Raw genomic sequence first — 115,343 nt, 5'->3', positions numbered from 1 at the left:
ATCATGCAGCAGGCCCGCGCGCTGCTTGATCGGGAGTCGTCCACGTGGGAGGCGATCGGCGACGTCGACCGGGCCGAGGTGCTCCGCGAGGCGGGCCTCACCACCGACGCCGAGCAGATCCTCGAACGTGTGGCGCGCGTGTTCGGCGCGCACGGCATGCCGCAGGCGCGCGGGGAGGCGGAGTTCAACCTCGCGCGCTCCCTCCTGCGGCACGACCCCGTGCGCGCCGCGCGGGTGGCCGCAGCCGCCGGCAGGCGGTTCCGCGCGCTCGAGAACGATACTTGGGCGGCGCGCGCCGAGGGAGTGCGCCTCCGTGCCGTGCTCTCCGCCGGCAATGTCGGGCGCTCGGGCGATCGGACGGCCATGATGCGGGGGATCCCCCATGCTGGCGAGGTGGATGCCGTGGCCCGCGCGCTCGAGGCCCGCGGGCTGCGGGGCGAGGGCGCCGCGCTGCGGATGACGGACGAGCTATGGCGCGCGCACCACGGGACGGATGCCGACGCCCCGCGACGCGTCATCCGGCAGCCGCGCGGCGCGTCGATGGATGTGAAGCTGCTGGCGTATGAGGTGCGCGCCGCGCGGGCGGCGGCGGCCGGACGGGAAGGGGAGGTCCGTCGCCAGGCGGCGGCGGGGCTCGAGCTGCTGTCGTCGTGGCAGAACTCCTTCGGCAGCCTGGACCTTCAGACCTCCACGAGCGGCCATGGCATCGGCCTCATGCTCGAGGGCGTCGCGTCCGCCGTGCGGTCCCGCAGGCCCGATGTGCTCTTCGAGTGGTCCGAGCGCGTACGGCACCTGAGCCAGGAGGTCATCCCGCTCCGCCCTCCGCCCGATCAGGGGCTCGCCACCGACCTGGCGGAACTCCGGATGCTGCGCGCCGAGAACCCGTCCGGCGATTGGCTCTCGGACCCTCGGGCCGCGGCGCTGCGGGATCGCGCGCGCGAGCGGCAGTGGTCCGCGACCGGTTCGGCCGCTGTGCAGCAGCGGGTGGGCCTGGAGGAGTTCCGCGGCCACCTGGGTGATGACACCGCACTGCTCGCCTTCGTCTTCAGCGGCGACTCCCTGTCGTGCCTGGTCGTGTCGAGCTCGAGTACCGGGATCATGGACATCGGTCGCTGGTCGACCGTGCGCACGGGGCTGGCCGGCCTCCGCGCCGACCTCGACGTGTCGGCGTCTGTGCGCAGCGGACCGATGGCGACCGTCGTGAAGCGAGCCCTCGATGAACGGCTCGCCCTGCTCTCGTCCGTGCTGCTGAGCGCGCCCCTCCGCGCGGCGGGCGGCGCCCGGCGCCTCATCCTCACCGTCCCGGGCGTGCTCAACGGCATCCCATGGGCGATGCTGCCCGCGATGCGGGGTCGGGTCTTCACCGTCGCGGTGTCGGCGACGCGCTGGACGAGATTTCGCCCGGCCGTGGAGGCGGCCGGGGTCGACGGTTCGCGCACCGTCGGCTTCGCGACAGGCCCGCGGGTCGCCCGGGCCGACGAGGAGGTTGCGGCCGCGGCATCCGCCTGGCCCACCGCCACCGCCCTGCGGGGCCCGGATGCCACCGTGTCGGCCGTCACCACACTCGCCCCTGCGGTCGACGTGCTGCATGTCGCCGCGCACGGCCGGCACGCCGTGGACAACCCCCTGTTCTCGGGCCTCGAGCTGGCCGATGGAACCCTGTTCGGCTACGACATCGACCTCATACCCCGCGTACCCGACACCGTCGTGCTCTCGGCGTGCGAGGTCGGTCGATCATCCGTGCGGTGGGGGGAGGAGGCGCTCGGCATGACGCGCATCTGGCTCCACGCCGGGTCACGGGTCGTGATCGCCGCGCCCGTGGTGGTGGCCGATGACGTCGCGTGCGAACTGCTCGGGGCATTGCACCTCGGCCTCGTCGGCGGCCTCACACCGTCCGAGGCGCTCGCCGCGGCATCCGATTCGACCGCACTGGTGGCGCCGTTCCAGGCGCACGGGGCAGGTTTCTGAAAACGGTCCCCGGCCGATGTATCAGGAGGCGTCCACGGCGCTCCTGACGGGTGGAACGGTGCACAGCAGGAATGCACACGGGGGCACGGCGCATGCGCTGGGGGTACGCCTCATCCGCTCATGCTCAGTCATGGCGGGCGCGGCGGCACCGGACCGGCGGGGGATGTCGTCGAACCCAGGTAGGCGACATCCCCCACTCCGTGGTGCGGGCGCATCCTCAATCGCGGGAGCTGTGCGGCGTGCGCCCGCGTACGATGCCGATGAAGGTCTCGACGTCGGCGGTGGTGCGTTCGGACTCCCAGGCGAGCGCGACCGTGGACACCGGCCCTTCCCGAAGGGGACGGAATGTCAGGTCCTTGCGATGGTGCAGGCGGGCGAGCGACATGGGCGCGAGAAGAACCCCCACGCCGGCGGCGACCGTCGCGACGGCGTCGGCCGTTTCGGCAGGCGCGGCGAAGGTCGGCTGAGCGGCGCCGGGGATGGTGAGCGGGCCGAGCGCGTCGTCCTCCGGCACGATGACCACCTCGCCGGCCAGGTCGTCGAAGGTCAGCTCGTCCGCGACGGTCAGGGCGGAATCCACGGAGACGATCACCACCGCGACTTCGTCGTAAAGCGGGATCGCATCGATGCCCTGTCGTTCGATCGGCAGGCGGACAAGGGCCGCGTCGAGGTCGTGCAGGGCGCTCCGCTGTTCGGCGACCGTCAGCGGCACGAGCTCGAGCGGCACGTGCGGCATCCGCTCCTTCCACGCGTCGATCCACTTGCCGGGCGTAGCGCCCGGGATCGCGCCGAGGCGGAACGTGCGGGGCTCCTCAGGCGGCGCTGCGGGCGCCGGCGCGGCCGTGGGTTTCGGCTTCGATTGGCGCTTCGGTCCGGGCTGCGGCGGGGACTTCGAGGTGGACTTCGGCGTCGACTTCGGCTTGGCGGCGGGGCGGCGACCCGCCGCATCCGCTCGCCGCTTTCCCCGCTTCGCCGGTCGTCCCTTGGCCATCCCGCCAGCGTAGTGCGCGCGGTATGGTCGGCTCATGATCGCCATCCTCGCCACGGTGTTCGCGGCGCTCGCCGCCCTCCTGCACGTGTACATCTTCGTGATGGAGAGCCTGCAGTGGACCCAGCCGAGGATCTGGAAGCGCTTCGGCGTCCGCGACCAGGCCGCCGCCGAGACCACCCGGCCGATGGCGTACAACCAGGGCTTCTACAACCTGTTCCTGGCGATCGGCACGGGCATCGGGCTGGCCCTGTTCTGGACGGGCGCGGATGCCGCCGGCGAGGCCGCCGGGAGGGCGCTGGTGCTCTTCAGCCTCGGTTCGATGGTGGCTGCCGCTCTGGTTCTCGTCACCTCGGGCAAGGGCTACGCGAGGGCGGCGGCGACGCAAGGAACGCTGCCGCTGATCGGGTTCGTGCTCTTCTTGTTCGCCTAGGTTCGGCACGCCCGCCACCGGCGGCGCGGGCCACGGCTCAGGCGGCGAGTCGCAGCCCCCGACGGTCGGTCACGACGTTCTCGCCGTCGGCGATGGTCTCATCGTCGCCGATCAGGGCGCCACCGGGCACTCTGGCGCCTGTACCGACGCGCGTACGGACACCGATGTGCGCCCCGGGGCCGATGGCCGCGCCGGAGCCGATGTGGGCGTGCGCGTCGATGTGCGCCTGGGGGCCGATGACGGCGTCGGGTTCGATCCATGCGCCACGCCCGATGCGGGCACCGGCCGCAACCTGCACTCCCGGCTCGACGTAAGCTCCCGCTTCGACCAGCGCATCGGGGTGCACCTTCGCGCCGTGCGCGATCAGACCCCGCCCGTTGGCGTGCTTGCGGTAACGCAGCGTCTCGCCGCGCTCGTTCTCGATATCGACGTAGTTCTTGCCCACGATCCCCTCCTACGACCCTGATCAGGGCCGAGTACAGATACAACTCACCACCTCTCGGATTCATTCCCCGGAATGGTTCACTCTCTTATTCGGAGCGGACCACCATTTTGGATGCAGGGACATGGATGCAGACAGGGATTGACATCTGATTCCAAGGTTGCGATGGTGCGTCTGGTGCGGGCTCGCGGCTGCGTCATGCCTGGCAATGCGGGCACCAGAAGACGTTGCGCTCGCTCGTCTCGCTCGCGCCCAGCGAGCCCGCCAGGATGGTGGTCCCGCACCGGCGGCAGGGCTGACCGTCGCGGCCATAGACCCAGAACGAACGACCGGGTCTCGAGTCTCCCGTGAAGGTGCGACCCGAGCGATTCCGATTGGCGATGATCATGCGCGCGCCGAGGTCCACCAGGGCGCGGGTGTCCAGCTCGTTCGCGGGCCGAGTGGGAAGGATACCGCGCACGAACAGCAGCTCGTTGGCGTATACGTTGCCGAACCCCGCGACGTTTCGCTGGTCGAGCACAGCGACGTGTGCCGGCCGCGTGTCGAGGGCGAGGCGGCGGGCGGCCTCTGCAGGGTCCCATCCCTCGCTGAGCGGGTCGGGCCCGAGATGGCCGATGATGCGTGCCTCATCGCGGGTGGGAAGAACCTCGACCATCGCCAGCTCGAAGCCCACGGCATCCCACTCGGGGTTGCCCACGATGGCGCGGGCCTTGAACGCCGGCTTCCGCCACCGCCCGCCCGAGCGGTATACGTGCCACTCGCCCTCCATCTTCAGATGCGAATGCAAGGTGTACTCGCCGATGCGGTGCAGCAGATGCTTGCCCATCGGCACGACCTCCCGCACGACCTCACCGCGGAGGTCGGCCGTCGCGCTGCCTGGCACGCGGATGTCGAATCGTGTGACCTCGCGCCCCGCGAGCGCTTCGTGCATGCGTTTCGCGGCGCGGAAGACGGTGTCGCCCTCAGGCACGTGCGGGGGCTCCCTGGCTCGCGGATGGGTCGGGGCTCGACTGCCGCCGAAGGGTCAAGCCGCGAGGCGACTCGACGAAGCCCGCGTCGCGCAGGGCGCGCGCGAAGGCGGTGCCGTAGACGAACTCGCCGTCGACCTGTTCGATCGTGATGGTGTCGAGCCTGCGCTGGCGCGAGGTCGCCGCGAGGCTGGCGGTGGCGGCGGCGAGGCGCCCCTCGTGGTCGGTGAACGCGAGCGCCGACTTGCCGCCTCGCTCCAGGTAGAGCACGAGGGACCCGTCGACCAGCACGACGAGCCCACCGGCCTTGCGTCCCGGTCGGTGCTTGACGCCCTCGATCGTCGGCCACGGCAGAGCGGCCCCATAGGGGTTGGCTGGGTCCGTGGCGGCGAGCGTGGTCGCCAGCAGAGGCTCCGGGTCGGCGAGGCCGGCGAACTGGCGCAGCCGGTCGACGGTCGCGGATGCCGCGAACTGGGCGGCGCCGAGCTTCTCGATCAGGTAGCCGCGCCGACAGTGTCCCGCCTGCTCGAACCCGGCGAGCGTGCGGTAGGCCTGGGCGAAACCACCGGGGAGTCCTTCTGCCTGCACGGACCCGCGGGTCACGACGCCGTAGCGGTCGAGCAGCAGGGATGCCGACGCGGTGGCGCGGAGCGCGGCGTCCGGTTCCGCGTCCGGCAGCAGCGACCACCGGCCGCCCATGGCCGGCGGCCGAGGGGGCGCGCTGGCCGTCAGACGGGGGAGCGTCGCGCCGCGGTACATCCGCGATCGGGGCGCCCGGCGGGCGACGCGATGCGCCTGCGACCCGCCGCCGATCAGGATGCGCACCGGAGCGAAGGTGTCGTTCGTCACCCGCCCCGACCAGGTGAGGTTCCACAGCGCCTCGATCACCGACTGCTCGTTCTCGGCGCCGGTCGCCTGGCGGAGCTGGGCCGCGAAGTAGGCGCCGCCGCCGGCGAGGGCCTCGAGGATGCGCGCATCGAGCGATTCCGGGGCGACCTCGTCGTCCGGCAGGGCGAGGGTCAGCGGCGCGGTGTCGGCCGGATGCAGGGCGATCCAGCCGTCCCGCCCGGGCAGGGAGCCGTGTCCCGACCACAGCACCTCGCCCGTCGCGGTGAGTTCGTCGAGCATGCCGGGGGAGTAGTCCCGCACCCGGCTCGGGAGGATCAGAGATTCCCACGCGCTGGCGGGGATCGGCACTCCGGCGAGCTGTTCGATCACGGCCGCGACGCCGTCGATGCCCTCGAGCGGACGTGCGAGGTGCTGCCAGTCGGGCAGGAAGCGCGCGAACGCCTCGGGCGAGACCGGCTCGACGCTGCCCCGGAGGGCTGCGAGCGAGCGCATGCGCAGCCTGCGGAGCACCTCGGTGTCGCACCACTCGGCCTCGTCGCGGTCGGTCGTCGATCCGGAGCCGTTCCCGGTCACTGTGTCGAACCCGGTCCCTGAGCCGTTCCCGGTCCCTGAGCCGTTCCCGGTCCCTGAGCCGGTCGAAGGGGGCAGGAAGAAGCCGCTCGTGAGCCTTCCCTGGCCCTCGAGTCGCTGCAGCGTGTGCCGGGCGACCGCGGTGCCGACGCCCAGCCAGCCGGCAAGGCCGTCGACGGTGAACGGGCCGTGGGTGCGCGCGTAGCGCGCGACGAGGTCGCCGAGCGGGTCGGGCATCGGCTCGAGGAAGGCGTTCGGGATGCCCACGGGCAGAGCGACGCCGAGAGCGTCGCGGAGGCGTCCGGCATCCTCTATCGCAGCGACCCGGCCTTCCCCCGCGAAGGTGACCCGGATGGCTCGACGATCGTCCACGAGGGCGGCGAGGTGGGCGGATGCCTCGGCGGCGTCGGCGTGCGGCCCCGTCTCCATGCCGACCGCGGAGTCGACGAAGGCGGCGGGCAGAAGGCGCGCCGCGACCTCCGCCGCGTCGAGGGGACCGAGCACGCGCAGCAGGTCCGCGACGCCCTCGACGCCCTTCACCCGACGCTCGGGATCGAGACGCTGCACCTCCGCCTCGAACTGCGCGATGACGTCGGGATCGAGCAGCTCGCGCATCTCCACGCGGCCGAGCAGCTCGCTCAGCAGCGCCGGGTCGACGGAGAGAGCAGCCGCGCGGCGCTCCGCGAGCGGCGAGTCGCCCTCGTACATGAACGCACCGACATATCCGAACAGCAGGTCGCGCGCGAAGGGCGAGGGCTGGCTCGTCTGGGTCTCCACGAGACGGATGCGCCGCTCGGCGATCCCGCGCGTCAGGCGCAGCAGGGCCGGTAGGTCGTAGACGTCCTGCAGCACCTCCCGGAGCGTCTCGAGGATGATCGGGAACGTCGGGTGCCGGCGCGCGACCTCGAGCAGCTGGGCCGAACGCTGGCGCTGCTGCCAGAGCGGGCTGCGCTTGTTCGGGTTGACACGGGGCATCAGCAGGGCCCGCGCCGCGCACTCGCGGAAGCGTGACGCGAAGAGCGCCGACCCTCCGACCTCGTCGGTGACGATCTGCTCGAGTTCCTCGGCCTCGAAGACGAACAGCTCGGCTCCCGGCGGTTCGGCCGCGGCATCCGGCACCCGCGCGATGATGCCGTCGTCGCTCGCCACGGCCGATCCCTCAACCCCGAGCCGCTCGCGGATGCGGGCGTTGACCGCCAGCGCCCACGGTGCGTGCACACTCATGCCGTACGGGGAATGCAGGATGACGCGCCAGTCGCCGACCTCGTCGCGTGACCGTTCGACCGTCAGCGTGCGGTCGGTGGGGAGGCTGCCGGTCGCCTCGCGCTGCTCGGACAGGTAGGCCAGCAGATTGTCGGATGCCCGCTCGTCGAGCCCCGCCTCACGCAGGCGGTCCTCGGCCTTCGGGCGCGGGGCGGTAGACACATCCCGCGAGAACTTGCCCAGCGCCTCGCCCAGCTCGGCGGGTCTCCCGAGGCCGTCGCCGTGCCAGAACGGCAGCTTGCCCGGCTGGCCGTAGGCGGGCAGCACGTTCACGCGGTCGTGCGTGATCTCGACGATGCGCCAGCTGGTCGTGCCGAGGGTGAACACGTCGTTGACGCGGGACTCGTAGACCATCTCCTCATCGAGCTCGCCGACGCGCGCGTTGCGGGCCTCGCCGGCGACGAATACTCCGAAGAGTCCGCGGTCCGGGATCGTTCCGCCGCTCGTGACCGCGAGGCGCTGGGCTCCGGGCCGTCCGGTGATGGTGCCCTGATCGCGGTCCCAGACGACGCGCGGCCGCAGCTCGGCGAACTCGTCGGAGGGGTAGCGCCCCGCAAGCAGGTCGAGTGTCGCCTCGTACGCGCTGCGGGGGAGGGTGCGGAACGGGGCGCTGCGCTTGATCGTCTCGAACCAGTCCTCGACGTCGATCGCCCCGAGAGCGGATGCCGCGACCGTCTGCTGCGCGAGGATGTCGAGCGGGTTCTGCGGCACCGAGATCGCCTCGATCTGGCCGGCCAGCATCCGCTCGGTGACGATCGCCGTGTGCAGCACATCGCCGCGGTGTTTGGGGAAGAGCGCGGCCCGGCTCACCTCGCCCACCTGGTGGCCCGCGCGGCCGACGCGCTGCAGTCCGCTCGCCGCGCTCGGCGGAGCCTCGACCTGGATGACGAGGTCGACCGCGCCCATGTCGATGCCGAGCTCGAGGCTGCTCGTGGCGACGACGCAGCGGAGCCGGCCCGACTTGAGCTCGTCCTCGACCTGGGCGCGCTGCTCCTTGGAGACCGAGCCGTGGTGGGCCTTCGCAAGCACCGGATCGGCGCCGGGGCTCACGCCCGCCTGCGCGACCATGGCCGCGGGCATCTTCGCGGCCCCGCGCTCACCATCGGTCGCTGAGCTTGTCGAAGCGTCGAGCCCCAGCCGCTCGGCGTAGATCTCGTTCAGCCGTCCCGTCAACCGCTCGGCGAGCCGCCGTGAGTTGGAGAAGACGATCGTCGAACGGTGCTCCAGGATGCGGTCGACGATCGCCTCCTCGACGTGTGGCCAGATCGAGCGCGTCACTTCGGTGCTCTCCGCACGAGGGGAATCGGGCGCGAACCAGTCGTCGTCCGATGCGCCGGCGGGCGGGTTCGGGTCCGCACCCGCGGCCGGCGGCGGGTTGAGCATGTCGTCGACCGGCACGACGACCCGCAGGTCGAAGGCCTTGGTCGAGCGCGGAGCGACGATCTCCACCGGCGCGGAGCCGCCGAGGAACCGCGCGACCTCGTCGATCGGCCGCACCGTCGCCGAGAGGCCGATGCGCTGCGCCGGCTTCTCCAGGATGGCATCGAGCCGCTCGAGGCTCACGGCGAGGTGCGCGCCGCGCTTGGTCGCGGCCACCGCGTGCACCTCATCGACGATGACGGTGTGCACGCCCTTCAGCGTCTCGCCCGCCTGACTCGTGAGCATCAGGTACAGAGACTCGGGCGTCGTGATCAAGATGTCGGGCGGATGCTGCACCAGCTGCCGCCGCTCCGACGACGTCGTGTCGCCGGAACGGACGCCGACGCTGACCGCCGGCGACTCGATGCCCAGCCGCCGCGCGGCCTGGGCGATGCCGACGAGCGGCGAGCGCAGGTTGCGCTCCACGTCGACGCCCAGTGCCTTGAGGGGAGAGACGTACAGGATGCTGGTGCGCTCGGGGTCGCGGTCGATTCGCCTGCGGCCTCGCCGGGAGGTGCCCGGGTCCGGGGCAGCCGGTGTCGCGGCATCCTTCTCATGGAACACCCGGTCGATGGCCCACAGGAATGCGGACAGCGTCTTGCCGGATCCGGTCGGCGCCACCACGAGAGCATGCTTGCCGTGCGAGATCGCGTCCCACGCACCGACCTGGGCGGGGGTCGGAGTGGCGAATGCGCCGCGGAACCATTCCCGCGTCGCGGGACCGAACCGCTCGAGCACATCGGCCATCCCTCCATCTTCGACCATGCCACCGACACCGGGGTGGGCTTGCGTTCCGCCCGCCGACGGGGGAGACGTCCGTCGCGAGACGGATGTGGCCGCCTCGGGCGCTGCGTAGCGTCGGAGCCATGGACGACAACGACCCGAAAGAGAAGGACCCGGTCACCCAGGCCCCTACGGGGTTGGCCGGCGGCATCGGGATCGGTATGGCCGTGGGCGCCGGAATCGGGGTCGCGATGGGCAACCTCGCGCTCGGGATCGGCATCGGACTCGCACTGGGAGTCGCGATCGGGGTCTTCCTCGATTCCGCCAGGGATCGCACGAAGTCCGACCGCGCGGCCGCGTCGCACGACGGCGGGTCCGCCTCGACCGGTGACCGGGAACCCGGAAGCTCGGGCGGGAACGGCCGAGGCCGAGGGGGGAGCGGCGACGGCGCGGGTGACGGCGGGGCCGGCGGCGGGAGCGGCGGTGACGCTGGAAGCGCCGGAAGTGGCGGAGAGGGCGGAGGCGGAGCCGGCTGACCTGCGGTCACATCCGCGCCTACACCGGCCGCATCCCCCCACCCATCACGAAGCCTCCGTGAGCGATCCGTCGGCCGAGAGCGCCAGGCGCAGGTCGAGACCGAGCCGTGCGAGGAACGCGTCGTCGTGGCTCACGACGAGCACCGCGCCGCGGTAGGCCGCCAGCGCCTCGACGAGTCTCTGGACGGTGTCGAGGTCGAGGTTGTTCGTCGGCTCGTCGAGCACGAGCAGCTGCGGCGGGGGATCCGCGAGCAGCAGCCGGGCCAGCGCGACGCGGAAGCGCTCGCCGCCTGAGAGCGTCACGACGGGTCGCTCCACCGCGTCGCCTCGGATGAGGAACCGCGCCAGCCGGTTGCGCAGGTCCCGGTCGGGAACGGTGGTGGCGGTCGCCCGCACGTTCTCCATCACCGAGGCTGCGTCATCCAGCCCGTCCACTCTCTGGGGAAGGTAGCCGATGCGGTCGGTGTGCGCGACACAATGCAGGAGCTCCGTAGGCAGATGCCCACGCATACCGGATCCATCGCCCGCCGCCGCAGGATCTCCTGCGTCTTGCACGTCGGACCCGGAGACCCACCCCGACCCGGCACGGCCCCGAACAAGACGCTCGAGCAGCGTCGTCTTGCCCACCCCGTTCGCCCCGACGAGGGCAACCCGCTCGGGTCCCTGCACGATCCATTGGCGCGCGCCGTCGCTGATCGTTGCGATCCGGCGGCTCGTAGGCACATCAGGATCGGGCAGATCGATGCGGATGGCCTCGTCGTCGCGCACACGCCGCTCGGCGGCATCCAGCGCCGATCGCGCCGATCCTTCCTTCTCCAGCATCTCGATCCGCAGCTTGCCCGCCGAGACCTGTGCCGACCGCTTGCGCGCGTTCGCGACGATCTTCGGCACGCGCTTCTCGATCTCGGCCTTGCGGCCCGTGCGCGCCCGGTGTGCCAGCTTGGTCTCGGTCTCGATGCGCTCGCGCTTCTCCCGGCGCACCAGCTGTGCCGCCGCGCGCTCGGCCTGCTGAGCGGCCGACTGCTCGGCATCCAGCCAGGTCCGCCACTCCGAGTACCGGCCGCCGAAGAAGGACAGCTCGCTCTCGTAGAGCTCGGCGGTGTCGTCCATCAGCTCGAGGAGCGCGATGTCGTGACTGACGACGACCAGGGCGCCGCGCCATCCGCCGACCATGTCGTACAGGCGGGCCCGCGCGTCGCGATCGAGGTTGTTCGTGGGCTCGTCGAGCAGGGTGATCGGCGCCCGGCGCAGGCGGATGCCGGCGATCGCCGCGAGCACCGCCTCACCGCCGGACAGGGTTCCGACGCGGCGGTCGAGGGCCTCGGCCGGAAGCCCCGCCTCGCGGAGCGCGGCATGGGCGCGAGTCTCGATGTCCCAGTCGCTGCCGACCGCATCGAAATGCCGGGGGTCGACGTCGCCCGACTCGATCGCCCGCAGCGCGAGAAGCGCCTCGGACACCCCGAGCAGGTCTGCGACGGGACGGTCCACGTCGAGGGTGAGGCGCTGCGGCAGGTACGCGACGTCGCCTTCGGCGAGGACCGCGCCCGCCGTCGGCGACAGCTCGCCGGCGCCGAGACGCAGCAGGGTCGATTTGCCGGAGCCGTTACGTCCGGTCAGCCCGGTGCGTGCGTCGCCGAATGCGCCGGAGACGTCCGCCAGGGCGACGGACCCATCGGGCCAGACGAACGAGACCCGGTCGAAGAGGAGTGCAGAGGAGTGCGTGGGCATGGTGGTGCTCCCGGTGTGAAAGTGGATGCACTGACACCGGTACCCCGGAACGGGGCGTGCTCACGCGAATGGGGAGCGTCGACGGGTCAGCGCGCGGATGCGGGCGCGGAGGCGTCGATCAGTCTCACCGGAGGATCCTCACGTAGGGAACAGGGAGCGTTCAGTGTAGAGGATGCCGGCATCGCCGCGCAATCAACCCCACGCTCCCTCGCTCCGCTACTTCAGCTGCCCTCGCACCTCTCCGCCGGGATACGTCGGGGTGTGGACGTTGACGTAATAGTCGCGCGGGTCCTCCTCGATGGACGCCAGCAGCGCCGGGTCGGCCGTGACGCAGGCGCTGATGTCGAAGCTCGTCCCTGTGCCGACGCTCAGTGGGATGACGACGGGCCCGGCCGTCCTCCGATCGCCCACGTGGATGTGCGCCGCGACGGCCGGCGCGGTGAGCCCGTCGACCTCGAGCGTGTAGCAGAACCGGTCGCCGTCGATGTCGTACGAGAAGAAGCCGTGCCCGCCGCCGTCGGCGCCGGTCGTCTCCTGACCGTTGTTCAGCGGGATCGCGGGAGCGGCCTGAGCCGCCACGGCTCCGCCGAGCGTGAGCGCCGAGACCGCCGCAGCGGCGAAGGCGGCGCGTGTGATGCGGTGCATGATGTGTCCTCACTTCGTTGTTCCGGCCCGCGCCGGGTGTGCGCGGGCAGGGGTCGACACGACGCCGTGTCCCCTCCCCCTGATCCGCACGGTACGCCGCGCGCGCGGGCTCTACAAGGTCGCTTCGAGACGCTTGTCGAGGAAGACCCGCACGTCGGCGAGCTCCTGATCGGACACGCTGTGCGTGAGGCCGGGGTAGACCCGCCCGCTCAGGGTGGAGTGCCCCGGGAGCCAGTCGGTGGTGTGAGCGATGAGGAACTCGGGGATGACGTCGTCGTGCGTTCCGCGCCCCCAGAAAACCGGTGGCCGCAGCTCGGCGAGTTCGGCGTCTCCCGGCAGTTCACCGGGCGCGGCGTAGCCGCTGAGATTGACGACGAAGCCGAATCGCGCCGGCTCGAGCCGCAGCGCCTGCAGGGCGACCGACGCGCCCTGGGAGAAGCCGAGCAGGCCGATGGATGCGGCGTCGCGGCCGGCCTCGCCGAGCCACCCGATCAGCTGCCGGGCGGCGAGCGTGACCGTCGCCGGGTCGCCGTTGCCGATCCCCTCGATCGCGTACCAGGAGTATCCGGGCGCCGGCCACGGCGGCGCCAGCGGAGCACGGACCGCCGCGACCACGAACTCGGGCGGAAGGTACGGGACGAGCCCGAAGAGATCGCGCTCGTCCGCCCCGTACCCGTGCAGCAGCACCAGCAGGGGCCGGCCGGCGCGCTCGCCCGGCTCGGCGGACCACAGCGCCAGGGAGTCGTCGAGGGAGCTGATCTCGGCCATCCGCCCATCCTGCCACCGCCCGCTGACAGCGCCGGGGCGCCGGCGCTTCCGGCCCGCCCGCGTGCCGGATTCAGGATCGATGTGGCTGGAGTGACGGGAGTGTCCGCGGTCGCCACCGCGGAGCCCCACCCGCCACACGGTGCCTGAGCGCGGTACAGCCGCCTGGCGCGCCGCTGCACCCACCGCGCGGGGCGGCCCGCGCCGCGCGCGCGCCCCGCGCCGCGCGCATCCCAGAACGCTGGGGTATACAAGAGGGATGCCGGTACGCACGCCTGACCCCGATCCGAACAACCGGGACGATGAGAACGAGAACAACGGCCGCAGCCGCCCCGATGGCCTCGGCGACGGGACGTTCGGCTCTCCGGCGCCCGGCAGCGCCTCGAACCCCGGCTGGCTGACCGAGATCGAACTGGCCGAGGCGCGCCGTCGGCTGCCGATCCTCTACGTCGAGGCCGTGCCCGTGCGCACGGACGGCGTCGGGGCGGTGACCGAGGTGGGGATCCTGCTCCGCGCCACGCCTCTCGGCGAGATCAACCGCTCGCTCGTCAGCGGGCGCGTCCGGTACGGCGAGTCGGTGCGGGATGCCCTGTTCCGCCACCTCGAGAACGACCTGGGTCCTATGGCCTTCCCCCTGCTGCCGCCGCAGCCGGTGCCGTTCACGGTCGCCGAGTACTTCCCGATGCCGGGGCTCTCGGCGTTCCACGACGACCGCCAGCACGCGGTGGCGCTGGCGTTCGTGGTGCCCGTCACCGGCACGTGCGAACCTCGTCAGGACGCGCTGGAGGTGACGTGGATGTCGCCCGCCGAGGCGGCATCCGAATCGCTCGCCTCCGAGATGGAGGGCGGCCGCGGCACCCTCGTGCGCATGGCTCTGGCCAGCGTCGGCGCGCTGCGGTAGCCGCCTACGCTCCCTGCGGCACCACCGTGAGCACCCGCAGCACGAAGGTGTAGTACTGGCTCATGAAGTCGGCGAGGAACGCGCGCGTCCCCTCATCCGTCACGTCGCCGTCATCCGTGATCAGGCCTTCCTTCATCTGCAGGTACCCCTCGACGGAATTGAACATCGGCGAGTTGCAGAACGCCATCATGCCCTTCAGGCTCTGCTGCGCGACCGCGGTGCCGATGGCTCCGATCGAGGCGCCGATCACCCCCGACGGCTTGCCCCGGAACGAGTTCGTGCCCCATGGCCGGCTCGCCCAGTCGATGGCGTTCTTGAGCGCACCCGGGACCGCCCTGTTGTACTCCGGGGTGATGAAGAGGATCGCGTCGACGTCGGCGATCGCCTGCTTGAGCGCGCGGCCCTCTGGCGGGTAGTCGGCGTCGTAGTCGTAGCTGTAGAGCGGCAGGTCGCCAATGGGGATCTCGCGGAACTGGAGCTCTTCCGGTGCCAGGCGGATCAGCGCCTTCGACAGGGTGCGATTGATCGACGCCTTCGCGAGGCTGCCGATGATGAGGCCGACGGTGTACGGCGGCTCGTGCTGGATGATCTCGGTCATGTCGACCTCCTGTGGTCTGGACGGACCTTCAGGATCGCCGATCTCGCGCCCGTCGTCAGGGGGGTGCCGCGCTGCGGGGAGGAGTGGAAGACTGATCGTCCGAGCGCGCGGAGTGCGGCATCCTGAGTCTTCTCTGGGAGCCGGGACGGGATGCCGTGACCGGCGTAGCCTTGCCCCATGAGTCCCGCACGATCCGCCTCGCACCGCCGCGCGCTCGCATGGACGGCAGCGATTGCCGTGCCCCTCCTGGCCGGAGCGGCCGTCGTGGTGCCGATGGCCGCCAGCGGCGCGGTCGACCTCCCGGACAAGACCGTCGAGGAGCTGCTCGAGTTCGCCGCGGCGAGCGACGTCGATGCGATGAGCGGCACGATCGCGCAGTCCTCCGAGCTCGGGCTTCCCGACTTCGGCGGGCTGATGGGCTCCGAGAACGACCGCGGTCCAGGAGCCGAGTCGACCCCCGCGGACATCGAGGATTTCATCGCGCTCGCCACGGGCACCCACACCGCCAACGTCTTCCTCGACGGCGAGCGCGCCCGCCTGCAGGTGCTCGACACGCTGGCCGAACGCAACGTCTACCTCGACGGCGAGGCCGAGGAGGCGTGGTACGTCGACAGCGAGACGCAGACCGCCACCCGCTTCACGCTGTCATCGGATGCCGATCCGGAGCAGTACGGCATGGGCGAGAAGCCGGATGAGGTGCAGACCCCCGATCAGGTGATGGACGATGCGCTCGCGCGGCTCGACGAGACCACCGAGGTCACCGTCGGCACCGACGCGCTCGTTGCAGGACGGGAGGTGTACGAGCTGGTCCTCGCGCCGCGCACGGAGGACACCCTGGTCGGCGAGCTGCGGTTCGCGGTCGACGGCGAGACCGGAGTGGCGCTCGCAGCCTCTATCACGGCGCGAGGCGCATCCGCGCCGGCGTTCGAGATCGCCTTCAGCCGGGTGAGCTTCGACGCCCCGAATGCCGCATCACTGACCTTCACGCCCGGCGACGACATCGCCGTGGTGGATGAGGAGATCCCGCTCCCGACCCCGGACGAGTGGGCGCAGGCGCACTCGAAGGGCGCGCAGGCGGATGCCGCGGCCCCGACCGTCGTCGGCGAAGGCTGGTCGGCCGTCGTGGAGCTTTCCGGGACGCGCGAGTCCGAGGGACTCCAGGGCCTCGACCCCGAGCAGCTCCAGATGCTCGACGCCATCACGTCCGCGGTGGACGGCGGGCGGGTGCTGCAGACCTCGCTTCTCACCGTGCTGATCACCGACGACGGGCGCGTGCTCGCCGGCGCCGTGCCGGCGGACCGGCTCGTCGAGGTCGCCCAGACCGGTCGCTGACGGTCCTCCGGTGACGACCTCGACCTCCGTGGCCGACCTCGCCATCGAGACCAGCGGCCTCACGAAGCGGTTTCGCGCGCAGACGGCGGTCGACGGCGTCGACCTCGCCGTGCCACGGGGCGCCGTGTTCGGATTCTTGGGGCCGAACGGGTCGGGCAAAACCACCACGATCCGCATGCTGCTCGGCCTGCTGCGCGCGACGGGTGGCGAAGCCACGGTGCTCGGATCTCCGATGCCGCGGGGCCTTGATTCCGTGCTGCCGCGGGTCGGGGCGCTCGTCGAGGGACCAGCCTTCTCGCCGTTTCTGACCGGCGAGCAGAACCTGCGGCGATTCGATGCCGCCGACAGGCACTCGACGTCCGGCACCCGCGAGGCGCGTGTCGCCACCGCGCTCGATCGCGTCGGGCTCTCGAGTGCGGCGAAGAAGAAGGCGCACGCCTATTCGCTCGGCATGAAGCAGCGCCTCGGCCTCGCCAACGCGCTGCTGATGCCGCGGGAACTGCTCGTGCTCGACGAACCGACCAACGGGCTCGACCCGCAGGGCACCCGCGAGGTGCGTTCGCTGATCCGGTCGTTCGCCGCCGACGGCACGACCGTGTTCGTCTCCAGCCACCTGCTCGCCGAGGTCGAACAGCTCTGCACGCACGTGGGGGTCATGAGCGGCGGCAGGCTCGTCGCCCAGGGCACGCTCGAGGACTTCCGGCGGTCGGGCGCGCGTGCGCGCATCGAGGTGCGCACCCCGGATGTCGATGCGGCCCGGGTGGTGCTCAGCCGGCTCGGGGTCGAGGTGGACGGCGGGCACGCGGCATCCGATCTCGATCGGATCGCGGGCGTGATGCCCGACTCGCGCGCCCCCGAGGAGATCGTGGTGGCGCTCGTGACCGGGGGAGTGCGCGTGCGCGGCTTCGAGGTCGTCGGCGCGAGCCTCGAGCAGCGCTTCGTCGAGCTCACGGGGGAGGGCTTCGATGTCGTCCTCTGAGGTGGCGGTGCCGGTGGCGGCCGACCGGTCCGCGGGCGGAGAGGTGACCGGCTCGGGGACGCTGCGCCTGCTGGGCAACGAGATCGCCACGCTGTTCCGCCGATGGCGGACGTGGGCGATGCTCGCCGCCCTCGGGATGATCCCCGTGCTGCTGGCGATCGCGATCCGCCTCGTCGGGGGTTCGAGCCCCGGCCGCGGTCCCGCCTTCCTCGATCAGATCTCCAACAACGGGCTGTTCGTCGCGCTGGCGGCGACGGCCGTCGCCATCCCGCTGTTCCTTCCCCTCACGGTGAGCGTCGCGGCGGGGGATGCGATCGCCGGGGAGGCGAGCCACGGCACGCTCCGCTACCTCTTGATCGCGCCGGCCGGGCGCATCCGCCTTCTGATCGTCAAGTACGTCGCCGCCGCGGTGTTCTGCCTGGCCGCGACGTTGACGCTCGTCACTGTCGGCATGCTCATCGGGGCCGCGCTCTTCCCGATCGGGCCGGTGACGCTGCTCTCGGGAGTTCAGGTCTCGGTGGGCGAGGGTCTGCTCCGCCTCCTGCTGATCGGCGCGTACGCGTCGGTGTCGCTACTCGGTCTCTCGGCGATCGGCCTCTTCTTCTCGACGCTGACGACCGTGCCGATCGGCGCGATGGCGGCGACCGCCATCCTGGCGGTCGCGTCGCAGATCGTCGGAGCGATCCCGCAGTTGGAGGCGCTGCATCCATGGCTCTTCACCGACCTGTGGCTGGACTTCGCCGACCTGCTCCGCGCCCCGATCGTCTGGGATTCGTTCATCGCCAACGCCGCGCTGCAGGGCGGCTACATCCTGGTCTTCGGTGCGGCGGCCATCGCCCGCTTCCTCACGAAGGACGTGCTGTCCTAGCGACTCCGGTCGTGGGCGCCGCTCGTGGTGACGCCTCTCGCTGCGCGTCGCGCTGCTGTTTCCTGTCGGCGCGGCGTTGGTTCGCGCCGCGTCCGGCGAGAAGTGCAGCGCGAGCGTCGTCCGTGGACGGACCCAGCGTCACACTGCGACCGGGCCCAGCGTCACGCGCCGGCCGGGAGCGAGCAGGTCAGCGCCCCGAGGTTTCCCGGGCGATCGCCTCGATGAACGCGTCGATGTCGTCTTCGGTGGTGTCGAAGCTGCACATCCAGCGCACCTCGTTCTTCGAGGCGTCCCAGTCGTAGAACCGGAACGACTCGCGGAGGCGATCGGCCACGCCGTCCGGAAGCGTCGCGAAGACGCCGTTCGCCTGAGTCGGCTGGGTGAATGCGACGCCGGTGATGGACCCGTCCGCGAGGCCCGCCTCGACGCCGGCGCGCAGGCGCGCGGCCATCGCGTTCGAGTGCGTGGCGTTTCGCAGCCACAGGTCGCCGTCGAGCAGCGCGAGCAGCTGGGCCGACACGAACCGCATCTTCGACGAGAGCTGCATGTTGAGCTTGCGGAGGTAGGTCAGCCCAGCGGATGCCTCGGGGTCGAGCACGACGATGGCCTCGCCGAGCATCGCCCCGTTCTTGGTGCCGCCGAAGCTCAGCACGTCCACGCCCGCGTCGCGGGTGAAGGCGCGAAGCGGCACGCCGAGCGATGCGGCGGCGTTCGAGATGCGAGCGCCGTCCATGTGCAGCCGCATGCCCCGGGCATGCACGTGCTCGGCGATCGTGCGGATCTCATCCACGGAGTACAGGGTGCCGAGTTCCGTGGACTGCGTGATCGAGACGGCGAGAGGCTGCGCGCGGTGCTCGTCGCCCCAGCCCCACGCCTCTCGATCGATCAGCTCCGGAGTGAGCTTGCCGTCGTCGGTCGGCACGGTCAGCAGCTTGATGCCGGCGACCCGCTCGGGCGCCCCGCCCTCGTCGACGTTGATGTGGGAGGTGGATGCCGCGATCACGGCGCCCCAGCGGGGCAGCATCGACTGCAGGCCGACGACGTTCGCTCCGGTGCCGTTGAAGACCGGGAAGACCTCGACACCCTCGCCGAGGTGGCGCGCGAAGACCCGCTGCAGGCGCTCGGTGTACTGGTCCTCGCCGTAGGCGACCTGGTGTCCGTCGTTCGCCGACGCCAGGGCCGCGAGCACGGCGGGATGGATGCCGGAGTAGTTGTCGGAGGCGAAGCCGCGGAGGGCAGTGTCGTGGAGCGTGGTCACGATCCTCAAGCCTACGGCTGCGGCATCCTGCCCCGGTCTTCCACCGTGTCGGAGGGGGTCGGTACTCTCTTCACCATGGTTTCGGACGGCGACCGGATCGACCCTTCCCCCACGCACGGCCACGCGCCCCCGGCGCCGAGCGCCCCGGCCGCTTCGGACGCGCCGCCGGTGCCGGCTGCCCCGGCCGCTCCGGTGCCGCCCGCCGACGGCATGCGCACGTTCCTGCAGGTTCTCGTCAACACGATGATCGCGAATGTCACCACGAGCTTCCTCTGGTTCGCGCTGACGTTCTGGGTGTACCTCGAGACGCGATCCGTGCTCGCCACGGGAATCATCGGCGGCACCTACATGCTGCTGGTCGCGCTGTTCTCGATGGTCTTCGGCACGATCGTCGATCGGCACCGCAAGCATCGCGTCATGGTGTTCTCGAGCCTCGTGACCCTCGGCTCGTTCCTCGTGGCCGGCGTGCTCTATCTCCTACATCCGGAGTCGGCGCTCGTGGACATCAGGGGGCCGTGGTTCTGGCTGTTCGCCGGCATCATCCTGTTCGGTGCGGTCATCGAGAACATGCGCAACATCGCCCTGTCCACGACGGTGACCCTGCTCGTCCCGGTCGAGCGCCACGCCAACGCCAACGGCCTCGTGGGCACCGTGCAGGGCATCGCGTTCATGGTCACGAGCGTGTTCAGCGGCCTGGCGATCGGACTGCTGGGCATGGGCTGGACCCTCGCCATCGCGATCGTCTTCACGCTCGTCGCGCTCGTTCACCTCGCGTTCCTGCGCATTCCGGAAGAGAAGCCGGTACCCGAGGAGGGGCAGTCCAAGGCGATCGACTTCCGCGGAAGCATCCGAGCCATCAGGGCGGCGCAGGGCCTGTTCGCCCTCATCATCTTCTCGACCTTCAACAATCTGATCGGCGGCGTCTACATCGCCTTGATGGATCCGTACGGACTCATCCTCTTCCCGGTCGAGGTCTGGGGACTGGTGCTGGGAATCACCTCCACTGGCTTCATCATCGGCGGCCTGGTGATCGCGAAGTGGGGCCTGGGCAAGAACCCGATCCGCACGATGCTGATGGTGGTTATCGTGATGGGCGTGCTCGGGGCCCTGTTCACGATCCGCGAGTGGTGGCCTCTGTACGCCATCGGCATCTGGCTCTACATGTGTCTGATTCCGGCGGTCGAGGCATCCGAGCAGACGGTGATCCAGAAGATCGTTCCGTTCCAGAGCCAGGGCAGGGTCTTCGGCTTCGCCGCGGCGCTCGAGTCGGCCGCCGCGCCGATCACCGCCTTCCTGATCGCGCCGATCGCCGAGTTCTGGATCATCCCGTACATGGAATCGGATGCCGGTGGGCAGACGTGGGGATGGCTTCTGGGCGATGGCGACGCGCGCGGCATCGCGCTCATCTTCCTCTTCAGCGGGCTGGCGATGGTCGTGATCGCGCTTGTCGCGTTCACGACCCGCTCGTACCGGACGCTCTCCGAGGAGTATGGCGCCGCGCAGCCGGAGGACGAGCCGGACGCCGGGAACGGCGGCGCGAACGAGGCGGAGCCCAGCGACGCGACCCCGGGGGTTTCCTCGGCCGCGCCACCCCGTGGCTAGAGTCGGTCCATGCCCGCAGATGCACCCGCCGTCGTCGACATCGCGGCGGCGTTCCTCGACGCCTTCCCCGCCGATCGGGTGCTCACCGATCCGGCGGTGCTCGACTCGTATGCGCACGACGACGCGGAGTGGGCGGAGTTCCACCGGCCGGCCGCCGTCGTGCTGGCCGAGACGACCGAGGATGTCGCGGCCGTCGTCCGCCTCGCCGCCGCGCATGGCCTGAGCGTCGTGCCGCGTGGCGCCGGAACGGGGCTCTCCGGGGGAGCCAACGCCCTCGAGGGCGCGGTGGTGCTCTCGCTCGAGCGCATGACCCGCGTGCTCGAAGTCAATGCGGCCGAGCGCTACGTCGTCACCGAGGCCGGGGTGATCAACGACGACCTGCGTCGCGTGGTGGCCGAGCATGGTCTCTGGTACCCGCCCGACCCCGCCAGCTACCGCATCTCGACGATCGGCGGGAACGCGGCCACCAACGCCGGCGGCATCTGCTGCGTGAAGTACGGCGTGACGCGGGACTACGTGCTCGGGATGACGGCGGTGCTCGCCGACGGCGAGGTCGTGCGCCTCGGCCGGCGCACGGCGAAGGGCGCGACCGGCTACGACCTGACGGCGCTGCTCGTCGGGTCGGAGGGCACCCTCGGCATCATCACCGAGCTCACGCTCAAGCTGCTGCCGCTCGGCGGGCGTGAGGAGCGGGCCGTCGTCGGGTCCTTCGCCTCACTCGAGGATGCCGGCGCCGCCGTCGCCGCAATCACCGCGGCCGGCATCATCCCCTCGGCGCTCGAGCTGATCGACGAGACGTGCCTTCGGGCCGTCGACGAGTGGCAAGGGCTCGGACTGCCGCACGGCGCGGCCGCGCTGCTGCTTTCGACCGTCGACGAACCCGGAGCGGTCGGCGTGGAGCGCGCCGCATCCCTCGCCGCGCACATGGTGGATGCCGGAGCGCTCGCGGTCGCGCAGGCGGCGGCGGCCGAAGAGGTCGACCGGCTCTTCCTGGCGCGTCGGCTCGCCTATCCGGCCCTGGAGCGGCTCGGGCCCGTTCTGACCGAGGACATCTGCGTGCCCCGAAGGGCGGTACCCGAAATGCTGGGGCGCATCCGCGCCACCGCCGCCGCGTTCGACGTCGTGATAGCGACCATCGCCCACGCAGGTGACGGCAACCTGCATCCGCTGATCATCGCGCCCGTGGAAGACGAGAACGCCAAGGCCCGCGCCAAGGAGGCGTTCGACCGCATCGTCGAGGACTGCCGCGCGCTCGGCGGCACGGTCACGGGGGAGCACGGAGTCGGGCTGCTGAAGCTCCCCGGTGCACGCGCCGAGCTCGGAGAGCGGGTGCTCGCGATGCACCGCGACATCAAGAACGCGCTCGACCCCCGCGGCACCCTCAATCCCGGCAAGGCGTTCTGACCGACGCTTCGACAAGCTCAGCGACCGGGCTGCCGGTCCGCGACCGGGCTGCCGGTCCCCGACCGTGTGTCGGTCCCCGAGCCTGCGTCTACCGGGAGAGCCACGCGAGCAGCGCCTCGTTGACGGCCTTGGGCTGCTCGATGTTGGTGGCGTGCCCTGCTTCGTCGATCACGACCGACGAGGCGAGCGGCGAGAGGGCGGCGGATGCCGCGGCGTGCTCGCTCGGCCAGAAGTCGCTCTCCCGGCCGGCGACGAACAGAGCCGGCACGGGCGAGGTCGCGACCGCCGGCCGCCAGTCCCGGGAGGCGTGGTCGTTCAGCAGCTCCAGTTCGGCGGGGGTGAACGGGATCTTCGCCGCCTTCAGGTCCATGCCGCGCAGCAGCCGCGCCACCCGGACCGGACCCTTCGAGGCGAGCGAGTGGCGGCCGGGGTTCGGGATGCTCTCGGCGAAGAACGTCGTCGCGTTCGTCGCGTCGTAGTCGTAGAAGCCGTACGGCCAGTCGTCGGAGTTGAGCATCTTCGGCGTCTGGTCGATGATCACGACATCCCGGATGCCGGCGGACCCGTCCTGCGACAGCAGCGCCCAGATCGAATTGCCCCCCATCGACTGCCCGACCACGGTCGCATCCTGCAGCCCCAGCAGTCGGATGGCGTCGCCGATGTCGGCGCCGTGCCGTTCCATCGTGTGCCCGCCGCCGGGCCCGATGTCCGATGACCCGTGCCCTCGACGGTCGAGCGCCAGCACGCGATGACCGGCCTTCTCGAGGGACGCGAGCTGGGGCCTCCAGCTCGTCGCCGCTGCCTTGAACCCGGCGACGAGCAGTACGGGACGCCCGCGGGCGTCGCCGGACTCCAGATAGTTCAGGCGAACGCCATCGGATGTCGAAATCTTCGGCATCCCCGGTGGTCACATCCGCGCGTAGCGTGCGCGCGCGAAGCAGAACAGCCCGTACAGGATCAGCCCCGCGCCGACGATCCAGAGGATCACCGTGCCGAAGGGCAGCACGGCGAGCGAGTGAAGCGCCGAGTCCAGCCCACCGGCCTGCGCCGGGTCGCGGGTGAACGCCGCGACGACGAACAGCACGCCGGTGACACCGATCGCGATGCCCTTCGCCACGTAGCCCACGATGCCGAACGTGACGATCCCCTTGCCGGTGGTGCCCGCCGGCAGGTCGAGGTGCTTCTCGAACGCCCGGGTGATGCCGCGCACGATGAAGGCGACTCCGATACCGGCGATCAGGAGGCCGAAGAGCACCAGCAGCACGACGCCGGCCGGTGTCGACAGCAGCTGAGCGCTGAAGCTCTGCGACGACTGCGACGAGTCCGACTGGCCGCCCATCGCGTAGACAAGGGCCGTGATGGCGATTCCGATGTAGGCGACGGCGGTGCCGATGTACTTGAGGCGATAGCCCCACTTCTTCTTCGTGTCGGGGTTGCGCTCGGTGATCGCTTCGGTGATCTGCCAGATCGCCAGCGCGAATAGTCCGATCACGATGACCCACAGCAGGAAGATGCCCGCGGGTGCTTCAGCGATCTGCTGGACCGCCCCGCCCTGGTCAGCGTCTTCGCTGGCCGAGCCGGTGGAGACCGAGATGGCGATGATGCCGATCAGGATGTGGAGGATGCCGAGGACCACGTACCCGATTCGGGCGAGTGTGCGGAAGACGGTCGAATTCTGGGCCGCGCTCACGGCGGCCTTGCCGGTGTTGCTCATATCCGAACAGTAGCGGTGCGGCTACTGCGTCTGCGACGCATTGACAACGAGCGGAATCACGGATTCGTTCAGATCGGTCGCCGGTTGAGCCCAGAGGGCGACGCCGGATGCCGCAAGCTCCTCCTCGAGTCCTTCCAGAGCCTTGACTCTGAAGATCACGGCCGCACCGGAGAGCTCCGAGCCGGCATCCCGGGCGGCCTTGGCGAAGCCCTGTCCCACGGCGCGCGTCCAGGCCTCGCTCGCCGCCTTGACGGCGGCATAGTTGGCGCCGCCGGCCAGCGGCCGGGCCACTGCGGTCGACGAGACGATGGCCAGGCGGCCGGCATCCGATGCCCGCAGGTCGGCGTCGAACGCGCGGGTGGAGTGGCGCAGCGCCGTGAGGCCGGCCTCGAGGGCCCGATAGTCCTCGTCGGACTGTCCCGCGAGCCCGCCGCCGCCGCGCCAGCCGCCGACGAGGTGGATCAGCCCGTCGACGCGCCCGAAACGCCCTCGGACGCGCTGCGCGAGGGCGATCACCTCCGGCTCGGATGTCAGGTCGCATAGCTCGGTGTGCACGCCCGCTTCGGGTCCCTGAGCCTCTCGAAGGGCCGACTCCACCGCTTCGAGCTTGTCGCGATGGCTGCCGACGATCACCACCCGTGCGCCCGAGGCGAGCAGGGCGCGCGCGATCGCGCGCCCTGCCGCACTCGTGCCGCCGGCGAGGACGACGACGCGCCCCGAGACCGACAGCCCGGTGGGTGCCTGGTCAGCCATCCGAGGCTCGGATGCCCGCCGTCGACTCGATCACGGGGCGCATCTTCTTCTCGAGGGCCTCGAAGAACATCGACAGGGGGAACTCGTCGTCCAGCACCGCGTCGGTGTACCCCTTCGGCGCGCCCGCGAGCACGTCATCCGGCAGCCCCCGCGCCCACGCCGAGGCGGGGTTCGGGGTCAGTGTGCCTCTGACGAGGTCGTAGGCCGCGAGCCAGTGCGCGACCTTGGGCCGGTCGATCGAACGCCAGTAGAGCTCGTCGATCGCGTCGCCCAGGGCCACGACGGCCTCGGGAACCTCTGGCCAGTCGAACGCCAGCGCCGTGTCGGTCCAGTGCAGCACGCCGCGCTGGTGCAGCCACGCGAAGAGCAGCTGACCGCCGACGCCGTCGTAGTTGCGCACCCGAGACCCGGTGATCGCGAACCGGAAGATCCGGTCGAAGATCACCGCATACTGCACGAGGGCCGCGTGCTCCAGCGTCTCGGCCTCGACCTCGGTCAACTGCTCGCCCGCCTCGAGCCGCGCGCCCAGCCCTCGCTGGATGCGCACGCTCTCGCGGAACGCGGTCAGGTCGCAGCGCAGCTCCTCCAGCGAGTACAGGAAGTACGGCATCCGCTGCTTGATCATGAACGGGTCGAACGGCAGGTCGCCGCGCATGTGCGTGCGGTCGTGAATGATGTCCCACATCACGAACGTCTGCTCGGCGAGGTCCTGGTCCTCCAGCATCCGCGCCGCGCCCTCGGGGAGGTCGAGGCGGGTGATCTCGGATGCCGCGCGCACGACGCGCCGGAACCGCGCCGCTTCGCGGTCCTGGAAGATCGCCCCCCACGTGAAGGGCGGGATCTCGCGCATCGCGACGGTCTCGGGGAAGAGCACGGCGGAGTTGGTGTCGTAGCCCGGCGTGAAATCCACCAGCCGCAGCGACATGAAGAGCTTGTTGCCGTAGTCGCCGGCCTCGAGCTCCGAAATGAACTCGGGCCAGATCGCCTCGACGATCAGGGCCTCGACGAAGCGGTTCTGCGAGCCGTTCTGCGTGTACATCGGGAACACGACGAGGTGGCGGATGCCGTCGACGCGGTTCTTCTGCGGCTGGAAGGCGACGAGCGAGTCGTAGAAGTCCGGAACCCCGAAACCCTCCGCGGACCATCGTTCGAAGTCGGCGATGGATGCGGCAAGATACTCGGCGTCGTGCGGGAAAAGCGGCGCGAGCAGCCGCATCGAGGCGACGATCGTCGCGACGCGCTCCCGCGCCACCTCGTGCGGGTCCGCGATTCCGGAGTCCGGCGAAGGAGGAACCGATCCGTCCTTGACCTGCAGGCCCTGCAGCGCGATGGCCGCGTCCTTGAGCGCGAGCCAGGCGGCGCTGTCCTCGACCGCGGCGGTCGACGCCGAGCCGAGTGCCGAGCCGTTCGAGCCGTCCTCTACGACCTCGGGCTCGCCGATGATGGCCTTCGCGTTGTGGGCGTGGGCAGTTGACATGGGAACCTCCGATCCGAGGCTCGGGCCGCTCCGCCCTCCTGCGGGGGACGGGGATGCGGCGGGGTGAACGGGTTACCTTCCCAGGGTACTGGTCCGCGACTCGGCTCCCCATTTCTGCGCCGGCCCTAGGCTCGAAGGCATGACCGCCGCGCTTCTGGATCTGCCCGCCGACGACGCCGGGTGGCTCGACCTGGCCTCCACCCGCGCCGACGCGCGACTGAAGGAGGCCGGCGACATCCTCGAGCGGCTCAAGGACGGAGCGGCGCGCACGACACTCGAGAAGCTCGACCTCTGGAATGACGCGGAGATCGCCGGGTCGGAGGTCGCGAGCGCTGCCAGCCTGCTCTCCGAGGTGCACCCGGATGCCGGCATCCGGGCCGCTGCCGAGCAGCGGGTGGAGGCCGTCGACGCCCTCGTCGCCGAGCGCAACCTCGACCGCACGCTGTGGGCGGTCTTCGCCGACGCCGATCGCGAGGGCCTGCACGAGGTGGCCGCTCGGCTGCTCGATCACATCCTGCGCGACTTCCGCCGCGGCGGTGTCGACCTCGACGACGTGTCGCGCGAGCGCGTGCGGGAGCTCACCGCCCGCGACACCGAGCTGAGCCTCGCCTTCAACCGCGCCGTCCGCGACGGCAGGCGCGAGGTGCGGGTTGCCCCCGAGTCCCTCGAAGGTCTCCCAGCCGACTTCGTCGAATCGCATCCCGTCGGCGACGACGGCCTCGTGGTGCTCACGACCGAGTACACCGACCTGCTGCCCGTGCGCGAGTTCGCGAGCGACCGCGGCACCCGCACCGCGGTGCTCGAGGCGTACAACGACCTCGGCTGGCCCGACAACGACGTCGTGCTGGCCGAGCTGCTCGCGATCCGCGAGGAGCGCGCCCGGCTGCTCGGCTTCACGGACTGGGCCGACTTCGAGACCGAGACCCGCATGATCGGCGCCGGGGCAGAGATCCCGGCCTTCCTCGCGCACCTCGAAGAGGCATCCCGCCCCGCCGCCGCGGCGGAGTACGAGCGGCTGCTCGCGCGCCTTCGCCGCGACGTCCCGGACGCCGAGGCCGTCACGAGCGCCGACTACTGGTTCCTGATGAGCGCGCTGAAGCGCGAGGAGTACGACGTCGACGCGCAGGTCGTCCGCTCGTACTTCCGCTTCGACCGCGTCCTGGCGGGCGTGCTCGAGACCACCGGGCGGCTGTTCGATCTTCAGTACGTGCGGGTGGAGACGCCGGCGTGGCACGAGGATGTCCTCAGCTACGACGTGCTTCGCGTTCCCGACGGCGACCGCGGCACCCCGGAGCGCCTCGGCCGCATCCATCTCGATCTGCATCCGCGCGACGGCAAGTACAACCACGCCGCGTGCTTCACGCTCTCGCCCGGCGTCGCGGGGCGCTCGCTGCCCGAGGGCGTGCTGGTGTGCAACTTCTCGCGCGGGGTGCTCGAGCACGACGAGGTCGTCACGTTCTTCCACGAGTTCGGCCACCTCGTGCACTACATCCTGGGCAGCCACCTGAAGTGGATCCGATTCAGCGGCATCGAGACGGAGTGGGACTTCGTCGAGGCGCCGAGCCAGATGCTCGAGGAGTGGGCGTGGGATCCCGCCACGCTCGCGACCTTCACCGCGGACGAGGACGGCCGGCCGATCCCCGCCGATCTGGTGCAGCGGATGCAGCGTGCCGACGGCTTCGGGCGGGCCCTCGAGGTGCGCCGCCAGCTCGGCTACGCGAACGTGTCGTATCGCCTGCACGTCGACCGGCCCGCCGACCTCCAGGCCGCCACCGAGGCGCTCATCGAGGCCGCGACGCCGATCCGTCCCCTCCGGAATGCGCACACCTATGCCGGATTCGGGCACCTCACCGGATACGGCGCCTGCTATTACACCTACCAGTGGAGCCTCGTGATCGCCCGCGACCTGCTGTCGGCGTTCGGCGGCGACCTGAGGGAACCGGAGGTCGCGCGGCGCTACCGCACCGAGATCCTCGAGCGGGGCGGCAGCCGCGACGCCGCCGACATGGTCACCTCTTTCCTCGGCCGGCCGTACGCCTTCGACGCGTACCGCGACTGGCTCGCAGGCGCGTAGCGGGGATACATCTGCAGGCGGATGCCGCCGGCCGGCCGCTCCCGTAGCGTGAAGGCGTGATCCGAAGCCTGACGCCGACCCAGCTGGTGGTCGACATCCTGCTCGCCTCCTTCTTCGGTGTCGCGGCCATCTCCAACGAGCTGTTCGGCGGATTCGGGACGGTGCGCCAGGACGCCCTATGGGGGATCACCGTCGCCCTGATGATGACCGGCGCGCTCGCGGTCCGCCGGTGGTCCCCGGGCATCTCGCTCGCCGTCGCGTGGTTCGGCGCGGTCCTGCAGATGCTCGCGGGGCTCAACCCGCGCCTCAGCGACGTGGCGATCTTCGCGGTGCTCTACGTCACGGCCGCCTACGGCACTCGGCTCGTCTTCTGGCTCGGCTTCGCCTCATCGCTCGTCGGTGCGCTGGTGATCACGATCTACCTCACGCTCGGCCCGTTCCTCGGGAGCTCTGGCGTCTCGTGGAGCAGCATCCCGACCGCCCTGGCCGTGCTCGTCGCGGCAGGGTTCGCGCTCCTGCTCTCGTGGACGGTCGGTGCCCTGGTGCGCACGGCCTTCCGGGCGCGGGACAACCGCGCCGCACAGGTGCGCGCGGAGAGCGACGCGATCGCCGAGCAGGAACGCGTTCGCATCGCGCGCGACATGCACGACGTCGTCGCCCACTCGCTGGCCGTCGTCATCGCCCAGGCCGACGGCGCGCGGTATGCCGCGGCGTCCGATCCGTCGGCCGCCACGGCCGCGCTGACCACGATCTCGACCACGGCCCGGGCTGCCCTCGCCGATGTGCGGCTGCTGCTGACGAGGCTGCGGCACAGTGAGGGGATCGAACCGCAGCCGACGCTGGCTGACCTCGAGGGTCTGTACGCCGATGTGCGGGCGGCGGGGCTCGAGGTCTCCGTCGACGTCGACCCCGCCCCGCGATCCGAGCCGGGAGCCGGGGTGCAGCTCGCGGTGTTCCGCATCCTGCAGGAGGCCCTCACCAATGCCCTGCGCCACGGCGCGGGGTCGCGCGCGGATGTGCGTCTCGCGTGGCACCCCGACCGTGTCGACCTCGAGGTGCGCAACCCGGTCGGTCAAGCCCGCGTTCCGGTGCCCGCGGCCGGGCAGGGTCACGGCCTGATCGGAATGACGGAGCGCGCGCAGCTCGCCGGTGGGCGGCTCGAGGCGACGGAACGTGACGGTGTCTTCGTTCTCTCGGCCACGATCCCGATCGCGGCAGACGCATGATCCGCGTCGTGCTCGTCGATGACCAGGCGCTCTTCCGCGCCGGCATCCGCATGCTCATCGATTCGCAGCCCGATCTCGAGGTCGTGGGCGAGGCCGCCGACGGCCGAGAGGGCCTCGCGGTGATCCGCGCCGCCGCGCCGGACGTCGTGCTCATGGACATCCGCATGCCCGTGCTCGACGGCATCGCCGCGACCTCCGAGCTGCTCGGGGATGCCGAGCCGCCGCGCGTCGTGATGCTAACCACGTTCGACCTCGATGAGGCGGCGGCCCGCGCGATCCGGGAAGGGGCGAGCGGATTCCTCCTGAAGGACGCCGATCCCGAGTTCCTGCTCGCCGCGATCCGCACTGTGCACTCCGGCTCCGCCGTGATCGCCGCATCCGCCACCCGCGAGCTGTTCGCGCACTTCGCGGATGCCGCGCCGCAACCCGTCCCCGCGGCCTATCTGGACCTCACCGAGCGCGAGCGGCAGATCTTCGCCCTCGCCGCGCGTGGTCTCAGCAACGCGGAGATCGCCGGGCGCGAATTCCTCTCCGAGGCCACGGTGAAGACGCACATCAGCCGCATCCTCGGCAAGCTCGGCCTGCGCGATCGTGTGCAGCTGGTGGTCTTCGCCTTCGAGCACGGCCTGACGTGATCGCGCGGGCGCATCGACTTCGGAGAATGCGACCTGCCTCGGCCATCCTGCTGCCGAGAGGCCGAAGATCGCGACATTCTCCGAAGATCGCGCGTGCCGGGCGGCTCAGCCGCGCGTGCCGAGCGCCTCAGCCGCGCGCCTCAGCCTCCCGTGAGTGCGGCGCGGTGCTTCTCGTAGCGGGGCTTGCCCACCCATCGCCAGAGCAGGCGCACGGGGCCCGGCAGGTTCTTGTGCATCCACGCATCGCCGCCGTCCGGCTGCGAGGCGAGGATCGCGCCGAGCTGGTTCCACAGCTGGCCCTTCGGTGTCGACTTGCGTCCGTGCTCGCCGAACCAGTCGACCTCGGCCTGAGTGAGGGTCGTCTCCATGACCGGGACGATCGTCGTCTCCTCGTCGCCGAGGTGCACGGCCAACGCCTCGTTGATACCGTCCAGCGCGGCCAGCACCGGCGCGGCGGTCTCCGCAGCCGGCGTAGCCCGCCACGCCGGCAGGGCCGCGTCGAGCGCATCCAGGTTGACGAGCATCTCGGCGTGCTGGGCCTTCATCCGGGCGACGTGCGCCGAGCAGGCGGGCGCCCGCTTGTCGAGGATGTCCCAGAGTCGCTCGTCCTCTCCCTCGTGATGGGAGTGCAGGCCGACGGACAGCAGGTCCAGCTGCCCCGCCACCGCACCGGCATGCTCGAGATCGCCGTTCCGCACTCCCCGGACGAGGTCCGGTCCTTCCGCGAAGCCCTGCCGGAAGAGGCGATGGATGTCGGCCATTCCGCTGGCATCGCAGGTCTTGGCAGCGCGGGGTGCTGGGGTGTCTCCCGAGGCGGGAAGCGGTGTGGCGGGCATGTGAGGCTCCTACGGCTCGCAGCGGTGTCTGAAGGACAGCGCTTCGAACGGTAACGACTCCCGCCGCGTCGGGCAACGGGCTCCTCTGCCCGCTTGCGCCGGCCGCGCCGACCGGCGGGGCCGCGCGTTCAGACCCGCGACATGTTCTGGCTGTTCATCGGGCCGGCCGACGTATCCACTTTCGGAGCGCTCCCCCACGAGGCGGTCGTGATCCCGAGGACACGGGAGGACGCCACCGGCTGCTCGTCGAATACCGCGACGCCGGCGCACGTGTCGGCGGTCGACGACGTCATGATCCCGGCGACACCCAGGACGACGTGCCGCACGCAGCTGTTGGGCGTGAGGCTTGGCAGCAGCCACCCCAAGCGGGCGATGTCAGCCCGGGTGAAAACGCCATCGCACCCGGTCATTTCCAGCCTGAACCGCGTCGTGGTCGAGGATCCCATCGTGTGCGTCGCCACGCCCACCAATTCTCCGCGGGCGCCGTTGGTTGCGACATCGGCGACGGTTGCCCTGCAGTCGGTCACCGTGATGGACGGTGAGACGCCCAGTTCGGGAGGGATCTTCTGCTGCGAGTGCCACATGACGATCTGATGGGTGTCGGTGGACACGCTGGAGTTGAGGAGGACATTCGACAGGGTGGCGGTGCAGTTGGCGTACGACGCCTTGACCACGGGGCCGATGAGGAACCATCCGTATCTGTTTCTGCGGAGGAACCTGTCGATCACGCCCTTCCTCGCGATCCCTTCGGTCGTATACGTGCCGTCGATGACGGTCGCGCACCGGGTGACCTGCAACTCGCCGAGGGCGTACGGGGCGGCATCGCCCGTGAACTTCGTGTCGATGGGGACGGAGCGGAAGACGCCGCCCAGGGTGGGCAGAAGCGTCTCGCCGGTGATGGAGAACGTGGAGTCCTCGATCACGACCTTCGTCGTCGTCCAGTCGAGGGGCGGCTGCGCGAAGCGCAGATAGATCCCGGAGAGACAGGCGTTCACGCTGGTGAACCCCCGGACCACGACGCTCTGCATGCCTCCGAGCTCCAGGCCGTCGTCCCCCACGTTCACAGAGGTGCACGATGTGACGGAAGCCGAGCCGCCCTGGCAGCTGCCTCCGATGAAAAAACTGGTCTGCGGAAATCCGGCCGACGTGTACGGTGCGTCCTGGCGGTGCTCGCAGCTGTCCATCGCGATGTCATCGACCCAGTGCGAGTAGGCCGCATGGTTCTCGGCTATCACGATGATGCCGCGGGTGGTGTTCGTGGCTCGGACCTGGCTGAAGGACAGGCTGCGCATCCATGTCCAGCCCGTCGTATGCGCCGCCGATCGGCCCGCCACCGTTTCGAGATCCCACCCCTTCCACGCGTGACCCACAAGTGTGCCGTTGGCCGGGCCCCCGTTGCCCTCGTAGTCGCTGAAGTGGCGCGCAACGTACACGAAAGGCGCCTTGCTCGTGGCGTTCTGGTCGGTCGGGGTCGCCGGCCGCGTCACACCCCACACGTCGATATCGGCGGCATGGACGTTCATCACGCTGACATAGCGCTGCGAGGTCCCATAACTCGGAACCGTGCCGCACACGATGTGGCCGTTCCCGGTCGAGAAGTTGTTGTCCACGGCGAAGCCCTGGAACAGCACGTTGCGCAGCATCAGGGGCTTCGCGGGGCGCTTCACGACTGCGCCGGAGCTCTCCCGCGCGGCCGTGTCGATCCAGGCGATGCCGGTGTCGGAGTCGATCCAGAACAGATTGCGCGCGTTGTCCGACAAGCGGATCACCGACGCGCGTGACTGGCCGCCCGAACCGCGGAAGATGATCCTCCCCGCCAGGTTCGCGCGCAGTCCGAACCCGATCCGGTTGTCGTAGCTGCTCTTCGGGACGGCGGCGGATGACTGATTGATCGGTGCTCGCGGGGACCTCGTCGTGAGCCTGCCCACACCGGGCGGTATGACGATCTCGACCACGGCGTTCGGGTCGCTGAGCGCTCGCTTGTGCGCTTCGTCGATGGCGGCCTGCATGGCTGGACGGACACAAGCCACCGTGGTCCACGTCTGGCCGGCCTTGAGGTACGACCGCGGGTCGATCTGCGTCGTGGTCACGAAGCCTCCAGCTCCGACGGCGGACTGTGCGGCGCCCACGTCGGCGGCGGCCGTGCGGGGGAGACCCGCATCGGCGGCGGCAACCGTCTTGCCATCAAAGACGCCCGAAGCGGCAAGAGTGGCCGCGACTGTGGCGGATCTTAGCAGGACGCGACGGCTGATGGGACTGCGTGAGAAAGACACGGGGCGGGTCCCGGCAGGGTTTCGGCCGACCGTCGGAAGATTCCGGGCATCCATGTCTCCTCTGGCACACGTCTTCGTGAGCTTTCGGGGATCGCTTCGAACTGTAGCGTTTGGCGATTCCCCAGGCAATGGGCCGACCTAAGGTGTGCGCGGCCCTCGAACTCGGCGAGGTGGCGGCGGCGTGCGGTTGGGCGGCCCTCGGGCCGCAACTAGCCTCGGGGTATGCGTTTCACCACCCTGCGGCATCCCGTGGTCGCCTTCCGCCGCGCACGCGTCCTGCCCCAGTGGGTGCGCCGCATCGACCGCGCCGTGAACCGCAGCATCAACGCCTCCCCGTCGTGGGACCTGCGCGACCGGGGGTACCGACGGCTCAGCCGCGCCGCCGACCACGGCGTGCTCTGGTACGTCGCGGGCGGCACCCTGCTCGTCCTCGGCTTCGGCCGCGGTGCGCTGCGCGGTGTCGCCTCCATGGCGGTCGCGAGTGCCCTGTCGGACCTCGTCGTCAAGAGGATCTACGGCGGCCCTCGTCCTGTCTTCCACGACGTGCCCGCGGTGCGGCAGCTCAAGAAGTACCCCTCCACCGCCTCCTTCACCTCCGGCCACTCGGCCAGCGCGGCGGCGTTCGCGACCGGAGTGGCCGTGGAGTCGCCCGCGGCGGGAGCCGTCGTCGGCCCCCTCGCCGCCGCCGTGGCGTATTCGCGCCTGCACGTGGGCGCGCACTGGCTCTCGGATGTCGTCGGAGGCGTGGCGATCGGGGCAACGGTGGCGCTGATCGGACGCCTGCTCGTGCCCGCACGGCGCCTGAGCGACGACCCGGAACCCGAGGTCGCGCAGGTCGTCGAGCCGATCCTGCTTCCCGCGTCGCTCGACGGCGAAGGCGTGATCATCATGCTGAATGCGGATGCCGGCACCTCCGTCATCCGCTTCGATCCGCGCCCCGTGATCGCCGAGCGGCTGCCGAAGGCCGTGCTGCGGGAGCTCGGGCCGGACGAGACGCTCGACGCCGCCGTCCGCGAGGCGATGGCCGCTGACAATCCGCCTCGCGTGCTGGGCGTCTACGGTGGCGACGGCTCGGTGTCCCGAATGGCCCACCTCGCGCGCGAATTCGACCTGCCGCTGTTCGCCCTGCCAGGCGGAACCTTCAACCACTTCGTCCGCGCAGCGGGGATCGACAGCGTGGATGTCGCGATCAGCGCGCTGCAGACCGGCGCCGGCGTCGCGGCGAGCGTGGGCGAGCTGACCACCGCCGGCCGGTCGATCACCGTGCTGAACGCGGCATCCATCGGCCTCTACCCCGACTTCGTCGCCCAGCGCGCCCGCCGCCGCGCGCGGCTCGGCAAGTGGTTCGGCGGCGTCGCGGCGACCTGGCGCGAACTGCGCGACGCCGAGGCCATCGACATCGAGCTCGACGGCACGCAGGCGCGCGTCTGGTCGGTGTTCGCGAGCGTCGGGCGCAACACGCCCGGGCACGTGGCGACGATGCAGCGCCAGACGCTGTCGGACGACGTGCTGGATGTGCGGATCCTCCACGCACGAGGATCACGCCTGCAGGCGGTCGCCTCGCTCTCGTTCGGCAAGGCGACGCGCACCGTGCTGCGGACGCTGCGACTGCTCCCGCCGGCATCCGATGTCGAGCACATCACCACCCGGCAGATCCAGATCCACGTGCTGCCGCGGCACGGGCGCGCGACCTTCTACGCACACGATGGCGAACTGGAGCGCCGCCCGGCGGTCGACGAGGACGGTCGCTACACCCTGTCGTGCGTGATCGTGCCGTCGGCGCTGCGGGTCTACGCGCCCCACCCGGAGCCAGGGGAGAGCGGCGGAGCGATCCCCGTGGCCCGTTCCTGACACCGTTCGCGCCTGCCGCCGACGCCCGGCGAATCATCCTTCCGATGTACGGCGATGCGACGACGGGCCGACGCGGGCCACGCGATCGGGTTCGTAGCGTCGAAGCATGGAGATCACAACGACAGACCTCGGCCTCGCCGCCCGGGTGCAGCACCTGACGAAGACCTATGGCACGGGCGAGGGCGAGGTGCGCGCCCTCGACGGCGTCAGCGTCGGAATCCGCCGCGGTCAGTTCACCGCCATCATGGGCCCGAGCGGCTCCGGCAAGTCCACCCTCATGCACATCATGGCGGGCCTCGACTCGCCGACGCAGGGGCGCAGCTGGATCGGCGACACCGAGATCACCGGCCTGCCCGACCTCGACCTCACGATCCTTCGCCGGCGCCGCGTCGGCTTCGTCTTCCAGGCGTTCAACCTCGTTCCGACGCTCGACGCGATCGGCAACATCACGCTTCCCTTCGACCTCGACGGCCGCCGGCCGAGCGCCTTGGAGCGTGCCCGCATCGACGGTCTCGTCGAGAGCCTCGGGCTCGGTCCTCGCCTCCGGCACCGCCCGCACCAGCTGAGCGGGGGACAGCAGCAGCGGGTCGCCATCGCCCGCGCGCTCGCGACCGCGCCCGACCTCGTCTTCGCCGACGAGCCGACGGGGAACCTCGATTCCCGCAGCGGTCGAGAGGTGCTCTCGCTGCTCGCCTCCGCGAGCCGCGAGCACGGGCAGAGCATCGCGATGGTGACGCACGACCCGGTCGCCGCGAGCTACGCCGATCGGGTGCTGTTCCTCGGCGACGGGCGCATCGTCGCCGACAAGCCGCGCCAGGCGGCGGCGGACATCAGCTCCTACATGCTCGGGATGGAGGTGGCGGCATGACCGGCGCGACCGTGGATGCGTCTCCGGCGACCGCGCAACTGTGGCCGGCGGCATCCCCTCACCTCGCCTGGCTGCGCGATCGCGGCATGGGCGCGAGCATCCTCGTCGCCGCGCTCTCGAGCGCTTTCGGAGCCGTGCTGCTCAGCGCGACCGGGTACATCGCGGCCGTGCTGACCGCGAATCCGTACATCGGCGACAGCGAGACCCTCGGTTTCGTGCTGGGCATCGTCTCGGTGATCTTCCTCGGCATCGCCATCTACGTCGGCGCCATCGTGACCGCGAACACGTTCTCGACAGTGGTGGCGGGGCGCACCCGCCGGATCGCCCTGATGCGGCTGGTGGGGGCATCCGCGCGGTCGCAGCGGGCGGATGTCGCGCGCCAGGGCCTGCTCGTCGGCGTTCTCGGGGCGATGCTCGGCCTGCTCGCGGGCACCGGCTTCTCCGCCGCCTGCGTCGCCGTCGCGGGAACCCTGCTCGGCGTCGACGGGGTGTCCTACTCGGTCGTGCACGGGGCGCTCCTGATCCCCGCCGCGATCGTCGCGGCGACCACATGGGCCGCCGCCTGGGTCGGCTCGCGCCGCGTGCTGTCCGTCACCCCGCTGCAGGCGCTCGGCGGCTCGGTGGAGACGGCGCATGACGACCTCGCGCACCGCAAGGGCCGCAACGCGGTGGCGATCACCCTGTTCGCACTCGGCGTTCTGCTGCTCGCGGCGGGCATCGCGCTCGGACTCCTCGTTCCGTTCGGGCTGATCGTCGCGTTCTTCGGAGGCCTCCTCTCCTTCTCCGGGCTCGTGCTCGGGGCCGCGGTCTTCATGCCGCCGGTGCTGCGGCTGGTCGGCCGGTGGTTCGGTCGATCGGCGCCCGCGCGCCTCGCGGCCGAGAACGCGCTCCGGTATCCCGAACGCTCGTCGCGGATGGCCATCGGCATCGTCATCGGCGTCACGCTGATCACCATGTTCGCGGTGGCGCTTGAAACCACCAAGGCGGTGCTCACCGCCTCGGCCGGGGGCTCCCTCGCACCCGACCTCGTGACCGTGCTCGACACGTTCGTCGCGATCGTCACGGTGCTGATCGGGGTGAGCGCCGTCATCGCCGCCGTGGGGCTGGTCAACCTGCTCACGCTCGGGATCGTGCAGCGCCGCCGGGAGCTCGGGCTGTTGCGGGCGCTCGGCCTCTCGAACGCGCAGGTGCGGCGGATGGTGCTGGCCGAGGCTGCCCACGTCACCGTCGCGGCGGTCGCCTCGGGGCTCGTGCTGGGAGTCGCGTACGGGTGGGCGGGCGCGCAGTCGCTGCTCGGATCGGTGCGGGTGTCGCCGGATTCGCCCACGGGCGGTCTGCTTGTGGCGCCGGCGATGCCCTGGCTGACGCTGCTGGCCGTCGTCCTCGCGGCCGCGGCGCTCGCGCTGATCGGGGCGGTCGTGCCGACCCGGCTCGCCACCAGGGTCGCGCCTGTCGAGGCGCTGGCCGCGGACTGACGCGCCGCGTCTGCGGGGTGTTCCGGCGGCCGGGCTTAGCCTTGATGCATGGCCACAGAACGCGTCCGCAGGCGCACCTCCCCGGCCGTCTACCGCCGGCGGCGGCTCATGCTGCTGCTCGGCATCCTGCTCGTCGCCGCCCTCGTCGCCTGGCTGTTCATCGCCCAGCCGTGGAGGGGGACGGCGGCGGAGGGGACCGCCGCCGCACCGACCCCGTCGGCCACTCCCACCGCGCAGGGCGCCACCGAGCTGCCGGTGCCCACTGACGAGACGCCGGCCGCCCCACCAGCGCCCTCGCCACCGCCTACGCCGTCCTCGACGCCCACAGCTTCGTCGACGCCCAGCGCCTCATCCGAAGCAAGCGCCTCATCGAAACCGAGCGCCGGCCCCTGCGTCGCCTCGGAGATCGAGGTCGTCGCGCTGACCGACAAGGAGAGCTACCAGGCCGGCGAGAATCCGCAGCTCAGCATCCAGCTCACCAATCGTGGCACGCGGGACTGCACCCTCAACGTCGGAACGACCACCCAGTCGTTCACCGTCTCCAGCGGCGCCGACACCTGGTGGCGATCGACCGACTGCCAGACCGAGCCGAGTGATATGGTGGTGCTCCTCACGGCGGGTCAGACCGTCGCCAGCGCTGCTCCGCTGACCTGGGACCGCACGCGGTCGACGGTCGAGAGCTGCCAGGATCCCAACCGGCAGCGGGCGCCTGGCGCAGGTTCTTCGTACCACGTGAGCGTCGGGATCGGCGGAATCCCGTCCATCGAGACGAAGCAGTTCCTGCTCTTCTGACCTCGGTGAAAATGTCCCCCGAAGAGGGGACAGACCGAATCGGGAAGATTCACTAGGTTGATTAGTGAGCTCACGTGCGCACCTCTCAACCGTCCCCAGCGGTGAGGTAGCGAGCACGGCGAGCGATGGGCCCTCTCGAGTTGTCCAGTCCCCAATGGAGAACTCGAGAGGGCCCCTTCCTTTTGCCCTGACACCGGGCCTCCCGGCTGACACCGGGCAGACAGAAGGCGGGCGCGTCCCAGACGCGCCCGCCCCATCCCCCGTGCTAGGGCTTTTCTCCGAAGACCTGGGGCTCCATCGCGTCGTACCCTTCGGCCTGCGGGTCGCCGTGCGTTCCCCCGGAGAGGGCGTACTCCTCTTCGGGAGAGAGCACCAGGCGGTGGCGGAAGAACAGGGCGAAGCCGATCAGGATCACGACGTAGACGATGGCGATGGCGATGATCGCGGGCACGAACGTCGGATTCAGCAGGAATCCGACGAAGATGAGCGCCGCGATCACCGCGGCGATGACGGCGCCGGGGATGCCCCACGGACTGCGGTACGGGCGGCTCGCGTTCGGGAACTTCCTGCGGAGGATGATGAACGAGATCATCTGGAGCAGGTAGGCGAGAACCGCGCCCCACACGGCGATGTTCAGCACGATGGCGCCGGCAACGGCCCCCGCGCCCTCGTTCAAGGCGGCGACGGTATCGAGCACCACGAGGGCGATGAATCCGATGACCGCGCCGACGGTGAGGGCGACCCACGGCGTCTGACGCTTGCCCGTGAGCGACAGGAAGCGCGGGTAGTAGCCCGCACGGGAGAGGGAGTACATGTTGCGGCCGTACGCGAACATGATGCCCTGCAGTGAGGCGAGCAGCCCGACGAGTGCGAAGAGGGCCAGCAGGGCCGCGAGCTGGTCTCCCACGATCGCGCGGAATCCGTCGAGCAGCGGCTCGGCGGCGACGCCGGTTGCCTCTGCCCCGATGACTCCGGTGTTCAGGAAGAGCACCAGAAGGCCGGTGACGATCAGCGTCCCGCGGGCCCAGAAGCCCGCCTTCGGGATGTCGCGCACCGGGTCGTGAGACTCCTCCGCGGCGAGGGGAAGCTCTTCGATGCCGAGGAAGAACCACATCGCGAACGGCAGGGCGAACAGGATCGGCACCACGCCATGCGGCAGGAAGGCCGTCTGACCGGGATCGGGCTCGATGTCCCACAGCGCATCCCACGAGAAGGCGCCGCTGAACAGTGACATGAGCGAGAAGATCAGGATGATGCCGATCGAGATGATGGACACCACGATCGCGAACCTGAAGGAGATGGCCGCGCCCGCGGAGTTCAGCGCGATGAAGACGACGTAGAGGATGATCCACCACACCCACGTCGGCATGGAGAAGTTCAGCAGCTCGCTCGTGATGGCATCGGCGTAGGAGGCCGAGAAGTACACGATCACCGCGGTCGTCGCGACGTACTCGATCGTCTCGGCGGCGCCGGTGATGAGACCGCCCCATGGGCCCATGGCGGAACGGGCGAAGGAGTACGCACCGCCCGTGTGCGGCATCGCGGCGGCCATCTCGCCGATCGAGAAGATCATGCCGTAGTACATGGCGACGAGGATGACGAAGGCGATCAGCATCCCCCCGAAACCGGCGAACTCGATGCCGAAGTTCCAGCCGGAGAAGTCACCGGAGATCACGGCGGCGACCGCAAGACCCCACAGCCCCCATATCCCGGCGGAGCGTTTCAGTGTGCGCTTTTCGAAGTAGCCGTCGCCTGCTCGCTGGTATGTGGCTCCCGCGACTTTTCTGGCGTCACCGCTCGAGTGGGACATTCGACCTCCGGAGGGCATTCGGGTGAGGCGCCGGGCGCACCTTGGGCATGATTGTGATGCCTATTGGTACTCGTTGTCTACCTTTGAAACCAAGTTTCCCCCTACAGTTAGGCTCGTTACGCGGATGATCGGCTCGCCCAATGGTGGGATACGCGCCGACGGTGCCACACGAAGGGATGCGCATGGCGGGAAACCTGACGAGTGCCGAGCTGGATGCCGCGATCGGTGCCGGTGAGATCGACACCGTGATCATCGCCTTCCCCGACGCGCAGGGCCGACTCGTCGGCAAGCGCGTCTCGGCACGCTTCTGGCGCGATGTCGTGCTGCCGCACGGCGCCGAGGCCTGCAACTATCTCCTCTCGGTCGATGTCGACCTGAACACCGTCGAGGGGTATCCGATGTCGAGCTGGGAGACCGGCTACGGGGACATGATGCTGATCCCGGATATCGACACGCTGCGGGTGCTGCCGTGGCAGCAGGGCACGGCGCTGGTGATGGCCGACCTCGGGTGGGAGAACGGCGACCGCGTCGTGCAGTCGCCACGCGACATCCTGAATCGCCAGCGCGAGCGCCTCGCCGAACGCGGCCTCGTCGCCTTCGCCGGCACCGAGTTGGAGTTCATCGTCTTCGACGACTCGTACCGCGAGGCGTGGGCCAAGGGGTACCGGGGGCTGACGCCCTCGACCGACTACAACGTCGACTACAACCTGCTCGCCACGACCCGCCTCGAGCCGCTGCTTCGCGACATCCGAGTGGGCATGGACGGCGCCGGCATGTACTCCGAGGGCGTCAAGGGCGAGTGCAACCTGGGTCAGCAGGAGATCGCGTTCCGCTACGCCGAGGCGCTGCAGACCTGCGATGACCACACGATCTACAAGAACGGCGCGAAGGAGATCGCCGACCGCCACGGCAAGGCGCTCACCTTCATGGCGAAATTCAACGAGCGCGAGGGCAACAGCTGCCACATCCACCTGTCTGTGCGTGCGGACTCCGGTGACGCCGTGATGTCGGGGGACGGGGAGCACGGCTTCAGCCCGCTGATGGGCCACTGGATCGCCGGGGTCCTTGCCACTCTGCGGGAGTTCACCTTCCTCTATGCACCCACGATCAACTCGTACAAGCGGTTCGCGAAGGGTTCGTTCGCCCCGACCGGCGTGGCATGGGGCATCGACAACCGCACGTGCGCGCTGCGCGTGGTCGGGCACGGGTCGGGTCTGCGGGTCGAGAACCGGGTGCCGGGCGGCGACGTGAACCCCTACCTCGCGGTGTCCGCGATCATCGCCGGTGGGTTGCACGGCATCGAGCACGAACTGCCCCTGCCCGATCCACTGACGGGCAACGCCTATGCGGCCGGGGGAGAGACCTTGCCGACGACGTTGCGGGAGGCGGCGGCACTCTTCGACGGATCCGCGATCGCTCGCGCCGCCTTCGGCGACGACATGGTCGAGCACTACCTGAACCAGGCGCGCATCGAGGTGGAGGCGTTCGATGCGGCCGTGACCGACTGGGAGAGGGTCCGTGGTTTCGAACGACTCTGACGCCGACGCTTCGACAGGCTCAGCGACCGGGGCTGGGTCGGCGGCCGGCCGGCATCCGGTCCCCGAGCTTGTCGAGGGGTCGAGCGACGCTTCGACTGGCTCAGCGACGGGGGCTGGGTCGGCGGCCGGCCGGCATCCGGTCCCCGAGCTTGTCGAGGGGTCGAGCGACGCTTCGACTGGCTCAGGGAGCGGGGAAGGGCGTGCGCCCGTGATCGGCCTCACGACGTACCTCGAGCAGACGAAGTACGGCGTCTGGGACGTGCGCGCCGGACTCCTGCCGCAGCAGTACTTCGACGGCGTCACCGGATCCGGCGGAGTCGCCGTGCTCCTCCCGCCACAGCCGCGGGTCGACGCCGCTGCGGCGGCCGTGCTCGACGGCCTCGACGGGCTGATCCTCACCGGCGGACTCGACATCGACCCCGAGCGGTACGGTGCGGAGCGGCATCCGGAGACCAACCCGCCCCGCGAAGACCGCGACGAATGGGAGTTCGCCCTCCTGCGCGGCGCGGAAGAGCGCGGGATGCCGGTCTTCGGCATCTGCCGTGGACTTCAGGTGATCAACGTCGCGCACGGCGGCACGCTGCACCAGCATCTGCCCGATGCTCTGGGCACGGAGCGTTACCGGATCGGCCGCGCCCAGTTCGCGACGAACACCGCGGTGGTCGATGCCGGTACCCGCCTCGCCGGCATCGTCGGCGCCGGCGAGATCGAGGTACACAGCTACCACCACCAGGGCGTCGACGGCCTCGGCGAGGGCCTCATCCCGACAGCCCGCACCGACGACGAGCTCGTGTACGCATTCGAGGCGCCCGGCAAGCAGTACCTCGTCGCCGTGCAGTGGCATCCGGAGCAGAACTCCGAGGACCGGCGGCTGTTCGCGGCGCTCGTCGCCGCGGCATCCGTGTATGCGGATTCACGCGGCTCACGCCAGAACACGCACTCGGGGCAGGAGGTCGGCGCGTGAGCTTCACCGTCATCAATCCGGCCACCGCGACGCCGCTGCAGGAGGTGTCGCGCGCGTCGATCGCCGAGGTCGATGAGGCAGTGGCGCGTGCCGTTGCAGCGCAGCGCTCGTGGGCGGCCCTTCCGCCGGTCGCCCGAGCCGACGCGCTGCGCTCGTTCGCCCGGTTGGTCGAAGAGAACGCCGAGCAGCTCGCGTGGCTCGAGGTCGCCAACTCAGGCCACCCGATCGGCTCGGCGCGGTGGGAGGCCGGGCACGTCGCCCAGGTGCTGAACTACTACGCCGGCGCGCCCGAGCGCCTCTCGGGGCGCCAGATCCCGGTCGCCGGTGGGCTCGATGTGACTTTTCACGAGCCGTACGGCGTCGTCGGGATCATCGTGCCGTGGAACTTCCCGATGACGATCGCGTCGTGGGGTTTTGCACCGGCGCTCGCCGCCGGGAACGCGGTGCTGGTCAAGCCGGCCGAGCTCACCCCGCTCACGGCGGTGCGCCTCGGCGAGCTGGCGCTGCTCGCGGGGCTTCCGGACGGGCTGTTCCAGGTGATCACGGGGCAGGGGTCGGTCGTCGGCGAGCGCTTCGTCAGCCACCCCGACGTGCGCAAGGTCGTGTTCACCGGCTCCACCGAGGTCGGCATGGATGTCGCCGCCGGCTGCGCCAGGATGCTCAAGCCGGTGACTCTCGAGCTCGGGGGCAAGAGCGCAAACATCATCTTCGACGACGCCGACCTCGAGCGAGCCGCCGCCGCAGCGCCCGCTGCGGTGTTCGACAACGCCGGCCAGGACTGCTGCGCTCGCAGCCGCATCCTCGTGCAGCGCTCTGTGTTCGATCGGTTCCTCGAGTTGCTCGAGCCGGCCGTGCAGGCGTGGCGCGTCGGTGATCCACGGCTCGAGGACACCGAGATGGGACCGCTGATCTCGTCGGCGCACCGCGACACGGTGTCGTCGTTCCTCGACGGGGTCGATGTGGCGTTCCGGGGGTCGGCGCCGGACGGGGAGGGGTTCTGGTTCCCTCCGACCGTGGTGCTGCCGGCATCCGCCCGCGACCGCATCGCGCAGAAGGAGGTCTTCGGCCCGGTGGTGGCGGTGCTGCCGTTCGAGGACGAAGCCGACGGCATCCGTCTTGCGAATGACACCGATTTCGGGCTCGCCGGTTCCATCTGGACCGAGAACCTGGGCCGCGCCGTACGCGTCTCTCGAGGCGTGCAGAGCGGTGTGCTGTCCGTGAACTCGCACTCCTCCGTGCGCTATTCGACCCCGTTCGGCGGCATGAAGCAGTCGGGGCTCGGCCGTGAGCTGGGGCCCGACGCCGCGGAGCACTTCACCCAGACGAAGAACGTCTTCTTCGCGACCGACCCTGATTGAGCGACATCCACCGCCTCTCGCGACCCATAGGGAGCAGCATCCATGACGATCGACCTCACCCAGAGGCTCAAGGACCGCGTCGCGGTCATCACCGGCGGCGCGAGCGGCATCGGCCTCGCGACGGCGCGGCGCTTCGCCGCCGAGGGCGCGCTGGTCGTGATCGCCGACCTCGACCCGGCGACGGGGGAGGCCGCGGCATCCGAAGTCGGCGGGGTGTTCTTCCCGGTGGATGTCGCCGATGAAGCACGGGTCGATGCCCTCTTCGACGGGGTCTTCGAGCGGTGGGGCCGCCTGGACATCGCGTTCAACAACGCCGGGATCTCGCCCGCCGACGACGACTCGATCGAGACGACAGGCCTGCCTGCGTGGGACAGGGTGCAGGACGTGAACCTGAAGAGCGTGTTCCTGTGCTCCCGAGCGGCGCTGCGGCACATGGTTCCGCAGCGCCGCGGATCGATCATCAACACGGCGTCCTTCGTGGCACTGCTCGGCTCGGCGACGTCGCAGATCAGCTACACCGCCTCGAAGGGCGGCGTGCTCGCGATGACCCGCGAGCTCGGGGTGCAGTTCGCGCGGCAGGGCATCCGCGTCAACGCCCTCTGCCCGGGCCCCGTGAACACCCCGTTGCTGCAGGAACTGTTCGCCAAGGACCCGGAGCGCGCGCAGCGGCGCCTCGTGCACGTGCCGATGGGCAGGTTCGCGGAGCCCGAGGAGCTCGCGGCCGCCGTCGCGTTCCTCGCCTCGGACGACGCGTCCTTCATCACGGCCTCCACGTTCGTCGTCGACGGAGGCATCTCGAGCGCCTACGTCACCCCGCTCTAGGTGCGCCCGTGTGCACCGGGGAGCAGATGCAGGGGCGAACCGGCCTCGGGGCCCGGCGCATTGGGGTTGCGTGCCCCGATCTGCGCCCGGGTGCCCGGCGCCTCTCGGACACGATGCAGGAGGCCCGGGGCGCCGGCGGCGCCTACCGCCGCGATCTGCGCCCGGGTGCCCGGCGCCTCTCGGACACAATGCAGGAGATCCGGGGCGCCGGCGGCACCTACCGCCGCGACAGGCCTCGAGCGCGGTGGATCTCCTGCGTTGTGTCCGGCGGGCCGAGCACCCGGGAGCAGAATGGAGCGGGCGCCGGCCCGGGGACCCCGGTCCGGGGCCGGGAGCAGGCCGATCTGCTCCCGTGTGCACGTCGAGCCGGAGGCTGAGCCCGTGACCGAAGCGCCGCTCGAGGAGGTGCGCCGTGCCGTGTACCGGCCGGTGCGGCAGGGCAACGCCCTCGAAGACACGGTCGCGCGCCTCGTGCAGACGATACGGCTGGGGGTCGTCGCGCCGCGGGAGTCGCTGCCACCCGAACGAGAACTGGCGGGGCTCTACGCCGTCAGCCGCGACACGGTACGGGAGGCGATCCGGGAGCTCGCCGATGCCGGGTACCTCGTCCGGCGGCGGGGCCGCTACGGCGGCACATTCGTCGCGGATCCCCTCCCGCGCCCCGCCGACCCGGAGACGGTCACGGCCGAGGAGCTCGAAGACGTGCTCGGTCTCCGCCGGGTGCTCGAGGGGGGCGGGGCCCGCGCAGCCGCCGCCCGCACTCTGACCGCCGCCGAGCGCGACGCCCTCTGGCAGCGGCACGTCGAGCTGCAGGGCGCCGGCGAGGCCGAGTACCGCCGGCTCGACTCCCTGCTGCACCTGACCGTCGCCGAGGCCGCCGGCATCCCGACCCTCGTCTCCCTCGTCGCGGAGAATCGCGCCCGAGTCAACGCGTGGCTCGACACGTTTCCTCTGCTGGCGCGCAACATCGAGCACTCGAACGCGCAGCACGAGCGCATCGTCGCGGCGATCCTCGCCGGGCAGCCGGATGCCGCGTCGGCGGCCATGCTCGAGCACCTGGCCGGCTCCGAAGCGCTGCTGCGCGGATTCCTGGGGTGATCGCCGGTCAGGAGGCCGCGGCTACGCTGGAACGATGGCCGCCGCATCCTCTCGCAAGAAGAAGGGCGCTCCGCTGGAGTTCCGGTCCGAGGCGCTCGCACAGGCGCTCGAGAAGCAGGACATCGCAGCGGTCGCCCTGGCGCTGCGCAACGGGACCACGGTGGTGCCTCTGCTGAAGCCCGGTCCGCGCGACAACCCGCTCGACGGCGGCGAGGTGTGGACGTACCGGGATGCCGCCACCGGCGACGTCGCGCTGCTGCTGTTCAGCGACGCGAAGAACAAGCCGGCGAACCTGCCGCCCGGCGTCGGCGTCTACTCGCCGGCCTGGCTGCGGGCCTTCCTGACCGCGCACCGCGACACGATCACGACGGTGTTCCTCGACATCGCGGGCCCGCACCCGATGCAGGCGTCGCCCGACGAGCTGCTGAAGGCGCTCGACGCCTGACTCAGAACTCCGGGACGTCGTCGCCCGGCCGCGCACGTCCGCGCACCTTGATGTCTCCGAGGGCGCCGCGCAGGTTCTTCGACCGCTCATCGATCAGCTGCTTGTACCCGAGCCGCGTGGCCTCGCTGCGTCGCTGGCCGGCCTGTGTAACCGGGCGGATCTCACCCGCGAGGCTGAGCTCGCCGATCGCGGCGATGCCCTGCGGCACCGCGCTGTTGTCGATCGATCCAGCCACCGCGACCGCGATCGCGAGGTCGGCGGCCGGTTCGGTGAATCGCACCCCACCGACGGTGGAGACGTAGACGTCGAGGTCGGACACCTTGATGTTCGCGCGCCGCTCGAGCACCGCGAGCACCATCGCGACCCGTGAGGCGTCGACGCCGTTCACGATGCGCCGTGGGTTCGGGGCGGTGGTGCGGATGGTCAGGGCCTGCACCTCGACCGGCATCGCCCGCTTGCCCTCGAGCGCGATCGCAACACAGGTACCAGGCACGGGCGCCCCCCGGCTCAGGAAGAGGCTGCTCGGGTCGGGCACCTCGGCGATGCCCGAGCCGGTCATCTCGAAGCACCCGACCTCGTCGGTCGGGCCGAACCGGTTTTTCAGCGCCCGCACGAAGCGGAGGGAGGTGTGCGGGTCTCCCTCGAACTGGCAGACCACGTCGACCAGGTGCTCGAGCAGGCGGGGTCCCGCGACCTGGCCGTCCTTGGTCACGTGTCCGACCAGGACGATGGGGAGCCCGCGGTCCTTCGCGACCCGGATGAGGGTGGAGGCGACCTCGCGCACCTGGCTGGGATGCCCGGCCATGCCTTCCGACAGCGAGGACGACACGGTCTGCACGGAGTCGACGATCACGAGCTCTGGCCGCACCTCGTCGATGTGCCCGAGGATCGTGGCGAGGTCGGTCTCGCTCGCGAGGTAGAGCTCGTCGTGCAGCGCGCCGGTGCGTTCCGCGCGGAGGCGCACCTGGGCGGGCGACTCCTCGGCGCTCGCATAGAGCACCCGCCGGCCGGCGCGAGCGCTCTGCGCCGCGACCTCGAGCAGAAGGGTCGACTTGCCCACGCCGGGCTCGCCGCTCAGCAGGATGGCCGCGCCGGGGACGATGCCGCCGCCGAGCACGCGGTCGAACTCGCCGACTCCGCTCGTGCGCCGCGGTGCCTCGCTTGTGTCGATGGACGTGATGGGCCGTGCCGCCCGCTCATCCGTCGGGGCGACCGCGGCGATCTGGCGCAGGATGCCGGTCTGCTCCGCGGCCTCAACAACCGTTCCCCACTGCTGGCATTCCGCGCAGCGGCCGGCCCACTTCGGTGTCGTCCACCCGCATTCGGTGCAGCGATACGCGGCGGGAGCGGGGCGACGGGTGGCCATGGTTTCAGGCTAACCCGCGCCCCCGACATCCACTCTTGCGACATCGCGAAGGCTACGTATGCTGTCGGCATGCGCGTCGACTCGGCATCCCGCCTTCTCGCAGCACCGCCCCACGCGATCTTCCGGGCCTTCGTCGACCCGGATCTGCTGAGCGCCTGGCTGCCCCCCGAAGGGGCGTCGGGCCGACTCCAGAGTTTCGACCCGGCAGTGGGGGGCGGCTTCCGCATGGTACTGACCTTCGACGCCCCAGACGCACGCGGCAAGTTCACCGAGGACTCGGATGTCGCCGAGACGCGCATCGTGGCGCTCGAGCCCCCGAACCGGGTGGTGTGGGAGGTCGACTTCCCCTCGGACGACCCGGCGTTCGCGGGCACGATGACGATGGCCTGGAGCTTCGCGGCGGGCGAGGTGGGCACCCTCGTCACGGTGCGGTGCACGGACGTGCCACCGGGCATCGACCCCCGGGACCATGCCGTCGGGCTCGCCTCGTCGCTGGCCAAGCTCGACCACGTCGTCTCGTCCGCCTGAGCGCGGACCGCGCGCAGGCTCGCCGGGTCAGGAGTACTCCCCGCGGGCGGTTTTCGGCCGACGTGACCCTGTCGAGCCTGAATCCCGCACCGGCGCGGCGTCAGCGAACGGGTCGCAGGCTCTGGATCACCGTGCCGAGGGCGTCGGAGGATCGACGGAGCAACGCGACCTCCTCGTCGGAGAAAGGCGTCTCGCGGATCGGCACCGCACCCGAAGCGCTGACGATCGACGGCACCGACAGCGCGATCCCGTCCACCCCGTGGAAATCGCTCAGCACCGTGCTCACCGGCATCACCGCGTGCTCGTCGTTGAGCACCGCCTCCACGATCCGGGCGCTCGAGAGCCCGATCGCGTAGTTCGTCGCGCCCTTGCCCTGGATGACCTTGTAGGCGGCGTCCCGAACGTCGATCGCGATCGAGTCGAGCTCGTCCTTCGTCATCCGCGGATGCCCCTCGGTCTCCCATTCGAGGATGGGGACCGTGCCGATCGTGGCCTTTGACCAGAGCGGGAACTCGGTGTCGCCGTGCTCACCGACGATGTAGGCGTGCACGCTGCTCGTCGAGACGCCGGCGCGTTCGCCGAGCTTCCACCGGAGCCGTGAGGTGTCAAGCACGGTGCCCGAGGAGAAGATGCGCTCGCGGGGGAGTCCGGATGCCTCGGCGGCGAGCACCGTGAGCACGTCGCAGGGGTTCGTGACGAGCACGTAGACCGCGTTCGGCGCGACCTCGAGCAGCTGCGGCATCATGGTCGCGATGATTCCGGCGTTGACCCCCGCGAGCTCGATGCGGCTCTGCCCGGGGTTCTGCTTCGCGCCGGCGGTGATCACGACGATATGCGAGCCCTCCACGACGGAGATGTCCGAGCCGCCGACGATGTCGCTGGCGCCCGTGAACTGGGTGCCGTGCGCGAGGTCCAGCACTTCTGCCTCCACCTTGGCGGTGGCGATGTCGTAGAGGGCGACGTGGCGCGCGGAGCCCCGGATGAGGGCCGCGTACGCGACGCTGGCTCCGACGCTTCCGGCACCGACGACGGTGAGTTTGGAGTTCTCGATCACGCTCATGTGGCCAGTCTGGCAGGGTGACGCACCCCTTCGGCAGGGTCCGAGACCCGTTCGGCGGGGCTATTCGGATGCCGCGGGTGCGACCGTCGCGGCGCCCACGGGAGTCCGGTTTCGGATGCCGAGGAACGACACTATGCCGCCCGTCGCCATGAAGATCGCGGTGACGATGGCCGCTCGGTGGAACCCCTCGAGGTCGAGGGCGCCGCCGACGATGGTCGCCAGCATCGCGATCGTCAGCAGTCCGGCGACCCGTGACACGGCGTTGTTCACCGCCGATGCGATGCCCGAGCGCTCGGGGTCGATCGCCCCCAGCACCGCAGACGTCAACGGCGACACGGTGATCGCGAGCCCGAGTCCCATGAGGATCATGCTGGGCAGCACCTGCTGCCAGTAGGAGAAGTCCTCGGAGACCATGAGCAGAAGAAGGGCCCCGACCGCCATCGTCAGCGGGCCGATCGTCATGAAGAGCCGCGGCCCCCACTTGCCCGCGAGGGTCCCGACCCGTGAGCTGAGAAGGATCAGGAGGATCGTCGTCGGGAGGCTCGCGAGCCCGGCCGCCGTGGCCGCCAGCCCGGCACCCTGCTGGAGGTAGACGCCCACGACGAAGCCGTTCAAGGCGAGTGCTCCATAGATGAAGAGGGTCGCAGCGTTGCCCGCCGAGAAGTTGCGCACCCGGAAGAGGCCCAGTGGCAGGATGGGGTTCTTCACGGTGCGCTGGCGCAGTACGAAGCCGGCGAACAGCGAGATGCCGGCGAGCAGCGGGATCAAGGTGGCCGGTGTGGCCCATCCCTGGTTCGGCTGCTCGATGAGGGCGTAGACGGCGGCCCCGAGGCCGAACGTGCACATGGCCGCGCCCAGCCAGTCGATGGAAGCGTCGGGGCGGCGGATGTCGCGATGCTCGATGCGCGGAAGAAGCCAGAGGGTGATCGCGATCGGGACGACGTTGATGAGGAAGGCGAAGCGCCACGAGAGCAGGTCGACGAACATCCCGCCCACCAGCGGGCCGGCGATCATGGCCGAGGTCGTCAAGGCGGTCCAGATGCCGATGGCGCGGCCCTGTGCGGCTCCCGAGAAGGTGGAGGTGATGAGGGCGAGCGAGCTCGGCACGAGGAAGGCGCCTGCGGCGCCCTGCACCGCCCGCGCGACGATCAGCACCTCGGGATTCGGCGCCGCAGCGATCGCGATCGACGCGATGCCGAATCCGATGAGCCCGATGCGCAGCACGAGCTTTCGGCCGTACGCGTCGCTGACCGAGCCCGCGACGAGGATGAGCGCACTGAGCGTGATGAGGTAGGCATCCACCACCCACTGCTGGGTCGTGAGACCCCCACCGAGCTCGCGGCCGATCGCGGGAAGGGCCACGTTCACGACGGTGCCGTCGAGGAACACCACGAACGATGCGAGAACGGCGATCGTCAGAACCAGGCGCTGTTCGCGGGTCATGGTTTCTGCCACACCCTCAACCTAAGCCGCTGCGGTCTCACCCCGGCTCGTCTGCCGAGTTGCGCTCCGTTTCGCTCCTCTTGCGCGCACGCTCCCCGCAGTGGCAGGTTGGGGCGGTTCCACCTCACGCGAAAGCGAGACACCATGGCACAGCCCCAGGGCGCACTCCTCGTAGGAAGCGTCAACTATCCGGATGCCGAGACCACGATCCGCACAGCCGCCCAGGTGCTCGGCGGCCGGGTGAAGCGGATCCCCGACGGCGAGGTGGGGCCCCGGTTCCACTGGATCCTGTTCCAGCCGGACGTGCTCGCTCGGGCTGGGGGAATCGAACGGATCGGCGACGCGCCGATCCTGGTGAAGGGCCTGGATGCGCGCCCGCTGCGCGTCGCGGACGGGGTAGACCCGGCCTCCATCCGCTTCCCCGCCCTCGGCTATGCCGCGGCCGCGATCGAGTCGTACGCGGTGTTCACGCGGCTGCGCGAGGAGGGCGTCGTGCCCGAGGGCGTGCGGTTCCAGGTGTCGCTGCCGACGCCGGTCGCCGTCGTCGGCGCGTTCTTTCCGGAGGACCAGCGGGCCGCCATCGAGCCGGTCTACCGCGACGCGCTCTTCGGAGAGCTCGACACGATCCTCGACGCGATTCCGCACGGGGACCTGGCGATCCAGTGGGACAACGCCGTGGAGTTCCAGATCATCGAGCAGGCCACGTACGCGGCACGAGGCAAGGGTGCCCTCGAATCGTGGTGGGGCGAGACCTGGGCCGGGCTCACCGCCCGCGCCGTCGAGCAGGCCGGGCGGGTGCCGATTGATGTGGAGGTCGGCTTTCATCTCTGTTACGGCGACGCGGGGGAGAAGCACTTCGTCGAGCCGGCCGACACCGCCAACCTCGTCCGCTTCGCGAACACGCTGTTCGCGGCATCCCCTCGCCCGATCGAGTGGCTGCACCTGCCGGTGCCGATCGACCGCGACGACGACGCGTACTTCGAAGCGCTGGAGCGGCTGGAGCTCCCGGCCGAGACCGAGCTGTACCTCGGGCTCGTGCACCGGGAGGACGGCGCGGAGGGCGCTCGCCGTCGGATCGAGGCGGCACAGCGTCACGTCGAGCGGTTCGGGGTCGCGACGGAGTGCGGCTGCGGGCGTGCGCCGGCGGATGCCACCGAGGGACTGCTGCGGACGCACGCGGAGGTCGCCGCCGCCTGGTGAGCCCTGGCTCTGGTCCGGTCAAGCGGCCCTAGCCTGAACGAGGACCGGATACGGCATCCGGCGTCGACAGGATGGAACGCTCGGCATGGAATTCGGACTTCACATCGCGGACTACACGTGGAGCAGCGGGCAGCGGCAACTCGGACCGGCGCTCGCCGCGCACGTGCGCAACGCCGAGGCCGCCGGCATCCAGCGCATCACGGTGATGGACCACTTCTGGCAGCTGCCGGGCATCGGACCGGTGGAGCACGAGATGCTCGAGGCGTACGCGACGCTGGGGTTTCTCGTCGCGCACACGGAGAAGGCGCTGCTGCATACGCTCGTCACGGGGGTCATCTACCGAGAACCCGCGCTGCTGGCGAAGCAGGTGACGACGCTCGACGTGCTGTCGGGCGGACGCGTCGGACTGGGGATCGGCGCCGCGTGGAACGAGCAGGAGTCCAGGGGGCTCGGCTTCGAGTTCCCGCCGGTGGCAGAGCGCTTCCGGCAGCTGGAGGAGACGATCCAGATCTGCCTGCAGCTGTGGTCGGACTCGGAGGAGCCCTACGAGGGCGCGATCTGGCAGCTCGAGCGGACGCTGAACTCCCCGCAGAGCGTCGCGCGGCCGCATCCGTATCTCATGATCGGCGGCGGGGGCGAGAAGAAGACGCTGCGCCTGGTGGCGCAGTACGCGGATGCCTGCAACCTGGGTCTCAGTCCGGAGACCGCGCGCAAGCTCGACGTGCTGCGCGCGCACTGCGACGCCGTCGGCAGGAACTACGACGACATCGAGAAGACGGCGATGATTCCCGTCGACCCGGAGTCGACTCCGGCCACCGTCGCCTCGACGATGAGGGACCTGAGCGCTCTCGGCTTCACCGCGACCTATGTGTACGCGGTCGGGTACCCCGAGCCGGAGCGCGTGGTCGAGCTGCTCGCGGGAGCGATGGACGAGCTGGCGTGACGGATGCCGCGGCCGCCGGGGCGGGTTGTGTCGGCGGTCGATTCGCGGCGCGGGTCGGTGTGACGTAAACTCTTCGGCGGTGACGTGTCCGAGCGGCCGAAGGTGCAACTCTCGAAAAGTTGTGTAGGGTAACCCCCTACCGTGGGTTCAAATCCCACCGTCACCGCCATGAAAACCCCCTTTCGCCGGGGGTTTTTCGGTCTCTCGGGCGGCGTAAGCAAGAATCGAGAAAGAACCGCGGCCGAACCGGCCCAACGAGTGCTCTGCGGCGACTTTCGCATCGACGAGCGTCGAACCGATCTCGGGCCGCGGGTCCCGGCATATCAGAGGCCCGAGGCCACAACCCGCAGGTGTAGCGCTTCAAAATCCTCTGCAAAGTGTCCTCGTTGAGACGACTGACGCAGGGGATCGCACTGAGCCGCCGTGGTGTGAACGGCTTCCCCACGGTCGCCAACCACTCCTGTGGTCAGTCTCGGAAATCGAACGTGACGCCCGCGCTACGGCGCCGGTGGTCAGGAGACGAGCGTCTCCGTGGCGAGCGCCATGTGCTCTTCTACGGTCGCCGCGGCGTGATCCGGATCGCCGGTGGCGATGGCGTCGACAATCTCGAGGTGCCGAGGCACGTCCATGTTTCGGACGGCGCGATCGATCCCGGAGCGGGTGATCGACATGAGGATGGATCCCTCGAGGGCCGACCACGCCCGCAGCAGCGTCTCATTGCCGGTGAGCAGGCACATGGTGCGGTGAAAATCCAAGTCGGCGCGCATCCGGGCGTCGAGCGACTCGCTCTCCGCAGCGCGCATGCGATTCGCGGAGGCGGTAAGGAGTTGGACGGCGTGGTCGCGCTCCACGCTCTCGGAGAGGGTCCGAGCGGCCAAGGCCTCGAGCGCGGCTCGTACCCTGAACAGATCGCGCAGTTCGTCGTCGTCCATGAGCCGGACGAGGAGCCGGCCGCGAGATCCTTCGGTGAGCAGGCCCTCGATCTGCAGGGTGCGCATCGCCTCGCGCAGGGTGCCGCGGCTGATCCCGAGACGCTGGGACATCTCGATTTCTGACACGTGCGAGCCGGGGGGCAGTTCACCCGTCGTAATCGCCCGGCGGAGGGCCTCGATGGCCTGCATCCGCAGCGTGTTCCGTTGCAGGCCGAGGATCGCAGAACCGTCGGACATGATTCACCTCCCTCGGCCGAGTCTGTGTCGAGTCTACGAGGGCGGTGCATCGAGCGTGGGGCACCGCCCTCGTGACCGCCTTGCGGTCAGTTCACGGGCTCGAGTTGGCGCGCTTCGAGAGACGCCTTCTTGGCGTATTCCCGCTGGGCCTTCGTCCACGTCTCCGGGGTTACCATCGCGGAGATGAAGCCGATGAGCGAGTACAGGGCGAACAGCGCGGCGGGGCCCACCCAGCCGTACGCGCCGTACAGCAGCGTCGTGATGAACGGCGTGAAGCCGGAGACCATTGCGGAAATCTGATAGGCCAGGGATGCGCCAGAGGTGCGCGTGTTGGCGTTGAAGAGTTCCGGGAACCATGCCCCCTGCGCGCCGGCGAGGGCGTTCTGGAAGACGGCGTAGGAGAGCACGATGACCACGATGACCATGGGGTAGACCGCCGTGTTGACTCCTATGAACATCAGGAATCCCCAGAACACGCCCATGGCGGTGACGATGAGGTAAAGGGGCCGTCGCCCGATCTTGTCCGTGAGCCGGGCCCAGCTCCAGGTGGCGATGATGCCGATTCCCGCGGCGATGCAGAGGGCAGTGAGCGTCTGCCAGCTCTCGGTGATCTTGTTCGTGTTGAGGTACGAGATCAGGTAAGTGATCGAGATCGCGTAGCCTGCGGTCTCCGCGACACGCAGTCCGATGCCGCGCAGGATGTTGCCCCAGTCGTTCTTGATGACCTCGACGAGCGGTGCCTTGAGAATTTTGCCTTCCGCCTTCACGTCCTCGAAGACGGGGGATTCGGGGACCTTGGCGCGGATGATGAGTCCGACGATGACGAGCAGGATGCTGGCCAGGAAGGGCACGCGCCACGCCCAGTCGCCGGGGAGGTGCACGCTGACGAGGAAGACCAGGTTGGCGAGCAGCAGTCCGACGGGGAAGCCGGCCTGCACGATCCCGGTGAAGCCGCCCTTGAAGCGCCACGGGGCGTGCTCGTAGGTCATGAGGATCGCACCACCCCACTCGGCTCCGAAGGCGAGGCCCTGGATGATGCGGACGATGACCAGGAGGATCGGTGCGACGATCCCGACCATCGCGTAGGTGGGGAGAAGCCCGATCGCGAAGGTTGCGAGGCCCATCAGGATCAGCGAGGCGACCAAGACGGGCTTGCGGCCCACGCGGTCCCCGAGGTGTCCGCCGATGATGCCGCCGATGGGGCGGGCCGCGAACCCGACGCCGAGCGTCGCGAATGACAGCAGCGTGCCGGTCACCGGGTCGGAGCCGGGGAAGAACGCCGTGCCGAAATACAGGGCCGCGGCCGTGCCGAACCCGATGAAGTCGTAGGTCTCGATGACCGCCCCTACGCCCGAGCCGACCGCTACGCGCTTGCGTTCTGGTGTGCCGTTGACGACACCACGCATCGTGATGGCTGCTTCGCTCATCTCTTTGCCTTTCTCACGTCATTGTGTCCGACTCGCGGCGCGAGCGGTGGACCCAGTATGTGAGAACAGACCGCCATTGTCAACAATCAAACAGTCAACTATTGAACTGTCGGCAATTTCGTCGTACCATCGAGTGTGCCGCCGCAACGGAGCGGCTGAAAGCAGGAGACTGATGACATCCACACGCACCGCCGTCCTCACCGGCGCAGCAGCCGAACGAGGCATCGGCCAAGCCACCGCCCGGGCTTACGCGAAGGCCGGCTGGGCCGTCGCCATCCTCGACCTCGACGGTGAGCTCGCCGCCCGCGTCGCCGCCGACATCGCCTCCGAGCACGGAGTGCCGGTTTACGGCGGAGCTGTCGATGTCGCGAACGAGGCATCGGTGTCTGCTGCCCAGCAGGAGATATCGGCGCGAGTGGCCGATGGCACGCTCCCACCCGTGGGCGCCCTGGCGAACATCGCCGGCATCACCTCACCCGTACCGTTCCTCGAGACGACGCTCGACCTGTGGAACAAGGTTCTGGCAGTCAACGCCACCGGCACCTATCTCGTCACCAAGGCGTTCCTCCCCGACATGATCGAGCGCGGCTTCGGACGCATCATCAACATGTCATCCGTGTCCGCCCAGCGCGGTGGCGGAGTCTTCGGCAAGGTGCCCTATTCCGCCGCGAAGGCCGCCATCCTCGGCTTCACCAAGGCTCTGGCTCGCGAACTGGGATCGAGCGGCGTCACCGTGAACGCGGTCACCCCTGGTGCCGTCGACACCAACATCCGCGTCGGATCCACGCCCGAGCAGGAGGCCGCGATCGTCCGCGACATCCCCCTCGGACGCCAGGCGACTCCCGACGACGTCGCCGCGGTCTTCGTCTTCCTCTCCAGCGACGAGGCCGGCTACCTGCAGGGAACGACGATCGACATCAACGGCGGCAGCCACCTGCACTGATCCCGGCCCCCGCCGCCCACACCTGGTATCGAACGAAGGAGTTTCATCCATGACTACAGCCACGACCACCGTCGAGCTCGGCACGCGGGTCAGCCGTGTGCGCGAAGCCGCGCAGCGCATCCGCCTCAACGCCCTCGCGATGGGGGAGGTGCAGGGCCAGGGCTATGTCGGCCAGGCCCTCGGCGCGGCCGACATGCTCGCCGCCGTCTACGCCGACCAGCTCCGGTTCCGCCCGGACGACCCGCACTGGGAAGACCGCGACCGCTTCCTGCTCTCCACCGGCCACTACGCGATCGGGCTCTACGCGGCGCTCGCCGAGGCCGGCATCATCCCGCTCGAAGAGCTCGACACCTACGGGTCGGACGATTCGCGCCTTCCCATGTCGGGAATGGCCAGCTACACACCAGGCATGGAGATCTCCGGGGGATCCCTCGGTCATGGACTCACCGTCGCGGTCGGGATGGCTCTCGGCCTCCGCCACCTGGGCAGCTCGTCGCGGGTCATCAACTTCCTCTCCGACGGAGAGCTGAACGAGGGCTCGACGTGGGAGGCGGCCATGGGCGCGGCATCCCACCGGCTCGGCAACCTGGTGGCGCTCGTGGACATGAACGCGCTTCAGGCCGACGGCCCCACCGCCGGAGTCCTGCGCATCGAACCGGCCGAGGAGAAATGGACGGCGTTCGGCTGGCACACCCAGCGCGTCGACGGCAACGACCCCGAAGCGCTTCTCCGGGCCTTCGACATCATCGGCGACAGCGACCCGGACGGCGCCCCCCACGTCCTCGTGTGCGACACGAAGGTCGGCCGCGGCGTCTCGCTCCTCGAGACCCGGGAGAAGTCGCACTTCATGCGCATCGACGAAGACGAATGGGCGATCTGCCGCGAGCAGCTGATCGCGGGATACGAAACGGATGCCGCGGCCGCGGCGGAAGGAGCAGCATCATGAGCAGCACCACCAAGCCGAAGCTCAAGACCTCGGCGATGATCGCCTCCTTCGCCGACCCCGGCCAGAAGACGGCATCCGCGCCTTTCGGTCACGCGCTCGCCGCCCTCGCCGAGACCGATCCGCGGGTGGTCGGCCTTTCGGCGGACCTCGCGAAGTACACCGACATGCACATCTTCCGCGACGCCCACCCCGACCGGTTCTTCCAGATGGGGATGGCGGAACAGCTGCTGTTCGGCGCCGCCGCAGGCATGGCGGAGGTCGGCCTTGTGCCGTTCGCATCGACCTACTCGGTCTTCGCCGCCCGTCGGGCGTACGACTTCATCTGCCTCGACATCGCCGAGCCGCGCCTCAACGTCAACATCGTGGGCGGTCTTCCGGGGCTCACCACCGGTTATGGCCCGAGCCACCAGGCGACGGAGGACGTGGCCATCTTCCGCGGCATCCCCGGCCTCACAATCGTCGACCCCTGCGACTCGGTCGACCTCGAGCAGGCGGTGCCGCAGCTTGCCGCTGACCCCGGCCCCACGTACCTGCGTCTGCTGCGCGGCCATGTGCCGACGGTCCTCGACGAGTACGACTACTCCTTCGAGCTGGGCAAGGCGAAGGTGATCCGCCCCGGAGCGGACGTCGTGTTCGTCTCCAGCGGGCTGATGACGATGCGCGCGCTGCAGGCGGCGGAGGCGCTTGCCGCGCACAAGGTGGATGTCGCGGTGGTGCACACCCCGACGCTCAAGCCGTTCGACGAGGACACCGTCCTGCGCGAGATCGACACGCCCCGCCTCGCGGTGACGCTCGAGAACCACACGGTGATCGGGGGCCTCTTCGAGACGGTCGCCTCGGCCATCGTGCGCCGAGGGCTCGGGCGACGCGTCATTCCGATCGCGCTGCCGGACCGGTTCCTCGACGCCGGCGCGCTCCCCACGCTGCATGAACGGTACGGCCTCGCGGTCGAATCCATCGTGGGTTCCGTCCTCCGCGAGCTCGGCTGAGCGGCAGGCGGGGTCGCTGTGAACGACCAGACCCGGTCCCGGTACTCCGTCTCGACGGTGTGCCTGCGGCAGTACGATCTCGTGCGGGCACTGGATGTCGCGCGGTCGCTCGGATTCGACAGCGTCGACCTCGTCGGCCTCCGCGGGCTGTGTGAGCACGTGCCGGTGAACGGCACCACGAGCGAAATGAGCGCGGCGGCGCGCACCTTCGCGGCATCCGGTCTTCGCGCGGCAAGCGTCAACGCCGACCCCGGTTCGTTCGACGGCTTCGATGACCCCGTCGACGTGATGCGGCGTGTGGAGCGGCTCATCGACTTCGCCGTCGAAGCGGGGGCGCCGATCCTCGTGCTCCCGGCGGGTGAGAAGTCGGAGCAGCGCACGACCGACCCGCAGATCGCCCGGATGGCCGACGCCCTCAACGAGGCGGGCGCAAGGGCGGCACGCAACGGCGTGCGACTGGCGGTTGAAGCGCCGTACTTCGGACGACCCATCGATCGCCTCGCTCGCGCGGCCGAGCTGATGGATGCCCTGGATCCGAGCATCCAATTGGCCTTCGACGTGTCGCACATCGAGGCCGCCGACGAATCCGTCGCGCACGCGTGGCAGCTCCTCGCCGCGCGCGTGGCGATCGTGCACCTGCGCGACGCGGTCAGCGGCGACATCCGCAGGGTCATCGGTCAGGGGCGCGTCGATTTCCCGGCGGTGTTCGATGCCATGCGATCGACGGACTATGCCGGCGACACCGTCTTGGAGCTGGAGACCCGGAACAGCCCCTACGCGAGCAAGAAACAGGAGGTGCTGGCGGCCGTCGAGTACCTCGATGCTGCCCGCACTGCAGCCTCCCGTACCCGATCTTAGCGTTGACGAAAGAACGTCGTTTCTTGATAGCCAATTCGGCCGCAGGAAGCGCTGAACCTTCCGTAGCGTGAGAGCCAAGCCCACCCCGAAGGAGTCGTCATCGACGCTGCAGTCCACGCCGAGCGAGGCGATCGGGGCGTGCCTGCGGGACGAGGGGCGTACTTCGTCTCGGACAGCACCGGCATCACTGCCGAGACTCTGGGCAGCGCGCTGCTCGCCAACTTTCCGGGTGTCGCGTTCCAGCGGCACACGATCCCCTTCGTGGACAGCGCCGCAGGAGCGCGGAACCTGGTCGCCGACATCGAGCGCGCCGCGGACGGCGGAGCACGGCCGCTGATCTTCGCGACCGTCAAGTCGGCGGAGATCCTCAGCGCCCTGGGCGCATCGGGCGCCGTCGTCATCGACCTGCTGGGCGGGCACCTCACCGAACTGGAAGAGGCGCTGGGAACGACGGCGTCGGAGCAGCTCGGACAGTTCCACGGTGTCGGGGACATCGAGCGGTACTTCGCACGGATGCGCGCGGTCGAGTACGCGATCGAGCACGACGACGGTCAAAGCGGGCGCGCACTGGACATCGCCGATGTCATCATCATCGCCCCGTCCCGGTGCGGCAAGACCCCCACAACGATGTACCTCGCCCTGCAGTACGGACTGCTGGTCGCCAACTATCCGCTCACCGACGACGACTTCCCCTCCGACGGGCTTCCGTCCACGGTGTCCCGGTACGTGCAGAAGTGCTTCGGGCTCACCACCACCCCGCTCCGGCTGAGCCAGGTGCGGCACGAGCGGCGGCCGAGCTCCACCTACTCGAGCCTTGCCCAGTGCACGCTCGAGCTGCGCCGCGCCGAGGACCTCTACCGCCGCAACCGCGTTCCTTTCCTCAACTCCTCCACCAAATCGGTCGAGGAGATGTCCGCCGTGATCATGCAGTCCATGCGACTGCGCTCCTGACTTCCACCGCATCCATCGCCTCGCGCCCTACCCACACAGATCGGGACACGAAATGACGAACAACATCCTCTGGTTCACCGAGATCGGAATGCACGACGTCGGTCAGGTCGGCGGGAAGAACGCCTCGCTCGGTGAGATGGTGAGCAACCTGTCCGGCGCGGGAGTCAGTGTGCCGGGCGGGTTCGCCACCACGGCCGACGCGTACCGCGAGTTCCTCGCCGCCGACGGCCTGTACGAGCGCATCCGCTCGACCGTCGAGGCGCTGGACGTCTCCGACGTGGCAGAGCTCTCGCGGGTCGGCGCGAACGTCCGCGAGTGGATCGAGCAGCAGTCGCTGCCGGCGCAGTTCGACGCCGACATCCGTGCGGCGTACGCCGCTCTGGTCGCCGGCGATCCCGAGCCGGAGTCGGTCTCGTGGGCGGTGCGCTCCAGCGCCACGGCGGAGGACCTTCCTGATGCGTCGTTCGCAGGTCAGCAGGAGACGTTCCTGAACATCAGCGGCATCGACAACGTCCTCGCCGCCATTCGGAGCGTGTTCGCGTCGCTCTACAACGACCGGGCCATCGCGTACCGCGTGCACCACGGCTTCGATCACCACGACGTGGCCCTCTCCGCCGGCATCCAGCGGATGGTGCGCTCGGATGTCGGGGCCTCCGGTGTGCTGTTCACCGTCGACACGGAGTCCGGCTTCGACCGCGCGGTGTTCATCACCAGCTCGTACGGGCTCGGTGAGGCCGTCGTGCAGGGCGCCGTGAACCCCGACGAGTTCTACGCGTACAAGCCCGCCCTCCGAGAGGGGCGGCCGGCGATCCTGAAGCGGTCGGTGGGGGAGAAGGCGATCCAGATGGTCTACGCCGACGGCACGCACGCCGGGGGAAGCACCGTCTTCACCGACGTGCCGGTGGCGGATCGCGCGCAATTCAGCATCACCGATGCGGAGGTGGAGGAGCTGGGCCGGCAGGCGCTGGTGATCGAGGACCACTACGGGCGGCCCATGGACATCGAGTGGGGCAAGGACGGCATCGACGGCAAGCTGTACATCCTGCAGGCACGGCCGGAGACCGTGGTCTCCCGCGTCGACGGCAACCTGACGCGACGCTTCGTGCTCGAGGAGTCCGGCACGGTGATCACCATAGGACGGGCGATCGGGCAGAAGATCGGCGCCGGACCGGTGCGGGTGATGACCTCCCTGGCGCAGATGGACACCTTCCGGGCGGGCGACGTGCTGGTCGCCGACATGACCGACCCGGACTGGGAGCCGATCATGAAACTCGCCTCCGCGATCGTCACGAACCGAGGCGGGCGCACCTGCCACGCGGCGATCATCGCGCGGGAACTCGGCATCCCGGCCGTCGTCGGCACGGGGGATGCGACGCACGTACTCCAGGACGGCCGGGAGGTCACCGTCTCCTGCGCCGAGGGCGACAACGGATTCGTCTACGAAGGCATCCTCCCCTTCGAGGAGGTCATCACCCGCCTGGACCAGATGCCCGAGAGCCCGACGAAGATCATGCTGAACGTCGGGACCCCCGACCAGGCGTTCGCGTTCTCGAAGCTCCCCAACAAGGGCGTGGGCCTGGCCCGCCTCGAGTTCGTGATCAACCGCCAGATCGGCATCCACCCCCGCGCCCTGCTCGAGCACGACAGCCTTCCCGCCGAGCTGCACGACGAGATCGCCCGGCGGATCGCCGCCTACCCGTCGCCGCGCGACTATTTCGTGCGGCGCGTGGCAGAGGGCATCTCGATGATCGGGGCCGCATTCGCCCCAGAACCGGTGATCGTGCGCCTGTCGGATTTCAAGTCGAACGAGTACGCGAACCTGATCGGCGGCGAGCTGTACGAGCCGCACGAGGAGAACCCGATGCTCGGCTACCGCGGGGCATCCCGATACATCTCACCGGATTTCCGTGCGTGCTTCGACATGGAGTGCGAGGCACTTCGCTTCGTCCGCGACGAGATGGGCCTCACCAACGTCGAGATCATGGTCCCGTTCGTCCGCACTGTCGCAGAGGCCCGTGCGGTGATCGAGCTGCTCGCGGAGAACGGCCTCCGCCGGGGCGAGAACGGGCTGCGCGTCATCATGATGTGCGAGCTGCCATCCAACGCGGTGCTCGCCGATGAGTTCCTGGAGTACTTCGACGGCTTCTCGATCGGCTCGAACGACATGACCCAGCTCACGCTGGGCCTGGACCGCGACTCCGGGCTCGTCGCCGCGACGTTCGACGAGCGCGATCCCGCCGTGCTCAAGATGCTGTCGATGGCGATCGAGGGCTGCCGCCGCGCCGGCAAGTACGTCGGCATCTGCGGCCAGGGTCCCAGCGATCACCCCGACCTCGCCGAATGGCTCGTCGCCCAGGGCATCGAGTCGATGTCGCTCAACCCCGACACGGTCGTGGAGACCTGGCTGCGGCTGGCGAAGGCAGAGCCGCAGCTGGCACGGGTCTAGCTCCGGCCTCCAGAGCCTTGCCTCTTTGACGTGTATGCCGAGTCGCTGCGGGGTCTCGATCACCTCGCCGATCCGGAGCAGGAGGCTTGCCGTGGTGTCGGAGCCCCTCGGCGGGCCCCGCGGTCAGCTCAGCCGCCGCGATCCGCCTGCTGCGCCGTGCGCGAGTTGGTCACCGCGACCCCCGGCGGTTCGCCGGTCGTCCAGAGCCGGTGACCCGTGAGGGGGAGAACACCGCTCTCACCCTCACGGGTCGTCATCTCGACCGGAATGCCGGCCGAGGCGTCAGCCCTGGAACAGGCGCGGCAGCAGGTCGATCAGTGCCTTCTGCCACACGTCCCAGCTGTGCGGGCCGGGGATGATCGGAGCGAACTCGTGCTCGACACCCCGGTTCGTCATGCTGCTGATCAGGCTCAGCGTCGCTCCATAGGTGAAGTCCTGGACGTCACCCGAATAGACCCGCAGCAGCTTGGTCCCGTCGTTGATCGCCGCCACGTCCGCGTTTGCGGGAACGCTGCCGAACGCGGACATCGCGCCGATGTAGGCGAACTCGCCCGGGTGCGCCCACAGCGTGCTGAGGGTGTGACCCGAGCCCATGGACAGACCGGCGAGCGCCCGGTCCTCGCCTTCGCTGCTCACGTTGTACTGCGCCTCGGCGGTCACGGTGATGCGCTGCGTGATCTCGTCGGGGAAGTTCACGCCGTTGCCGTTCGCCATCACGACCACCATGGGAACGATGTTTCCCCTGGCGTAGTGGTTGTCAAGGATCTGGGCGGCGAAGCCGACCTCGATCCAGTCCGTCCAGGTCTGTCCGCCGCCGTGCTGGAGGTAGAAGACCGGGTATGCCTCGGCGCGATCGGGGTCGTAGTCCGGGGGCGTCCACACGTAGGCGGAGCGAGTCGGGTTGCCGGTCGCACTGCTCGTGTAGTCCATGACCTCGACGTCACCGCGAGCCTCGGGTGCGACCGGCGTCGTGTACTCGCCACGGAGCGTCTCGTCGCCGGGCACCTGGAACGTGCTCCAGTTGGGCTCGGAGAGCACGGTCGTCGGGTTGGTCTGATCCTTTCGGTCGACACCTTCGACGACGAACTTGTAGTAGTACGAACCCGCCTCCACCGGCATCGTCAGACGCCAGCGCCCGTCGTCCTGCTTGGTCATGGGCGTGCGCGGCCAGCTTCCAGCAGGACCGAAGTTGCCCCACACCGTGACGTTGTTCGCGTTGGCGAATTCGGTGCCGGTCTCGAAGGTCACCACGCCGTTCTCGTCGATCCAGGGCGTCGGCGTGGTGCCGGCAGCCGGAAGCGAGTGCGGCTCGAGCGGAAGATGGCCCTCACTCGGTCCGGTCTCGCCCGAAGCCTGGAACACGCGCTGTACGAAGTCGTGCAGGCTCTTCTGCCAGGTGTCCCACGTGCCGCCGGTGTCGGGGTCGGCGCCGTCCGACTGGAACTCGACGCCGGCTGCGGTGAGCTTGTCGGCGAGGTTCACCGTCGAGTTGTAGCTGGGGTCGGTGACGTTGCCGACGTACAGACGGATGAGGTCGGTCGCGTCGTTGATCTGCTTCGCCTTGCCTTTGCTGATCTTGCCACTGCCGTTGCCGAGGTCACCCTCAAGGTCTCCCGAGAACGAGCCGACGTTCGAGAACTCTTTCGTGGCGTCGACCAGGAGGCTCAGGGCCTGCTCGGCCCCACGCCCGATACCGGCGACGGCGCGGTCTTCGCTGTCGCTGGAGACGTTGAACGCGTCCTCGGCGGCCGGAAGCAGGTTCTTGACCACCTCGCCGCGGATGTCATCGACCGCGCCGTCACCCATCACGACGACCATCGGCTCGGCGTTCCCGTCGAGGGTCAGATTGTCGAGGATCTGCTGCAGTCGGCCGAGCTCAGCCCACTCGCGATAGCTCTGGCCCTCGTCCTGCAGGAGATAGAGCACCGGGTACGGCTCGGCGCGGTTCTCGTCATAGCCCGGCGGCGTCCAGACCAGCGCCGATCGCGCGGTCCCCGTGACGGAGCTGTCGTAGGTGAGCGTCTCGAGGATGCCGCCGCCCTCCGCGTCGGCGAGCCACTCGGCGCCCGGACCATCGACGAACAGCGTGTTCCATGTGGGCTTCGAGGTCACTTCCTGCGGACTGGCGGGGTTGCGGAACGGGATCGCGTCCTGGTTCCACGCCGGACGAGCCGAGTACTGGTAGTAGTAAAGGCCCGGCTCGAGGGGTCCGAGCGTGGTCGTCCAGTTTCCTCCGCCAGAACCCATGTTGAGCGTCGTCCAGGTCTTGCCGGGTGCGAAGTTCCCCTCGACCGCCACGACCGATCCCGTGATACCGGTCGCGGGCTGGACCGCCGCGTTGGGCACAGTGAACCGGTAGACGTCCGGGACGGCGTTGTCGATCTCGGCGACCCACGGGTCCTCGGCGGCTGCGGCCGGCTGCGCCGCGAGGAGTGTGGACACTCCCAGCGCGGCCGCAGTGGCCATCGCCACCAATACACGACGGGAGCGCTTCTCGGCGCCCCGCCCTTGATCTGTCCACATCATCTTCGATTTCCTCTCGTGTACCTCCCGCACGGCGTCATGCGTGAGAGCTGCGCGCCGGAGGGACGAAACTCCGGCGGAGCGGCGGACGAAGCTCCGTCTTGGCGGATTACAACGTCGTAAATGCCGTCCAGCCCATCGTCGCCTCTCAGGCGAGTGGAGGTCAAGAGTAAATTCCAACGTTGTATAAAAGGTGCCGCTCTTGAGCCCGTGCCGCATGCTCGCGGCCCGCGCGCCAAGATGGGTCCTCTTGCGGCCGCCCTGCGGTCTGACAAGAGTGGATGAATGGCCGTTGTCCGCGTTCTTTCCTTCCTGCTGGTATTTCTCGTCGGCGCGGCGCTGGTCGCTGCGGCGATGTTCGTCGTGGGAGTTCGCACTCGCAATCCCCGCGCGCTGCGCTTCGCGCGCGCAGTGCAGCGCGACCTTCTGAATCCCGGGACACTGCGGGATGCCGGTAGCACCGGGTCGCCCTGGGCCGTCGTACGCGCGCCCGGGCGGGTCAGCGGCAAGGTCTACGACACACCAGTCGGCGTGCAGCACGTCGGCAACGACCTGTACATCTCGCTTGTCTACGGCGAGGGGACGCAGTGGCTTCGCAACGTCCTCGCCGCGGGCGGTGCGACCGTGATCCACGACGGCAACGCGATCGAAGCGACCGTGCCCGAACTCGTTCCCATCAAGCAGACGCCCGTGGCCGCCGCCGATCGGCTGGCCATCTCGATCTTCGGCATCACGCACGCGCTGCGGCTGCGGGCGACATCATCGGTGCCCATTTCCGCCCGATAGGTTCAGCCCCGCCACTGGGACTGGGAACTTTGGCGGCACGTCAATCCAGTCCTGATGACCGGTCAATAGCCGAGGTACGCGCACGCCTTCAGGAGGTTCTCCAGTGATGCGACGACTCCCGCCCCACCGTCCGCGAGTTCGGGGTAGTCCCGGGTAGCAATGTGACCGTCTCAGGCGTCCGCAAGCTGCCAGACGTGCCGGTACAGACCATCCGAGTCACCGCGCGAGACGTTGAGTTCGCGGATCAGTCCAATGTCGTCTGCTATGCGGCACGCCGCTTGCGGGGGCCTCACCGCCTGCCCCAGGCGGGGTACGCCGCTGCAGGGGCGGTGTCGGCGGCGGCCAACGGGCGAATGTTCTCTCCGGTGGAGTCCATCACCCAGTAGCGGTACAGGTCGCCGTCACCCGTGCCGCTGTTGGAGCGAAAAGCGATCGATGTGCCATCCGGTGACCACGTCGGTTCGATGTTGTCCGAGCCGGAAGGGCCGATCGCGCGAAGGTCCGATCCATCGGCGGCCATCACGTGAATCCTGCGCTGCTTACCGGCTGGATCACCCCGCTCGAAGGCGATCTCGCTGCCATCTTCGTTCCAGACGGGGTGGCGGTCGAGGGTGGACCCGGTGAGATTGACGGGTTGAAACGGTCCGTCGACTCGGATTGTGAAGATGGAGCCCCCCGGATCGCCGCGAGTGCCGCTGAAGTACGCTATCGAACTGCCATCCGGTGAGAAGCTGACATCGTCGACCCAGGCGTTGTTGATCGGAAACTCGGTCAGCACGCTGCCGTCAAGGTTGACGAGTCGAAGAGCGAAGTGGCCATCGACCAGGCACGCCAAGGCCAATCGATCCTGACGAACCGGATCCCAGGCGGGTGGCAGGTACCGGTCGCAGATCCTTTCGTCGAACAGCTCGCGATCACCGCTTCCGTCCGCGGCCACGACCCGGAGGTAACTCGATGCATCGCTGGTCTGCACGATGTATACGATCGATCTGCGGTCCGGCGAGATGGATGGCCAGGGAGGGTCATGCTCCTCCGCAACCGGGCTGCCGCCTCGGGTGACCTGTGTGCCCAGCTCCCCACTTTCGCTGTCGATGAGGAAGATGTCGGAAACCTCTCCGACCCTACGGGCGATGGCCAACGTCGCGTCCGGAATCGCGTCGGACTGTGGGATCAACCCGTCGGATGTCGTGAGGGGTGGCACGGTTGCCGTGGGCTGCTCGGTGGGCTGCGTGGGCTGCTCGGTGGGCTGCTGCGTGGGCTGCTCGGTGGACCCGTCCGCTGGGAGCCGAATCCACAGCACCGCTGCTGCCGCCAGAATCACCAGCACGGCTGCGCCGGCACTGATCCACGCCACTCTTCGATGTCGGAATCCTGCGGGGACCTCGTGTCCGGCGCTCGAATCGGGCGGCGCGTGTGCCTCGTCTTTCCGTTCGGAGGGTTCCTCCGACGGGGGACCTGGGGCCGTGGCCGCCCGTCGGATGGCGGCGATGCGCTCCGCATGCTTGAAGTAGAGATCGCGGCGAGCACTCAGGATGTCTAGCAGGCCCAGAATCTCCGGCCGGACTGTGCTGTCCTCCTCGTCGAGCCCGGCCTCCAGCCGATCTATGATCTCTGCCTGCTGCTGGTACGAGAGCTCGGCCGCCCCCAGGTCCGTAGCGATCCCGGCGAGGAAGGCGTAGGGGACGGGCGGATCCGGTGGCAAGGTCGCAGGAAGCGCCTGGCGCCTCATCGCACTCGCGTTCACCGACGAGATCAGCTCGAGCTGGGCGGTCAGTTCACGTGACCGATAGTCGACGATCTGCAGGTCGGCGACGGGAAGGGTGTGCGGATGCTCGACCGGACCGATCTGGACCGGCAAGACCGGCAGGCCCAGCTTCCTCGCGTAGGACAGCTCCGCGCCGCACGGCTTCGACTTCACCGCATTGTCGGAGAGTGCGAGCACGAACACCTCGCAGTCCCGTATCTGCTTCAGGATCTCCTGCCACCAAGGCTGGCCACCATGGAGCTTCTCGTCTATCCACACCTCGTAATGGGTATTGCGGAGGTCGCCCACCATCGACAGGACGGCTCGCTCATCGAGGCTTGAATAGCAGACGAACAGCATCGGCGTCCTCCCGACAGGCTATTGGGTATCCTCAGTCTGACCCTGGATCACCGCGAGGGCTACGTTAAGGCCTGCCATCGCGGTGCGCCTCATCAGAGTCTCTCGAAAGGTCAGAAGCACTGCCACCGCCAGTTCGGGCAAGGACGTTTTGCGAGCGTTCGCCTTGCGTTCAGCCGACCAGTTCCGGCCGGACGGCCCATCGGCTCTCGACAGCCGCAGATGGGCGCGCGACTACAACGAGGTCAAGGAGATCCGATCGAGCACCAGTACGACGCGGACCACCGACCAGACTCTGGCTGCGAGGTTCTGAGCGGAAGCGCCCGTTCAGCAGGCGCGTGGCTCGTTCCGCAAATTCGTTCTCGACCACCAGCTCGACGTCGTCGATGCGGCACGCTTCATGGCGATGATCTCGGTGACGTACGCGGACGCGCTGACGCTGCAGCGGGCTCATTCACCGCATGCCGGGGCGTACGGCCGAGCCCCGAGGAGCTCCGCCCACTCCTGCCGGGATAGCACTCGTCCGGCGACCTCGCATGCGCGTTCCTCCCACACGTCCGGCTCGGCGACGACGACCTGCCAATGCCCGTCGGACCGCTCGACCGCGACGGTGCGCTCATCGGGCTCGGCCGGTGCATCGTCCAGAAGCTGCCCGTCCGCGCGAAAAGCTGCCGGCCAGTCGCCGAAGTCCGACGTGATGATGGCGCCATCGGCTCCGGCCGTCACCAGCTCGCCGGTCGATCGGAACTGGACCGCGGTGACCGCGCCGTCATGATCCCGGAGCGTCTCCTCGATCTTGCCGGTGTCGGTGCTCGCCACCACGAGGCCGGTGTCGGCCGCGATGGCGAGCAGACGGCTGCCTGGACTGAAGTCGGCCGCTGTGGGAAAGGACGACAGCGAGACCGTGATGGGTGCTGCTTGCCCGGAGGAGCCGACGATGCGCACTGCGCGCAAGCCATCTCGGACGGCGATCCGGCTGCCATCCGGACTGACGGCGAGAATCCCGGTGCCGGCGAGCCGATGGAGCTCCTCGCCTGATGCCGTGTCAAGAACCACCGTCGGTCCGAATGCGCTGGCGTAGATGCGCGAGGCGTCCGGTGAGAACTTCACCGCGCCGTATTGCCAGGCCGGACCGGGCACGCCCTGACCGGGCGCGAAGGTCGGATCGGAACTGATCACGCCGAGATCCAGGAGCATGGGACCGGTCGGGTCTCCTGCCCCGCCTCGCCAGAGGCCGATGCTCACGGATGACTCGGGCTGCCGTGTCGCGGCGAGCGCTGCGAAAACGGATCCGTCCGCGGAGTACTCGACGTCTGTCGCGGTCCCACCCATCCCTGCGTAGGTTGCCACGCCTGAGCGGCCCTGCTCCGCGAGATCGAGCACACCCGTCCGCCGGACAGCGCAGGCGATGTCACTGCAGAGGTCGGATGTCTCGCTGAACGCGACGGAGCCCGAGACGGGATCGACAGCCGACGTCGCCACCGTCCTTCCGAAGGGGGAGTACTCGCCGAGCTGCGATCGGGCGTCCAGATCGAACAGTCGCACGTCTTGGTCGCTGTCGATCACGGATGCCCGAGTCCCGTCCTGCGCAACGGACATGCTCACGGCGGCGACTCCGTCTTCCGGGATCCGGATCACGCTGGTCAGACGGGGTGCGCGCGAGATGACCCGTACGAGGTTGACACGAGTGTCGGAATGGTCCCAGAGGTGGATGGCCTCCACGGCGAGCAGCAGCGCCCGGTCGAATTCCGGCTCCTCCAGCGCCAGCCCGGCGACCCGCCGGGCTTCCGCGACCGTCGCGCGCTCGCCCGCCAGGTTCGCCTGGAACCCCCCGAAGAGGCTCGCTGCCACCGCGACGAGAGCGAGACCGGCTGCGGCGGCGGAGACCCAGGACAGTCGGCGCACCATGCGTCGCTCCTTGCGCAGTTGGTTCTGCGCGGCCGCGAGTGCGGCGGTCTCATTTGCTGCGGAGGCATCGAGGAACTCTCGTTCCACGCCCGTGAGCGCGGGGCCGACCACGTCTCGCCAATGTTGGGCGGTGGTCAGTCGCCCTCCGCGATAGAGCTCGCTGTCTGGTCGTCCCATCGCATCCCAGGCGGCGGCGGCGGAAGCGAGGTGTCGCATGATGCGTTGGCCCTCGACGTCATCGGCGAGCCACTCCTTCAATCGTGGCCATTCCCGTGCGAGCGCTTCGTGCGACAGTTGCACGGACTCTTCATCCGTGGTGAGCAGCCGGGCATCGGCCAGCCGGTCGACGATCTGCGCATGGGCCTGGTCAACGGCGATCCGCGTCCGCTCGACGCGGCGCGATATCACGGCGCCGTCCGCGGATGCTTCGACCAGGCGGAGGAGGATGTCGCGCAGGAGCCGCACGCCCTCCCTGGAGAGCGTCGCGTAGACCTCTTCGGCGGTCTTTGCGACGGCACCGTCGATTTCACCGGATGCCCGGTACCCGTCGACGGTCAGAACGCGGCCCTCACGACGGGACCACACCTGACGCAGGGCGTGCGACAGCAGCGGAAGGGCCCGCCCATCGGCGTCGCGAACCAGGATCTCGACCAGGCCCGGCTCCAAGATGAGCCCGGCCTGCTCCGCCGGCCTCTCGATCACGGTTCGCACTCCGTCCGGACTCAGCGCGGTGAGCATCAGCATGTGCGACTGGATGATCTGGGCGAAGCCTTCGTGATCGGCCAGGTCTCCGAGGCGGTCTGCACGGATCGCGACGACGAGCATGCCGCGGAAGACCATCTTGGACAGGGCGTCGAAGAATTCGCGTGTCCGGGCCGCGTCGTCCGCGCCGAAGGCCTGCTCGCACTGATCCACGATCAGCAGCGAATCTCCGTAGGGGAGATCGAGGTCGCGAAGGGCATCGATCGGATGCTCGCCGGGCGTGACGACCGCGACCTCCTTGCCGCGCGCGATGAACTGTGCACCGATACCGGCCCTGACGAATGACGACTTCCCGACGCCCGATGAGCCGGCGACGAGGAGCACGCCGTGCTCGTCGAGCGCCCGGAGTGCCGCGGACAGTTCCTGCTCGCGACCGAAGTACCGCTCGGCGTCCGCCACGCCTGCGGGAGGCAGTCCGAAGTACGGACATTCGGCGCTCGCGATCCGGAAGACATGATCGGACAGCAGCGCTTCGTCCTGGCGGAGGATCGCCTGCTCCAGCGCAGCAAGCTCTGCGCACGGATCCAGTCCCAGCTCGGCAGCGAGGAGCGCCCGTGCTCTGCGTACAGTTGCCAGCGCATCCGCTTGCCGACCCTGGCGGTACTGCGCCACGCTCAGCACGACCCACCGCCGCTCGCGCAGGGGCGCTTCGGCGACACGTGCCCGAGCCGCAGCGGCCACCTCTTGAGACTCCCCCGCCTGGAGCCTCGCGTCGAGGAGCAGCTCCTCGGCTCCGAGCCGCATCTCCTCCAGGCGACCTGCCGCGATCTGAGCCGGCTCCCAGTCGAGGAGTTCGACGAACGGCTCGCCGCGCCACATGGCCAGTGTCTCCGCGAAGGTGTGCGCGGCACGCTCGGGCTCACCGAGCTGGAGCTGCTGCGCGCCTCGCATGAGGAGTCGCTCGAACCGCTCGGCATCGAGCTCCACGTGGTCTGGAACCAGCCGGTACCCGAGGGGGGTGGTCTCGATCAGCGCCGGCGCGATGAGCCGGCGCAGGCGCATGATGCACCCGGGGATGACGTGCGCCCACGACGCGGGGGGACGATCGCTCCAGAGCGCCGCCGCGAGCGATTCCGGCGACAGGGATGTGCCCATGTCGACCGTGAGCGCGGCCAGCACCGCACGATCGCGCGGCGTCAGCGGGATTCGGCCGTCGTCGAGTGTCAGCGCTCCGAGTACGCGGACCTCCATGACGCCCACTGTGCGCCCGTCTCCGACATCCGTCAAGGCACCTGATATCGGGCCGATACCGTGCGGACCGGCGCCGGTATCGTGCTGATATCGGCGTGTCCTTCACTGATCGAGCAGCCATCCCGCTGAACGGATCGAACGAAGGACGAGGACCATGTGGACTTCAACCCGGCGCTCCCGCGCCCCTCACGCGTCACACTGGCGGCGGGTGGGTGTTGCGGTCGCTTCACTGGCGTGCTTCGCGCTCGCCGCGTGCACCGCGGCCGAGGCGCCGTCCTCCGCATCGACCGCGGAGGCTGACAGGATCGCACCTTTCCCGGAGAGCGGCGTAATCGACGCCGGCACATACCTCGTGACCGGCTATCCGGTGCCCTTCGAAATCACCGTCCCAGACGGCTGGGAGACCTTCAACGGCGCGGAGCTGGGCAAGGACGACCCGGATCACCGGGATAGTTGGAATGTCGCCCTGGCTTTCTGGCCTGTCTACTATGTGCCCACAGACGCATGCGCCTGGAGGGGCGCGCTCGTTCAGGTCGATCCGACGGCTGAGGCGTTTATCGATGCGATGTCGGCGCAGGCGTCAACGGTGGCCACCCCTGCCGTCGAGGTCATGGTGGGCGATTACTCCGGCTTCGAGTTCGACCACGCCGCCGAAAGCGACGTCGACATCACCGAGTGCTACGGCGGCAAGTTATGCATCAGCTCTGATCTGGCGGAGTCCTGCTATGGACGCGAGTACCGAACTGTGGACCCGCGGGAAACCTACCTCGTGGTCGACCTGGACGGCGAGCGTGCTGTGATCGTGCTGTTCCAATCCAACGAATCGATCGATCCCGCACTGACGAGAGAGGCTCGCGCCGTGTTCGACTCGATCGCGTTCGTTGCACCCGACTGAAGAAATCGAACGGAAGGACGTGGACATGTCGACTTCAACACGTCGCTCCCGCGCCGCTCACCCGCCACGCTCGCGGCGGGTGTGTGCTGCGGTCGCCTCACTGGCGTGCTTCGGCCTGGCCGCGTGCACCGCGCTAGAGGCGCCGTCCCCGGCATCGACCGCGGAGGCTGACACTATTGCACCATTCCCACAGAGCGGCGACCTCGCCGGCACATACCTCGTCACCGGCTACCCGGTTCCCTTCGAGATCACCGTCCCGGACGGCTGGGTGACCTACAACGGCGCGGAACTGGGCAGGGACGACCCGGATCTCCCGGATGAATGGAATGCCTTCCTGCTATTTTATCCCGTCGACTATGTCTCGACCGACGCATGCGCGTGGCAGGGCGCGCTCGTCCAGATCGATCCGACGGCTGAGGCGTTCGTCGATGCGATGACGGCGCAGGCGTCAACCGTAAGCACTCCTCCCCTCGAGGTCATGGTGGGCGATTACTCCGGTTTCGAGTTCGATCACGCCGCCGAGAGCGACGTCGACTTCACCGCCTGCGACGGCGGCAAGCTATGCATCGACTCGGATGCTCCGCACGACTGCACCGAACGCCCGTACTCAACTGGAGGCGAGCGCAGAACCTACCTCGCGGTCGACCTGAACGGCGAGCGGGCCGTGATCGCGGTGGGACAATCCGACGAATCGATCGATCCGGCGCTGAGCGAAGAGGCACGCGCCATCCTCGACTCCATCGAGTTCGTCGCACCGGACTGATCGCGCTGAACGGATTGAACGAAAGGACGTAGTCATGTCGACATCGACTCCGCCCTCCAGCGCCGCTCACCCGACACGCTCGCGGCGGGTGGGTGTTGCCGTGGCTTTGCTGGCGTGCTCGGGCCTCGCCGCGTGCACCGCGCTAGAGGCGCCGTCCCAGGCATCGACCGCGGAGGCTGACACGATCGCACCGTTCCCGGAGAGCGGCAAGATCGACGCCGGCACATACCTCGTGACCGGACACCCGGTTCCCTTCAAGATCACCATCTCAGACGGCTGGGAGACCCTCGACGGCGCGGCCCTGGGCAAGAACGACCCCGATCACCCGGACAGTTGGAATGTCGCCCTGGCTTTTTGGCCCGTCTACTACGTGCCGACGGACGCATGCGAATGGGAAGGCACGCTCGTCCAACTCGATCAGACGGCTGAGGCGTTCGTCGATGCGATGACGGCGCAGGCGTCAACGGTCACCACCCCTCCCATCGAGGTCATGGCGGGTGAATACTCCTGCTTCGAGTTCGACTACGCCGTCGAGAGCGACGTCGACATCACCGACTGCTACGGCGGAAGGTTATGCATCAGCTCTGATTTCGCGGAATCCTGCGTCAAGATCGACGCTCGTCGCACCGAAGGATGCATTGCAGTTGAGACATCCCCGCGGCGCTACTGCGCCGTGTAGCCCCCGTCGACCAGGTGGTACGACCCCGTGATGAACGAGGCTGCGTCGGAGGCGAGGAACGCCACGAGGCTCGCGACTTCCTCCGGGGTTCCCAATCGGCCGATCGCGTGCTTGCCCTTGAGGAACTCGAGTGTGTCGGCGTCGAGATTCTTGTCGAGGAGAGGCGTCTGGATGAAGCCGGGACCCACTGAGTTGACGCGCACTCCCCGCTGCGCGTACTCGAGAGCGGCGTTCTTGCTGAGGCCGACCACCGCGTGCTTGGCAGCGACGTACGCGGACGACTGAGCGAACCCCACGCTGCCGAGGATCGATGCGATGTTGACGATCGAGCCGCGACCCGCCTCGACCATCGCAGGCAGCTGGGCTTGCATGCCATAGAGCACGCCGTTGAGATTGATGTCCATGACCTTCTGCCACGAGTCGAGCGGGTAGTCGCCGGTCGTGGCCGAGGCGCCGCCGATACCGGCGTTGTTGACGGCGATGCCGAGCGGAGCGGCCTCGATTGCGAGACGGACGGACTCACTCGCGGCGTCAGGGTCGGCGACATCGCCGACGTGGGCGATCGCCGTGCCACCGCTCCGCGAGATCTCCTCCACGACCGTGTCGACAGCATCTGCATCGAGGTCGCTCACGACCACCGACGCTCCGTTCTCGGCCAGCAGATGGGCGACAGCACGCCCGATGCCGGACCCGGCACCCGTCACGATCGCTGACCGCTCTGCGACGTCGTATGTTGCCATGTCAGTGTCTCCTCACCAGGTCGGTCGGGGGAATGCGTGGTGCGCCCCCGTCGGTGGCCGCATGCCGTGCGCGGATTGCGGCCACGCGCAACAGGCGGCCTGTGCTCAGCACGGTATGCCCCGCGCGCGCGAGGTCCGCACCCCGTTGACTCGTGGTGCGCGGGTGCTACCCTGTCGCATCCCACCGCCCTTGCCGCGGCCACAGCAGCTTCACCGCTGCGGGTGCACCATGCGCGCATGGGGGAAGTTCCGCCGTCACGGGGCGCGGAGCAGGGCGGTGGGTGGCACGAGGCATCGCCCCGATTCGCAGGCAAGCGTTCGGTCAGGATCACACTCGCCGCCGTGGCGGCGGTGGCAGTCGGTGCCGTTGTCGCAACACTCGTCTTGGTCTCGAGCCCCCGTCCTGACTCGACGCTGCAGCTGGTCGGGTCAGAAGCGGATCTCCGAATCCTCGCGAACCTGGCCGGGGAGGAACAGTGGCCGGCCATCGTCCCATCCACCCTCCGGAGCTATGAGCCATACGGAGAGGTGGAGGTGTGGTCGGCGACGAACGGGTTCGGATCACCGTGCCTGATCGCGTTCGAGTGCACTCCACAGGAAGGGAATCTGCTCACCAGTAGTCGATGACGTCGGACGACACCAGTGACGGTCGGCCGGGTCCTCGCCGTCGGCGGTGAGAATGTCTCAGGCGTGGTTCGGGGTTTCGCCTTGGTGGATGACGAGCGAATCGGGCCATCCATCATCGGCGGCGGGGTCAGTGCGGAGACTGCAGCTGCTCGAGAGGTCGGAGGGCCGTGTCGGGTGAGCAGCCGAGCTCGCCGGGCTGCAGCAGGATCCGGGGCACGTGCAGCACCTGCACCCCGTCGGCGCCACGTTTGACGAGCAGGCAGTCGTCACCATCACCCATCGCGAAGCCGATGTCGCCGCCGGCGACTGTCGCTCTGGGCTCGAACGCCACCTCCCGGTCACCGGTCGGCTGCGGCATCCGCTCGACCACTTCGGCGAGTATGTCGTCGGCGGATGCCGTGGCTGACGCATTCGTGAGCACCTCGACGACGAGCGCTTCGGCGCCATCCGGCACGACGTAGACCGGGCGCGTGTCGACCGGGGGCGGGATGCGCGCCGCGTCGGGCGGACAGGGGATGTCGTGGGCGACCGCGGTGTCGTTGCTCCAGTCCCCGAACCGTTCGGTCGCGACCCCCCAGAAGTCGAACTCCGACTCGAAGCACGCGACGTAGGGATCGCCGCCCTGGGCGCGTGGCACGCTCGCACGGAACTGCAACGCGCCGAACGGTTCACCATGGACCGCGTCGGGGTACTCCTCGAAGCCGATGAGCTCGACACCCCCCGATGTCTGTGTGTCGATGTCGGCCCAGCGGGCGTAGTCCTCGATCACGTCGGTGCCCTCGCGGTAGAGGCCGCGAGCGACGTCAGCGACGGCCGTACGGGCGGCCGCGTGGGACTTCGTGTCCGCGGCGGACCCGGACCCGCTCGCCGATCCGCCCGCACATCCGGCGAGCGCGCCCGCGGCGGTGAGGGCGACCAGGGCGACCACGGCGGAACGCTGTCGCCGAGTCGAGGCGGGGGGACGCATCTCCTGATCACATCACACTCGAGCGGCTGTCCTCGGCTGCGCGCTCGGACTTCACAGTCCCGACCGGGCCCGGAGTCGGCGGCACCCCCGGACGGGGCGAGGTAGCATGCCGAGAGCCGACCACAGGGCCGATTCCGACCACGGCGGGAGAGGACACCGCCATGACGACACTCCGAGAAGCCGGCATCCCCGTCATCATCGACTGCGACCCTGGACACGACGACGTCTTCGCGCTCTGGTTGGCAGCCGGCCATCCGGCGATAGATCTCCGAGCCGTGACGACCGTGGGCGGCAACGTACCGCTCATGCACACCAGTCGCAATGCGCGCGTCGCGCTCAGCGTCGCAGGTGTCGCCGACGTGCCCGTCGCCGCCGGCGCCGCCGGGCCGCTGTCCCGGGCACTCCAGACGGCGGAATGGATCCACGGAGAGAACGGTCTTGGAGGTCCGGACCTCCCTGAGCCGACGTTTCCGCTCGATTCGCGCCCGGCGACGGCGCTGATGGTCGACGTGATCGCCGCGGCTGCGGAACGGGTGACCATCATCGCCACTGGTCCCCTTACGAACATCGCCATCCTGGTTCGCGATCACCCCGACGCAGCCGAGCGCATCGAGGAGGTCGTGTGGATGGGCGGCTCGACCGAGCGCGGCAACGTGACCCCATATGCCGAGTTCAACGCATGGGTCGATCCGGAAGCGCTCGCGCTCGTCCTCTCCAGCGGCATCCGGCTCACGATGGTGGGGCTCAACGTGACGCACACCGCGCTCGTGACGGGCGCGGTCCGCAAGCGTCTGGCGGCCGTCGGCACGCGTACGGCCGCCTTCGGCGAGGAGCTGCTCGAGTTCTTCTGCCACACCAATGACCAGGTGTTCGGTCTCCCCGACGGTCCGCTGCATGACCCGGTCGCCGTCATGGCGGTCGCCGAGCCCGAGGCCGTGCGCCGGGTGCATACGCGCCTCGATGTCGAGCTCGCGGGCAGCGAGACGGTCGGCGCGACGAGCGTCGACTTGGACGGCGTCCTGCGCCGGCAGCCCAATGCGTGGGTGGCGAGAAGTCTTGACGTCGACCGCTTCTGGGCGTCGATGGGCAAGGCGATCGCGCGGCTGCGCTGATCGCGGCGATCGTCTGCCGGCGACTTCCCCCGGAAGTAGGCAGGAACCCGGGTTGACGCCCAGATGCGACGCCAGCGGTCACTCGTGTTCCGGCAGCACCGGGGTCGACCACCCCGGATCGCGCCCCAGCTGCGTGGCCCGACCGACCGACGCCGCGCCGAAGCGATCGCGCACCGTGTCGAGGACCGTGTCGAGTCGCGCCCCGTCGTCCCAATCGATGGGCAGTTCGGGCTGGACGCTGTCGGCGCGGCCCAGCTGCGACAGCGAGATGCCGATGAGGGTGATTCCGCGCTGCTCGATCTCCGGCCGTGCGGCCGTGAGCAGCCCTCGGGCCACGGCCAGCAGCACCGCGGTGCGGTTGGACGGGAAGCGAAAGGTGCGCGACCGCGTGGCCTTCGAGAAGTCGCCGTAGCGCAGCCGCAGCACGACGGTGCGGCACACCCGGTCGCGTTCGCGCAGGCGCCGGGCGAGCCGGTCCACGATCTGGGTGAGCATGACGTCGAGCTCCTCGGCCGAGCGAGGATGGCGGCCGAGCGCGCGCTGGGAACCGATGGATCCCCGTCGCCGCGTGGTGTCGACCGGGCGCGGATCCCGCAGCCTTGCCAGAGCGTGCACGTGCGCGCCCGTCGCCTTGCCCAGCAGCCTCTCGGCGGTCGCCTCCTCGAGCTCCGCCAGCTCCCCGACGGTGTGGATGCCCAGCCGGTGCAGCTTCCCGGCGGTCACGGCGCCCACGCCCCACAGCCGTTCGACGGGGAGCGGAAGCAGGAACGCCTCCTCGCGCTCGGGTTCGACCACGAGCAGCCCGTCCGGCTTGCTGACGGCGCTCGCGACTTTGGCGAGGAACTTGGTCCGCGCGACGCCGACCGAGATGGCGAGTCCGACCTCCCGCCGAACGCGCTCGCGCAGTCGCACCGCGATCTGCTCGGGCGTGCCGGCGATTCGCCGAAGACCGCCGACCTCCAGAAACGCCTCATCGATGGAGAGCCCCTCGACGAGCGGCGTCGTGTCACGGAAGATCTCGAAGACGTCTCGACTGGCCGCGGAATAGGCGTCCATCCGCGGCGGGACGATCACGGCATCAGGGCACAGATCGCGCGCCTGCCGGCCCCCCATCGCGGTGCGCACGCCACGGGCCTTCGCCTCGTAGCTCGCCGCGAGCACCACGCCGCCGCCCACGATCACCGGCCGGCCGCGCAGCGCGGGCGCGTCGCGCTGTTCGACCGACGCATAGAACGCGTCGAGATCGGCGTGCAGCACAGTCGCCTCGCCCCGCATCCCGCCCCCCGCCGCTCGTCCGTCCTGCGGATCGTCCCACGCACCGGGGACACGGCGCTCCGTCGGGGCCTGGGAAGGCGCGAGGCCTCCCGGGAGCCGATCCGGAGGCCGGGCCGGCTCACAACCCGTGAGGAGAGCCGGCCCAGCAAGGACAGAGCCGGCGTTCAGCCGACGCTGACGGCCGCGTTCTGTGCGGCGGTGGCGATGACGTCCGAGACGACGTCGGGCTGCGAGAGGAACAGCGCGTGGCTGGCCGGAACGTCGGTGATCCTCGCGCCAATGCGCGTGGCCATGTGCTGCAGCATCGCCTGGTCGAAAGCGTTGTCCTCCGTGCCGATGACCGCCCATGTGGGCTTGTCCCGCCAGGCGGCATTCTTCACCGGGGTCCCGAAGACCGACATGTTGATGGGCACCTGCGAGTCGCGCAGGAATGCGGCATCCGCATCGCTGAGGTCCCCTGCGAACCCGATCTTGAACTTGTCGTCGTTGAGGAAGCCGAATCCGTCCTCGCCGACGTCGATGACGAAGTGAGGCGTCGGGGCGAACCCCTCGTACTGCTGGGCCGTGGTCTCGCCGGCGTCGGGCGCGAGCGCCGATACGTAGACGAGTCCGGCCACGTTCGGATGGATGCCGGCCTCGGTGATGACCGTGCCGCCCCAGGAGTGGCCGACGAGGACGGCGGGTCCGTCCTGCCTCTCGAGCACTCGAGTGGTCGCGGCGACGTCGTCCTCCAGCGAGGTGAGGGGGATCTGGACGATGGTGACGCGGTATCCCTGAGACGTCAGCCTGTCGTGAACGGGACGCCATCCCGAACCATCCGCGAACGCGCCGTGGACCAGTACGACATTCCGGATCCCGTCGAAGGCGGTACTCATGTTGTGGTTCCCTTCTGTTTCGCACCGACCGGTGCGGGTAATGAGCGGCCAGGGTTCTGAGCCCGTGACCAATATATTGCATTCAATAAACGCGGACAAGTGATTTGGCATTCCCGTCTCGAGGAACTGCATACGCGGATTTGCATCGCCCGATGAACCGGGCGCAATATATTGCATGCCAATTCCGCAGAACGGTGTCGCCGTGGACCGATCGCTTCTCCGTGACGACGTCTACCGGCGCCTGCGCGACGCCATCGTCGACGGCACGTTCGTGCCGGGGGAGCAGCTCAAGGACGGTGATCTTGCGGAGTGGCTCGGAGTCAGCCGGACTCCTGTGCGCGAGGCGCTGCTCCGCCTCGGGGCGAGCGGGCTCGTCGTCGCGGTGCCTGGCCGATCGACGACGGTCAGCACCATCGACCCGCGGGCGGTCCGGGATGCGCGTGACGTCCTCGCCGCGATGCACGGGCTGGCGGTGCGCGAAACAGCGGGCCGACTTCCCGAGGAGGAGGTGAGCCGGATGCGCGATGCGAATCGCCGCTTCGCCGAAGCGCTGTCGGCGGGCGACGTCGCCGCCGCTCTGGACGCCGACGAGGAACTGCACAGGGTGCCCGTGGCTGCGCTGGGCAACCGTGCGCTCGAGGCGGTCCTGGAGCAGTTCGAGCCATTGGTGCGGCGGGCGGAGCTGCTGCGGTTCAGCGGTGACGGGCGCACCCCTGTGGAGCGGCATGACCGGCTGATCGAACTCCTCGCCGCCGGCGACGCGGAGGGGGCGGCGTCGGTGAACTTCGACATCTGGCACAGCCTGCCTGCGGATGATCCCGCCGCCGAGCGGTAGCCGCCCGAATCGATCGACGTCGGTCGTATCAGAACGGACCCACCGCGACTCCTCGCACTGATGGCAATCGCCGTCATCCATCGCAAGAAGAACCCCACGCCGGGTAATCGGCACCACTTGTGGCCGATTCGCCCCAGGACTAACGTGTCGCTCGTCGCGGCAGGGCCCGCGGTGGTGGGGGACACCAGGTTCGAGGAGGACCGGTATGTCCGTGCGCCACAACATCCCCAAGCTCGGCATCGTCGCACTCGTCTCGGCGGGACTGATCGCCTCCGGGGCCGTCAGCCCGGCGATCGCGGCTCCCGATGAGGACGCGGGGCCCCCTGGAATATCCCTCGACCCGGCGAGCGGCAGGGTGGTCGCCGATCCGACAGGACAACCGTTCACCGCGGCAAGCGAGTCTTCTCCCGCAGACGTCGCTCTGGGCTTCGTGCGAGGGAACGCCGCCGATTTCGGTCTGACGGCCGACGCGGCGGCGCAGCTGTATGTGCAGAAAGAGCTCTCGCTCTCGACCGGCGCAACGTCGGTGCACCTCGGCCAGCGGGTCGACGGGCTCCGGGTGCGTGATGCGGTCATGACGGCGGTCGTCGGCGCCGATGGCGCGCTGATCTCGGCGGCGGGATTCCTCGCACCGGGCGACGGCACGGGCACGACGGCGAAGCTCACGGCGCAGAGGGCGCTGGATGTCGCTGCCGACGCGCAGGACGCCGAGGCGAGCCGGCCACTGCGTGAGGCCGCCACGAAGACCGCCGCGCCCCGCGAGTATCCCAACGTCTACGCCGAAGGGGTGACCCAACCGGCGCCCGTGACGGCCGAGCTCGTCTGGTACCCGGACGCGAAAGGCACCGAACTGCGGCTGGCCTGGCTCACCGACATCGAATCCTCCGACCAGGCGTGGTTCGAGACGGTCGTGGACGCCACCACCGGCGACATCCTCGACCAGCGCAGCCGCTATGCGCACGCGGCGCCCGGGGGCGACGTGTTCCGCGAGCAGCACCCCGAGGCCACGGGCGCCGTCCGCCAGGCGACGTCGTTCTCGGGCATCAACGGCACGTGGGTCGCCGACCGCACCACGAGCGGCAACAACGTCAACGCCTACCTCGACCGCAACAACGACAACTCGAACAACGAGTACCAGCCTCAGACGCCCGCGAACGGCGACCCCGGATTCCAGGAGTTCGACTACGCGTTCACGGATGCCTGGCGCACCACCGCAGACGTGGACTCCGTGCCCGCGCTCGACGCCGACCGCGATGCGATCATCACGCAGCTCTTCTACTACACGAACGTTCTGCACGACTGGCTCTATACCCACGGATTCGACGAGGCGAGCGGCAACTTCCAGGTCGACAACTTCGGCAACGGCGGGAGCGGCGGCGACGCCGTGCTGGCCGAAGCCCAGGACGGCTGGGACATGGGCTGCGTCAACCAGATGGGCACACCGGATGACCCGTCCGACGACGTCCCGATCCGCTGCCTCAACAACGCCAACTTCGGCACCCCGGGCGACGGAGCGAGCCCCCGCATGCAGATGTACATGTGGGCCGAACCGGACCGCCCCTTCCGTGACGGCGACATGGACGGCGACGTCATCGCGCACGAGTACGGGCACGGTGTCTCGAGCCGCCTCGTCGGCGGCGGCACGCTGGGCTACGACGGCGGCGACCAGCGCGGGGCCCTCGGCGAAGGCTGGAGCGACGTCGTGTCGTACCTCAAGTGGGGCGACGCGGTGGTCGGCGAGTACGTGACGGACAACGCCACGACCGGCATACGCTCCGTCGCGTACGACAACTCGAACCTCACTTTCCAGAACTACAACACCAACTCGGTGAGCGGGCACGGCAACGGCCAGATCTGGGCCTCCGCGGTCTACGACATCCGCGCGCAGCTGCCAGGCGGTGTCGAGCCGATGGCGACCCTGGTGCTCGATGCGATGAAGGCGACGCCGGCGAACCCCACGTTCATCGATGCCCGCAACGGGCTCCTGACCGCTGACGGCGGGGCCAACAGGTGCCTCATCTGGTCGGCCTTCGCTGGCCGTGGGCTGGGTGTCGACTCGACGACAGGCGTGGATACCGTTCCGACGGCGAGCGCGGCCATTCCGCCCGAGTGCGAGCCGACCGCCGACGCGGGCGGACCGTACGTGACGCCCGAGGGGACGGATGTCGCGCTCGACGGAACCGGGTCAGCCGGCGGCAGCGATCCGAGCGCGGGTGCGATTACTGCCCATGCGTGGGATCTCGACAATGACGGGCAGTACGACGATGCCACCGGCGCCACCCCGTCCTTCACGACGGTCGGACAGGACGGCGTGTTCACCATCGGGCTCGAGGTGACCGACGCGTTCGGCAACACCGCGACCGACGCGAGCACGGTCACGGTGACCAACGTGGCACCGACGGTCACCATCGACGCGATCGCGCCGATCGACGAGTTCGGCACGGTGACCATCACCGGCACGGTGACCGACCCGGGCTGGCTCGACGACCTGTCGGCGACCATCTCGTTCGACGACGGGGCGCCTGCCGTCGCGGTGAGCGGAGCGGAGGAGAATGCGCGGCCCGATGCCACGATCGCCTTCTCGGTGCAGCACCAATACGGCGACAACGGCGACTTCACGGTCGAGGTGTGCGCCGCTGACGACGACACCGTCGACAACTGCGACACCGAGGTCGCCGCCGTGGCGAACGTCGCACCGGCCGCGACGATCGACACGTCCGGCGAGCAGGTGTACGACGGAGTGAGCGCCTTCATCCTCGAGGCGGGGGAGGAGCTCACCGTTCCCGCCGGATCCACCGACCCCGGCAGCGACGACCTCACGCTCACGTGGGAGTGGGGCGACTCGTCGTCCGACTCGGTGACATCGCTGGTGAATCCGCCCGCGAGCGACCCGGCGAAGTCCCCGTCCGTGCAGCCGCGTGACATCGCACTCGAGGCGAGCCACACCTACGGTGAGGCGTGCTTCTACGAACTCGGAGTCACCGCTGAGGATGACGACGGGGGAGCGTCGGCCACCGACACGGCCGCCGTGCTCATCACCGGGAACGCCACTGTGTCGAAGGGGCATGGTTGGTGGCTGAACCAGTACCGCGTCAAGTCCTCCAACGACTTCACGCCGGCCGAGCTGCAGTGCTACCTCGACATCGTGGGGTATCTGAGCCTGGTCTTCGATGAAGAGACGGATGCCTCCACCCGGTCCGCGGCGACGCTCGTGCTCAACAACCCGGCGAAGTCCCCGGCGGGGGTGATCTTCGACCAGCATGCCCTGGGCGCCTGGCTGAACTTCGCCAACGGCTCGGTCAGCCTGAGCACGCCCGTCGACACGGACGAGAACGGCACGCTCGACAGCACCTTCGGGGCGGTCATGCTCACGGCCGAGACCGTCAGGGTGAACCCGGCATCGACCAGCGCCCAGATCAAGGCGCAGAAGGACATCGTCGAGCGGATCGCCGTCCAGAGCGGGGACTGATCAGGCATGCTGCGGTGGGTTCCCGCGCTCGCCCTCGTCGGATTGCTGACGGGGTGCGCGAGCGCGGGGCCCGCTGCGCAGCCTGGAGGAACCGTGTCACCGCACCCGACCCCATCCCCGGCGAGCTCGGCCGTCCCGGCACCGCGTTTCGTCGGTCCGTCCGACAACGGGCAGACCTATGCGATGGCCGTCGGACAGACCACGACGCTTCGCATCAGCGATCCCGATGCGGCCGAGCCCGAGGCGGAGGGTACGGCGGTGCTGCTCATCGCCGTCGCCAACGTCACCGACAGTGGCGCACGCGAGTGGGAGGTGCGAGCGGTGGAGCCCGGCACGTCCACCATCGTCGGCGCCGGCAAGGATGCGTCGTGGGAGATCACGCTCGTCGTCGAGGACTGAGGTCCACGACCCCGTGTGTCGGCCTCGACGCAGTCCTTGCCAGGGACCGCACGGCGCGGAGGGCGGATCGGCGAGCAGGCCGCTCGGCCGAGGTCAACGGCCTGGCGAGACGTCGTGTGCGCCACCTACTCTTCCCGCATGAGAGATCGGTTGGCACCGCTCGCGGTTTTGCTCCTGCTCGTCACGGGATGTTCCGACCTCGAATCGGGCGGCTGCGGAGCCGACGCCTCGCCTGCATCCCCGGCCGAACCGGAGGCGGAGCAGGGTCAGGCGGGCCTCGATCCACCGGACGCTCACGAGGCGGCGAGCCGCGACGACGACTCGCCGGCACCACTCACCGTCGCCGTGATCGGTGATGTCCCCTACGGCGTCGAGCAGGAGGAATCGGTCGGCCTTCTGGTCGACGCGATCAACGACGACCCTTCCGTGCGGCTGGCCATTCACCTCGGGGATGTCAAGAGCGGCACCACGGCATGCACCGACGAGCGTCTTGTCGCCGCCCTGGCGACCTTCGACTCCTTCGAGGACCCCGTGGTCTACACGCCGGGCGACAACGAGTGGACGGACTGTCATCGCGCTGACGCCGGCGGCTACGACCCGCTGGAGCGCCTCGCGGCGGTCCGGGCCACCTTCTTCGCCGAGCCGGGCTCCCTGCTCGGCGGCCCGCGAACGAGCGTCGAGTATCAAGCGGAGCTGGTCGAGAACGTCAGATGGATCCAGTCGCGGGTCGCCTTCGCCACGCTCCACGTCGTCGGCAGCGACAACGGCCTCAGCGCGTGGACCGGCGACGGCCACATCGTCCCGACGAAGGAGCAGACGCAAGAGGTCGACGCCCGGATCGCCGCCGTGCTCGCGTGGATCGACGAGACGTTCGCGGCCGCTGAACATCGGAACCTCCGCGGGGTGGTGCTCGCGATGCAGGCGGACACCTGGGACCCGCTGCCGAGCAGCGGCCAGCGCGCTGTTGTGGACCGGATCGCCGCCTGCACCGCAGCGTTCGACGGGGAGGTGCTGGTGCTCCAGGGGGACTCCCACACCTACGTCGTCGACAATCCACTTGCCCTGGCGAACTTCACGCGCATCGTCGTGCACGGCGAGACGCTGCCATTCGAGTACCTGCGCTTGACGATCAACCCGGGTCGCGGTGAGCTCTTCGCCTGGGAGCGAGTCCCGGTGGCGAGTTGATGCGGCTGCTTCCGCGCAGCCGCCGGAATGCGGGCAGCAGGCCTACGCTCGTGGTGTGCTCACCGACCGTGACATCGCCCGCTGGCGGCTTCACTCTCAGCATCTGGCCGCTTCCGTCGATGGAGCGGAGAACGTCGTGCGGTCGCTGCTCGCCGTGCAGGCGGAGAACCCGTCGCAGTCGGCATGGGCCGTCGCGACCCGCACTCGCGAACCGCACCAGGCAGACCTCGCCGGACTGTTGGCGAGCGGACGCGTGCTGAGGACGCACGTCCTGCGCCCAACGTGGCACTACGTGCACATCGACGACGTGCTGTGGCTGATCGAGCTGACGCGGGACCGGGTGCTGCCCACCGTGGATCAGCAGCTCGCCCCGCTGGCCGACCGCATGCCCGCCCTCGCCGATGCCGTGGTGGAAGTCCTCACCGAGCTCCCCGACCGGACACGCGGCGAGCTTGCGGAATCCCTCGCCCAGCGTGGTCATGAGCTGACCGGGATGCAGTTGATGCTGCTCGCGGGTCATCTCGAGCTTCACGCCCTGATCTGCAGTGGCGCGCCGCGTGGCGCAGAGCATACCTATGCTCTGTTCTCGGACCGGGTCCGTGCACCACGTCGGCTGGAGCGTGACGAGGCGCTGGTCGAACTCGCGCTCCGCTACTTCGCCTCTCATGGACCCGCCACGGCGCGCGACCTCGCGTACTGGGCGACTCTCACGCTCACCGATGTGCGCCGCGGGCTGGCCGGTGCCGGCGAGCGGCTCGAATCGTTCGAGCACGGCGACCGCATGTACTGGCACGCGCCGGGCGAGCCGCCCGCATCCGCGTCTCCGCCAGGCCACCTGCTGCAGGTGCTGGATGAGATGTACCGCGGCTACCAGGACTCGCGCTGGGTTCTCGACGCGGACGGGCTGCTGTCGCGGGGGCGGGAGACCGCGATCGGGATGGCCCTCGTCGACGGTCAGGTGGTCGCCGCCATGAAGCGGACGGTCACCGCTCGGGCCGTCACGTTCGAGCTGCGGCCGCTCCGGCCGCTCGATCCGGAGGAGGCGGAGGCGATCCAGAATGCCGCGGCGCGCTACGCCCGCTACCTCGACCTCGAGCTGCGTCTCGCAGGGATGCTGGGTTAGACCGCGTCACGTCGAACCGATCCGCGCCCCAGGTGTTGAGGCACCTTTTACGCCTGTTCTTCCCGTTTGGCCATGGGGTCGCCTGTCGCCTGGCGCGTGCATACCGTGATCCCGTGCGACCAGCACGGTCGCGCATCGAAACCCGAATCGATGAGGACAAGGAGCAGAAATGTCTGCAACATGGGACGCGTGGAACTACCGTGAGTCGGCGGCACGAACGGCGGGTTCCGGTCTGGTGGGCTACCGCGTGCACGCCACCGACGGCGACATCGGCAAGATCGACGATGCCAGCGATGAGGTCGGCACCAGCCGGATCGTCGTCGACACCGGTCCGTGGATCTTCGGCCGGAAGGTGGTCCTTCCTGCCGGAACCGTTGAGCGGGTAGATGACACCGAGCAGAAGGTCTACGTCGACCTGACGAAGGAACAGATCAAGAACTCCCCGGAGTGGGACGAGTCCAGCACGATGGACGACTCGGAATACCGAAACCGCCTCGGATCGTATTACGGAGGCTTCTACAGGTGACCGGATGGGTGCCCGGCTCCGGCCGGGCACCCACGGCGTCATCGCCGATGCCGATCGACCGAAACGAGCCGACCGGGCTGAAGTCACACCGGCCCGAAGTGGTGCCGGTGATCGCCAGGAGTGGTGTTGAGGCGCCGCCGGAAGGCGCGGTTCAGGGTCTCGGGGGCCCCGTAGCCGCACGCGCGTGCGATCTCCCCCATGCCCAGGCGTGTCGTTTCCAGCAGGCGGCACGCCGCCTCCATCCGCACCGCCTCCACGTGCTCGGCCGGCGTGATTCCCACCTCGGCTTTGAACAGACGGCTGAATTGACGATCGGACAGGTGGGCGCGAGCCGCCATTGCGGGGATCGAGAGGTCGGCGGTCAGGTTTTCGGGTATCCAGGTGAGCAGGTCGCGGATGGGCTCGTCGTTCGCCGTCTGCGCGGCGAGCACTGCCGAGAACTGTCCCTGTCCACCGGAGCGTCGCAGATAGACCACGAGGCGCTGGGCGACGGTCGCGGCTGCCCTGCGTCCGTGGTCGTCGGCGACCAGGGCGAGTGCGAGATCGATTCCGGCCGTGACGCCGGCAGAGGTCCAGACGTTGCCGTCCTGCACGTAGATCGCATCCGGTTCGACGGAGATCGTCGGGTAGTCGCGCTCCAAGTCCGCGCACTCGGCCCAGTGCGTGGTCGCGCGCCGCCCATCGAGGAGTCCGGCCGCGGCGAGCAGGAACGCACCGGAGCAGACCGACGTGACTCGGCGCGACAGCCCCGCCAGGCGTTGGATGTTGCAGATCAGCTTGGTGTCGGCCGTGGCCTCATCCATGTCCCGGCCACCGGAGACCACCAGCGTGTCGATGCCCGCCACCACCTGGTCGATCGGTTCTGTCGCGAACTCGAGGCCACTGGTCGAGAGGACCGGGCCTCCGTCCGTGCTGACCAGCTGGGTCGCATACCTGGGTATCGGAAGAAAGCGCGATGCGGTGGAGAAGACCTCGAGTGGGCCGGTGATATCGAGGATCTGGGCGGAGGGGAATCCGACGATCACAATGCGCGGTTCGCTCACGGTGCTTCCTCGATGGCCGAGATCGTCAAGAGCGTGTCCTAGGGGGCTGAGCGACGAAATTCTACCGTGGAGTGATATCCGAGAACACGACTCGAGGCCACCTGGGCAGCTCGTCCTGCACCGGTCTCGGGGAACGTGGATCGTGTCCGAACTCCTGCAAATGAATCGAGTCTTCAATGAGTCAAGTGACCGAACCGGTCGCCTCCCCGGCTGCAGCACCGGTCCCCTCCCCGGGTGCAGCAACGGATGACGGCAGAGGGCTCGTGCGGCCCCGCGCCGGCGGCTGGCGCCGCGTCGCGCGCGCGTCCGGCATCGCCGTCGCCGCGCTGCTGGTGTTGGTGATGGTCGCCGCACTGATCAACGGCGCCTCGGAGCGGGGTGAGCGGCAGGCCCTTCCGGCCTATGGCGAACGGGTGGCCGTCTCCGGCGGTCACCTGAACGTCTATCGACAGGGCGACTCCGGGCCGACGATCGTGATGCTCGGCGGCTACGGGACGGCCGCCCCGGCTCTGGACTTCGCTCCGCTCATCCGTGAGCTCCACGAGTACCGGACCGTCGTGGTCGAGGGATTCGGCTACGGCTACAGCGACACCGAGGCGCCTCCGCGCACGATCGAGAACATCACCGCCGAGCTCCATGAGGCGATCACCACGCTCGATCTCGACGAACCCTATGTCCTCCTCGGGCACTCGATCGCCGGAATCTACGACCTGTACTACGCCAACAGGTACCCCGACGAAGTGTCGGCCGTGATCGGGGTCGATGCGTCGGTGCCCGGACAGATGAACGGCCTCGCCGGCCAGGACAACCCAATCAGCCGACTTCTCGCCAGCTCGGGGCTGCTGCGCGTCGCGACGACACTGATGCCTTCGCTGGCGGAACCGGACGGTACCGCCTACGCGGGGCGGGAGCGCGAGCAGATGCGGACAATGATGAACTGGAACTGGGCGAATCCCGCCATCCTCGACGAGGCGAAGCAAGGGGCGCGCAACTTCTCCGTCGTGGAGGACATCACCTACCCCGAAGACATCCCGCTCCTGTCCTTCATCAAGAAGGAGGGCAGTCAAGCCGGTTGGCGGATGCTGCACGCCAGGCAGCTCGAGAACCGCGCGCACGGCGACCTGGTCGAACTCGACGGCGGCCACTACCTGCACTGGACCCATGCACCTGAGCTTGCGGAGCGGATCGACGAGTTCCTCGACGGCTTGCCCGGCAATCGATGAACGGCGACAACCCACTCACCGCTCGCCCCGCGTGCGGCACGGGCGTCGCAGAAACCGGTGCCGCGCGACTATGCTCCCGGTACTGCAGGGCTCCCGGTAGTGGAGGGCTCCCGGTACTGGAGGCGATTGCAGATGCGTGACACCCGTACCCTGCCGCTGGTTCTCACACTGGTCTCGGCGCAGTTCGTGGTGATGCTCGACTCCAGCATCCTGAACGTCGCGCTGCCGTCGATCGCGACCGAACTCGACCTTTCGCCGGTGGGAACCGCGTGGGTGCTGAACGCGTACTTCCTCACCTTCGGCGGCCTCCTGCTGATCTCGGGTCGCGCCGCGGACGTCTTCGGGCGGCGTCGGATGTTCCTCCTCGGCGCCGGCGTGCTCGTCGCCGGCTCGTTCCTAGGCGGGTTCGCGACAACCGACGCCGTGCTGATCGCCGCACGGCTGGTGCAGGGCGTCGGCGCGGCGATGCTGAGCCCGGCCGCCATGTCGGTCATCCTCGCCCGCTTCACCGGCCCGGGCCGGGCGCGGGCGATGAGCGGCTGGGGTGCCGCGTCCACCGTAGGGGGAGCGGCCGGCGTCACCGTCGGCGGACTCCTCACGGCGGCATTCGGCTGGCAGAGCGTGCTCTTCGTGACCGGAGCGGTCGCGGGCGCCATTGGCGTTGCGGGCTGGGTGCTCCTTCCCCCGGGACCCAAGGGGGCGCGTCGCCCGTTCGATGCCACCGGCGCGACGCTGGTCACCGGCGCGGCCGTCGCCGTGGTGTTCGGAGTGCTGTCCGCGCCGCACAGCGGGCTGCTCTCGGTAGAGGTCCTCGGTGCGGCTGCCGTCGCCGTCGCGTGCCTGATCGGGTTCGGTCTGCTCGAGCAGCGGGCGGCCGACCCCATCCTGCCCACGCGCCTTCTCCGCGACGCCCGGGTCGGCGGTGGGGTGGGGGTGAACCTTCTCGGCGGGGCGTCCCGGGTCGCATGTTTCGTGCTGGTCGCCCTGCTCCTTCAGCAGGTCCTCGAGTACGGGCCGGGGATCGCCGGTCTGGCCATGCTCCCCACGTCGCTGGCGGGATTCGCGATCAGCATCCTCGTGCTGCCGACGGCTCTGCAGAGGCTCGGACCCCAGAGAGTGGCGGTTCTCGGACTCCTGCTGCTGACCGTTGCGCACCTTCTGCTCGCCACGGTCGACAACGGCGACTCGTACGTGCTGCGCATCCTGCCGGCGCTCGTCATCGCCGCCGCGGGCGTCGCCTTCAGCTTCACCCCGACCACCCTCGTCATCGCCGAAGGCATCGCCGCCCGCAACTCGGGCGTCAGTTCCGGCCTCGCGTCTTCGACGGCCCAGATCGGTGGGGCGATCGGGATCGCGGTCTTCGGGGCACTCGACGCCGCCCGCCGCGCCGACGTCCTCCAGGCAGGGGGCACAGCGCTCGCAGCCGCCGAAGCGGGTCTGCAGGCCGCGAATCTCGCGGCCGCGATCGCCGCCGCCGCCGCGGCCGTTCTCGCCGTCCTCGCCTTCCCCGAACTGCGCGGACTGCTGACAGGTCGGCGGCGAGGCGTCGAAGCGGAAGCGGGTAGCTGACGGATCAGCGATCGATCGACTGCATGTTCGAGTCGTCGTGTCGCGCTCCCGCCGCCGGCTCCAGCGCGTTCAACCGGTCGATCTGAGACGGTGTCAAATCGATCGCGTCAGCGGCGGTGTTCTCCTCTACGCGCTCGACGCGACGGGTGCCCGGGATGGGCGCGATGTCATCACCCCTGGTCAAGATCCATGCGAGCGCCGTCTGGGCGGGAGTGGCACCGATCTCGGCTCCGATCGCTCGCACCTCGTCGACGATGCGAAGGTTGCGGGCGAAGTTCTCGCCGATGAACCGCGGGTTGGTCTTGCGCCAGTCGTCGTCGGGGAAATCATCCACCGTCCGTATCCGGCCGGTGAGCAGGCCGTGACCGAGAGGCGAGTACGGCACGAAGCCGATGCCGAGTTCTCGAAGCACCGGGAGGATCTCCGCCTCCACGTCGCGCGTCCAGAGCGAGTACTCGGTCTGGAGCGCGGTGACGGGCTGGACCGCGTGGGCGCGGCGGATGGTCGTTGCCGACGCCTCCGAGAGCCCGAAGTGCAGCACCTTTCCTTCTGCGATCAGTTCCGCCACCGCTCCCGCGGTCTCTTCGATCGGCGTGCGTGAGTCGACGCGGTGCTGGTAGTAGAGGTCGATGTGATCCGTGCCGAGGCGCCGGAGTGATCCCTCGACCGCTGCCCTGATGTTCGCGGCGCTGCTGTCGGTGACCCCCGTGCCGCCTCCGGAATGGGAGACGAGCCCGAACTTCGTGGCGATCCTGACCTGATCGCGGCGGCCCCGAAGCGCGTTGCCGACGATCTGCTCGCTGAGGTACGGGCCGTAGATCTCGGCCGTGTCGATGTGGGTGACCCCCAGGTCGATCGCGCGATGGATCGTGCGGATGGATTCCGCGTCGTCCAGGGCGCCTTCCGACGTGTAGGTGCCGGCCATCGTCATGGCGCCGAGGCCGATGCGGGAGACCTCCAGGCCGCCGAGGTGTGCGTTCTTCATTCTTCCGTCCTTGCTGCCGGCCGCGGAGGCCGACAGTGAGAGTCAACGCTGCCGGAGCGCGTTCAGCGTGGCCCTGTCTATAGGGGTTCCCGCAGGGCCCCCCTTGCCGCCGGCGTTCGGCGTGACTTCGGTGGAGCGGTCGAACGTCGCTCCTCCGGTGGTCGCGCGGAAGGACGCAGCCACGCTGCGGTGCGTTCGGATCCCTACGACTGATACCAGCCGGGGGCGTGGTAGTCGGCGGTCAGGGTGCGCCGCGCGCCGCCTGGAGCCGCCCAGCGCACACCGTTGGCGAGAACACGCTGCACGTCCGAGTGGTGGTACACCGGGAAATCCTGGTCTCCGGGGGAGAAGTAGAAGACGCGTCCGAATCCGCGCGTGTACGTCACCCCGGAGCGGAACACCTCCCCGGCCTCGAAGGTCGAGAGGAAGACGGTCTCTTCCGGTTCGGGGATGTCGAAGTACTCGCCGTACATCTCCTGCTTCGGGATGTGGATGGGGTGCGGAACGCCTTCGGCGATCGGATGCCGCGGCGCGATCGTCCAGACGAGCTCGCGCTCGCCGTCGCTGCGCCACTTCAGCGAGCAGGAGGTGCCCATGAGCCGCTTGAAGATCTTGGAATAGTGCCCGGAGTGCAGCACCAGGATGCCCATGCCGCCGAGGACCGCCTGGTGCACGCGCTCGACCACCTCGTCCTCGACCTTGTCGTGTCCCACGTGGCCCCACCACAGCAGCACATCGGTGTGGTCGATGACCTGCTGAGTCAGGCCGTGCTCGGGCTGCTGCAGGGTGGCCGTCGACACCTCGGCGTCTGGGCCGAGGTGAGAGCGCAGACCATCGGCGATGACGGTGTGGATGCCGTCAGGGTAGTTGGCGATCGCTCTCTCGTCGCCGGTCGTCTCGTGGATGTTCTCGTTCCAGACGAGCACGCGAAGGGCGGAAGCAGTCATGGTCGAACCTCTCTGTCTGTCCGGTAATTCATCACGGCCGCTGAACCGCTTCGACCCGCCCCGATGCCGCGGAGCGTGCAGCCGCCTCCATGAGGGCCAGGCTGCCGAGATTTTCGCGGCCCGTGCTCTCCGGGACGTCCCCTCGCGCCACCGCTCGGGCGAAGATCTCCAGACCCGCGACACGGTCGACCATGTCGGCGGGTTCCAGCGGCACCTTCTTCGCCCGGATCCGGCCGGGACGGCGGATCGTCACGACGTCGCCGGAGGCATCCTCCACCTCACCGCCCGCACGGGAGGTGAAGAAGAGCTCGCCCTGCTCGCCCTGGATGCTCCACTCGCCCGCCCACGCCGTCTCGAGACCTCGGCTGAGCCAGCTGCCGCGATAGCTGACGACCAGGCCGTCTTCCATCTCGATCGTGATGACGGCGGACGCTTCCTCGTCGTACTTGCTGAATGACGGGTCGCCGACCTTCGCGAACACGCTCACGGCCTCGTGCCCGGTGATCATGCGCAGGAGGTCGAAGTGATGGATCGCCATATCGTTGATCAGCGGATGCGGGAATGCGTAGTGCCGGTGGGTCTCTTTGGGCGCGTCATTGTCCCACTTGCGGAAGTCGATGTTGATCGCGGTCAGCTCGCCCAGAACGCCGTTCGCCAAGAGGTTGCGCACGGTCCGCGGGGCGGGATAGTTACGGTAGTTCTGGCTGACCTGCAGGATCAGCCCCAGCTCCTCCGCCCGAGCGGCGGCGGTACGCGCCTCCTCGACGGTGTTGGCGAGGGGCTTCTCGACGAGCACATGCTTGCCCGCTTCGAGCGCCGTCAGGGCGAGCGGGACGTGGGTCGCGACGGGAGAAGTGATGACCACGGCGTCGGCGTCGACCGCGGCCAGAGCGTCGCCCAGCGATCCGAACGAAACGTCGGCGGCCACCCCGATGTCCGCGGCGACGGACTCGAGCGTCGGCCCGTGCGGGTCGACGATTCCGACGACATCGACCGAGGGAACCGAGGGGATGACGGTACGAGCCCAGTTGCCGCCCCAGCCGCCGAGGCCCACGTGAATGATGCGCACCGTCATACGTTCGATCCTTGCATCTGAGCATCACGCCTGTCGAAGCGGCGCTGCCGTGTCGGTGTGTCGCTCTGCGCATGACGGGGTCTGCGCGACTCATCGAGCGCTTATCCGGAACCGCCGGCGACAGGCATCCGGCTCATTGACGCTGTCCGGCGTGCGCCGCCTCGATCTCGGCGGCCCGCCGGCGCAGGATCGAGAGGACGTTCCGGACGGCGAGGCGCTCTGCGACGTCCGGGCGAAGAAGGGCGACGATGTCGCGCTCCGCATCCACCCCCCTCAGGGGCTTCAAAATCACCCGACTCGGGTCGATACCGCCCGAGGTGTAGCGGGGGATGACGGAGATCCCGAGGTCTGCTGCGACGAACGCCTCCACCATGCGGAGGTCGCTGATGCGCTGGTACACAGTGGCGCGGCGTCCGGCCACCTGCTCGATGTCGTGCAGGATGCGCTCGAAAGGGAATCCGACGGGCACCCCGATCCACGGCTCGTCCACGACATCGGCCGGGGTGAGGTAGCTCCTGCCCGCCAAACGGTGATCCCGCGGAAGCGCGATGTCGAGGGGCTCGGTCATCAGCGGCACGGCCCGAAGGCCACGACCGCTCCATGCCCGCGCGCCCTTGAGGGAGTGCGCCAGCACGATGTCGAAGTCCGCGGTGAGCGACGGGAAATCGAGCAGCTCCGCGTCGCCGTCCGAGCACAGCACCACAAGGCCGGGAATGAGCGCCACGTCTCGAAGGACTCCCGGAAGCAGCACCTGGCCCGCCGACGGGAACGTGGCCAGCCGCACCTCGCCGCTCGGGTGGTTGCGGAATTCGTCCCACACGGCGGTCGCGCGCGCGAGCGCCACCGCGACGTCGGTCGCGCTTCTGGCCAGCGCATAGCCTGCGCTGGTGAGCTGGATGCCGCGGCCGCTGCGCTCGGTGAGGGGCACTCCGGCCTCCCGCTCGAGCACCTTGAGCTGCTGCGAGACCGCGGATGGCGTGCGGTGCGCGGCTTGGGCGACGGCGGTGACGCTGCCGCGTTCGGCGAGCTCGCGGAGAAGATCGAGGCGGCGAACGTCCATGTAGCGAACCTACATCCATCATGCATAATCATTCGATTGTGCTGAAGTTTCCGAGGCGCCACAATGGAAGAGTCGAAAGAAGCAACGGGGCTTGAACACATCGACGTACTTCACTTCTGAAAGGTTCGACAATGGTCGCGCTCCTCGTTCTCCTCTCCGCAACCGCGGTCGCCGCCGTCGCCGGTGCGCTGACCCTCACCGTGACCGATGGCTATGGCCGCATCCCCGAGCGCACCTACGTTCGCGTGATCTGACCCAGGTCACAAGCGCCTCTTTGCGGCTTCGACAGCCCGGATCGGTATCACTGCGCCCGTGCGCGCCCTCCTTGCTGTGATGGCAATCGCCGTCGTCCATCAATGAGGAGGAAACCATGACCAACACGGCCGACATCGACTTCGATGTGCACATCGAGAAGCTCCACGTCCAGCTGAGAGACACCCAGCAGGCCTTCAAGGCACTCCTCGACGACGTCACTCTCGACGAGCTCATCCCGATCTGGGAGCAGCCCGGCTGGACCACGCCGGCGGAGTACTTCTTCGTGTCCCGCAGCCTGCAGCAGATTCACGACGCTGCGCTCGGGCTGCAGGAGAACGTCCGGTCGCTGGTGAAGGGCTCCGCTCTCGTCGGGGAACGCTGACGGCATTGCCGGCTCCGCTCCCGCGGAGGCGGCAATGCCTTCGCAGCGTGGGCACGGACAGCACAGCACAGCGCGGCGGGTGGCCGGATGGCCCCCGCCGCGCTTCTGCGTTCGGCCCTCACCCTCCGATCAGCGTGAAGAGCAGCCGGATGGAGAGGGCGAGCACGGCCACGAGCCCGATGATCCCGGCGACGTTCTGCCACCACTTGTTGCGCATCGCGCCCATGAGTGAAGTGCGATTGGCCATGACGAGGATCAGGGCAGCGAGGACGGGGGCGATGAAGATGGTGAGCGCCTGGGCGATGACGATGAGTTGAATCGGCGAGGCCTGGAAGACGAGAGTGACGAGGATGCCGAAGGCGAGGATGCTGCCGCTGACGATCTTGGCGGTGATCGAGCTGGATGACGCTCCTCGTCCGAGCCCGTCGGCGAGCATGGTGCCACCGGCGGTCGCGTTGGCGATCATGGACGAGAACGCCGCCCCGAAGAACCCGAGCGCGAACACCGTCGATCCGATGGGTCCGGCAAGGGGCTCGAAAATGCCGGCGAGGGCGACGATTGTCGGTGCCGCTTCGCCGGTCTTGCCGAGTACCGCGGCGGCCACGACGATGACGAGCGCGGTCATGATGCCCGGCGCGATGATGCCGGGGATCGTGTCGACGACGGTGACGTCGCGGTAGTCGTCCTCGGTGCGTCCGCGCTCCTTGGTGCCGTAAGAGGTGTAGAAGGCGGCGTTGATGGAGAAGTTCGTGCCGACGAGCGCAACGATCAGCAACCAGGAACCGTCCGGCACGGTCGGCACCAGTCCGGAGGCGGCGGCCGCCCAGTCGGGGTTGGCGATGAACGCGGAAGCGACGAACGCGATCGCCATCAGTGCGACGATGCCGACGAGCACCTTCTCGATGACCCGATACACGTTGCGGAGCAGCAGCAGCGCCGCCACCGCGACGGTGCAGATCACGGTCCACATGATGGGGTTCCCGCCGAACAGCATCGACAGGCCGAGCCCGGACCCGACGGCGTTGCCCACCGAGAAGCAGAGGGTGATGAGGAAGATGCCGATGCCGGCGGCGACGCCCACCCACCCGCCGAGGTGATCCTTGATCGATGCGATCAGGGACACGGGTGACTTGATGCCGAGGCGCACGCTCATATCGGTGAGGAAGATCATCAGGATCGTCGAGATGACGATGACCCAGATGAGCGCGTACTGGTACCCGCTCCCGGCCTGAACGGCTGTGGTGAGGTTTCCGGGGCCGAACTGCCATGCACCCGCGACGAATGCCGGGCCGATCAGCCCGAGCTGCTGCCAGAAGGTGCGGCGCTTCCTGCGTGACTCGACGATGCTCCGCATTGTGTCAGTCGAAACTCGGCCGTAGCCAGTGCCGGGGGTGGTGGACGTGTGCCGGGCGGTGGTGCGCTCGCTCATCAGTGGGTCTCCTTCGTTGGAGGGCGGCGATGCCGCACGTAGTCTTCTTCGACTTGGTGTGCCGCCGAGCGGCGGGGGGTTGAGGGTGGCGACCGCGTTGCGCGATCGCCACCCGTGGTGCGGTCAGGCGTCGACGGTGACCTTGCCGAGCCCGGCCGACGCGAACGCAGCGGCGATCTCGGCGGACGCGCCGTCGGGCAGCGGCAGCAGAGGCGTGCGCACGGTTGCGTGTTCGAGGATGCCGCGGCTGACGAGACCCCACTTGAGGGCGACGGTGCCCTCCATGTGGGACCCGCGGTGGTACACGTTCTTGGTCACGGGCAGGAGCCGCTCGTGAATCGCGTGGGCGGCTTCGTAGTCCTTCGCCTTGCCGGCGGCGATGAGCTCGATCAGGGGCTCGGGAGCGATGTTGCCGTATCCCACCAGCAGTCCGTCGACGTCGAACATCGTCGGAAGCAGGTATTCGTCGTGGCAGGAGAGGATCTGAAGGTCCGGGTACGCGGCACGCAGGGCGGGGATCTCGGTGTACCAGCGCCGCATGTTGCGAACGCCGTTCTTGGTGGCGAAGACGCCTGGCTGCCCTGCGATCTCGAGCTGGGTGTCGAGGTCGTACGTGGCCTTGGTGTTGTCCGGGTACTGGAACAGGATCAACGGAAGGCCCGACTCGTCGTAGATCTCCTGATACCGGGACTGCGGCGCCCCCTTCTGGTATCCGAATCGCAGCCAGCCGTGGGATGGGTACACGAGCCCGGCGGTCGCGCCGGCCTCGACGGCGGCCTTCGCTTCGAGCGCGGCCGTCTTGTTGCCCTCCTTGGTGATGCCGGCGATGACCGGCACCCGACCATCGGTGGATGCGACGAAGGCGCGGATGACGTCGAGCTGTTCCTCGTCGGTGAGGAACGTGCCTTCGCCGGCGTGGCCGAGGACGACGAGGCTCTTCACCCCGTCGATCGATCCGAGCCAGGAGCCGAGTCGCTCGATCGCGTCGTAGTCGACATCGCCGGATTCGGTGAAGGGCGTCACGGGGGCGGGGTTGAGGCCGCGGAGGTCGAGAGTCATTTCTGTCTCCTCTTCATCTCTTCGTTGAGTCCCGAATCAGGAACGATTGCGGGAACGTTTGCAGGAACGATTGCAAGTATGCCGATAGCATGTGCTCATGTCAACCTCGATTTCGGGTCGCGAGCCCTTCGAGCAGCGTTTGGGAGCGCTGCAGGCCGGAATAGACTCGGCCAGAGAACGATCGGGGGTGGCCGTGGCGGAGCGGATCGAGCGACGTGCGGTGACCCTGCGCGAGGTGGCCGAGGCATCCGGTGTCAGCATCTCCACCGTCAGCCGGATCCTGGACGATCGGATCCCCCAGTCCCGGTCATCGACCGCCGAGCGCGTGCGCCAGACAGCCGACGCACTGGGCTACCGCCGGAATGCCGCGGCGTCGGGTCTGCGCCGAGGTGCGACCGGAACGATCGGCGTGCTCGTGCCTCGGCTCACCGATACGGTCATGGCGCTGATGTTCGAGGCACTGGAGCGCGCCGCCCGCACTCGCGGGTACTTTGCGGTAGTCGCCACCTCCGGTGACGAACCAGACGAGGAGCGACGCGCGACCGAGACGCTGCTCGACCGCGGGGTGGATGCGGTCATCCTCGCGACCGCCCGCCTCGGGGACCTGCTCCCCGCTTCGCTGAGAGATCGCGGCATCCCGCACGTCCTCGTCCTGCGCAGCGACGGAGTCAGCCCGTCATCCCTGGGTGACGACGAGATGGGCGGCTATCTCGCAGTCCGCCACCTTGTGGATCTCGGACACCGCGACATCGCCGTCGTCACCGGGCCCGACTTCACCTCGAGCGCGCGTGCCCGCCTGGCAGGCGCACTCCGGGCGACGACCGAGGCGGGGTGGGAACCGCCTCCGGGCAGGGTGATCGCAGGGGGATACGGAGTGGACGATGGAGTCGCCGCCGGAGATGCGTTGTTCCGGACCGGTGACGCCCCCACAGCGGTGTTCGCGGCGAACGACAACATCGCACTCGGCGTGCTCGCGGCGGCGAACACCGCCGGACTGCGGATCGGAGCCGACGTGTCCGTCGTCGGCTACAACGACATCCCTCTCGCGAGCAGGTTGCCGGTGCCCCTGAGCTCCGTGAGAGTGCCGTTCGATCAGATCGCGACGACGGCGTTCGAGCTGCTGCAATCCGACACAGGAGGCGGCGCCGGCGCGGTGCGGAAGGCATTGCCGACCCTCATCCCGCGCGCCTCGACCCGTCCGCGGTGACCCCCCGGGTCACTCTGGGCGAGGCGAGTCGGTCTCAGCCCCTATCCCAGCGGAGTCGAGCAAGTCGGCAGGCATCGCGACGACGCTCCCTCCCGGCATCATCGTGTACGTGCGGTCGCGGCGATCAGCCAGAGGCCACGGCGAGCCGAGTCGCTAGCCGGTGCGCGGGCCCGTGCGGAGACGAATCCGGCCGCGAAGGAAGGGCAGAGGCGGCGCCTGGTACACGAGAGACGGCGCGTGCACCGGTTGGAGCGCGAATTCGGCCTGCCCGAAACGCCACAGCCGGTTGAAGAGGAAGACACCGACCACCACCGTGTGATCGGACGGGAGCTGCCATGTGCCGACGCCCCACTGGGCCGGCTGGCCCCGCCCCTGGATCACGAGCGTCGGCCTGACGCGGGCGTAGAGAGCGAACCACGGCTTGTGCAGCGTCAGCTGGATGCGGCGTGTCGCCGTGCCATCCGTGCTCGCCCAGCCGTCCGTCTCGGGTCGGGGGGCGACGCTGTCGGACATGAAGACTCCTGGTGGTCGGTGGTGTCTGCGGGTGCTGTGCCACCGTGTAGCGACGTTCCGGATGTCGACCGCCCGATCGCGTTCCTGAAACCTACCATCCTGACCGACGGGGCCGTTCGGCCCGACTCAGAAGCGCCGGCGCGGCAGGGACGGCGCATCGGGACACAGGTCGGGCCCGAACATCTTGAGTACCACGAGGGGCTCCGTGCCGGTGTTGACGTACTCGAGCTCGTCGACGGCGCGGTCATGCACGACGAGCAGCTCGTCCCGGTCATGACTCTCGCCGATGACATCCACTCCGCCGATCGTGCCGACGCCGCGCCAGACGAAGAGACTGAAGACCCCGTTCTCCCGTGACCCATACCGCGCACCGGGCTCGAGGGTGAGCCGCTTGCCGCAGAACTTCGGCGACCCGTAGAAGATCCACACCTCGCTCGCCGCCGGTTCGTCCCGCAAGGGCAGCGGAACAAGGCGGTGGTTGTCGTAGAAGGACGGGTCGGTGTTCGCGTCCCAGTCGATCCAGTGCAGGGGCGCCGTCTCACCGTGCTCGGCCAGGTCCGCCTCGCTGACATCCTTGGTCAGGAGCCGCTTGCTGATGATCGCGCCGGCGTTGAGCGCCTGGAACATCGCCATGGAGTCGGAGTCCTCCTGCAACTCGATCGTGAGCGCCGTGCCTGGCGCGTGCAGCACCCCCGAGGGGATGAAGAACCCCTCCTCCGGCACCTGCACGTAGGCGGGCGAGTGACGAAGCACACGGTCGTCGTTCCACTCGCGGACAGCGTCCACCAGCTCGCCCCACAGCCGGTCGCGGTGAAGCGAGGGGTGCACTCCGAGGAACGACTCCGGGTGCGGTCCCATATCGACACCGGGTGGGAAGTAGTACGCCTCGTCCTTCGAGTTGCGTCCGGCGCGGCGCGCGAACTCCAGGGGCGGGTGGATGTGAAGCGGGATCCGCACGGCGTAGTCGAAGATCTTGGCCAGACGGCCGAGGCCGGCGTGGGTCGTGGAGTAGTCCGACCCGAGAATCAGATCGCCGCACGCAGCGACGGCCTCAGCCAGGTTGATACGCGCTCCTCCGGTCGTGCGGATGGAGCTGATCCCTTCGTCGTCCGGTCCGACGACGTTGTCGGCCTTGGTCGTCGAGGCCAGCCACCGCTCGCAGACGTACCCGCGCTCGCCGAGGTCGTACTCCTCCGCGGGCAGCCCGAGCCGGCGTCCGGGCGGCAGCCAGTCCCTCGCCACCCAGGCGGGATCGAGCCGCAGGATGCCGCTCCGCGCCTGGATCTCGTCGGCCACCAGCTTCGGGAGTTCGCCCGCCATGCCGCCTCCTCTCGACGCCACGAGCTTTTCGCATCGGAGGCAGGAAAGCGAGTCAGGAGCGCACGACGTGACGCCCTCTTCGATGAACCGAGGCGAGGTCAGGCACGGCCGGCCGCTGTGAGGACGGTGAGGGCGTCGCAGGTGACCCACTCGTTGGATGCTTTCGACGAGGTCGGTCCCCAGGACACCGACTCGGTGTTCGAGCCGTGGTCCGCCGTGCGCCAATAGCGGGCATCGGCGCTCCATCCGCCGTCCGGTAGGCGGCGGGACTCCAGGTACCCGAGCGCGTCCTCGCAGCGCGGGTCCCCCAGCAGGCCGGCCTCGGCCAGACCGATCAAACCCGCCAGCGCGTCGTAGTGCCAATAGACGGGAAAGTGCAGCTTAATCACGTCCGGCGCAATCGGCGCGGGGGCCGTACGACGCCAGGCCACCCGGCGGCACAGGAAGACCTCGGCCGCCGACAGCGCCGTCTCACGGGCCTGTCGGTCGCCGGTCGCATCCGCGAACGCGAGCAGCCCCCTCATCGGCAGCAGCGTCTCGTTCACCGACGACATGGTCGTGGACGGTCGCCGATCGCAGTTCCAGCCGCCATCGGGCCACTGCCAGTCGCGCAGCCGTCCCGCAAGCAGCTCCGCACGGCCGTCGTCCACGCCGAGCCGCACCACCGCGAGGAGCGCTCCGCCCTGCTGCGACGCGCATCGGCGCGAGCGGCCGTCCACCCGCGGCACCGCGGCCTCACCCGTGGCCTTGGTGACACGGGAAACGTCACGGTCGCGCAGGTACCGAGCGGTCAGCCAGTGGTCGAGCACCGCATCCCGCAACGGGAATACGTCCGAGTCCGCGGGTGGGTAGCCGATCGCTGCGAGCGCGAGCAGCGCCCAGTGCGCACCCCGCCACTTCGCATAGGGATGCAGGCCCGCGGCGGAACGCAGGATCGCTCGAGCCCGGGGCGAGCGGCGCACTTCGTCCTGGAGCGCACGCACACCGGCCCCATCCGCCGGCTCACCGAGGATGAGCGTGCGAACCCGCCACCGCACCGCGGGGTCGTCGCTCTTCAGCAGCCTGGCGACGGCCTCATCCATCGCAGATCACCCTCCCAGGTTGCCCTCAACCTGGCCACGACCGCTAGGGCGATCGAGGACCGACTCCGGATCGGACGCATGCCGATTCGTACATACTTCGCTTCCGGCGAGGAAATCTCGCCATGTCCCGCCTCGTCGATCAACGGGATCGCCCGCCAGGTTGGCTCCCGAGCGGTATGCGCGTCGGAGCGCTCCGGGCAGCGGCATCCCGAGCACCCGTCGGTGCCGCCCGAGGGTGGCGTTGTACTGCTTGACGAGGTCGGCGAAGCTCAGGATCTCTGGGCCTGCGAGGTCGGCCACCCTTCCCGCAGGGGGATTCAGCGTCAACTCGGCCAACCGGGCCGCGACGGCGTCGCCGTCGATCGGCTCGAGGCGCACGTCCGCAGGCGCGAGACGCATGACCGCGAGCTTGGCCACGACCGGCAGCAGCAGGCTGTGCAGCTGTGCCACCCGGATGATCGTGTACGGCACGGCCGACTCGTGCACGATGCGCTCGGACGCTGCCTTCATGCGCACATAGCCGATCGGCACGGCGCCGGCTCCGGTCACCGAGATGAGCACGAGGTGCCCGGTACCCGCGCGCTCGGCGGCCTCGATGACATGCCGCGCGGCGACGTCATCCCCCTTCGCGGCGCCTGCGAGATGCAACACGGTCGATGCGCCGCCGAACGCGGCGTCCAGCCCCTCTCCTCGAAGAGTGTCGCCGACCACGTGGTGCACCCCAGGCGCGTCGGTTCCGCCGCGGCGGCTGAGCACCCGAACTTCGCGTCCCGCCGCCCCCAGCAGCGGGACCACGCGTCGACCGATGACACCGGTGCCGCCGGTCACGAGGATGGTTTCGTTCATGGTCTTCGTCCTTTCGTGTCACACACCGCTCGGCGCGCTCGTCGACTCAGTGACGATCCACACCGAGGAGATGTGACATGACCGACGAGAGGATCCTCGCCAGGCGTTTCGAGGAGGAGAGGCCGCGGCTGCGTGCCATCGCCAGGCAGATCCTCGGATCGGATGCCGACGCGGACGATGCGGTGCAGGAGACCTGGCTGCGCCTCGAGCGAGTGGACACAGACGACATCCGCAATATCGATGCCTGGCTGACAACGGTGATCTCTCGTGTGAGTCTCGACATGCTGCGCGCTCCCCGCCGGTCGCGCGAGCGCTCTTGGCAGGTCGAACCGTGGCGCGACGAGCCGGTTGCGACGGGTTCCGATCCGGCAGACGTCGTCGCCGACGCCGACCGCGTCAACGTCGCTCTCATGGTCGTACTCGACACGCTGGCGCCCTCGGAGCGGATCGCATTCGTCCTGCACGACGTGTTCGGGCAGCCGTTCGACGAGGTCGCGGCCGTGCTCGAGAAGAGTCCGGAGGCCGCCCGACAGCTCGCATCCCGAGCCCGCCGCCGGCTGCGGGACGCGCCGGTTTCACGCCCGCGACAGCCCGTGACGCGTCAGTCGAGGCGGGTGGTGGAAGCCTGGCTGTCCGCCGCACAGGGAGGCGACCTCGCGGCGCTGCTCGCGCTCCTCGACGACAGCGCCGTGCTGCAGGCGGACTACGGCACGGGAACCCGCACGATCGAGGGCGCACGAGACATCGTCGCCCAGGCGGCTCTCGCGGCCCGCCTCGCCGCGCACTCCACCCCTGTTCTCATCGGCGGCCTGCCTGGGGTGGCCGCGGTTCTCGCGGGCCGTGTCGTGTCGCTGATGGCGTTCGACGTCGACGAGGACCGGATCATCGGGCTCCACGTGCTCGCAGATCCGGAACGGCTCGCCGGCCTCGGTGTGGAAAGGGTGCTCGGCGGCCAGTGAACTGCCCCTTGCCACGGCGGTCACGAGGACTATGATGTGCGGCATAGTCGCGCGACTGGGGATTCGGGACGATATCTGCATGGTGTCCCGATCACGCACTATGCGACTCGCACCGCAAGGGGACGACGATGACTCTGAAGCTGGATACGACCGCGCGCCGATCGATCGGTGAGCCGAGTAAAGCGAGTCGCATAGCGACTGCGGCGTACGTCCTCCCGGCAGCGCTGCTGCTCTCCGTCGCGCTCGGGGGGAGCGCGCGAGCAGCAGAGCCGGGGGTGACGTGCGGCAGCACCGTCACGACCGACGTGACCCTCACGGCGGACCTGTATTGTCCGTCCGGCGATGGACTCATCCTCGGCTCGAACGTCACGCTGGATCTGGGCGGCCACAGCCTCATCGGGTCGGACTCGGGAGTGGGGGTGTCCTCGGAATTCCCGTTCGAGGGTGGGAACACCATTCGCAACGGCACGATCGAGAATTGGGCGATCGGGATCCGGCTCATGGGTATCGAGCCGAACCCCATCCCCTACGTCGCCACCGACCTGGTCCTCATCAATGCCCCGGTCGGCAACTACTTCACCAATGGCACGACCTTGCAGCTGACGCGAGTCACTGCCGTGGATTCGCCGATCCGTGGCGAGCTCGGCGGTGACCTTGCCATATCCGATTCCTCATTGACGCGTTCGCCGGTCGAGGTGTTCTTCGCCTCCGCAACGATCACGAATTCGAAGCTCGTCGAGACCTTCGTCAGCACGACGGCGGGGGGTGAATTGAGCATCGACTCGTCCAAGCTGGACGGCAAAGGGACAGCAGCGTTGGGCTACGTCAGCGAAACCGTCATCACCATCACTGACAGCGTCGTCAAGAATTACGCTCAGCCCATCAGCGGCTTCTGGGGCGGGGTGACCCTCACCGGCAACAAATTCTCGGACATGCCGAACGGCGTACTGGGCAGCATCACCTCAGGCATCGAGTCGGATGGAGTTTCGGGCATTACAGGCAACACCTTCGTCCGCAGCGGTGTGGCCCTACGCGGGAACGTCCCCATGGTGGTCGAGAACAACACGTTCAGGCAGGGCGAGGTAGGCGTCGAGTTCACGATGTCGGACCCGCTGCCCGGCAATCCGCCGCAGACCGCCGATCGATCTCGGGCCGTCGGCAACGTTCTGGTGAACAACACGGGATCGGGGATTCTGACCGAACTCCCGGGTCTCGAGGTGGGCGGCAACACCGCTAAGAACAACGGCGGATACGGGATCTATGCTCCCGGAGCCGTCGACCTCGGTGGGAACGTCGCATCCGGCAATGCGCTCGGTCAATGCGTCGGCGTCGTCTGCGCCCGCAAGTGAATGCGGCGCCACCCCTCATGCTCGATGCGCCTCGCAACGCGCTGGGACCACGATGACCAGGACGGCCGACATGACCGCGCACCCGACGATCGGTGACTCACAAAAACCGAGCCGTCGGGCGATCGCCGCATGCGGGCTCCCGGTCGCACTGCTGCTCTCAGTCGCGCTCGAGGGGAGCGCGCAGGCAGCGGAGCCGGTGGCCACGTGCGGCAGCACCATCACAACGGATGTGACCCTCACCGCAGACCTCTTCTGCCCATCCGGGGATGGACTCATCCTCGGCTCGAACGTGACGTTGGATCTGGGTGGCCACAGCCTGATCGGATCCGGCTCCGGCGTCGGAGTGCAGACGAGCTTTCCTTCCGAAGGCGGAAACACCATTCGCAACGGGACGATCGAGAACTGGGCGACCGGGGTCCAACTCCAGGAGGAAAGCCCGACCCGCACACCGTATGTCGTCATCGACGTGGTCCTCCGCAACGCGCTGCTCATCCACGGCCCGACGAACGGCACGGCGCTGCAGATGACGCGGGTCACCGCTGACGATTCGACCGTTTACGGCCAACTCGGCGGCGACCTCGCGATCTCGGAGTCGAGATTCACGCGTTCTCCCGTGAATTTGTTCTACGCCAGCGCGACGATCGTGAAGTCGACCCTCGTGCAGAGTCATGTCAGCACGACAGCGCGCGGCCAAGTGATCATCGACTCCTCCACGCTGGACGGGAAAGGCGCGGGCTCTCCCGGATCAATGAGCGAGACGGGAATCACCATCACCAACAGCGCCGTCAAGAATTTCGCGGAGCCCATTGGGGGCTTCTGGGGTGGTGTGACGCTCACGGGCAACAAGTTCTCCGACATGCCCAATGGTGTTCTGGGCGACGTCAGTTACTTCGCGTCCGAGGCTGTGTCGACCATCACGGACAACACCTTTCTCCGGACCGGAGTCGCGCTCCGCGGAAACGTCCCGATGATCGTGGAGAACAACACCTTCAAGCACGGCGAGGTCGCGGTCGAGTTCACCAGGGCTGAGCCGTTCCCTGGGGATCCGCCGCACACCGCTGAGGGGTCGCGGGCCGTGGGCAACGTCATCATGAACCACACGGGATCGGGGATCACGACCGAACTCCCCGGCCTCGAGGTGGGCGGCAATACCGCGAAGAACAACGGCGGATACGGGATCTACGCTCCCGGCGCCGTCGACCTCGGTGGGAACGTCGCCTTCAACAACGACCTCGGTCAGTGCGTCGGCGTCGTCTGCGGCCGCAAGTGAGCGCGTCGCTCGGTCGTGCTCTCAGCCACGTGAATCGCAAGGGGACGACGATGACTCTGACGACGCCGAATGCCACTGCGCCCCGAGATGCCCACCGCCAGCCAAGGGCGAGTCGAAGAGCGATCATTTCCTTCGTCCTCCCGACGGCGATGCTGTTCTCTGTCTTCGTAGCGGGAGGCGCGCAGGCGGCGGAGCCGGGAGTGACGTGCGGCAGCACGGTCACGACAGATGTGACCCTTACCGCAGACTTGTACTGTCCTTCCGGTGATGGACTCATTCTCGGCACGAACGTCACGTTGGACCTGGGCGGCCACAGCCTGATCGGGTCGGGCTCCGGCGTCGGCGTGCAGACGGATTTTCTCTCCGACGGTGGGAACACGGTTCGCAACGGCACCATCGAGAATTGGGCGACCGGACTCCGCTTCGCGGAGGCGAGTCCGATGCGCCCGCCGCATGTCGTCGCCGACGTAAAGCTCCAGAAGGCGCCTCTCATCCACCTCCTTTCCGGTGGCGCTGCGTTGCAGATGACGCGCGTGACCGCCGTGGACTCCGGCATCTCGGGCCAACTCGACGGCAACCTTGAAATCTCCGAGTCGAGGCTGACGCGTTCTCCCATCGATCTGTTCTACGCCGGCGCGACGATCACGAACTCGACCCTCGTGCAGAGCCCTTTCAGCACAACTGCATTGGGCCAGGTGCTCATCGACTCCTCCAAGCTGGACGGCAAGGGCGCGGGGCGGCCCGGCTCCGTGAGCGAGACCGGAATCACCATCAGCAACAGCGTGGTCAAGAACTTCGCTCAACCCATCAGCGGCTACTGGGGTGGTGTGACCCTGACAGGGAACAGATTCTCGGACATGCCGAATGGTGTTCTCGGCGACATCAGCTCGCCCATCGGGTCGGACGGTGTATCGATCATCAAGGGCAACACCTTCCTGCGAACCGGAATCGCGCTGCGCGGAAACGTCCCCATGATCGTCGAGGGCAACACCTTCAAGCACGGCGAGGTCGGCGTCGAATTCACCAGGTCGGAGCCGTTCCCCGGCGATCCGCCGCTGACCGCTGAAGGCTCGCGGGCCGTCGGCAACGTTCTGACGAACAACTCGGGGTCGGGTATATCGGCCCGAATCGCCGGCGTAGAAGTCGGCGGCAATATCGCGACGAGGAACGGCGGATACGGGATCGATGCTCCCGGGGCCATCGACCTCGGCGGAAACGTCGCCTTCAAGAACGTCCTCGGTCAATGCGTAGGGGTTGTCTGCACCCGAAGGTGACGGGAATCACGCTTTTCGGCTCTGTGACCGGTGCCTCTTCATCCGCCGGCGACAAGACTGGGGTGTGGGAGGTTTCTTGTCATGCCTGAGCTCACTCACCGCCTTGCGGATGCACAGCTTCTGCTCGTCGACGCGTCCGGCAGCCCGCTGGAGCGGTCGTCCGTGACGGTGGAGCAGACGCGTCACGCATTCGGGTTCGGGAACATCGGATTCGACTTCGTGGACTGGCTCGGCGGACCGCCCCGTTCGGGTGACGGCCGCGCCTCCGAGATCTTCGGCGGGAGACGCGCCACCGCAGCCGGAAGCCCTGGCGGATGCGTGGCTGACGCTCTTCAACACGGTCACGCTGCCGTTCTACTGGCGGGGTTTCGAACCGGTGCGGGGGCAGCCCGAGACGACGCGTCTGCTGCGGACGGCGGAGTGGTTCAAGGCTCACGACGTGACGGTGAAGGGCCATCCGCTTCTCTGGCACACCCTCGCCCCTGAGTGGCTGCTCGGGCTCGACGACGCGGAGGTCGAGGCGGTCATCCGCAACCGCATACGGCGGGAGGTCACTGCATTCACGGGTGCGGTGGACCAGTGGGATGCGATCAACGAGGCCGTCATCCTTCCCGTGTTCACGGCCGAGGAGAACGCGGTCACGCGGCTTGCCCAGCGCAAAGGCCGAATCGCGATGATCCAGCTGGCCTTCGAGGAGGCACGCGCGGCGAACCCCGGTTCTCGTCTGGTGCTCAACGACTTCGATCTGTCCGAGGACTACGAACGACTCATCGAGGAATGCCTTGCCGCCGGCATCCGGATCGATGCGCTCGGTCTGCAGACGCACATGCATCAGGGATACCGTGGCGAAGAGCGCGTCTGGAACGTGCTCGAACGCTTCTCGCGGTTCGGTCTGCCGCTCCAGCTGACGGAGACGACCCTGCTGTCGGGGGAGCTCATGCCCCGGGAGATCGTCGACCTCAACGACTACGTGGTCGAGTCGTGGCCGTCCACCCCGGAGGGCGAGGTGCGACAGGCGGACGAGATCGTGCGCCACTACCGCAACGTCGTCGCCCACCCGGCGGTCGAGTCCCTCACGTACTGGGGCATCACCGATCACGGGGCGTGGCTCGGCGCTCCCGCGGGGCTGCTCCGGCGCGACGGCACGCGCAAGCCCGCCTACGACGCGCTGCGCGCCCTCATCCGCGACGAGTGGTGGTACCCGCGCACACAGCTCAGGACGGATGCCGCGGGCGGCGTCACGGTGCACGGCTTCGCCGGAAGCTACCGGATCTCCACGCCGTACGGCACGGAGGAAGTAGAGCTCTCGCCGGGTCGGACCGTGTCGACCGTCATCGTCGGCGCGTAGCAGCGAGGCGCCCGACCCAAGCGATGTCGGGACGTCACACCGCGGCGTTCCGGACGCCGGTTCCGGGTGTGATCGGCGTGTCGGGCGCGGTTTGACTGGTGGGGGTTATGCGGACCACGCGTCTGCGGTTTAATGATGCCGAATAGCGTCAGGCGGTCCCGTTCGGGTCGGATCGCCGCTCTTCCAGGCCCAATCGGCGTGCCCTCAGGAAGGTGTTTGCTGTGCCGGAAACCATCAACTGGTCGTTCTCCGTCGGGGTCGCCGAGGGTCCGCGTGTGGCCGGCTCGGATGCTGTGGACGTCGGCGCGTACGACAAAGCCAGTGTCCTGCTCGCGGCGGGAGCCGCGGGCGTCGATGTGCAGGTGCAGCCGGCGACTGCCGCCGGAAAGGTGCACGTGCTCGTCATCGGTGCCAGCGCCTACGACGCCGGGATCACATTCAGCGCGGATGCCGGTGCCACCGCTTTCGTGCTCCTCGGGCCGCTGATCCTGATCGGCAGCGGCGCCGTGGAGCTCCTCGCCATCGCTCCGCAGGTTCTCCGGTTCGACAACACCACCGCGGACGACGTCACGGTCGACATCCTCGTCGGTCGGGATCCCGCCCCCTAGAGCATCATCGGAAGGCAGCTCCATGGCCATCACCGTGTCATATCCGGGCGTGTACGTGCAGGAGCTCGACTCCGGCGTGCGCGTCATCCCCGGCGTTCCGACATCCATCACCGCCTTCGTCGGACGCGCGCGACGCGGCCCGACGGATACGCCGATCCGCGTGCAGGGTCTCGGCGAGTTCGGTCGCCGCTTCGGCGAGCTCTGGAGCGAGGCGCCGATGGGCTACTCGGTGACGCACTTCTTCGTCAATGGCGGCTCGGATGCCGTGATCGTTCGTGTGCACAGTCTCAGCGGCGCCGACGACCTGGCGAGGGCCGACGTCCCTGCCGATGGCGGCACGCCGATGACGCTGACGGCGGCGAATCCTGGAATCTGGGGGAATCAGCTCAGGGCGACGATCACGCATCCCGACGCCGGTGACGCCTTCCACCTGACGATCCAGGAGGTGTCGCCCTCCAATCCCCTCCAGGTCGTCGCCGAGGAGCGGTTCCTGAACCTGACACTTACGGCGGGCGACGCGCGCTTCGTCACCGACGTCCTGCTCGCCCAGTCCCAGCTGAGCAGGGTCGAGACCCTGCCGTCGGGGCGGCCGCAGCTGACCTTGGGAGTGCCCATCCCGTTCGAGGATGGGGACGACGGTCTCCCGATCAATGCCGGGCAGGTTTCGGACTCGAATCTGGCCACGCCGCGCCACGGTATCTACGCACTCGAGAATACGGATCTCTTCAATCTCCTGTGCATCCCGCCTTTCGCGCCCGGGATCAGCCCCGAGATCGACACCTGGGACGCTGCAGCGGCCTACTGCCTGACGCGGCGGGCGATGCTGCTCGTGGATCCCGATCCCGCGTGGGAACCGGCGACGTGGGTCGGGCCGGATGCCGTCATCGCCGGTGTCGACGCACTCATCACCCGATCGCCGAACTCGGCGATCTATTTTCCACGCATCCGGGTCCCCGACCCCCTGAAAGAGAATCGCCTCGAGACGTTCGCCCCGAGCGGTGCGGTCGCCGGAGTCATCGCCCGCATCGATGCGCAGCGCGGGGTGTGGAAGGCTCCCGCTGGCCAGGATGCGACGCTGAACGGGGTTCCGGAACTCACCGTGAGGCTGACCGATGGCGAGCAGGGCCAGCTCAATCCGATCGGCGTGAACTGCCTTCGCACCAGGCCCATCGCGGGCCGCGTGGTCTGGGGCGCGAGGACCACTCGCGGAGCGGACCAGCTGGCGGACCAGTGGGCGTACCTTCCCGTGCGTCGCACGGCCCTGTTCATCGAGGAGAGTCTGTTCCGCGGAACCCAGTGGGTCGTGTTCGAACCGAACGACGAGGGGCTGTGGTCGCAGATCCGGCTCAACGTCGGCGCGTTCATGAACGGGCTGTTCCGTCGCGGCGCCTTCCAGGGGACCACGCCCGCACAGGCCTACTTCGTCAAGTGCGATCGTGAGTCCAACCCTCAGGAGGACATCGATCGCGGAATCGTGAACATCATCGTCGGCTTCGCCCCGCTGAAGCCCGCCGAGTTCGTCCTCCTCAGCATCCAGCAGATCCGACCGACGGTGTGATCATGGCCCAATTCACAGTGAACGCGCAACGATTCGACCCATACAAGAACTTCAAGTTCAGGGTGCGGTGGGACGGCAGGTACGTCCTGGGCGTGAGCAAAGTGAGCGCGCTCAAACGCACCACGGCGATCGTGAGCCATCGCGAGGGCGGCGACCCGGGTTCCAGCCGCAAGTCGGCCGGCCGCACGGAATTCGACGACATCACCCTCGAACGCGGAGTGACGCACGACCGCGAATTCGAGCGGTGGGCGAACAAGGTCTGGAACCTCGGATCCGGCCTCGGGTCCGAGGTGTCGCTGGAGGACTTCCGCAAGGACATCGTGCTCGAGTTGTACAACGAGGCGGGTCAGCTGGTGATCGCCTACAAGATCTTCCGATGCTGGGTGACGGAGTACCAGATCGGAGAAGTCGACGCTAACGCCGAGGCGGTTCTGATCGCGACGCTCAAACTGGCGAACGAGGGATGGGAACGCGACTACGACGTCGTCGAGCCCACAGAGCCGAAGTTCACCGAACCGAGCGCGTGATGACCGCGTCGCGGCTCGCGAGCGACGCGGAGCTGCTCGAGATGCTGGAGTTCGGGGAGGCGCAGTCCGTCCCGGAACGCGCCGCCCTGCTCTCCCGTGCCGCCGCCCAGGAGGTCGATCCTGGCGCCCTTGCGCTCGGGGTGCGCGACGGACTGATCCTGGATCTCCGACAGCGGATGTTCGGACCGACGATCGAGGCACAGGACCGCTGTCCGCACTGCAACGAGGCCGCGAGCATCGAAATCGACTCGGCTATGTGGCCGAGGACCGACCCCGCTCGCGCCGGGGATGTCATCAAGGTGCGCGTGGGCGATTACGAGGTGCTCTGCCGTCCGCCCCGCGGTGCAGATCTGAATGACGTTGCCCGCGCAAGCGATCCCGCCGTAGCGAAAGAGCTGCTCCTCGAGGCCACGGTCATTCACGCGTCCCGGGCCGCGACTGAGATTCCTGCGAAGGCGCTCCCCCCCGACGTCCTCGGGGAGATCGGCCGCCGTCTGGCCGAGGAAGACCCGCTCGCCGAGATATCGCTCACCGTCACGTGCGCCGCCTGCGAGGGCTCCTGGGACACGGTGCTCGACCCGGCGCAGTTCGTCTGGGAGGAGCTGCGGTCCTGGAGCCGGCGTGTGCTGTGGGAGGTTCATCTCCTCGCCGCCGCGTACGGATGGACGGAGCGAGAGATACTCGCGCTTTCTTCACGTCGCCGGCAGGCCTACCTCGGATGGGTGCTCGGTGCCTGACTACTTCGACCGCATCGTCGCCAGGGCGAGGGGTGAAGCCACCACGGCCCGCCCGCCGTCGCGCACCGTGCTCGAGTCGATTCCGGTGGAACCGCCGCCGGCAGACGCGCACCTCGAGGACGACGTCAGCGTGGACGCTGGGATGACGTCACCGCCGTTGCGCGATCCGCTGGCCGATCGAACGGTCCCTTCCGCACCGCCCGCGTCCTCCCCGGCGGATGAGCGGCCCGCACCGCCGAAGGGGCAGGTCCGACCGGCCGCGTCCGGGGTGCCGCTCGCGGGTCCCGATTTCGGCGAGGCCCCGGAGCTGCCGCCGAGCTCCTGGGCGCGGCCGACCGTGCCGGACGAGGCCTCCACAACGCTCGTTCGCCGTTCCGCAGCCGCACCCTCCTCGCCACCCGTCCAGGCGACCCATGCGCCGGAACCCTGGGCCGCACCATCCGGAACCGGCCCGAAGCGCGCCGCGGCGTCGCCGGTTCCCGAAGAGGTGAGGCCCCGCGATGATCCAGGCATCCCGACCACGCCATCATCACGTATGAGACCGTCAGCGCCTCTCGCCGTGCCCGCACCGGTGGTGGCCACCCCCGGTCCTCCACAGACCATCGTGCGTGTGTCCATCGGACGGATCGACGTCAAAGCCGCGCCGGTGGCGACTCCTCCGACGGCCGCGCGTCCATCCCCGCCCCTGAGGACACCGCCGGCGGCACCCACTCTTACCCTCGACGCCTATCTCGAACGCGCCGGGGGGAGGCGCCGACGATGAGCAACCACCTCGCGGTCGCCGGCGCCACCGCCACGCTTGTTCAGCTTCTCGACGAAGCGGTGAATCGGGACTTCAACGGCGCCCATGTCTCCGGCGGGCGCCCCGACGTCGCCGGTGCTCTCGAGCCCGACCCAGAGGTGCGGGTGTTCCTCTACCGCGTCGAGCCGATGGCGGCGCGCCGCAATGACGACCTGCCGACCCGGGGCGCCGACGCCTCGCTGACGCAGCGACCGCAAGCCGCGCTCACGCTGAACTACCTGCTCACCTTCCTCGGAAGCGAGACGGATTACGAACCGCACCGCCTCCTCGGAATCTGCGTCGGCACCCTGCACTTTCACCCGCTTCTCACACGGGGGGAGATCGAGCGGATGGTGCTGGCCGAATCCGGCGGGCCGCTCGCACTGGTCGACCTGGCGGAGCAGGACGGTCTCGTGCGCTTCACGCCCCTGAACCTCAGCATCGATGAGCTGTCCAACCTGTGGTCCTCGTTCTTCCAGGTCGAGTACCGGCTCTCGGTCGCATTCCAGGCCGAGGTCATCCTGCTGACCCCACCGGAGACCCCCGTCAGGTCGCTGCCGGTGCGCGAACGGCGGCTGTTCGCGTCCACCATGCTGAGACCCTCGATACGATCCGTGGTCGCCGCGGAAGGAGCGGAGCTGCCGATCCTCCCGGGCACGCTGATCCGGATCGACGGAGGCGACCTGCGTGGCGAGGAAGGCACGATCGTGCGCTTCGGCGAGGCTTCGGTGGGTCCGACCCTCGCCACCGGCACGCGCATCGAAGTCACCGTGCCGCCGGATGTGCGGGCCGGTGCCGTCGGGGTCGTCGTCGAACACCAGCGCCTGATGGGAGAACCGCCCGAGCTGCGTCCGGCGGGCCAGTCGAACGTCGCGCCGATCGTCGTGCATCCGCGGATCCGGCCGCTGGGCCCCGGCCACGACATCTCGGTGCGGGACGCCGTCGAGGACCCGGTCGGAATCCACGCGGGAATCTTCGACGTCACCGTGGACCCGGCCGTGGGCAGTCGTCAGGAGGTGTCGCTCCTGCTCAACGCCGTCGGCGGCGGTGGCTCGCACTCCTTCGCCGGTGAGCGTCGAGACGGTCCGTCGGCGCCGGAGGTCACGAACGATCTGAGCATCGCCTTCTTCGGCGTCGCGACGGGGGACTATCTCGTGCGCATCGTCGTGTCGGGCGCGGAGAGCGAATTGGATGTCGAGACGGCACCGGGCCCCACGCTCGGCGAGTATTCGGCACCACGGGTGAGCGTCCCATGACCGTCACCTGGGCGCAGGCGAATCAGCGCTACACCTCGACGGCGATGCGCCGGGTGGCGGCACTGCTTTCCGTGGACCCGGGCGCCGCCGTCGTGGAGGCCGATCGGGAGCTCGCATCCATCGCCGAGGGCGCTCAGCGACCTACCGCTCTCGCGGCTCTCGCGGAGGCGTTCCGCCTGTCGCCGTTCGAGACCGATGTGCTGGTGGTGTGCGCGGGAGTCGAGCTCGACGAGCATGTGCGGATCGCGCTCGCGGCGCCCCAGGCGGACGATGGCGGCGCCCAGCGCCGTGCCGCGCCGACCTTCGGCCTGGCGCTCGCCAAGCTGCCGGAACCCCACTGGAGCGCGCTCACGCCCGAGTCCCCGCTGCGACGGTGGCGGCTCGTCGAGGTGGAGCCGGGTCCGGTCCTGACCGAGAGTCCCC

Annotated in this window: 99 protein-coding genes and 1 tRNA gene (2 of these 100 running past the window's edge); 59 read left to right on the top strand and 41 right to left on the bottom strand. The window is 69.1% G+C overall.

Annotated features, from left to right (window positions below; all coding sequences use genetic code 11):
- A protein-coding gene (locus tag ACPW96_RS01665) for a CHAT domain-containing protein (protein ID WP_425881784.1) crosses the window boundary here: on the top strand, positions 1–1,968 show its 3' portion. Its footprint begins 537 nt before the window's first position; only the last 1,968 of its 2,505 coding nucleotides appear in the window; its start codon lies beyond the left edge, outside the window; it ends in the stop codon at positions 1,966–1,968.
- 217 nt (positions 1,969–2,185) lie between these two features.
- On the opposite strand, the gene ACPW96_RS01660 is transcribed toward ACPW96_RS01665, so the two are convergent.
- Positions 2,186–2,995 (bottom strand): LysR substrate-binding domain-containing protein, encoded by an 810-nt coding sequence (locus tag ACPW96_RS01660; protein ID WP_425881783.1) that lies wholly within the window; start codon positions 2,993–2,995, stop codon positions 2,186–2,188.
- On the opposite strand from ACPW96_RS01660, the gene ACPW96_RS01655 reads away from it, so the two are divergent.
- On the top strand, positions 2,994–3,389 hold the full coding sequence (locus tag ACPW96_RS01655) for a DUF1304 domain-containing protein (protein ID WP_425881782.1): 396 nt from the start codon (positions 2,994–2,996) through the stop codon (positions 3,387–3,389). The genes ACPW96_RS01660 and ACPW96_RS01655 overlap by 2 nt on opposite strands.
- A 37-nt stretch (positions 3,390–3,426) precedes the next feature.
- Here ACPW96_RS01655 and ACPW96_RS01650 read toward each other — a convergent pair whose 3' ends face one another.
- The 3 genes from ACPW96_RS01650 to ACPW96_RS01640 form a co-directional block, all read right to left on the bottom strand.
- On the bottom strand, positions 3,427–3,834 hold the full coding sequence (locus ACPW96_RS01650) for a transferase (protein WP_425819817.1): 408 nt from the start codon (positions 3,832–3,834) through the stop codon (positions 3,427–3,429).
- Positions 3,835–4,027: 193 nt separating this feature from the next.
- Positions 4,028–4,801, bottom strand: a complete 774-nt coding sequence (locus tag ACPW96_RS01645) for a DNA-formamidopyrimidine glycosylase family protein (protein WP_425881781.1) — start codon at positions 4,799–4,801, stop codon at positions 4,028–4,030.
- Entirely contained in the window at positions 4,794–9,647 is a 4,854-nt protein-coding gene (locus ACPW96_RS01640; RefSeq protein WP_425881780.1) for an ATP-dependent helicase, read from the bottom strand. The genes ACPW96_RS01645 and ACPW96_RS01640 overlap by 8 nt, the downstream gene beginning before the upstream one ends.
- Positions 9,648–9,766: 119 nt before the next feature.
- Between ACPW96_RS01640 and ACPW96_RS01635 the strand changes: the two genes are divergently transcribed.
- A complete protein-coding gene (locus tag ACPW96_RS01635; RefSeq protein ID WP_425881779.1) occupies positions 9,767–10,159 on the top strand; it encodes a hypothetical protein in 393 nt (130 codons plus the stop codon).
- A 45-nt stretch (positions 10,160–10,204) separates the two neighbouring features.
- Here the strand turns inward: ACPW96_RS01635 and ACPW96_RS01630 are convergent, their stop codons facing one another.
- From ACPW96_RS01630 to ACPW96_RS01620, 3 genes are all read right to left on the bottom strand, one after another.
- Complete coding sequence (locus ACPW96_RS01630) at positions 10,205–11,887, bottom strand: ABC-F family ATP-binding cassette domain-containing protein (protein ID WP_425881778.1); 1,683 nt, start codon at positions 11,885–11,887, stop codon at positions 10,205–10,207.
- A gap of 216 nt (positions 11,888–12,103) precedes the next feature.
- On the bottom strand, positions 12,104–12,532 hold the full coding sequence (locus tag ACPW96_RS01625) for a CHRD domain-containing protein (RefSeq protein ID WP_425819827.1): 429 nt from the start codon (positions 12,530–12,532) through the stop codon (positions 12,104–12,106).
- Positions 12,533–12,643: 111 nt separating this feature from the next.
- On the bottom strand, positions 12,644–13,300 hold the full coding sequence (locus tag ACPW96_RS01620; protein WP_425881777.1) for an alpha/beta hydrolase: 657 nt from the start codon (positions 13,298–13,300) through the stop codon (positions 12,644–12,646).
- 256 nt (positions 13,301–13,556) lie between these two features.
- On the opposite strand from ACPW96_RS01620, the gene ACPW96_RS01615 reads away from it, so the two are divergent.
- The gene (locus tag ACPW96_RS01615) at positions 13,557–14,198 is read left to right on the top strand and encodes an NUDIX hydrolase family protein (protein WP_425819831.1); all 642 of its coding nucleotides are present in this window, start codon (positions 13,557–13,559) and stop codon (positions 14,196–14,198) included.
- 4 nt (positions 14,199–14,202) lie between these two features.
- Here ACPW96_RS01615 and ACPW96_RS01610 read toward each other — a convergent pair whose 3' ends face one another.
- Positions 14,203–14,796, bottom strand: coding sequence for an NADPH-dependent FMN reductase (locus tag ACPW96_RS01610; RefSeq protein ID WP_425819833.1), 594 nt, complete (start codon positions 14,794–14,796; stop codon positions 14,203–14,205).
- 177 nt (positions 14,797–14,973) lie between these two features.
- Between ACPW96_RS01610 and ACPW96_RS01605 the strand changes: the two genes are divergently transcribed.
- Genes ACPW96_RS01605 through ACPW96_RS01595 form a run of 3 tightly spaced genes read left to right on the top strand, consistent with a single transcriptional unit; the run spans position 14,974 to position 17,975 of the window.
- On the top strand, positions 14,974–16,128 hold the full coding sequence (locus tag ACPW96_RS01605) for a LolA family protein (protein WP_425881776.1): 1,155 nt from the start codon (positions 14,974–14,976) through the stop codon (positions 16,126–16,128).
- A gap of 10 nt (positions 16,129–16,138) precedes the next feature.
- A complete protein-coding gene (locus ACPW96_RS01600) occupies positions 16,139–17,107 on the top strand; it encodes an ATP-binding cassette domain-containing protein (RefSeq protein WP_425819837.1) in 969 nt (322 codons plus the stop codon).
- Complete coding sequence (locus ACPW96_RS01595) at positions 17,094–17,975, top strand: ABC transporter permease (protein WP_425819839.1); 882 nt, start codon at positions 17,094–17,096, stop codon at positions 17,973–17,975. The genes ACPW96_RS01600 and ACPW96_RS01595 overlap by 14 nt, the downstream gene beginning before the upstream one ends.
- 187 nt (positions 17,976–18,162) lie before the next feature.
- Here the strand turns inward: ACPW96_RS01595 and ACPW96_RS01590 are convergent, their stop codons facing one another.
- Complete coding sequence (locus ACPW96_RS01590; RefSeq protein ID WP_425819841.1) at positions 18,163–19,233, bottom strand: threonine aldolase family protein; 1,071 nt, start codon at positions 19,231–19,233, stop codon at positions 18,163–18,165.
- A 75-nt stretch (positions 19,234–19,308) separates the two neighbouring features.
- Between ACPW96_RS01590 and ACPW96_RS01585 the strand changes: the two genes are divergently transcribed.
- Both ACPW96_RS01585 and ACPW96_RS01580 read left to right on the top strand, forming a co-directional pair.
- Positions 19,309–20,835, top strand: coding sequence for an MFS transporter (locus tag ACPW96_RS01585; protein WP_425881775.1), 1,527 nt, complete (start codon positions 19,309–19,311; stop codon positions 20,833–20,835).
- Positions 20,836–20,844: 9 nt separating this feature from the next.
- A complete protein-coding gene (locus tag ACPW96_RS01580) occupies positions 20,845–22,239 on the top strand; it encodes an FAD-binding oxidoreductase (protein ID WP_425881774.1) in 1,395 nt (464 codons plus the stop codon).
- 88 nt (positions 22,240–22,327) lie between these two features.
- On the opposite strand, the gene ACPW96_RS01575 is transcribed toward ACPW96_RS01580, so the two are convergent.
- From ACPW96_RS01575 to ACPW96_RS01560, 4 genes are read right to left on the bottom strand one after another with little or no spacing between them, the layout of a single operon-like run.
- Positions 22,328–23,137, bottom strand: a complete 810-nt coding sequence (locus ACPW96_RS01575) for an alpha/beta fold hydrolase (protein WP_425881773.1) — start codon at positions 23,135–23,137, stop codon at positions 22,328–22,330.
- A 9-nt stretch (positions 23,138–23,146) separates the two neighbouring features.
- Positions 23,147–23,953, bottom strand: coding sequence for a DUF1206 domain-containing protein (locus ACPW96_RS01570; RefSeq protein WP_425819847.1), 807 nt, complete (start codon positions 23,951–23,953; stop codon positions 23,147–23,149).
- Positions 23,954–23,974: 21 nt separating this feature from the next.
- Complete coding sequence (locus ACPW96_RS01565; RefSeq protein ID WP_425881772.1) at positions 23,975–24,706, bottom strand: SDR family NAD(P)-dependent oxidoreductase; 732 nt, start codon at positions 24,704–24,706, stop codon at positions 23,975–23,977.
- Positions 24,699–26,183 (bottom strand): DUF6421 family protein, encoded by a 1,485-nt coding sequence (locus tag ACPW96_RS01560; RefSeq protein ID WP_425881771.1) that lies wholly within the window; start codon positions 26,181–26,183, stop codon positions 24,699–24,701. The genes ACPW96_RS01565 and ACPW96_RS01560 overlap by 8 nt, the downstream gene beginning before the upstream one ends.
- Before the next feature lie 139 nt (positions 26,184–26,322).
- Here ACPW96_RS01560 and ACPW96_RS01555 point away from each other — a divergent pair, with 139 nt between their 5' ends.
- The 3 genes from ACPW96_RS01555 to ACPW96_RS01545 are packed head-to-tail and all read left to right on the top strand — an operon-like array spanning position 26,323 to position 30,118.
- Positions 26,323–28,257, top strand: a complete 1,935-nt coding sequence (locus ACPW96_RS01555; RefSeq protein ID WP_425881770.1) for a M3 family metallopeptidase — start codon at positions 26,323–26,325, stop codon at positions 28,255–28,257.
- A 56-nt stretch (positions 28,258–28,313) separates the two neighbouring features.
- Positions 28,314–29,483: a sensor histidine kinase gene (locus ACPW96_RS01550; protein WP_425881769.1), complete on the top strand. Its 1,170-nt coding sequence runs from the start codon at positions 28,314–28,316 to the stop codon at positions 29,481–29,483.
- Positions 29,480–30,118, top strand: coding sequence for a response regulator (locus ACPW96_RS01545; protein WP_425819857.1), 639 nt, complete (start codon positions 29,480–29,482; stop codon positions 30,116–30,118). The genes ACPW96_RS01550 and ACPW96_RS01545 overlap by 4 nt, the downstream gene beginning before the upstream one ends.
- A gap of 140 nt (positions 30,119–30,258) precedes the next feature.
- Here the strand turns inward: ACPW96_RS01545 and ACPW96_RS01540 are convergent, their stop codons facing one another.
- Together ACPW96_RS01540 and ACPW96_RS01535 are read right to left on the bottom strand one after the other, a co-directional pair.
- Positions 30,259–30,954, bottom strand: coding sequence for a hemerythrin domain-containing protein (locus tag ACPW96_RS01540; protein ID WP_425881768.1), 696 nt, complete (start codon positions 30,952–30,954; stop codon positions 30,259–30,261).
- Between the two features lie 128 nt (positions 30,955–31,082).
- Positions 31,083–33,044 carry a hypothetical protein gene (locus ACPW96_RS01535; protein ID WP_425881767.1) on the bottom strand — a complete coding sequence of 654 codons (1,962 nt, stop codon included), beginning with the start codon at positions 33,042–33,044 and terminating at the stop codon, positions 31,083–31,085.
- A 405-nt stretch (positions 33,045–33,449) separates the two neighbouring features.
- On the opposite strand from ACPW96_RS01535, the gene ACPW96_RS01530 reads away from it, so the two are divergent.
- From ACPW96_RS01530 to ACPW96_RS01515, 4 genes are all read left to right on the top strand, one after another.
- Positions 33,450–35,078: a bifunctional phosphatase PAP2/diacylglycerol kinase family protein gene (locus tag ACPW96_RS01530; RefSeq protein WP_425881766.1), complete on the top strand. Its 1,629-nt coding sequence runs from the start codon at positions 33,450–33,452 to the stop codon at positions 35,076–35,078.
- Positions 35,079–35,184: 106 nt separating this feature from the next.
- Positions 35,185–35,946 (top strand): ABC transporter ATP-binding protein, encoded by a 762-nt coding sequence (locus ACPW96_RS01525; RefSeq protein ID WP_425819865.1) that lies wholly within the window; start codon positions 35,185–35,187, stop codon positions 35,944–35,946.
- Entirely contained in the window at positions 35,943–37,421 is a 1,479-nt protein-coding gene (locus ACPW96_RS01520; protein ID WP_425881765.1) for an FtsX-like permease family protein, read from the top strand. Before ACPW96_RS01525 ends, ACPW96_RS01520 begins: the two co-directional genes overlap by 4 nt.
- A gap of 48 nt (positions 37,422–37,469) precedes the next feature.
- Positions 37,470–38,213, top strand: a complete 744-nt coding sequence (locus ACPW96_RS01515) for a hypothetical protein (protein ID WP_425881764.1) — start codon at positions 37,470–37,472, stop codon at positions 38,211–38,213.
- 265 nt (positions 38,214–38,478) lie between these two features.
- Here ACPW96_RS01515 and ACPW96_RS01510 read toward each other — a convergent pair whose 3' ends face one another.
- Positions 38,479–40,023 (bottom strand): amino acid permease, encoded by a 1,545-nt coding sequence (locus ACPW96_RS01510; protein ID WP_425881763.1) that lies wholly within the window; start codon positions 40,021–40,023, stop codon positions 38,479–38,481.
- Positions 40,024–40,205: 182 nt separating this feature from the next.
- On the opposite strand from ACPW96_RS01510, the gene ACPW96_RS01505 reads away from it, so the two are divergent.
- The 6 genes from ACPW96_RS01505 (at position 40,206) to ACPW96_RS01480 (ending at position 46,248) form a co-directional block, all read left to right on the top strand.
- The gene (locus tag ACPW96_RS01505) at positions 40,206–41,561 is read left to right on the top strand and encodes a glutamine synthetase family protein (RefSeq protein ID WP_425881762.1); all 1,356 of its coding nucleotides are present in this window, start codon (positions 40,206–40,208) and stop codon (positions 41,559–41,561) included.
- Between the two features lie 208 nt (positions 41,562–41,769).
- Positions 41,770–42,525 (top strand): gamma-glutamyl-gamma-aminobutyrate hydrolase family protein, encoded by a 756-nt coding sequence (locus ACPW96_RS01500; RefSeq protein ID WP_425881761.1) that lies wholly within the window; start codon positions 41,770–41,772, stop codon positions 42,523–42,525.
- Positions 42,522–43,883, top strand: coding sequence for an aldehyde dehydrogenase family protein (locus ACPW96_RS01495; protein ID WP_425881760.1), 1,362 nt, complete (start codon positions 42,522–42,524; stop codon positions 43,881–43,883). Before ACPW96_RS01500 ends, ACPW96_RS01495 begins: the two co-directional genes overlap by 4 nt.
- Before the next feature lie 42 nt (positions 43,884–43,925).
- Positions 43,926–44,705 (top strand): 3-oxoacyl-ACP reductase, encoded by a 780-nt coding sequence (locus tag ACPW96_RS01490; protein ID WP_425881759.1) that lies wholly within the window; start codon positions 43,926–43,928, stop codon positions 44,703–44,705.
- Positions 44,706–45,086: 381 nt separating this feature from the next.
- Entirely contained in the window at positions 45,087–45,803 is a 717-nt protein-coding gene (locus ACPW96_RS01485) for a FadR/GntR family transcriptional regulator (RefSeq protein ID WP_425819881.1), read from the top strand.
- 34 nt (positions 45,804–45,837) lie between these two features.
- A complete protein-coding gene (locus ACPW96_RS01480) occupies positions 45,838–46,248 on the top strand; it encodes a hypothetical protein (protein ID WP_425881758.1) in 411 nt (136 codons plus the stop codon).
- Position 46,249: 1 nt separating this feature from the next.
- On the opposite strand, the gene radA is transcribed toward ACPW96_RS01480, so the two are convergent.
- Complete coding sequence (radA, locus tag ACPW96_RS01475) at positions 46,250–47,614, bottom strand: DNA repair protein RadA (protein WP_425881757.1); 1,365 nt, start codon at positions 47,612–47,614, stop codon at positions 46,250–46,252.
- A 69-nt stretch (positions 47,615–47,683) separates the two neighbouring features.
- Here radA and ACPW96_RS01470 point away from each other — a divergent pair, with 69 nt between their 5' ends.
- Positions 47,684–48,142: an SRPBCC domain-containing protein gene (locus tag ACPW96_RS01470; RefSeq protein WP_425881756.1), complete on the top strand. Its 459-nt coding sequence runs from the start codon at positions 47,684–47,686 to the stop codon at positions 48,140–48,142.
- A 100-nt stretch (positions 48,143–48,242) separates the two neighbouring features.
- Here ACPW96_RS01470 and ACPW96_RS01465 read toward each other — a convergent pair whose 3' ends face one another.
- Entirely contained in the window at positions 48,243–49,202 is a 960-nt protein-coding gene (locus tag ACPW96_RS01465) for an L-lactate dehydrogenase (RefSeq protein WP_425881755.1), read from the bottom strand.
- 60 nt (positions 49,203–49,262) lie between these two features.
- A complete protein-coding gene (locus tag ACPW96_RS01460) occupies positions 49,263–50,657 on the bottom strand; it encodes an MFS transporter (protein WP_425881754.1) in 1,395 nt (464 codons plus the stop codon).
- A 132-nt stretch (positions 50,658–50,789) separates the two neighbouring features.
- Between ACPW96_RS01460 and ACPW96_RS01455 the strand changes: the two genes are divergently transcribed.
- From ACPW96_RS01455 to ACPW96_RS01445, 3 genes are all read left to right on the top strand, one after another.
- A complete protein-coding gene (locus tag ACPW96_RS01455; RefSeq protein ID WP_425881753.1) occupies positions 50,790–51,845 on the top strand; it encodes a hypothetical protein in 1,056 nt (351 codons plus the stop codon).
- An 85-nt stretch (positions 51,846–51,930) separates the two neighbouring features.
- Entirely contained in the window at positions 51,931–52,788 is an 858-nt protein-coding gene (locus ACPW96_RS01450) for an LLM class F420-dependent oxidoreductase (protein ID WP_425881752.1), read from the top strand.
- Positions 52,789–52,866: 78 nt separating this feature from the next.
- A tRNA-Ser gene (locus tag ACPW96_RS01445) sits at positions 52,867–52,957 on the top strand.
- 343 nt (positions 52,958–53,300) lie between these two features.
- On the opposite strand, the gene ACPW96_RS01440 is transcribed toward ACPW96_RS01445, so the two are convergent.
- Complete coding sequence (locus ACPW96_RS01440; protein WP_425822359.1) at positions 53,301–53,957, bottom strand: GntR family transcriptional regulator; 657 nt, start codon at positions 53,955–53,957, stop codon at positions 53,301–53,303.
- 86 nt (positions 53,958–54,043) lie between these two features.
- The gene (locus tag ACPW96_RS01435) at positions 54,044–55,384 is read right to left on the bottom strand and encodes an MFS transporter (RefSeq protein WP_425822361.1); all 1,341 of its coding nucleotides are present in this window, start codon (positions 55,382–55,384) and stop codon (positions 54,044–54,046) included.
- Positions 55,385–55,556: 172 nt separating this feature from the next.
- Here ACPW96_RS01435 and ACPW96_RS01430 point away from each other — a divergent pair, with 172 nt between their 5' ends.
- From ACPW96_RS01430 to ppsA, 6 genes are all read left to right on the top strand, one after another.
- Entirely contained in the window at positions 55,557–56,327 is a 771-nt protein-coding gene (locus ACPW96_RS01430; RefSeq protein ID WP_425881751.1) for an SDR family NAD(P)-dependent oxidoreductase, read from the top strand.
- Between the two features lie 49 nt (positions 56,328–56,376).
- Positions 56,377–57,273 (top strand): transketolase, encoded by an 897-nt coding sequence (locus tag ACPW96_RS01425; protein WP_425881750.1) that lies wholly within the window; start codon positions 56,377–56,379, stop codon positions 57,271–57,273.
- Entirely contained in the window at positions 57,270–58,262 is a 993-nt protein-coding gene (locus ACPW96_RS01420; protein WP_425822365.1) for a transketolase family protein, read from the top strand. The genes ACPW96_RS01425 and ACPW96_RS01420 overlap by 4 nt, the downstream gene beginning before the upstream one ends.
- A gap of 18 nt (positions 58,263–58,280) precedes the next feature.
- Complete coding sequence (locus tag ACPW96_RS01415) at positions 58,281–59,120, top strand: sugar phosphate isomerase/epimerase family protein (RefSeq protein WP_425881749.1); 840 nt, start codon at positions 58,281–58,283, stop codon at positions 59,118–59,120.
- A 138-nt stretch (positions 59,121–59,258) separates the two neighbouring features.
- The gene (locus ACPW96_RS01410; RefSeq protein ID WP_425881748.1) at positions 59,259–60,071 is read left to right on the top strand and encodes a pyruvate, water dikinase regulatory protein; all 813 of its coding nucleotides are present in this window, start codon (positions 59,259–59,261) and stop codon (positions 60,069–60,071) included.
- Between the two features lie 52 nt (positions 60,072–60,123).
- Complete coding sequence (ppsA, locus tag ACPW96_RS01405; protein ID WP_425881747.1) at positions 60,124–62,517, top strand: phosphoenolpyruvate synthase; 2,394 nt, start codon at positions 60,124–60,126, stop codon at positions 62,515–62,517.
- A 128-nt stretch (positions 62,518–62,645) separates the two neighbouring features.
- Here the strand turns inward: ppsA and ACPW96_RS01400 are convergent, their stop codons facing one another.
- Both ACPW96_RS01400 and ACPW96_RS01395 read right to left on the bottom strand, forming a co-directional pair.
- Entirely contained in the window at positions 62,646–62,774 is a 129-nt protein-coding gene (locus tag ACPW96_RS01400) for a hypothetical protein (RefSeq protein WP_425881746.1), read from the bottom strand.
- 25 nt (positions 62,775–62,799) lie between these two features.
- A complete protein-coding gene (locus ACPW96_RS01395; protein WP_425881745.1) occupies positions 62,800–65,043 on the bottom strand; it encodes an alpha/beta hydrolase-fold protein in 2,244 nt (747 codons plus the stop codon).
- 282 nt (positions 65,044–65,325) lie between these two features.
- Between ACPW96_RS01395 and ACPW96_RS01390 the strand changes: the two genes are divergently transcribed.
- The gene (locus tag ACPW96_RS01390; protein WP_425881744.1) at positions 65,326–65,826 is read left to right on the top strand and encodes a hypothetical protein; all 501 of its coding nucleotides are present in this window, start codon (positions 65,326–65,328) and stop codon (positions 65,824–65,826) included.
- A 289-nt stretch (positions 65,827–66,115) separates the two neighbouring features.
- On the opposite strand, the gene ACPW96_RS01385 is transcribed toward ACPW96_RS01390, so the two are convergent.
- Entirely contained in the window at positions 66,116–67,930 is a 1,815-nt protein-coding gene (locus tag ACPW96_RS01385) for a TIR domain-containing protein (RefSeq protein ID WP_425881743.1), read from the bottom strand.
- A gap of 447 nt (positions 67,931–68,377) precedes the next feature.
- Entirely contained in the window at positions 68,378–71,788 is a 3,411-nt protein-coding gene (locus tag ACPW96_RS01380) for a BTAD domain-containing putative transcriptional regulator (protein WP_425881742.1), read from the bottom strand.
- Positions 71,789–72,140: 352 nt separating this feature from the next.
- Here ACPW96_RS01380 and ACPW96_RS01375 point away from each other — a divergent pair, with 352 nt between their 5' ends.
- From ACPW96_RS01375 to ACPW96_RS01365, 3 genes are read left to right on the top strand one after another with little or no spacing between them, the layout of a single operon-like run.
- On the top strand, positions 72,141–72,683 hold the full coding sequence (locus ACPW96_RS01375) for a hypothetical protein (protein ID WP_425822391.1): 543 nt from the start codon (positions 72,141–72,143) through the stop codon (positions 72,681–72,683).
- Positions 72,684–72,708: 25 nt separating this feature from the next.
- Entirely contained in the window at positions 72,709–73,446 is a 738-nt protein-coding gene (locus ACPW96_RS01370) for a hypothetical protein (RefSeq protein WP_425881741.1), read from the top strand.
- A 34-nt stretch (positions 73,447–73,480) separates the two neighbouring features.
- The gene (locus ACPW96_RS01365) at positions 73,481–74,125 is read left to right on the top strand and encodes a hypothetical protein (protein ID WP_425822395.1); all 645 of its coding nucleotides are present in this window, start codon (positions 73,481–73,483) and stop codon (positions 74,123–74,125) included.
- Here ACPW96_RS01365 and ACPW96_RS01360 read toward each other — a convergent pair.
- Both ACPW96_RS01360 and ACPW96_RS01355 read right to left on the bottom strand, forming a co-directional pair.
- A complete protein-coding gene (locus ACPW96_RS01360) occupies positions 74,110–74,865 on the bottom strand; it encodes an SDR family NAD(P)-dependent oxidoreductase (RefSeq protein WP_425881740.1) in 756 nt (251 codons plus the stop codon). The two genes, ACPW96_RS01365 and ACPW96_RS01360, sit on opposite strands and share 16 nt — an antisense overlap.
- 754 nt (positions 74,866–75,619) lie before the next feature.
- Positions 75,620–76,420: a hypothetical protein gene (locus tag ACPW96_RS01355; RefSeq protein WP_425881739.1), complete on the bottom strand. Its 801-nt coding sequence runs from the start codon at positions 76,418–76,420 to the stop codon at positions 75,620–75,622.
- Between the two features lie 200 nt (positions 76,421–76,620).
- On the opposite strand from ACPW96_RS01355, the gene ACPW96_RS01350 reads away from it, so the two are divergent.
- Positions 76,621–77,571 (top strand): nucleoside hydrolase, encoded by a 951-nt coding sequence (locus tag ACPW96_RS01350; protein ID WP_425881738.1) that lies wholly within the window; start codon positions 76,621–76,623, stop codon positions 77,569–77,571.
- A gap of 78 nt (positions 77,572–77,649) precedes the next feature.
- Here the strand turns inward: ACPW96_RS01350 and dinB are convergent, their stop codons facing one another.
- Complete coding sequence (gene dinB / locus ACPW96_RS01345; RefSeq protein ID WP_425881737.1) at positions 77,650–78,846, bottom strand: DNA polymerase IV; 1,197 nt, start codon at positions 78,844–78,846, stop codon at positions 77,650–77,652.
- A gap of 164 nt (positions 78,847–79,010) precedes the next feature.
- Positions 79,011–79,721: an alpha/beta fold hydrolase gene (locus ACPW96_RS01340; protein WP_425881736.1), complete on the bottom strand. Its 711-nt coding sequence runs from the start codon at positions 79,719–79,721 to the stop codon at positions 79,011–79,013.
- A 202-nt stretch (positions 79,722–79,923) separates the two neighbouring features.
- Between ACPW96_RS01340 and ACPW96_RS01335 the strand changes: the two genes are divergently transcribed.
- From ACPW96_RS01335 to ACPW96_RS01310, 6 genes are all read left to right on the top strand, one after another.
- Complete coding sequence (locus tag ACPW96_RS01335; RefSeq protein WP_425881735.1) at positions 79,924–80,556, top strand: GntR family transcriptional regulator; 633 nt, start codon at positions 79,924–79,926, stop codon at positions 80,554–80,556.
- Positions 80,557–80,761: 205 nt separating this feature from the next.
- The gene (locus tag ACPW96_RS01330) at positions 80,762–84,025 is read left to right on the top strand and encodes a M36 family metallopeptidase (protein WP_425881734.1); all 3,264 of its coding nucleotides are present in this window, start codon (positions 80,762–80,764) and stop codon (positions 84,023–84,025) included.
- A gap of 93 nt (positions 84,026–84,118) precedes the next feature.
- On the top strand, positions 84,119–84,424 hold the full coding sequence (locus ACPW96_RS01325; protein WP_425881733.1) for a hypothetical protein: 306 nt from the start codon (positions 84,119–84,121) through the stop codon (positions 84,422–84,424).
- 138 nt (positions 84,425–84,562) lie between these two features.
- Positions 84,563–85,609, top strand: coding sequence for a hypothetical protein (locus ACPW96_RS01320; RefSeq protein WP_425822411.1), 1,047 nt, complete (start codon positions 84,563–84,565; stop codon positions 85,607–85,609).
- A 55-nt stretch (positions 85,610–85,664) separates the two neighbouring features.
- Positions 85,665–86,732, top strand: a complete 1,068-nt coding sequence (locus tag ACPW96_RS01315) for a winged helix DNA-binding domain-containing protein (protein ID WP_425881732.1) — start codon at positions 85,665–85,667, stop codon at positions 86,730–86,732.
- Between the two features lie 169 nt (positions 86,733–86,901).
- A complete protein-coding gene (locus ACPW96_RS01310; protein WP_425881731.1) occupies positions 86,902–87,258 on the top strand; it encodes a PRC-barrel domain containing protein in 357 nt (118 codons plus the stop codon).
- An 83-nt stretch (positions 87,259–87,341) separates the two neighbouring features.
- Here ACPW96_RS01310 and ACPW96_RS01305 read toward each other — a convergent pair whose 3' ends face one another.
- A complete protein-coding gene (locus tag ACPW96_RS01305; RefSeq protein WP_425881730.1) occupies positions 87,342–88,301 on the bottom strand; it encodes a GlxA family transcriptional regulator in 960 nt (319 codons plus the stop codon).
- 185 nt (positions 88,302–88,486) lie between these two features.
- Here ACPW96_RS01305 and ACPW96_RS01300 point away from each other — a divergent pair, with 185 nt between their 5' ends.
- Positions 88,487–89,524: an alpha/beta fold hydrolase gene (locus ACPW96_RS01300; protein WP_425881729.1), complete on the top strand. Its 1,038-nt coding sequence runs from the start codon at positions 88,487–88,489 to the stop codon at positions 89,522–89,524.
- 132 nt (positions 89,525–89,656) lie between these two features.
- Positions 89,657–91,093: an MFS transporter gene (locus ACPW96_RS01295; protein ID WP_425881728.1), complete on the top strand. Its 1,437-nt coding sequence runs from the start codon at positions 89,657–89,659 to the stop codon at positions 91,091–91,093.
- Between the two features lie 4 nt (positions 91,094–91,097).
- Here the strand turns inward: ACPW96_RS01295 and ACPW96_RS01290 are convergent, their stop codons facing one another.
- The 4 genes from ACPW96_RS01290 to ACPW96_RS01275 all read right to left on the bottom strand — a co-directional run bounded on the left by ACPW96_RS01290 (position 91,098) and on the right by ACPW96_RS01275 (position 95,160).
- Positions 91,098–92,078 carry an aldo/keto reductase gene (locus tag ACPW96_RS01290; protein WP_425881727.1) on the bottom strand — a complete coding sequence of 327 codons (981 nt, stop codon included), beginning with the start codon at positions 92,076–92,078 and terminating at the stop codon, positions 91,098–91,100.
- A 203-nt stretch (positions 92,079–92,281) separates the two neighbouring features.
- Positions 92,282–93,025 carry a ThuA domain-containing protein gene (locus tag ACPW96_RS01285; RefSeq protein WP_425881726.1) on the bottom strand — a complete coding sequence of 248 codons (744 nt, stop codon included), beginning with the start codon at positions 93,023–93,025 and terminating at the stop codon, positions 92,282–92,284.
- A gap of 31 nt (positions 93,026–93,056) precedes the next feature.
- Complete coding sequence (locus tag ACPW96_RS01280; protein ID WP_425881725.1) at positions 93,057–94,100, bottom strand: Gfo/Idh/MocA family protein; 1,044 nt, start codon at positions 94,098–94,100, stop codon at positions 93,057–93,059.
- 133 nt (positions 94,101–94,233) lie between these two features.
- Positions 94,234–95,160 carry a LysR family transcriptional regulator gene (locus ACPW96_RS01275; RefSeq protein WP_425881724.1) on the bottom strand — a complete coding sequence of 309 codons (927 nt, stop codon included), beginning with the start codon at positions 95,158–95,160 and terminating at the stop codon, positions 94,234–94,236.
- 131 nt (positions 95,161–95,291) lie between these two features.
- Between ACPW96_RS01275 and ACPW96_RS01270 the strand changes: the two genes are divergently transcribed.
- The gene (locus ACPW96_RS01270; RefSeq protein WP_425822431.1) at positions 95,292–95,414 is read left to right on the top strand and encodes a hypothetical protein; all 123 of its coding nucleotides are present in this window, start codon (positions 95,292–95,294) and stop codon (positions 95,412–95,414) included.
- Between the two features lie 116 nt (positions 95,415–95,530).
- Positions 95,531–95,797, top strand: a complete 267-nt coding sequence (locus tag ACPW96_RS01265) for a hypothetical protein (RefSeq protein WP_425822433.1) — start codon at positions 95,531–95,533, stop codon at positions 95,795–95,797.
- Between the two features lie 118 nt (positions 95,798–95,915).
- Here the strand turns inward: ACPW96_RS01265 and ACPW96_RS01260 are convergent, their stop codons facing one another.
- Positions 95,916–97,226, bottom strand: a complete 1,311-nt coding sequence (locus tag ACPW96_RS01260; protein WP_425881723.1) for an Nramp family divalent metal transporter — start codon at positions 97,224–97,226, stop codon at positions 95,916–95,918.
- 123 nt (positions 97,227–97,349) lie between these two features.
- Entirely contained in the window at positions 97,350–98,285 is a 936-nt protein-coding gene (locus tag ACPW96_RS01255) for a dihydrodipicolinate synthase family protein (protein WP_425822437.1), read from the bottom strand.
- A 97-nt stretch (positions 98,286–98,382) separates the two neighbouring features.
- Here ACPW96_RS01255 and ACPW96_RS01250 point away from each other — a divergent pair, with 97 nt between their 5' ends.
- Positions 98,383–99,492 (top strand): LacI family DNA-binding transcriptional regulator, encoded by a 1,110-nt coding sequence (locus tag ACPW96_RS01250; RefSeq protein ID WP_425881722.1) that lies wholly within the window; start codon positions 98,383–98,385, stop codon positions 99,490–99,492.
- Between the two features lie 153 nt (positions 99,493–99,645).
- Here ACPW96_RS01250 and ACPW96_RS01245 read toward each other — a convergent pair whose 3' ends face one another.
- The 4 genes from ACPW96_RS01245 to ACPW96_RS01230 form a co-directional block, all read right to left on the bottom strand.
- Positions 99,646–100,005: a hypothetical protein gene (locus tag ACPW96_RS01245; protein WP_425881721.1), complete on the bottom strand. Its 360-nt coding sequence runs from the start codon at positions 100,003–100,005 to the stop codon at positions 99,646–99,648.
- Between the two features lie 126 nt (positions 100,006–100,131).
- Positions 100,132–101,325, bottom strand: coding sequence for a hypothetical protein (locus ACPW96_RS01240; protein ID WP_425881720.1), 1,194 nt, complete (start codon positions 101,323–101,325; stop codon positions 100,132–100,134).
- A 98-nt stretch (positions 101,326–101,423) separates the two neighbouring features.
- Entirely contained in the window at positions 101,424–102,407 is a 984-nt protein-coding gene (locus ACPW96_RS01235; RefSeq protein ID WP_425881719.1) for a hypothetical protein, read from the bottom strand.
- 6 nt (positions 102,408–102,413) lie between these two features.
- Positions 102,414–103,253: an SDR family oxidoreductase gene (locus ACPW96_RS01230; protein WP_425881718.1), complete on the bottom strand. Its 840-nt coding sequence runs from the start codon at positions 103,251–103,253 to the stop codon at positions 102,414–102,416.
- Positions 103,254–103,330: 77 nt separating this feature from the next.
- Here ACPW96_RS01230 and ACPW96_RS01225 point away from each other — a divergent pair, with 77 nt between their 5' ends.
- The 9 genes from ACPW96_RS01225 (at position 103,331) to ACPW96_RS01185 (ending at position 112,883) form a co-directional block, all read left to right on the top strand.
- Entirely contained in the window at positions 103,331–104,212 is an 882-nt protein-coding gene (locus ACPW96_RS01225) for a sigma-70 family RNA polymerase sigma factor (RefSeq protein ID WP_425881717.1), read from the top strand.
- Positions 104,213–104,340: 128 nt separating this feature from the next.
- A complete protein-coding gene (locus ACPW96_RS01220) occupies positions 104,341–105,561 on the top strand; it encodes a right-handed parallel beta-helix repeat-containing protein (RefSeq protein WP_425881716.1) in 1,221 nt (406 codons plus the stop codon).
- Between the two features lie 70 nt (positions 105,562–105,631).
- Complete coding sequence (locus ACPW96_RS01215; protein WP_425881715.1) at positions 105,632–106,831, top strand: right-handed parallel beta-helix repeat-containing protein; 1,200 nt, start codon at positions 105,632–105,634, stop codon at positions 106,829–106,831.
- Between the two features lie 149 nt (positions 106,832–106,980).
- Positions 106,981–108,105, top strand: coding sequence for a right-handed parallel beta-helix repeat-containing protein (locus ACPW96_RS01210; RefSeq protein ID WP_425881714.1), 1,125 nt, complete (start codon positions 106,981–106,983; stop codon positions 108,103–108,105).
- Positions 108,106–108,355: 250 nt separating this feature from the next.
- Positions 108,356–109,453, top strand: coding sequence for an endo-1,4-beta-xylanase (locus tag ACPW96_RS01205; protein ID WP_425881713.1), 1,098 nt, complete (start codon positions 108,356–108,358; stop codon positions 109,451–109,453).
- 221 nt (positions 109,454–109,674) lie between these two features.
- A complete protein-coding gene (locus ACPW96_RS01200; protein ID WP_425881712.1) occupies positions 109,675–110,061 on the top strand; it encodes a hypothetical protein in 387 nt (128 codons plus the stop codon).
- Between the two features lie 22 nt (positions 110,062–110,083).
- The gene (locus ACPW96_RS01195; protein ID WP_425881711.1) at positions 110,084–111,619 is read left to right on the top strand and encodes a phage tail sheath family protein; all 1,536 of its coding nucleotides are present in this window, start codon (positions 110,084–110,086) and stop codon (positions 111,617–111,619) included.
- 2 nt (positions 111,620–111,621) lie between these two features.
- Positions 111,622–112,146, top strand: a complete 525-nt coding sequence (locus tag ACPW96_RS01190) for a phage tail protein (RefSeq protein WP_425822463.1) — start codon at positions 111,622–111,624, stop codon at positions 112,144–112,146.
- Positions 112,146–112,883 (top strand): hypothetical protein, encoded by a 738-nt coding sequence (locus ACPW96_RS01185; RefSeq protein ID WP_425822465.1) that lies wholly within the window; start codon positions 112,146–112,148, stop codon positions 112,881–112,883. The genes ACPW96_RS01190 and ACPW96_RS01185 overlap by 1 nt, the downstream gene beginning before the upstream one ends.
- On the opposite strand, the gene ACPW96_RS01180 is transcribed toward ACPW96_RS01185, so the two are convergent.
- Positions 112,884–113,396, bottom strand: coding sequence for a hypothetical protein (locus ACPW96_RS01180; RefSeq protein WP_425881710.1), 513 nt, complete (start codon positions 113,394–113,396; stop codon positions 112,884–112,886).
- Positions 113,397–113,642: 246 nt separating this feature from the next.
- Between ACPW96_RS01180 and ACPW96_RS01175 the strand changes: the two genes are divergently transcribed.
- Positions 113,643–114,920, top strand: a complete 1,278-nt coding sequence (locus ACPW96_RS01175) for a DUF4255 domain-containing protein (protein WP_425822469.1) — start codon at positions 113,643–113,645, stop codon at positions 114,918–114,920.
- Positions 114,917–115,343, top strand: partial view of an ATP-binding protein gene (locus tag ACPW96_RS01170; protein ID WP_425881709.1) — the start only. Its footprint extends 1,529 nt past the window's final position; only the first 427 of its 1,956 coding nucleotides appear in the window; it begins with the start codon at positions 114,917–114,919; the stop codon falls past the right edge of the window. The genes ACPW96_RS01175 and ACPW96_RS01170 overlap by 4 nt, the downstream gene beginning before the upstream one ends.

This window comes from Micromonospora sp. DT81.3, assembly GCF_049847225.1.
GTDB lineage: Bacteria > Actinomycetota > Actinomycetes > Actinomycetales > Microbacteriaceae > Microbacterium.
Note: the sequence above shows the minus strand (reverse complement) of the source record. Positions and strands in the feature narration are given on the sequence as shown.

Bases quoted from the DNA above. Each gene is read 5' to 3' on its own strand.
- ACPW96_RS01580 (WP_425881774.1), top strand. From the start codon at position 20,845: ATGCCCGCAGATGCACCCGCCGTCGTCGACATCGCGGCGGCGTTCCTC.
- ACPW96_RS01425 (WP_425881750.1), top strand. From the start codon at position 56,377: ATGACTACAGCCACGACCACCGTCGAGCTCGGCACGCGGGTCAGCCGT.
- ACPW96_RS01290 (WP_425881727.1), bottom strand. From the start codon at position 92,078: ATGAAGAACGCACACCTCGGCGGCCTGGAGGTCTCCCGCATCGGCCTC.
- ACPW96_RS01320 (WP_425822411.1), top strand. From the start codon at position 84,563: ATGAGAGATCGGTTGGCACCGCTCGCGGTTTTGCTCCTGCTCGTCACG.
- ACPW96_RS01210 (WP_425881714.1), top strand. From the start codon at position 106,981: ATGCTGTTCTCTGTCTTCGTAGCGGGAGGCGCGCAGGCGGCGGAGCCG.
- ACPW96_RS01655 (WP_425881782.1), top strand. From the start codon at position 2,994: ATGATCGCCATCCTCGCCACGGTGTTCGCGGCGCTCGCCGCCCTCCTG.
- ACPW96_RS01565 (WP_425881772.1), bottom strand. From the start codon at position 24,706: ATGGCTGACCAGGCACCCACCGGGCTGTCGGTCTCGGGGCGCGTCGTC.
- ACPW96_RS01420 (WP_425822365.1), top strand. From the start codon at position 57,270: ATGAGCAGCACCACCAAGCCGAAGCTCAAGACCTCGGCGATGATCGCC.
- ACPW96_RS01625 (WP_425819827.1), bottom strand. From the start codon at position 12,532: ATGCACCGCATCACACGCGCCGCCTTCGCCGCTGCGGCGGTCTCGGCG.
- ACPW96_RS01570 (WP_425819847.1), bottom strand. From the start codon at position 23,953: ATGAGCAACACCGGCAAGGCCGCCGTGAGCGCGGCCCAGAATTCGACC.
- ACPW96_RS01395 (WP_425881745.1), bottom strand. From the start codon at position 65,043: ATGATGTGGACAGATCAAGGGCGGGGCGCCGAGAAGCGCTCCCGTCGT.
- ACPW96_RS01630 (WP_425881778.1), bottom strand. From the start codon at position 11,887: ATGCCCACGCACTCCTCTGCACTCCTCTTCGACCGGGTCTCGTTCGTC.
- ACPW96_RS01310 (WP_425881731.1), top strand. From the start codon at position 86,902: ATGTCTGCAACATGGGACGCGTGGAACTACCGTGAGTCGGCGGCACGA.
- radA (WP_425881757.1), bottom strand. From the start codon at position 47,614: ATGGCCACCCGTCGCCCCGCTCCCGCCGCGTATCGCTGCACCGAATGC.
- ACPW96_RS01525 (WP_425819865.1), top strand. From the start codon at position 35,185: ATGGAGATCACAACGACAGACCTCGGCCTCGCCGCCCGGGTGCAGCAC.
- ACPW96_RS01180 (WP_425881710.1), bottom strand. From the start codon at position 113,396: ATGCCTGGATCATCGCGGGGCCTCACCTCTTCGGGAACCGGCGACGCC.
- dinB (WP_425881737.1), bottom strand. From the start codon at position 78,846: ATGCGGGGCGAGGCGACTGTGCTGCACGCCGATCTCGACGCGTTCTAT.
- ACPW96_RS01470 (WP_425881756.1), top strand. From the start codon at position 47,684: ATGCGCGTCGACTCGGCATCCCGCCTTCTCGCAGCACCGCCCCACGCG.
- ACPW96_RS01330 (WP_425881734.1), top strand. From the start codon at position 80,762: ATGTCCGTGCGCCACAACATCCCCAAGCTCGGCATCGTCGCACTCGTC.
- ACPW96_RS01280 (WP_425881725.1), bottom strand. From the start codon at position 94,100: ATGACGGTGCGCATCATTCACGTGGGCCTCGGCGGCTGGGGCGGCAAC.
- ACPW96_RS01245 (WP_425881721.1), bottom strand. From the start codon at position 100,005: ATGTCCGACAGCGTCGCCCCCCGACCCGAGACGGACGGCTGGGCGAGC.
- ACPW96_RS01595 (WP_425819839.1), top strand. From the start codon at position 17,094: ATGTCGTCCTCTGAGGTGGCGGTGCCGGTGGCGGCCGACCGGTCCGCG.
- ACPW96_RS01450 (WP_425881752.1), top strand. From the start codon at position 51,931: ATGGAATTCGGACTTCACATCGCGGACTACACGTGGAGCAGCGGGCAG.
- ACPW96_RS01350 (WP_425881738.1), top strand. From the start codon at position 76,621: ATGACGACACTCCGAGAAGCCGGCATCCCCGTCATCATCGACTGCGAC.
- ACPW96_RS01430 (WP_425881751.1), top strand. From the start codon at position 55,557: ATGACATCCACACGCACCGCCGTCCTCACCGGCGCAGCAGCCGAACGA.
- ACPW96_RS01360 (WP_425881740.1), bottom strand. From the start codon at position 74,865: ATGGCAACATACGACGTCGCAGAGCGGTCAGCGATCGTGACGGGTGCC.
- ACPW96_RS01480 (WP_425881758.1), top strand. From the start codon at position 45,838: ATGGCCGCCGCATCCTCTCGCAAGAAGAAGGGCGCTCCGCTGGAGTTC.
- ACPW96_RS01620 (WP_425881777.1), bottom strand. From the start codon at position 13,300: ATGGCCGAGATCAGCTCCCTCGACGACTCCCTGGCGCTGTGGTCCGCC.
- ACPW96_RS01440 (WP_425822359.1), bottom strand. From the start codon at position 53,957: ATGTCCGACGGTTCTGCGATCCTCGGCCTGCAACGGAACACGCTGCGG.
- ACPW96_RS01540 (WP_425881768.1), bottom strand. From the start codon at position 30,954: ATGCCCGCCACACCGCTTCCCGCCTCGGGAGACACCCCAGCACCCCGC.
- ACPW96_RS01220 (WP_425881716.1), top strand. From the start codon at position 104,341: ATGACTCTGAAGCTGGATACGACCGCGCGCCGATCGATCGGTGAGCCG.
- ACPW96_RS01510 (WP_425881763.1), bottom strand. From the start codon at position 40,023: ATGTCCCACTCGAGCGGTGACGCCAGAAAAGTCGCGGGAGCCACATAC.
- ACPW96_RS01435 (WP_425822361.1), bottom strand. From the start codon at position 55,384: ATGAGCGAAGCAGCCATCACGATGCGTGGTGTCGTCAACGGCACACCA.
- ACPW96_RS01555 (WP_425881770.1), top strand. From the start codon at position 26,323: ATGACCGCCGCGCTTCTGGATCTGCCCGCCGACGACGCCGGGTGGCTC.
- ACPW96_RS01340 (WP_425881736.1), bottom strand. From the start codon at position 79,721: ATGAGTACCGCCTTCGACGGGATCCGGAATGTCGTACTGGTCCACGGC.
- ppsA (WP_425881747.1), top strand. From the start codon at position 60,124: ATGACGAACAACATCCTCTGGTTCACCGAGATCGGAATGCACGACGTC.
- ACPW96_RS01520 (WP_425881765.1), top strand. From the start codon at position 35,943: ATGACCGGCGCGACCGTGGATGCGTCTCCGGCGACCGCGCAACTGTGG.
- ACPW96_RS01240 (WP_425881720.1), bottom strand. From the start codon at position 101,325: ATGGCGGGCGAACTCCCGAAGCTGGTGGCCGACGAGATCCAGGCGCGG.
- ACPW96_RS01295 (WP_425881728.1), top strand. From the start codon at position 89,657: ATGCGTGACACCCGTACCCTGCCGCTGGTTCTCACACTGGTCTCGGCG.
- ACPW96_RS01250 (WP_425881722.1), top strand. From the start codon at position 98,383: ATGTCAACCTCGATTTCGGGTCGCGAGCCCTTCGAGCAGCGTTTGGGA.
- ACPW96_RS01455 (WP_425881753.1), top strand. From the start codon at position 50,790: ATGGCACAGCCCCAGGGCGCACTCCTCGTAGGAAGCGTCAACTATCCG.
- ACPW96_RS01515 (WP_425881764.1), top strand. From the start codon at position 37,470: ATGGCCACAGAACGCGTCCGCAGGCGCACCTCCCCGGCCGTCTACCGC.
- ACPW96_RS01370 (WP_425881741.1), top strand. From the start codon at position 72,709: ATGTCGACTTCAACACGTCGCTCCCGCGCCGCTCACCCGCCACGCTCG.
- ACPW96_RS01390 (WP_425881744.1), top strand. From the start codon at position 65,326: ATGGCCGTTGTCCGCGTTCTTTCCTTCCTGCTGGTATTTCTCGTCGGC.
- ACPW96_RS01235 (WP_425881719.1), bottom strand. From the start codon at position 102,407: ATGGATGAGGCCGTCGCCAGGCTGCTGAAGAGCGACGACCCCGCGGTG.
- ACPW96_RS01260 (WP_425881723.1), bottom strand. From the start codon at position 97,226: ATGAGCGAGCGCACCACCGCCCGGCACACGTCCACCACCCCCGGCACT.
- ACPW96_RS01255 (WP_425822437.1), bottom strand. From the start codon at position 98,285: ATGACTCTCGACCTCCGCGGCCTCAACCCCGCCCCCGTGACGCCCTTC.
- ACPW96_RS01610 (WP_425819833.1), bottom strand. From the start codon at position 14,796: ATGACCGAGATCATCCAGCACGAGCCGCCGTACACCGTCGGCCTCATC.
- ACPW96_RS01640 (WP_425881780.1), bottom strand. From the start codon at position 9,647: ATGGCCGATGTGCTCGAGCGGTTCGGTCCCGCGACGCGGGAATGGTTC.
- ACPW96_RS01660 (WP_425881783.1), bottom strand. From the start codon at position 2,995: ATGAGCCGACCATACCGCGCGCACTACGCTGGCGGGATGGCCAAGGGA.
- ACPW96_RS01545 (WP_425819857.1), top strand. From the start codon at position 29,480: ATGATCCGCGTCGTGCTCGTCGATGACCAGGCGCTCTTCCGCGCCGGC.
- ACPW96_RS01585 (WP_425881775.1), top strand. From the start codon at position 19,309: ATGGTTTCGGACGGCGACCGGATCGACCCTTCCCCCACGCACGGCCAC.
- ACPW96_RS01560 (WP_425881771.1), bottom strand. From the start codon at position 26,183: ATGTCAACTGCCCACGCCCACAACGCGAAGGCCATCATCGGCGAGCCC.
- ACPW96_RS01270 (WP_425822431.1), top strand. From the start codon at position 95,292: ATGGTCGCGCTCCTCGTTCTCCTCTCCGCAACCGCGGTCGCCGCCGTC.
- ACPW96_RS01190 (WP_425822463.1), top strand. From the start codon at position 111,622: ATGGCCCAATTCACAGTGAACGCGCAACGATTCGACCCATACAAGAAC.
- ACPW96_RS01285 (WP_425881726.1), bottom strand. From the start codon at position 93,025: ATGACTGCTTCCGCCCTTCGCGTGCTCGTCTGGAACGAGAACATCCAC.
- ACPW96_RS01465 (WP_425881755.1), bottom strand. From the start codon at position 49,202: ATGAGCGTGATCGAGAACTCCAAACTCACCGTCGTCGGTGCCGGAAGC.
- ACPW96_RS01575 (WP_425881773.1), bottom strand. From the start codon at position 23,137: ATGCCGAAGATTTCGACATCCGATGGCGTTCGCCTGAACTATCTGGAG.
- ACPW96_RS01380 (WP_425881742.1), bottom strand. From the start codon at position 71,788: ATGGAGGTCCGCGTACTCGGAGCGCTGACACTCGACGACGGCCGAATC.
- ACPW96_RS01490 (WP_425881759.1), top strand. From the start codon at position 43,926: ATGACGATCGACCTCACCCAGAGGCTCAAGGACCGCGTCGCGGTCATC.
- ACPW96_RS01225 (WP_425881717.1), top strand. From the start codon at position 103,331: ATGACCGACGAGAGGATCCTCGCCAGGCGTTTCGAGGAGGAGAGGCCG.
- ACPW96_RS01230 (WP_425881718.1), bottom strand. From the start codon at position 103,253: ATGAACGAAACCATCCTCGTGACCGGCGGCACCGGTGTCATCGGTCGA.
- ACPW96_RS01605 (WP_425881776.1), top strand. From the start codon at position 14,974: ATGAGTCCCGCACGATCCGCCTCGCACCGCCGCGCGCTCGCATGGACG.
- ACPW96_RS01365 (WP_425822395.1), top strand. From the start codon at position 73,481: ATGTCGACATCGACTCCGCCCTCCAGCGCCGCTCACCCGACACGCTCG.
- ACPW96_RS01385 (WP_425881743.1), bottom strand. From the start codon at position 67,930: ATGCTGTTCGTCTGCTATTCAAGCCTCGATGAGCGAGCCGTCCTGTCG.
- ACPW96_RS01615 (WP_425819831.1), top strand. From the start codon at position 13,557: ATGCCGGTACGCACGCCTGACCCCGATCCGAACAACCGGGACGATGAG.
- ACPW96_RS01275 (WP_425881724.1), bottom strand. From the start codon at position 95,160: ATGGACGTTCGCCGCCTCGATCTTCTCCGCGAGCTCGCCGAACGCGGC.
- ACPW96_RS01530 (WP_425881766.1), top strand. From the start codon at position 33,450: ATGCGTTTCACCACCCTGCGGCATCCCGTGGTCGCCTTCCGCCGCGCA.
- ACPW96_RS01175 (WP_425822469.1), top strand. From the start codon at position 113,643: ATGAGCAACCACCTCGCGGTCGCCGGCGCCACCGCCACGCTTGTTCAG.
- ACPW96_RS01195 (WP_425881711.1), top strand. From the start codon at position 110,084: ATGGCCATCACCGTGTCATATCCGGGCGTGTACGTGCAGGAGCTCGAC.
- ACPW96_RS01400 (WP_425881746.1), bottom strand. From the start codon at position 62,774: ATGACGACCCGTGAGGGTGAGAGCGGTGTTCTCCCCCTCACGGGTCAC.
- ACPW96_RS01215 (WP_425881715.1), top strand. From the start codon at position 105,632: ATGACCGCGCACCCGACGATCGGTGACTCACAAAAACCGAGCCGTCGG.
- ACPW96_RS01505 (WP_425881762.1), top strand. From the start codon at position 40,206: ATGGCGGGAAACCTGACGAGTGCCGAGCTGGATGCCGCGATCGGTGCC.
- ACPW96_RS01265 (WP_425822433.1), top strand. From the start codon at position 95,531: ATGACCAACACGGCCGACATCGACTTCGATGTGCACATCGAGAAGCTC.
- ACPW96_RS01185 (WP_425822465.1), top strand. From the start codon at position 112,146: ATGACCGCGTCGCGGCTCGCGAGCGACGCGGAGCTGCTCGAGATGCTG.
- ACPW96_RS01635 (WP_425881779.1), top strand. From the start codon at position 9,767: ATGGACGACAACGACCCGAAAGAGAAGGACCCGGTCACCCAGGCCCCT.